Below are 112188 nucleotides of genomic sequence, written 5' to 3'. Positions count from 1 at the left end.
CGAACCCGACGAACGTGACGGCGAACGCGGCCGCCACCACGTACCAGCCGTAGAAAAGGCGCGAGGTGCCCGGGCGGTTCATGACGATGCTCCTTTCGGGTTCCACCGGCTGCCGGGCGGCATCCGGATTGCCCCGTGGATATAGTTGAACTATGTTGATCGCATCGGCCGCCGACAGGCGGCCGCGCAACAGGCGATCCGATGTGTCGACGTTACTCGCGCGTACGCGTCGCCTCAAACCATATTTCGTCGGCCTTTCGCTTTAGAAAAACTGAATGAATCGTTCCCGCCTGCCGCCGCTCAACGCGTTGCGCGCCTTCGAAGCCGCCGCCCGCCACCTGTCGGTGAAGTCGGCGGCCGAGGAACTGTCGGTCACGCCCGGCGCGGTGAGCCAGATGATCCGCACGCTCGAGACCCACCTCGGCGTGCAACTGTTCGAGCGCGTGAACCGCGGGATCCTGCTGACGGCCGCCGGCCGCGACTACCTGCCGCCCGTGCGCAACGCGTTCCGGCAGATCGCCGACGCGTCGCAGCGCGTGTCGGGCGCCGCCGACAGCGGCGTGCTGACGGTGAGCGTCACGCCGTTCTTCGCGTCCGCGTGGCTCGTCCCGCGCCTCGCGCAGTTCCGCCAAGCCAGCCCCGACGTCGACCTGCAGGTCGTGACGAGCCATGCGCTCGCGGATTTCTCGCGCGACGGTGTCGACGTCGCGATCCGCCACGGTCTCGGGCGCTACGTCGGGCTGTGCAGCGAACGGCTGCTGACGGTCGAAATCGTCGCGCTCGCGTCGCCCGACCTCGTCGCGCGGCTCGGCATGCCGGCGACGCCGGCCGAGCTCGTCGGCTGGCCGCAACTGCACGACGCCGAACGCAAGGGCTGGCACATCTGGTTCGGCGCGCAGCGGATCGACGATTTCGGCCCGCCGCGCGGCCCTGCGTTCGACGACTCGGGCCTGCTGCTGCAGGCGATCGTCGCCGGCCAGGGCGCCGGGCTGCTGCCGGCCGCGATGGTGCGCGGCGAGCTGGCGAGCGGCCGGCTCGTGCAGCTTGCCGATGCCGCATGGCTCGACGATTTCGCGTACTACCTCGTGTATCCGCCGCATCACGCGGAACGGCCGAAGGTTGCCGCGTTCCGCCGGTGGATTCTCGACGCCGCGCAGGCCGACGGCGCGGCGTCGATGTCCGGCGCGGCGTAGCGTCGCGCGGGTACACGGCGCCGATCCGCTAACATGCGGCGCGGGCCACCGGCCCGGCATCGACGACAACGACGACAACGACGACAAGTAACATAACGAGAGAGACCATGCGTGCCCTGCTCCATCGCGCGACCCATGCCGCGGCCCTGTCCGCGACCCTGTCCGCCGCGCTCTTCGTCGCGGGCGCCGCGTTGCCCGCTTCCGCGCACGCGTATCGCGCGCCGCCCGGCTACGGCAACGAAGCCGATCTCGACCGTCACGACACGTATCGCAACCGCGACGGCGAAACCGTGCATGCGCCCGCGCATTCGAAATCGGGCCGCGTGCCGGACGGCGCGAGCGCGCGTTGCCGCGACGGCACGTACAGCTTCAGCCGGCACCGGCGCGGCACCTGCTCGCGGCACGGGGGCGTCGCCGCATGGCTGTGAGCGCGGGTCGGCCGAATGGCCTGCACCGCGCCAGCGGCAACCGGCGGCGCAGTACAATACGCGCTCGCACCGCCGCGCCCCGCGCGGCACGCTCCGTACCGAATCTCCCGACGCCGCCACGCCCGCGCGCTGCGCGGCAGTCTCAACCACTTCTGACTTTCACACCGAAATGGCCCAATACGTTTTCACGATGAACCGGGTCGGCAAGATCGTGCCGCCCAAGCGCCAGATCCTGAAGGACATCTCGCTGTCGTTCTTTCCCGGCGCGAAGATCGGCGTGCTCGGCCTGAACGGCTCGGGCAAGTCGACGCTGATCCGCATCATGGCGGGCATCGACAAGGACATCGAAGGCGAAGCGACGCCGATGCCGAACCTGAACATCGGCTACCTGCCGCAGGAGCCGCAGCTCGATCCGACGAAGACCGTGCGCGAAGCCGTCGAGGAAGGCCTCGGCGACCTGTTCCAGGCGAACAAGAAGCTGGAAGAAATCTACGCTGCGTATGCCGAGCCGGACGCCGACTTCGACGCGCTCGCGGCCGAGCAGGCGAAATACGAGGCGATCCTTGCGTCGAGCGACGGCGGCAGCCCCGAGCAGCAGCTCGAAGTGGCCGCCGACGCGCTGCGCCTGCCGGCATGGGACGCGAAGATCGAGCACCTGTCGGGCGGCGAAAAGCGCCGCGTCGCACTGTGCAAGCTGCTGCTCGAAAAACCCGACATGCTGCTGCTCGACGAGCCGACCAACCACCTCGACGCCGAATCGGTCGACTGGCTCGAGCAGTTCCTGGTGCGCTTCCCGGGCACCGTCGTCGCCGTCACGCACGATCGCTACTTCCTCGACAACGCGGCCGAGTGGATTCTCGAACTCGACCGCGGCCACGGCATTCCGTGGAAGGGCAACTACAGCAGCTGGCTCGACCAGAAGGAAGAGCGCCTGAAGCAGGAAGAAGCGTCGGAATCCGCGCGCCAGAAGGCGATCAAGAAGGAACTGGAGTGGGTGCGCCAGAATCCGAAGGGCCGCCAGGCGAAGTCGAAGGCGCGTATCGCGCGCTTCGAGGAGCTGAGCAGCCAGGAATACCAGAAGCGCAACGAAACGCAGGAAATCTTCATTCCGGCCGGCGAGCGCCTCGGCAACGAAGTGATCGAGTTCAAGAACGTCAGCAAGTCGTTCGGCGACCGCCTGCTGATCGACAACCTGAGCTTCAAGATCCCGGCCGGCGCGATCGTCGGCATCATCGGCCCGAACGGCGCCGGCAAGTCGACGCTGTTCAAGATGCTGACCGGCAAGGAACAGCCGGATTCGGGCGAAGTCGTGATGGGCCCGACGGTGAAGCTCGCGTACGTCGACCAGAGCCGCGACGCGCTCGACGGTTCGAAGACCGTGTTCGAGGAAATCTCGGGCGGCGCCGACGTGCTGACGGTCGGCAAGTACGAAACGCCGTCGCGCGCGTACATCGGCCGCTTCAACTTCAAGGGCGGCGACCAGCAGAAGATCGTCGGCAACCTGTCCGGCGGCGAACGCGGCCGCCTGCACCTCGCGAAGACGCTGATCTCGGGCGGCAACGTGCTGCTGCTGGACGAACCGTCGAACGACCTCGACGTCGAGACGCTGCGCGCGCTGGAAGACGCACTGCTCGAATTCGCGGGCTCGGTGATGGTGATCTCGCACGATCGCTGGTTCCTCGACCGGATCGCGACGCACATCCTCGCGTTCGAAGGCGATTCGCAGGTCACGTTCTTCGACGGCAACTACCAGGAGTACGAAGCCGACAAGCGTGCGCGCCTCGGCGAGGAAGCCGCGAAGCCGAAGCGCCTGCGCTACAAGCCGATCAGCCGCTGACCGGCACGGCCCGGGCGCCCGGTGCCGCGATCGCGCGGCGCCGGATGCCGAAAGCGGCCGCATCCGGAACGGCACGACGAAAGAGCGAGCCCTTGGCTCGCTTTTTTTCGCCCGACGTTCGCCCCGCCGCTTACGCGAGCGCGCCCAGCTCGCGCAGCCGCGCCTCGGTCGTCGCCGCGCTCGTATGATGAATGCCGTGCCAGCCGAGCGCCGTCGCAGCCGCGGCGTTCTTCGCGTTGTCGTCGATGAACACGAGCTCGTGCGGCGCGATGCCGGGCAGGTGCGGATCGATCCGCGCATGCATCTCGCGGTAGATCGCCGGATCGGGTTTCACGAGCTTCACGCGGCCCGACACGACGATGTCCTTGAACCGGCGCAGCACCGGGAAGTTGTCCCATGCATACGGAAACGTCTGCGCGGACCAGTTCGTCAGCCCGAACAGCGGCATCCCCTGCGCGTCCAGCCGGTCGACGAGGGCCGCGCCCTCTTCGAGCACGCCGCCGATCATCTCGTGCCAGCGCGCGTAGAACGCGCGGATCAGCGCTTCGTGCTCCGGAAACTGCGCGACGAGTTCGGCCGTGCCTTCCTCGATCGTCTGCCCGCCGTCCTGACGGACCACCCAGTCCATCGCGCACACGTGCGTGAGGAACCAGCGGCGCTCGGCGGCGTCGGGAATCAGTTCGCGGTAAAGGTACTCGGGGCTCCAGTCGATCAGCACGCCGCCGAAATCGAACACCACGGCCTTGATCGTCATGCGAACTCCGTGGCGAGCACGTCTGCGAGCGGACGCGGCGTCACCGCGTTACCCGACAGCGAATTGTTGTTCCAGACGAAGTGATGATGCGCGACGATCTGCGCCGCCGACAGGTGGGCGCGCTCGTTCGTCGTATGCAGATCGGACACGACGGTGGTCCGGTAGCCGAGCAGCGCGGCACGGCGCGCGGCCGAATCGACGCAGAACTCGGTCGCATAGCCGCAGATCAGCACCGAGCGGATGCCGTGGCGATCGAGCTGCGCCGCGAGCGGCGTGTCGTGGAACGCGTCGCTCGCCTGCTTGCGCACGCGCCAGTCGTCGCGGCCGACGACCAGCCCCGCATGCAGTTCCCAGCCCGGCGTGCCGGGCACGATGTCGTCGTCCGCGTCGCCGTCGTGCTGCACGAAGCACACCGACGCGTTCGCCGCGCGCGCTGCCGCCGTCAACCGGTTGATGCCCGACACCACGTCGTCGAGCCGGTATGCGGGCTGCGCCCGCTCCACCAGCCCGCGCTGCATGTCGATCACGATCACCGCAGTGTCCGCCATGACTTGCCCTCGCTGTGATTGTTCCGCCGTCGTGCGGCCGCTATCCGGCCGCCCTCCGGCCATTACCGCGCGTTGCGTCAGATCGGCTGCGTGCGCGCATCGAGCCACGCCTTCGCGTCGCCGCTCAGGTGCCGGCCGACACGCTCGCGCACCGTCGCGTGATACGTGTTCAGCCACGCGCGCTCTTCATCGTGCAGCATCTCGATCAGCACGCAGCGCGTGTCGATCGGGCACAGCGTCAACGTCTCGAACGCGAGGAAATCGCCGAATTCCGTCTGCCCGGCCGCACGGTTCACGACCAGGTTCTCGATCCGGACGCCCCACTGGCCCGGACGGTACACGCCCGGCTCGATCGACGTGATCATGCCCTCTTCCATCGCCGTGTACGGCTCGGCCGGCGCGTAGTGCGAGATGACCTGCGGACCTTCGTGCACGTTCAGGAAGTACCCGACGCCATGCCCGGTGCCGTGGCCGTAGTCGAGCCCGGCCGCCCACATCGGCGCACGCGCGATCGCGTCGAGCATCGGCGAGCGGATGCCGCGCGGGAAGCGAGCGCGCGACAGCGCCATCATCGATTTCAGCACGATCGTGAAATCGCGCCGCTGCAGGTCGCTGACGGTGCCGACCGGCACGACGCGCGTGATGTCGGTCGTGCCCGTCATGTACTGGCCGCCCGAATCGATCAGCAGCAGCCCGTCGCCGGCGATCGTCGCGTGCGACTCGCGCGTCGCGTGGTAGTGCGGCATCGCGCCGTTCGCGTTGAAGCCGGCGATCGTCGCGAAGCTCGCCGACACGTAGCCGGGGCGGCGGGCGCGCGCGGCCGTGAGCTGTTCCTCGATCGTCAGCTCGGTGATCGTCTCGCGATTGACGGCCTGTTCGAACCACGCGAAGAACTCCGCGAGCGCGGCGCCGTCATGCTCCATCGTCACGCGTACGTGCTCGATCTCGGCGGACGTCTTGCGCGACTTCGCGAACGTCGACGGATTCACGGCCTCGACGAGCTTCACGCCGGCCGGCACGGCCTCGAGCGTGCCGAACGTCACGCGGCGCGGGTCGATCAGCAGCGTCGCGCCGTCGGGCAGCGCCGCGAGCGACGCACGCGCGGCGTCGTAGGCACGGACGTCGACGCCATCCTGCGCGAGCGACGCGGCCAGCGCCGGCGGCACCTTGCCGTCGGCGACGAACAGCGTCGCGCGATCGGTGCCGATCATTGCGTGCGCAACGAACACCGGATTGAAGTTGACGTCGGCGCCGCGCAGGTTGAACAGCCACGCGAGATCGTCGAGCGTCGACACGAAGTGCCATTGCGCGCCCTGCGCGTGCATCGCGCGGCGCACGTCGGCGAGCTTGCTCGCGCGGGTCGTGTCGGCCTGCGGCGCGACGTGCTCGAATACCGCATGGCCGGGCAGCCCCGGCCGCTCGGGCCAGATCGCGTCGAGCAGGTCGACGTCGGTACGCAGCGCGATGCCGCGCGCACTCAGCGCGGCCGTCAACCCGCGCGCGGCCGCGACGCCGAGCACGGCGCCGTCGACCCCGACCGTCGCGCCGGCCGCCACGTTCCGCGCGAGCCAGTCGACGTGCGGTGCGCTCTGCTGCCCGCCCGTCATCTTCATCAACTGCACGCCCGTGCCCGCCAGTTCGGCATCGGCCTGCACCCAGTAGCGGCTGTCGACCCACAGCCCCGCGAAATCCGCGGTCACGACCAGCGTGCCGACCGAGCCCGTGAAGCCGGACAGCCAGCGGCGCGCCTGCCAGCGCTCGGGCAGGTATTCGGACAAGTGGGGGTCGGCGGACGGCACGAGATAGGCGGCCAGATTCTCGCGGGCCATCGCGTCGCGCAGCAGCGCGAGACGGGCCGGCACCGGCGAGACTTCGGGGAGACGGGCATTCATGATTTCACCTGAGAGCATTCAGCGACGGGCCGACAGCGCGACCGTCACGGCTACGGCGAGGAACGCGACGCCGGTGCAGACCGGCCATTCGAGCGTCTCGCCATCGTAAAACAGTCCCGAGAGATTGCCGACCATGCGGGCGGCGGCCGCGCCCACGATGCCGACGAGCACCGCGATCCACCACGCCGGCCGGCCCGTGCGCCGCAGCGGATGCAGCCAGCGGCCGAACAGCCCGACGGCCGCTCCCAGGACAAGGATTCCAAACCAGTTCATTCAACGCCTTCTATAAATTCAGATTCGTCCCATAGGCGTGAACGCTGCCAGCGGCTAGCATCGATTCATCCATCGAACCCGAGACCAGCCGGGCGCCGCGAACATTCGAGTGTAGGGGCCGACTCGACGTTATGGCAAGCGCACACCGGCTGCCGTATTGAAGAAATCCTCATGCGAATCGCTCTGATCGATCCGGAATCGCGCCATACCGCACTCCTGAACCGCCTGCTCTTCGCGGGCGGTCACGTGTGCCATGCGTTTTCGTCCAGCACCGCATTCTTCCAGTGGCTCGCTGCCGACAACACCTGCGACATGCTGGTCACCGGCCACTGGGCCGGCGACCAGCCGGCGCAGGAAGTCATCCCGCGCGCGCAGGCGGTCCTGCCCGGGTTGCCGGCCATCGCGGTGATGCAGTCGGCGCGCGAAAGCGAAATCGTGTCGTGCCTGCACGCCGGCGCCGACGATTGCCTCGTGCGCCCGGTGAGCGGGCCCGAGCTGCTCGCGCGCGTCAATGCACTGAGCCGGCGCGCCGGCGTACGGCGGGCGCCCACCCGCTCGCGCGAAATGTATGGCGAATACGCGTTCGACGCCACGCATTGCCTCGTGCGTTTCGGCGACGCAATCGTTTCACTCACGCCGAAAGAGTTCCGTTTCGCACAATTGCTGTTCACGAACCTGTCGCGGCCCGTGTCGCGCGCGCACATCCTGGAAACGGTATGGGCACGCCGCCGCGACATGAAGTCGCGCACGCTCGACACGCACGCGTCCCGGCTGCGCAGCAAATTGCAGTTGCTACCGGAGCGCGGCTACCAGCTGTTGCCGCTCTACGGCTTCGGCTATCAGCTCGACCGCGTACCGATCGAGCCCCCAAATTCCCGGCCGCGCCACGCCGATGCCCGGTATGCGGCGAGTGAGGAAATCGCCGAAACGCTATAATATGGGGCTAAACGATAGCCCTCGATATGCAACTCCTCACGATCGGAATCAATCACCACACTGCGCCTGTCGCCCTGCGCGAACGCGTGGCGTTTCCGCTCGAGCAGATCAAGCCGGCTCTCGTTACGTTCAAGAACGTGTTTCTCGGCCCGCAGGCGCCCAATACGCCCGAAGCGGCGATCCTCTCCACCTGCAACCGCACCGAACTGTATTGCGCGACCGATGATCGCGCGGCCCGCGAAGGCGCGATCCGCTGGTTGTCGGAGTATCACCGGATTCCGGTCGACGAGCTCGCGCCGCACGTCTATGCGCTGCCGCAGTCCGAAGCGGTCCGACACGCGTTCCGCGTCGCCTCCGGCCTCGATTCGATGGTGCTCGGCGAAACCCAGATTCTGGGCCAGATGAAGGATGCCGTTCGCACCGCGACGGAAGCCGGCGCGCTCGGCACCTATCTGAATCAGTTGTTCCAGCGCACGTTCGCGGTCGCGAAGGAAGTGCGCGGCACGACCGAAATCGGCACGCAGTCGGTGTCGATGGCCGCCGCCGCGGTTCGCCTCGCGCAGCGGATCTTCGAAAAGGTGTCGGATCAGCGCGTGTTGTTCATCGGCGCCGGCGAGATGATCGAGCTGTGCGCGACGCACTTCGCCGCGCAAGGCCCGCGCGAGCTCGTCGTCGCGAACCGTACGGCCGAACGCGGCCAGCGGCTCGCCGAACGCTTCAACGGCCGCGCGATGCCGCTGGCCGATCTGCCCACCCGCATGCACGAATTCGACATCATCGTGTCGTGCACCGCATCGACACTGCCGATCATCGGCCTCGGCGCGGTCGAGCGCGCGGTGAAGGCGCGCCGTCACCGTCCGATCTTCATGGTCGACCTCGCGGTGCCGCGCGACATCGAGCCCGAAGTCGGCAAGCTGAAGGACGTGTTCCTCTACACCGTCGACGATCTCGGCGCGATCGTGCGCGAAGGCAATGCATCGCGTCAGGCCGCGGTCGCCCAGGCCGAGGCGATCATCGAGACGCGCGTGCAGAATTTCATGCAATGGCTCGACACGCGCAGCGTCGTGCCGGTGATCCGTCACATGCATACGCAGGCCGACGCGCTGCGCCGGGCCGAAGTCGAGAAGGCGCAGAAGCTGCTCGCGCGCGGCGACGATCCGGCGGCCGTGCTCGAAGCGCTGTCGCAGGCGCTGACCAACAAGCTGATCCACGGCCCGACGAGCGCGCTCAACCGCGTCAACGGCGCCGATCGCGATTCGCTGATCGACCTGATGCGCGGCTTCTACCAGCACGCGCCGCGCTCGAACGACCCGTCCGGCCACTAGCGCCGCTCGCCCTGCCGCCGGCCGGTCGTGGTTCTGCCGCCGGTCTATCCTTTCCGAATCCCCCTTTGCCCGGGAGCGCCGCTCCACACCATGAAGACGAGCATGCAACGCAAGCTCGACCAGCTTTCCACACGGCTGGCCGAACTGAACGATCTGCTGAGCCGCGAAAACGTCACGGCCGACCTCGACCAGTACCGCAAGCTGACACGCGAACATGCGGAACTCGGCCCGGTCGTCGAGCAATACGCGTTATGGCGCCAGTCGCGCAGCGACGAGACGGCCGCGCAGGAACTGCTCGCCGATCCGTCGATGCGCGACTTCGCGGAAGACGAAATCCGCAGCGCGCGCGAGGACATGGCGCGCCTCGAGACCGAGCTGCAGAAGATGCTGCTGCCGAAGGACCCGAACGACGACCGCAACATCTTCCTCGAAATCCGTGCCGGCACGGGCGGCGACGAATCGGCGCTGTTCGCGGGCGACCTGCTGCGCATGTATCTGCGCTTCGCGGAACGCCAGCGCTGGCAGGTCGAAATGATATCGGAAAGCGCGTCGGATCTCGGCGGCTACAAGGAAGTGATCGTGCGGATCGCGGGCCAGGGCGCGTATTCGCGCCTGAAGTTCGAATCGGGCGGCCATCGCGTGCAGCGCGTGCCGGCCACCGAGACGCAGGGGCGCATCCATACGTCCGCGTGCACGGTCGCCGTGATGCCGGAAGCCGACGAGATCGGCGAGGTCGAGATCAATCCGGCCGACCTGCGCATCGACACGTTCCGCGCGTCCGGCGCCGGCGGCCAGCACATCAACAAGACCGATTCGGCGGTGCGCGTCACGCACCTGCCGACCGGGATCGTCGTCGAATGCCAGGACGACCGCTCGCAGCACAAGAACAAGGATCGCGCGCTGAAGGTGCTCGCCGCGCGCATCAAGGACAAGCAGTATCACGAGCAGCATGCGAAGGAAGCGGCGACGCGCAAGAGCCTGATCGGCTCCGGCGACCGTTCGGAGCGAATCCGCACGTACAACTTCCCGCAAGGCCGGATGACCGACCACCGGATCAACCTGACGCTGTACCGGCTCGAGGCGATCATGGACGGCGATCTCGACGAACTGATCGGCGCGCTCGTCACCGAGCACCAGGCCGAGCTGCTCGCATCGCTCGGCGAAGCCGACTGAGGCCGCGATGTCCGACACCACCGCCGACGCGCTGCTGCACGCGTCGCCGCTCGACCCCGTCGATGCACGCGTGCTGCTCGCGCACGCGCTCGGCTGGACGCGCACGCAACTGATCACGCGCGGCGACGCGCCGCTCGACGCCGCCGCGGTCGAACGCTACCGCGCGCTCGAAGCGCGGCGCATCGCCGGCGAGCCCGTCGCGCAACTGGTGGGGATGCGCGAGTTCTTCGGCCGCCCGTTCGAGGTGACGCCCGACGTGCTGATCCCGCGCCCCGAAACCGAGCTGCTCGTCGAAGCCGCGCTCGATGCGATCGACGGGCTGCCGCACGCCGCCGTGCTCGATCTCGGCACCGGCAGCGGCGCGATCGCCGTGTCGATCGCGGCCGAGCGTCCCGATGCGCGCGTGTGGGCGCTCGACCGGTCGCCGGACGCGCTCGCGGTCGCGCAACGCAATGCCGACAAACTGCTCGGCACGCCGCGCCCCGGCGGCCCGCTGCACTGGCTGCAGAGCGACTGGTACGCGGCGCTCGATCCCGCGCTCGCGTTCGATACGATCGTCAGCAACCCGCCGTACATCGCGCAGCACGATCCGCACCTCGGACAAGGCGACCTGCGTTTCGAGCCGCGCGGCGCGCTCACCGACGATGCCGACGGCCTCAGCGCGATCCGCACGATCGTCGCGGGCGCCGGCGCCTATCTGAAACCGGGCGGCACGCTGTGGATCGAGCACGGTTACGATCAAGCCGAAGCCGTCCGCGCGATACTGGCGTCGCACGGCTTCGTCGCGGTCGAATCGCGCGCCGATCTCGCCGCCATCGAACGCATGACCGGCGGCCGCCTGCCGGGCTGACGCCCGGCCCGCCCGGTTGAAATCCGCTATTATTTCGATCTAACGCCCCGCAAACGCAAGGTCAGTCATGGACACCCAACAACGTATCAAGCAAATCGTCGACGAAAACCAGGTCGTGCTCTTCATGAAGGGCAACGCGCAATTCCCGATGTGCGGCTTCTCGGGCCGCGCCGTGCAGGTGCTGAAGGCCTGCGGCGTCGACCAGTTCAAGACGGTCAACGTGCTCGAGGACGACGAAATCCGCCAGGGCATCAAGGCATTCTCGAACTGGCCGACCATCCCGCAGCTCTACGTGAAGGGCGAATTCATCGGCGGCTCGGACATCATGATGGAGATGTACCAGTCGGGCGAACTGCAGCAACTGTTCGCCGCCGCTTGATACGCGGCACCCGTCCCCCTTTCGATGGCATCTCCCAGCGCGCCGCCACGCCGGCTGATCGTCGCGATCACCGGCGCCACCGGCGCGATTTACGGTGTGCGGCTGCTCGACCTGCTGCGCGCCGCCGGCGGCGTCGAAACGCACCTGCTGATTTCGAACGCCGGCTGGCTCAACATCCAGCATGAACTGAAGCTGCCGAAGGCCGATGTCGAAAGCCGTGCGGACGTCGTGCATTCGGTACGCGACGTCGGCGCGACGATCGCGTCGGGTTCGTTCGCGACCGACGGCATGGTGATCGCGCCGTGCTCGATGAAGACGCTCGCGAGCATCGCGCACGGGCTGTCCGACAACCTGATCACGCGCGCGGCCGACGTCACGCTGAAGGAACGCCGCCGTCTCGTGCTGATGGTGCGCGAAACGCCGTTCAACCTCGCGCATCTGCGCAACATGACCGCCGTCACCGAAATGGGCGGCATCGTCTTTCCGCCGTTGCCGGCGTTTTATGCGATGCCGAAGACGATCGAGGAACTCGTCGACCAGACCGTCACGCGCGTCCTCGACCTCTTCGCGCTCAGCGCGCCGCTCACGACACCGTGGGCGGGCATCCGGCACGCGCAGTAACCGCGCCGCTTTTGCGCGCATCTCCATCGATCTTCGCGGCAATTCCGGCGATTTCCCACTTTCGATGCGAATCCGCATTCGATTGATCGCCGCCGCCACGATTATCAACGAACAAGCGTCAATCAAATTCCCGTTCGCCGATTTATCAATGCACGGTGCGCGCCTATAGTCACAGGCAAATCCTTCTGCAGGTCACCACCATGAACCGCTTGCCTTCGCTGTACCTGTCCCACGGCGCCCCGACGCTGCCGATCGACCCGGCGCTGCCGTCCGGCGCGTTCACGCACCTCGGCGCCGAACTGCCGCGCCCGCGCGCGGTGCTGATGCTGTCCGCGCACTGGGGCACGCAACGGCCGGTCGCGAGCGTCGCCGCGCATCCGGACACGATTCACGACTTCTACGGTTTCCCGCAGGCGCTGTACGACATCCGCTATCCGGCGCCGGGCGCACCCGACGTCGCCGAGCGCGCCGCCGCGCTGCTGAACGCGGCCGGCATCGCGACCGCGACGACCGAACACGGCCTCGATCACGGCGCGTGGGTGCCGATGCTGCTGATGTTTCCGGAAGCCGACGTGCCGGTCGCGCAACTGTCGATCCAGCCGCGCGCGGACGCCGCGCATCACTTCGCGCTCGGCCGCGCGCTGCGGCCGCTGCGCGACGACGGCGTGATGGTGATCGGCTCGGGCCAGATCACGCACAACCTGCGCGCCGCCGATTTCGGCGCGGCGCCCGAGGATGCGGATCCGCGCGTCGCGGAATTCACGGACTGGTTCGAGGCGAAGCTTGCTGCGCGCGACGTCGACGCGCTGCTCGACTACCGTCGGCAGGCGCCGCACGCGGCGCTGATGCATCCGACCGACGAGCACCTGCTGCCGGTCTTCGCGGCGCTCGGCGCGGCGGACGACGACTACCGGCTCGGCATCCAGTCGCTCGGCACCTACCAGCGCGTGCTCGCGATGACGAACTACGTGTTCGCGAGCGCCGGCGCCTGAGCCGCGGCCCAACGGCCGAGGCAGCAAAAAGCCCGCCCGGGCATCGCTCGGGCGGGCTTCTTTTTATCGCGGCATCCTGCCGCCGCCGAATCCGGCGACAGGTCGGCCGTCAGACACCGACCCCTTCGAGGATCTCGTCGTGCGACTCGCGCTCGTCGAGATACTGGGTCCGGTAACCGGTATTCACGCCCCAGAAGTAGAACACCAGCGAGATCGCCGCGACGACCACCATGTCCCAGCCGTACGGCAGCAGGTCGTGACCGCCGAATTCCTTGCTGCCGATCAGCGACAGCACGGCCATCGTCGGCAGGTACGCGACCAGCCACCATGCCGCCTTCAGGTCGGCGCCCCAGCCGGTCCAGCCCGCCTTCGCCTGGAAGTAGAAATACACCGGCAGCGCGACGATCATCAGCAGGATGATTTCGCCCGTCAGCGGCCACTTTGCCCAGTACAGGATCAGCGACGCGCACACGAACGCGAACGGTGCGATCAGCTTCATCAGCGGAATCGACAGCGGACGCTCGATGTCGGTCGCCGACCGGCGCAGCGCCATCAGGCTGATCGGGCCGGTCAGATACGAGATCACCGTCGCGACCGAGATCACCGCCGCGAGCGAGCTCCAGCCGCGGAAGAAGAACAGGAAGACGAACGACACGAGCAGGTTGAACCACATCGCCTGGCGCGGCACGCCGTAGATCGGGTGCACGTTGCCGAACATCTTCGGCATTGTGTTGTTGCGCTCCATCGCGTAGATCATGCGGGTGGTCGTCGCCATGTAGGTCGTACCGGTGCCGCTCGGGCTGATGAACGCGTCGACGTACAGCAGGATCGCGAGCCAGTTCAGGTTCAGCGCGATCGCGAGTTCCGCGAACGGCGACGAGAAGTTGAAGTGCGCCCAACCCTTCGCGACGTCGGCCGGGTTCACCGAACCGATATACGCCATTTGCAGCAGCACGTAGATCACGAGCGCGAGCAGGATCGACGTGATCACCGCGAACGGCACGCTGCGCGCCGGATTGCGCGCTTCGCCGGCCAGGTTCACCGGGCTCTGGAAGCCGTTGAACGCGAACACGATGCCGCTCGTCGCGACCGCGGTCAGCACGGCCGACCAGCCGTACGGCGCGAAGCTCGCACTCGACGCGGTGCCGAGGTTCTCCGCGTGGAAGCTCGTCAGCATCAGGCCGAGGATCGTCAGGCCGGGGATCAGGAACTTGAAGATCGTGATCGCGGTGTTCGCCCGCGCGAAGGCCTTGACGCCCCAGTAGTTCAGCATGAAGTAGACGACGACCAGCACGGCCGACAGCAGCAGGCCGAGTGTCTGCAATTCGCCGTTCACGAACAGTGCATGCGCCCACGGATACGGCCACGTGCTCATGTACTGGATCGACGCTTCGGCCTCGATCGGGATCACGGAGACGATCGCGATCCAGTTGGCCCATGCGCTGATGAAGCCTACCAGCGAACCGTGCGAGTAGCGCGCATAGCGCACCATGCCGCCCGACTCGGGGAACATCGCGCCCAGTTCCGCATACGTCAGCGCAATCGCGAGAATCACGACGGCGCCGATGATCCATGCGCAGATCGCCGCCGGACCGGCGATCTTCGCGGCCTTCCAGGCACCGAACAGCCAGCCCGAGCCGATAATCGAACCCAGCCCCGTCAGCATCAATGCAAACGGGCCGATGTTCCGTTGAATAGAACTCTTCACATCCTCTCCTGTGTCTCAAAAAGCATGGTCGGCCGGCGGTCCGGGATCGGCTCGGACCGCACCGCGCACGCATTCTTGGGGGGAGGGTCACCCGATCGGGGCAACCCGTCCACGCGGCGCGTAGTTTAACGGTTGCACCTCGAACGTGGCGCCAAAATCGATCGGCCCCTACAAAAAATTCGCATCGCTTGCAAGCTTTGTAAACCTGATCTCCGCAATAACCCTGAGAGCATGGGAATACGGTTGACCGTCAGACCGATTAGCCGTATAAAGGACTTCGCAGGATTTCAAGTGGCGAGTGAATTGGTTCTTTCGTAGTTCGCCCATCAACGGTACTCCGGTTGGTCCTATTACCCCTTCCTTGATTTTCCGCACACCATGGGCTTCGGCCCCGTTTTATTTTTTTAGGAACAAGTAACATGGCAACCGGTACCGTCAAGTGGTTCAATGACGCAAAGGGCTTCGGCTTCATCACCCCGGAAGGCGGCGGCGACGATCTGTTCGCGCACTTCTCGGAAATCCGCGTCGAAGGCTTCAAGACGCTGCAAGAAAACCAGAAGGTTGAATTCGAAGTGAAGACGGGCCCGAAGGGTCTGCAAGCTGCGAACATCCGTCCGGTCTAAGCTGGCGCGATCATTCGTGTAAAAAAGCCCCGCTTCGGCGGGGCTTTTTGTTTTTGGGCGCCGGTCATCCTGCATGGCGACCGGTAACCGCCTTCCATTCAGCCGAACAGTCGCTGCGCGTGAATACCGAGACCCGTCGCGACACTCGCGAGGCGATCGCCGAACACCGGCTGCGCATCCGGGAACGCGCCGGCGAGCGCGCCCGACAGGAATGCGAGCCCCGTCGAACCGCCGGTGAAATACAGCGCACCGACATCGCGCGGCGCAACGCCCGCAAGCCGCACCGTCTCGCGCGCGGCATCGACGATGCGCGCGGTATCGTCCCGGCTCGCGTCGACGAGGCGATCCGCGTCGAACGCGATCAGCAGATCTTCTTCCACGTCGTTCAGGTCGATCATCGTCTCCCCGCCCGCCGCGACGCCGATCTTCGCTTCTTCCGCGCGCGCCATCAGCGCATGCCCGAGCCGCTGCTCGACCACGCTCGTGAGCCGGTCGTACTGCCGCGGATCCTGGTACAGGTGCTTCATCAGCTTCAGCTCGCCGAGCCGCTTCGGCGTGTAGACGGTATTGATCAGGTGCCAGGTCGCGAGATCGAAGTAGATCTTGTTCGGCAGTTCGCGCCCTTCCGGATCGAGCGAACGGTAGCCGAAGGCGGGCAGGATCGCCGCCAGCTCGACACGCCGGTCGTAGTCGGTGCCCGCGACGTGCACGCCGTGGTGCGCGAGCACGTCGTCCTTGCGCTCGAGCCGCGCCATCCGCTGCGGGCCGACGCGCACCAGCGAGAAGTCGGACGTGCCGCCGCCGATGTCGGCGACGAGCACCAGACGCTCGGCCGGCTGGCGCGATTCGTAGTCGAACGCGGCGGCGATCGGTTCGTACTGGAAGTGCACGTCCGCGAAGCCGACCGATTGCGCGGCCGCCTCGAGCTGAGCCTGGGCGAGGCGGTCGGCGCGCGGATCGTCGTCGACGAAGAACACCGGCCGGCCGAGCACCGCACGGCCGATCGGCGCGCCCGCGCGCGCTTCGGCCTTGCGCTTCAGGTGCGTCAGGAAACGCGCGATGATTTCGGTGTACGCGATCGCACTGCCGTCGCCCAGATCGGTCGTCGTTTCCGCGAGCGGCGAGCCGAGAATGCTCTTCATCGAGCGCATCAGCCGGCCGTCGAAACCGTCGATATAGGAGGCCAGCGCCGCCCGGCCGTACTCGACCGTCTCTTCGTCGTTGTTGAAGAAGATCGCGGTGGGCAGCGTCAGATGGTCGCCCTCGACGGGCGCGAGGCGCATGCCGTCGCCGTCGGGCAGCGCCACGGCGGAATTGGACGTGCCGAAATCGATCGCGCAGTAAGTCATGGGAAGGTGCCGCAGCAGGCCGGCGCGAAAACGGAAAGGACGGGCTTTTTAACATGAAGCCCGCGCGATCACAACCGGGCCGGCCACCGGGGCCGCGCAACGGGCACCGGCGGCGGCCGGCGCGGGGCGTGGCGCGCCGGGAACATGCGCGGGCAGGATGCGCGACGCCGCCTGCCCGCCTGCAGGATCAGGCTGCCGTGTCGAAGCTCTTCTTCCACGCGCCCGCGTAGACGACTTCGCCGATCGCATGGCGCGTGCGCGGCGCCTTCTCGCGATCGCGCAGCACGGGATCGAGCTTGTCGACGTTGCCGTAGTGGCCGAGCGAGATGATCGACACGATCGCGACGTCCGCCGGAATCGCGAACGCGTCGCGGAACGCCTTCGCGTCGAACCCGCTCATCTGGTGCGCGGCGAGGCCGAGCGCGTGCGCCTGCAGCACCAGCGACATCGCGGCGGCGCCGGCGTCGTACAGCGCGGTCGGCGCCGGCTCGCCCTTCGGCGTCAACGTGTGCGCGGTGACCGCGATCAACACCGGCGCCGGCGCATTCCAGCCCTGGTTGAACGGCACCAGCGTCGCGAACGCGCGCTTGAACGCGTCTTCGTCCTGGGTGCGATCGAATACGATGAAACGCCACGGTTGCGCGTTGTACGCGGACGGCGCCCAGCGCGCCGCTTCGAGCACCGCGTGGAGATCGCCGGCGCTGACGGGTTCATCCGAATACGCGCGCGGGCTCCAGCGGCCCGCGATCAGATCGTGAATCGAAACAGTGGTGGGAGCAGGTTTGACGGACATGCGGTTCCTCGCTGACATCGATGAAGGGGCGCGAACGCCCGGCGAACCGCAAGCATACCTGCTTGAGCGACAGCGCGCCCGATGCTGCCGCGCTATGCAAATCTCCGTGCGTGCAATGGCCGGCCGCAGCGGGTGCGGCCGGCCGGGCCGCCGCGATCAGGCTGCCTGCGCGGCCGCGCGCGACGGGCCGCGGTTGATCCGCAGCACGATCAGCGCGCCGACGATGCACAACCCGCCCGAGATCATCGACGCGATCGTGTAGGTGCCGAGGCTCGCGCGCAGCAGCCCCGCGCCGAGCGCCGCGAACGCCGCGCCGAGCTGGTGGCCGGCGACGATCCAGCCGAACACGACCGGCGCCGCGGCCTTGCCGAACACGTCGGTCGCAAGCCGCACGGTGGGCGGCACGGTCGCGATCCAGTCGAGCCCGTAGAACATCGCGAACAGCGGCAGCCCGAAGAAATCGATCCCGAACGCATGCGGCAGGTAGATCAGCGACAGCCCGCGCAGCCCGTAATACCAGAACAGCAGCACGCGGTTGTCGTAACGGTCGGACAGCCACCCCGACAGCGTCGTGCCGAACAGGTCGAACACGCCCATCGCCGCGAGCAGCGACGCGCCCTGCACTTCGGTCATCCCGTAGTCGCTGCACATCGCGATCAGGTGCGTGCCGACATAGCCGTTGGTGCTCGCGCCGCAGATGAAGAAGCTGAAGAACAGCAGCCAGAAGTCGCGCGAGCGGCTCGCCGTCAGCAGCGTGCGGAACGCGACCGCGAGCGGGTTCTCCTTCGTCGCGTCGGGTGCGGGCGGCGCATCGGCCGGCTCGCCGTACGGGCGCAACTGCACGTCGGCCGGCCGCTCGGGCAGCAGGAACGCGACGAGCGGAATCACGATCGCGGCCGCCACCGCGACAACCAGCACGACCGGCCGCCAGCCGTGGCGCTGCGCGATCGCCGCGAGCATCGGCAGGAACACGAGCTGGCCGGTGGCCGTGCTCGCGGTCAGGATCCCCATCACGAGGCCGCGCCGCGCATGGAACCAGCGCGTGACGAAGGTCGCGGACAGCGTCAGCGCGACGACGCCCGTCGAGCAGCCGACCATCAGCCCCCAGATCAGCACCATCTGCCAGCTCTGCGTCATCATCGACGACAGCGCGACGCCCGCACCCATCGTCACGAGCGCGGTGAGGATCGTCGGGCGCAACCCGAAGCGCTGCATCGCGGCGGCCGCGAACGGGCCCGTCAGGCCGTACAGCGCGATGTTCACCGAAATCGCCAGCGAAATCGCCGCGCGGCTCCAGCCGAGCTCGCGCTCGAGCGGCACCATCAGCACGCTCGGCGTCGCGCGTGTGCCGGCCGCCGCCAGCAGGATCAGGAATACCACCGCCGCCGCGAGCCATCCGTAATGGAAGCGCCCGCCGATTCGTGTCACTGCCCAGTTCATCTTCATGTTCTCCAGTTGGCGGTTCCGGTGTCGTCGCACCGGCTCCGCCCCAACCAGGCCACCTCCGCCGCACGCTGCATCGGCTGACCCGGGCCGATGCTTGGCATGTTTCCCGTCGATCCGACCGGCATTGTTACCGGTCGGTCACAAGTGTGTTGCGATCGTAGTTACCAGTCGGTAACATGTCAAGCAATTCATCACGAAGTCGAGGGTCATCATGTCGGACATCGAGGTCGCCAAGCCGCTGGCGCGGCGCACGCGCCGGCCGATCGACGGCGCGACCGCGCAGGAGCACCTGCTGCGAGCCGCCGAGGAGCTGTTTTACAAGGAAGGCGTGCGAACGGTCGGCGTCGAAGCGGTGGTGGAGCGCGCGGGCGTCAACAAGATGAGCCTGTACCGCCAGTTTTCGTCGAAGGACGAGTTGATCCTCGCGTATCTGGAGCGGATGGACGCGTGCTTCTTCGAGCGGCTCGACACGAGCGTCGCGAAGCATCCGGGGCAGCCGAAGGCGCAGTTGATCCAGTACTTCGTCGATCTCGCCGAGCGGGCGACGCAAAAGGACTATCGCGGCTGCCCGTTCGTCAACGTCGCCGCCGAATTCCCGGATGCGTCGCACCCGGCACGCGAACGCGTCGCGCAGAACAAGGAACAGCTGATGAAACGGCTCGTCGCGCTTTGCGAAGGCGCCGGCGCGCGACAGCCGAAGGCGCTGGCCGATGCGCTCGCGCTGGTGGTCGAAGGCATCTACGCGGCGAGCCAGACCTACCGGCACGGCGAAACGCCGATCGGCATTGCGCCCGCGCTCGTCACGCAGTTGATCGAAGCCGCGTGCGCGTGACGGCCGGCGCGCGCTCGTCCCCGGCGCGCCCGCTACAATGCCGCTCTCTTCGCCCTTTCGCCCGACTCGCATCACGATGACCGACACCCGCCCCGACTCGCACGACGACATCCTCGCCGCCACGCGGCACTGGCTCGCGCGCGCGGTGATCGGGCTCAACCTGTGCCCGTTCGCGAAAAGCGTCTACGTGAAGGAACAGGTGCGCTACGCGATCAGCGAAGCGACGACGCTGGAAGACGCGCTCGCCGAACTCGAAACCGAGCTGCGCGCGCTGGAAGCGGCGGACCCGCGGCAGGTCGATACGACGCTCGTGATCTACCCGCACGCGTTCGCCGATTTCGTCGACTACAACGACGCGCTGTTCTTCGCCGAGCGGCTCGTGCGGCAATTGCGGCTCGACGGCGTGCTGCAGATCGCGAGCTTCCATCCGCAATACCAGTTCGAAGGCGCCGAACCCGACGACATCGAGAACTACACGAACCGCGCGCCCTATCCGATCCTGCACCTGCTGCGCGAGGACAGCATCGCGCGCGCGGTCGACGCGTTCCCGGACGCGTCCGCGATCTACGAAAAGAATCAGGAAACGCTACGCCGCCTCGGCCACGAAGGCTGGCGCGAATGGATGCGCCGGCCGGGCGACGACGTGTGACGCGGCGTGCAACGCCAGGCGGCGCGGGCGCGATGCCCGTGCGGCCGCACGTCAGCCTTCGGCCGGCTCGACGGCGCCGCCGCCCGCCGAAGCGGCTTGCGCGACGAAGAAGCGCTCGTTGAGTTCGGCGAGCCCGAACATCCCGAGGATCTCGGTCAGCCGCTCGCCGGGCTTGCGGCGCGGCAGGTTCTTGTACTGCGCGATGATCAGCTCGTTCTTCATCGAATGCTCCCAGCCGACCAGCTCGGTCACGCTGACCTGGTAGCCGTGCGCTTCGAGCTGCAGGCAGCGCAGCACGTTGGTGATCTGGCTGCCGAATTCGCGCGTATGCAGCGGATGCCGCCACACCTCGGTCAGCGCATTCGCGAGCGACTTGCCCTTGTTCTTGCGCAGCACGCCCGCGACTTCCGCCTGACAGCACGGCACCAGCACGATGTGCTGCGCGCGCTTCGCGAGCGCGAAGCGGATCGCGTCGTCGGTCGCCGTGTCGCATGCGTGCAGCGCGGTGACGACATCGACCGTTTCGGGCAGTTGCGGCGACGTGATCGAATCGGCGACCGACAGGTTCAGGAACGACATGCCGCCGAAGCCGAGCCGCGCGGCGAGCTCGGTCGAGCGCGTGACGAGTTCCTCGCGCGTCTCGATGCCGTACACGTGCGACGCGAACGCCGGCGTGCCGTGCCCCGGCTGCTGCTTGAAGAACAGGTCGTACAGGATGAAGCCGAGATACGACTTGCCCGCGCCATGATCGACGAGCGTCACGTCGCCTTTGTCGGCCTGCACGCCGGCGAGCAGCGGCTCGATGAACTGGAACAGGTGATACACCTGCTTCAGCTTGCGGCGGCTGTCCTGGTTCAGCTTCCCGTCGCGGGTGAGGATGTGCAGTTCCTTCAGCAGTTCGACGGACTGCTCCGGACGGATTTCGTGGGTCTTGTTCGACATCGTGAAGCGGCGCCGGGCCACGGTCTGTCGACCACGGCCCGGCGGCGGGAATTCGTGAGGAATGGCGGTAGTTTACCGAAAATACGCACTCAGGCCCGGACGCCGAGCCGCCACAACGACGTGACCTCGGCCCGACGCGCCGCATGCAGCGGATCGTCGGCGTCCGTCGACTTCGGATGCGCGGGGCGGATGTCGTCGCGGCCGAGCACGACGAGGCCGGCTTCGTCGATCCACTGCAGCAAGGTGTCGCGCGGCCGCAGGCCGAGATGCTCGGCGAAATCGGACAGGATCAGCCAGCCCTCGCCGCCCGGCTCCAGATGCGCGGCCAGCCCGGCGAGGAAACCGCGCAGCATGCGGCTGTCCGGGTCGTAGACCGCATATTCGATCGGCGCGCTCGGCCGGGCCGGCACCCACGGCGGGTTGCAGACCACGAGCGGCGCGCGGCCGGGCGGAAACAGGTCGGCCTCGACGATATCGACCCGGGACGCGTGCCCGAGCCGCGCGACGTTCTCACGCGCACAAGCCAGCGCGCGCGGATCCTGGTCGGTCGCGACGATGCGCTCGACGCCGCGCGCAGCGAGCACCGCCGCCAGCACGCCGGTGCCCGTGCCGATATCGAATGCGAGCGACGTCGCCGGCAGCGGCGCACGCGCGACGAGCGTCACGTATTCGCCGCGCACCGGCGAGAACACGCCGTAGTGCGGATGGATCGGCGCGCCGCCGAGCGCCGGGATCGGCACGCCCTTCTTGCGCCATTCATGCGCGCCGACGAGGCCGAGCAGTTCGCGCAGCGACACGACCGACGGCGCGCCGCCGGGGCCGTACGCCTCCTCGCAGGCCGCCCGCACGTCGGGCGCGCGGCGCAGCGGGATCGTGTAATCGGCGTCGAGCGGGATCAGCAGCATGCCGAGCGTGCGGGCGCGCTGCGATTGCGCGAGACGATGCAGGTTGAACGCATCGACGCCGGCCGCGGCTTTCGCCTTCTTCGGCTTGCGTTCGACACGGCGCGCCATCGCCTGCACGAGCTGGCGCGCATTCTGGAAGTCGCCCTGCCAGACGAGCGCGGTGCCCTCGCAGGCGAGGCGGTAGGCCACGTCGGCGGTGAGGCGGTCGTCGGCGGACACCGCGCGCTTCGGCGGTTGCACGCCGGCTTCGGAGCGCCAGCGCACGGCATGATCGACGCCGTCGGCGTCGGTCCAGTGGAAAACGGGGGAATCGGTCACGCGAACTCGGTACGGTTGGCTTCAACGGCGGCGAGAATTCGCCGCGCGGACCACACCATACCGCGCTTTGCCCGGCCCGGCAAAACAGGCGCCGCGACGGCCGCCCGAAAGCGTTCGTCGCGGCGCGACCGTCAATCAGGCGAGATCGAAGGTTTCCGCAACGGGCGCGTCGCGCTTGACGGCCGCGATGCCGTTCTCGCGTGCCTGCTCGCTGCTGTACGTCTCGCTCGTACCGATGACCTGGTGATTGGCCGCCTTCAGATTGAACATGGGCTCACCGTTGTGGGCGAGCTTCCGTTCGTAGCGCGCGTCGAGCGGCGCGTTTTCCCGTACGGACGCGATCCCGTTCCTCGCGCCGCTTTTCTCCTCGTACCGCTCGCTCGCGAGGATGATCTCGCCGTTCGCCGACTTCAGGTGGAAGTAGTACTGACCGTTCGTGGCTTTCTTGAGCTCGAATTTTGCCGCCATGGATTTCCCCTAAAAGAACGTCCGACCCTCGGACATCGCCAAGTGCAGGGCCCACGCCGACGAAAACCGATATTCCACGGAGATAGGCGTTAAATATTGTTAAATAGTGAATATTTAGACACATTTGACCGACGTTGCACGCCGACGGACGACCTAGCCGCCCCACCCCGGCATGGTCGGCAGACGCAGCGTGCCCACGTCGCTGAAGTGCACCGTGCCCAGCACGCTGCCCGCGAGCCGGCCGCGCAGCGCATACGGCAGCTCGCCGTTCGCGGCCGCGCCGGGCAGGTTCCACGCCTGCCGCGCGGCCGCGAAAGCCGACACCGAAACAGGCACGTCGAGCACGGCTTCGCCGAACCGCGGCACGGTGCCCGTCCGGTCGCTGACGCCGCTCGCGAACGGCGTGCCGTTCAGGTCGAGCGCGACCGAGATGCCGTCGTAGTCGATTGGCGCATCGTTCGGGTTCTGCACGCGCAACTTCAGGCTGAAGCGCATCTCGAGGCCCTGCCCGACCAGGGGGTCGAGCCCGACGACCGACACGCGCACCGGCTCGCGCGTGAGCGCCGCGCAACCACCCAGCAGGAACACGGCGGCGAACAGCAGCAGCACGGCGCGCAACGGCGCGATACGGAACAGGGCTCGCGGCATGGGACGGTCTCCTCTCGGCAATCGGTGAACGGGTTCGTCGCTGCATTGTACCGACCGTGCCGCCCTTCACCGGATTTCGTAGTTTTCGCGACGCCGCAAGATCGTTAATAGATTAAAACTACGAAATTTCCAGCCGAACGGAAAGCGCATTAATGCCTTTCAGCATTCAATGAAGCGCCAGGAATTCAATAGATGCGCTTTCTAATTTTTTCGTTTCCTTTACCCAAAACCATCAAGTATATTTACGCATCCTTGGAGCAAGCCGACAAACCTTGAAGCCGCATGACGGCGCACTTACGGGACGGCGACACGCTGTCCTTCCGTCCTGCGGACTGGCCCGGCCAGCCCCGTAGGTCGTCGGTTCAAAGGGATTGCGCGCCCGCGCCGGGCGTGCGGCCCCGTGTCGTGCGCGCGAAATCAATTCAGTACAACACGCGCCCGGCCATTTTGAACCGGCCAGTTAAACGACATCCGGAAATTCAGAGGGGGCAGTAAACCATGATTACCTTCACGTAGTCGGCCGCCGTCTTTTTCGAATAATCCGTCATTGGCATTTTTTCGCTGTTGATTAAACGGCGAGGGGATTGCTTTTGCCGGCGTTTTCGCAGCACTGAACGATTCTTTCAACAATCGAGGATTCAGTCATGTCGATTCATATTCGCAAGATGCGTTATCTGCCGCTCGTCGCCGCACTCGCGCTCGCCGGGTGCGGCGGCGACGACGGCGGTGCGGGCTCCGCTTCCGCGCTCAGCTCCGCCGGCGCGCCGCACACGGGCTCGTCGCCCGCCGTCACCGCGCCGCCGAGCGCATCCAACGTCGACAAGAGCGTGCAGCCCGTCGAACTGCCCGACACCGTGGTGCCCGTGAACTACCGGCTGTGGTTCCGCCCGAACGAAGCGCTGAACGCGTTCGACGGCCGCGCCGACGTCGAGATCAAGGTGCTGAAGCCGGTCAACAACATCGTGATCGCCGGCCACCGGATCAAGTTCACCAATGGCCGCATCACGCTGCAGCCGGGCAACATCCAGCTGATCGCGACGCCGCAGGACAAGGGCGACTTCTATCAGTTGCGCCCCGTCGCCGGCACGATCGCGCCGGGCAACTATTCGCTGCACATGGAGTGGTCGGGCATCATCAACTTCAAGTCGTACGACGATCCGGTCAACCACACGGGCGGCAGCTGCGGCGACGATCCGTATCCGGGCTGCTCGGCCGCGGAAGGCGTATTCCGCGTCGACCTGAAGGGCACCGACGGCAAGACGAGCGGCGCGATCCTCACGCAGGGCGAAACCAACCTGTCGCGCCAGTGGTTCCCCGGCTGGGACGAGCCGGCGTTCCGGCCGACCTATGAAGTGACGGCCGAAGTGCCGCAAAGCTGGCGCGTCGTGTCGAACGCGGCCGAGAAGCCGTCGACCAACGTCGGCGGCGGCTACAAGCTCGTGCAGTTCGAGAAGACCCCGCCGATGCCGTCGTACCTGCTGTTCTTCGGCGGCGGCATGTTCGACACCTACGAGGACGACTTCACGAGCCCGCTGCCGGGCGGCAAGGGCGGCCTGCACCTGCGCGTGTTCACGCCGCCGGGCATGAGCGAGTGGGCGAAGCCGGCGATGGACCGCACCAAGCAGGCGCTCGACTTCTACTACCGCTACACGGGCATCCCGCTGCCGCTCACGAAATTCGACACGGTGGCCGCGAACGACGCGTTCAAGGAGCAGAAGGACCTGAACTTCGGCGGGATGGAAAACTGGGGCTCGATCCTCGAGTTCGCCGACGACATCCTGCCCCAGCCGGGCCAACCGATGTCGCACTACGGCAACGAAGTGCTGACGCACGAAGTGGCGCACCAGTGGTTCGGCGATCTCGTGACGACCGACTGGTGGGACAACGTGTGGCTCAACGAATCGTTCGCGACGTTCTTCGAGACGAAGACCACGATCCAGTTCTTCCCCAACGAGTTCAGTTGGCTCGACCAGGTGAAGAACAAGTACCGCGTGATCAATCGCGACATCGGCCCGAACGCGTTCCCGGTCGCGCCGAACTTCAACGACTGGGCGTCGAACGACTTCGTGCTGAGCGCCAGCGCGTTCACGTACGACAAGGGCGGCCACGTGCTGAAGACGCTCGAGAACTATCTCGGCGAGCAGACCTTGCGCAAGGGGCTGCAGCAGTACCTGGTCGACTACTCGTTCGGCAACGGCACGCCGAAGCGTCTGTGGGATGCGCTGTCGAAGGAAAGCGGCCAGGCGGTCGGCCCGATCGGCGACAGCTACGTGCGTCAGACCGGCGTGCCGCTGATCTCGCTCGATACGCAGTGCGACCTGACGAAGAACCAGACGGTCGTCACGCTGAAACAGCAGCCGTTCCCGAACAAGAACGCGTATCCGGGCCTGCAGTGGACGGTGCCGATCACGCTCGCGTACGGCCAGGGGCTCGCGAAACGCACGACGCTCGCGCTGAAGGATACGCAGGCACAGACGCGGATCGACGGCTGCACGGGCGTGGTCGCCGATCCGAGCGGTCTCGACTACTACGTCGTGAACTACAGCGACGCGGCCTGGAGCGGGCTGCTCACGCAGGTCAACAGCTCGACCGATCCGGTGCTGCTGGCGAACCTGAAGAGCGAAGCGGCGCTGCTCGTCGCGAACAACCTCGCGCCGGCCTCGCGCTCGACGTCGATCGGCTCGGTCGCTTCGCCGGCCGCGATGAAGCTGCGCCAGACGCCGACCTTCGGCGGCATCGAACCGGTGACGAAGGAACGCCCGGCACGGCAATACCAGGGTATCTTCCGGCCGCGCAAGGTAGTGACGCAGTAACGGTGCGACTCCGGCCGGCGCCGCGTCACCCGCGGTGCCGGCCGGCGTACCGGTTTCTCCGACCTGTTGACGGGCCTCGCATGCGAGGCCCTTTTTTCATGCGGCGGCGCCTCGGCCCGCCGTCTCGCCCACGCGGCGTTTCCCACGCCGGCTGCGCGAACCACGGGGCGAAACGCGCGGATGCGTCGATGCGACGCCCGATGCCGCGCTAGCGATCGTCGCGGCGCCGGAACGCCCACCACGCGGCCAGCGCGGTGAAGCCCGCGACGAGCAGCACCATCAGCCAGAACCCGTGCTTGTTCTCCGAGAACGGCACGCCGCCGACGTTCATCCCGAAGAAGCCGGCGACGATATTGATCGGCAGCGCGATCACGGTGACGAGCGTCAGCGTGAACAGCGTCCGGTTGTTCTGTTCGTCGAGGCGCGAACCGATCTCTTCCTGCAGCAGCTTGATGCGCTCGTTGAGTCCCGCCAGGTCGGCGAGCACCAGCGAGAATTCCTCGGTCGACTCGCGCAGCTCCTGCACGTCCTCCGTGTGCAGCCACGCGGGCGGCTTCGCGAGCAGCCGGAAGATCGACCCGGGCTCCGGCGCGAGCATGCGCTGCAGGCGCGTCAGCGTGCGGCGCATCGCACCGAGCTCGATGCGGTTCGACGTGAGCCGCTGCGACAGGAAACGATCCTCGATGCGGTCGACGTCGACGCTCGTGCGCCGCATGATCTGGATCAGCAGGTCGGCCTGGTCGCGCAGCAGGTGCACGAGCAATTCCGCGGGCGACCGGAACTGCTCGCCGTCGCGCACGCACGCGCGCAGCGTGTCGACCGAGCGCAGCGGCTTGAGCCGCGCGGTCACCATGATGCGCCGTTCGACATGGACGAACAGCGTCGCGATCTCCGACGGCGTGAGCTCGAGATTGAACATCACGTCGTTGACGATCGCGCGCAACGCGCCGTCCTCCTGCTCGATGCGCGTCGAGCGCGAGCCTTCGTGCAGGAATTCGAAGAAGCTGTCGGGCAACCCGAGATGCGTGCGCATCCAGCGCTCGCTCGCGCCATGCGCGAGATTGAAATGCAGCCAGACGAAATCGCCCGACGCGGCCGCGCCGTGCTCGCGGCACGTGCGCAACCACGCGGCGGCCGCGTCGGCATCGAGCATCGTGCCGGCGCCGCCCGGAACGAAGCGGAATCCGCACACCATGCCGGACGTATCGGCGCCGTAAGTCTGTACGATCAGGTCCATCGTGTCGAAGGTCGTGCGGCGCGCGCCGCGCCGCACATCGCGGGTCGCGGGCCCGCGCCGGGAAAAGAAAGGAAACGTATGCCCGACGGGCGTGACGCGTTCGTGACACCGTCATGCGGCATCATACCGGCGGTCGCTCCGTGCCCCCAAAAACAACGCGCCGCCCAGTGGGCGGCGCTGACAGGAAAGACCTCGCGGCGTGCGCGGCACGCGTTACTGCCGCGTCTCCGACTGCGCGGCGCTCGGGCACGCAGGGTCCTTGCCCCAGTGGCCGTCGCAGACGCGCCAGCGGCACAGCTGATCCTCGAAGAAACCGCGCTCCGAACACTCCTTCACGCGCGACGCCAGCGAGCCGCCGGTCGCCGCCGCCGTCTTGGTCGGCACCGCCTGCCCCTTCTGCGCGGCGAGTTTCTTGTCGGCCGGCTTCGTGCGCGCGACGAGCGCGGCGAGCAAATCGGCATCCGGATCGTCCTTCCCGGCCGCCTTCGCGGTTCGGGTCGGCGTCGCGTCGCGGCGCTTCTTCGCCTGCGCGAGCTCGGCCTGCTGTTCCTTGCGATGCTTGCGGGCTTCGGCCTTCGTGTCGGCCTTCGCATCGGTCTTGCCGTGCGCGGCGACCTTCGTGCCCTTCGACGCGTCGGCCTTCGCGGTCTTGGCCGTCGCCGCCGCGGCGGCGGCCGTTGCGGCTGCGCCGGCGGTGGCCGCGCCCGATGCGTCGTCGGCGCCGTTGGCAAGCGCACGCGACAGGCGGCTGTTGTCCGCGGCGGACGCAGCCGAAGCAGACGCAACGGCCTGGGACGCCGAATCGTCGTTGACGATCGTGGCCGGTTGCACGGCCGACGCGGCGGATGCGCCGTTCTGCGCGACCTGCGCGGCGGCGCCGCTGGCCGGTGCGGCCTTGTCCGGCGCAGCCGCCGCGGGTGTCGGCGCGGCCGCGACGACCGCGGGCCGTTCGCCCGACGACTGCTGCATGCGCCACGCGCCCCAGCCGCCGACGGCCACGACCAACGCCACCACGGCGGCGATCGGCGCCTTCAGCGAACGGCGCGGCGGCTCGGCGGGCGGCGTGACACGCCCTTCCAGATCCGCGAGAATGCGCGACTGCCGAGGTCCTCCCTCGCCTGCCGGTTTGGTATCGGACAGCAGGCTGGGCGGAGTTTTCGAATTTGAATTTTCCGGCGCACTCATTCAGCGTCTCATTGAATCCTGGTTTAATTCACCGCGATAATATAGCCCGGCTTCTCGAAGCAGCCTGATTCTAAGAGCAAGCATTGCAAAACACAATCAATTCCAATTTCCGGGGATTTCGTTGATTGCCGTCGCACTCGTCGCCTATTTCGCCCTTGCCGTCGCTGTCGCGGCACTGTTGCTTTTACCGGGTATCCGCGCGACGGTTTTCGAATCCGTCGCCCAGTTTCACGGCCGCCTTACGCGCCGTGCGAACGATCGCGCCGCGCGCACGCGGAGTCAGATTGTTAAATCGGCAAGCGCGACGCGCGGCGCATTAAGCGATGTGCAAAATTTACTGATTCGGCGACGCTTGATGATTATGGTATCGGCAGGTATTCTTGCGACGCCGCCATTGGTCGCCATTGCGTTACGCGGCCGGCAATTGTTCCAGTACGACGACACGGCGCGCGTGCCCGACGAGAAAATCGCCGCGCTGCTGCAGGGCGAGCAACTCGTGCCGCCCCCGCCGCTGCCGCCGGAAGTCTTCGCCACCAAGGAGGTCGAGCAGGTCCGCCCGGCGCTGAAGGATGCGAGCCGCGACTGGAACCTGCTGGACCCGGATTTCCGTACGCGTTTGCTGCTGGTCTACAAGATCATGCACGAACAGCACGGTTATGAAATGGCGTTGCTGGAAGGTTACCGGAGCCCGGAACGGCAGAACCGGCTGGCGCAGATGGGCAGCAACGTGACCAACGCGGCAGCCTTCCAGAGTTATCACCAATTCGGGCTGGCGGCCGATAACGCATTCCTGCGCGACGGCAAGCTGGTCATTTCCGAGAAAGATCCGTGGGCGATGCGCGGCTATCAGTTGTACGGCCAGGTCGCCGAGCAAGTCGGCCTGACCTGGGGCGGCCGATGGAAAATGATGGATCTCGGGCACGTGGAATACCATAAACCCGGTTTTAAACTGGGACGCGGCAGCTAGCCAGGGCTGCCGGACAAGAAATAATGAGGGCGGCATGGGGCTTTTTAATCACCCGGCAGGAAACGATTTGAGCGGCGCAAACAATCGGGCATTCCGGTGCGCGATTTTTTCCGGCCGCCGCTTCCGTTTTAAATCTCACAGCGTCCTTTCGTTAATGCGCGCGCCTTCTCCGATGCCGCGAGCGCGTTGATGCCAGCCTCCTTCATCCCGTTTGACAGCATGGCGACACATCGCGGCGCCACCCTTGCCGCTCGGCGCGCCTGCGTCGCCTCACCGAATCGCACCGGAACCTGAACGTCCTATGCAACGCATCCTCAACGTGCTGACTCATCCGCGTACGCTCTCGATCGTCGGGATCGTCGCGCTAGCGGCCATCCTGTTCATCGTCGCCGACATGCTGCAGTTGCCGCTCCTGTGGGCGGCGCTCGCGTTCGCGGCGGTCCTCGCGCTGTGGCTCGTCGTCGCGCTGTGGCGCCGCTGGCGCGTGAAGCGCGCGAACCAGCAGCTCGGCCAGGTGCTGGAAGAGCAGGCGGAAACCGGCAAGATCGCCGCTCCGGCCGCCGCGGCGCTCGCACCGGACGCGAAGACGGCCGACCTCGACGTGCTGCGCACGCGCCTGTCGGATGCGGTGAAGACGATCAAGACGTCGAAGATCGGCCAGGTGTCGGGCGGCTCCGCGCTGTACGAGCTGCCGTGGTACATCGTGATCGGCAACCCGGCCGCGGGCAAGAGCAGCGCCGTGCTCAATTCCGGCCTGCAGTTCCCGTTCGCGGACAAGAACAGCGCCGTGATCCACGGCATCGGCGGCACGCGTAACTGCGACTGGTTCTTCACGACCGAAGGGATCCTGCTCGACACGGCCGGCCGCTATTCGGTGCACGAGGAAGACCGCAGCGAATGGCTCGGCTTCCTCGGTCTGCTCAAGCGCTACCGTCCGAAGGCGCCGATCAACGGCATCATCGTCACGGCCAGCATCGCGGAACTCACCGGCAACCGCCCCGAATTCGCGATCAACCTCGCGAAAAACCTCCGCCAGCGCGTTCAGGAGCTGACGGAGAAGCTGGAAGTGTTCGCGCCGGTCTACGTGATGTTCACGAAGGCCGACCTGATCACCGGCTTCACCGAATTCTTCAGCAGCAGCGACAAGCACGAGTACGACCGCGTGTGGGGCGCCACCCTGCCCTACGAGCCCGACGACAAGCGTGACGTCGTCGCGCAGTTCGACACGCACTTCGAGGAACTCTACGAAGGGCTGAAGGAGATCAGCGTCGCGCAGCTGTCGCTGTCGCGCGGCAACCAGCTGTCGCCGGGCCAGTTGAGCTTCCCGCTCGAATTCTCGACGATCAAGCCGTCGCTGCGCGCGTTCCTCGCGACGCTGTTCGAGAACAACCCGTTCCAGTACAAGCCGATCTTCCGCGGCTTCTACTTCACCAGCGCGCTGCAGGAAGGCGAAACCAACAGCGCGGCCGCGCAGCGCATCGCGCACCGCTTCGGCCTCGACGGAAGCGCGCTGCCGAAACCGCACAGCGCGTTCTCGAAGAACGGCTTCTTCCTGCGCGACCTGTTCTCGAAGGTGATCTTCGCGGACCGTCAGACGGTGCGCCAGTTCGCGAGCCCGACCAAGACGCGGCTGCGCTACGCGACCTTCTTCGGCTTCGTCGCGGCGCTCGCGCTCGCGCTCGGCGGCTGGACCTGGTCGACGATCGGCAACCAGCAGCTCGTCGCGAACGTGCAGGCCGACCTCGACAACGTCACGCGCCTGCAGCAGGGCCGCAACGACCTGCAGTCGCGCCTGCAGGCGATGGACATCCTCGAGGACCGGATCGAGCAGCTCGAACAGTTCCGCCGCGACAAGCCGCTGTCGGTGTCGCTCGGCCTGTACCAGGGCGACCGTCTCGAACAGCACCTGCTGACCGAGTACTACAACGGCGTGCGCCAGATCCTGCTGGCGCCGGTGTCGCAGAACCTCGCGTCGTTCATGAAGGACGTGAACGCGCACCCCGAACAGCTCGTGCCGATGACGCGCCCGCCCGAATCGGGCGCCGTGCAGGGCGGCACGCTGCCGGTCTCGACGAACGCGGCAGGCGCCGCGCCGCAGGCCGGCGCCGTGCCGGCCGCGTCGGGCGCCGCACCGGCCGCCGCCCCGCAACAGGCGGCCGCGCCGCAGGGCGGCCTCTACAGCGACGCGTCGCCGACCAACGTGCAGGACGCGTACAACGCGCTGAAGACGTACCTGATGCTGTCCGACAAGCGTCACGTCGAGCAGGCGCACCTGACCGACCAGCTCGCCCGCTTCTGGCGCGGCTGGCTCGAGACGAATCGCGGCAACATGCCGCGCGACGAGATGATCAGGAGCGCCGAGCGCATGATCTCGTTCTACCTGTCGCGCGTGAACGACAACGACTGGCCGATGATCGACGCGAACCTCGCGCTCGTCGACCAGACCCGCGAGAACCTGCGCCGCGTGGTGCGCGGCATGCCGGCCCGCCAGCGCGTCTACGAGGAAATCAAGGCCCGCGCATCGACCCGCTTCGCGCCGATGACCATCGCGCGCATCGTCGGCGACGGCAACCAGTCGCTGGTTGCCGGCAGCTACGCGATTCCGGGCACGTTCACGCGCGAAGCGTGGTTCGACTACGTGCAGCCGGCGATCCGCGATGCCGCGACCAAGGAACTGCAGGCGAAGGACTGGGTGCTGAACACGTCGACGCAGGACGACCTGACGCTCGAGGGCAGCCCCGAGCAGATCCAGAAGACACTCGTCGGCATGTACAAGACCGAGTACGCGCAGCACTGGCAGAAGTTCATGCAGGGCATCGCGGTACAGGGCTTCACCAGCTTCGGCCAGGCCGTCGACGGGATGAACCGCCTCGGCGACCCGCAGGATTCGCCGATCCGCAAGATCCTCGAGACCGCGTACGACCAGACGTCGTGGGACAACCCGTCGCTCGCGAACGTGACGATCAAGAAGGCGCAGACGGGCGTCGTGAACTGGGTCAAGCAACTGTTCTCGCGCTCGCAGGCCGGCCAGGTGGCGGCGGCCAACATCGACATCAACGGCAATCCGGCCGAGGTGCCGATGGGCCCGATCGGCCAGGAGTTCGTCGGGCTCGCGCGGATCGTCGCGACGCATGACGGCACGTCGATGCTGAAGGGCTACATGGAGTCGCTGTCGAAGGTCCGCACGCGCTTCAACGTGATCAAGAACCAGGGCGACCCGGGCCCGGGCGCGCGTCAGCTGATGCAGCAGACCCTCGACGGCAGCGGTTCGGAACTCGCCGATTCGCTGAAGCTCGTCGACGAGCAGATGCTGACGGGCCTGACCGATTCGCAACGCAAGTCGCTGCGCCCGCTGCTGGTGCGGCCGCTGATGCAGGCGTTCGCGGTCGTGATCCAGCCGGCCAGCGCCGAAGTCAACAAGGTGTGGAACGCGCAGGTCTACCAGCCGTTCCAGAGCTCGCTCGCGACGAAGTACCCGTTCGCGGCGAACGCGAAGGTCGAGGCCGGCGCCGGCGAAATCGCGCAGGTGTTCGGTCCGGACGGCTCGATCGCGAAGTTCGTCGGCACGACGCTCGGGCCGCTCGCGGTGCGCCGCGGCGACACGCTCGCCGCCCGCACGTGGGGCGACATGGGCATCGGGCTCACGCCGGAGTTCACGAACGGCTTCGCGCGCTGGGTCGCGCCGCTCGCCGGCGGCGCCGCCGGCAGCGCGGCCGCGTCGGCCGAGCCGCAGACCGTGTTCCAGATCCTGCCGCAACCGAGCACGGGCACGACGGAATACACGATCGCGATCGACGGCCAGCAACTGCGCTACCGCAACACGCCGCCGCAGTGGACCAACTTCGTGTGGCCGAACCCGCAGGGCTCGCCGGGCGCGACGCTGTCCGCGACGACCTTCGACGGCCGCACGGTGCAGCTCGTCAACGAGCCGGGCCGCTACGGCCTCGAGAAGCTGATCAACTCGGCGCAGCGCAAGCGCCGTCCGGACGGCACCTTCGACCTGACGTGGGCACAGGGCAGCGTGAACGTGTCGGTGACGATGCGCATCATCAGCACGTCGCAACCGTCGGCCGGCGGCGGCGACCAGCCGCAGCAACAGAGCCTGCGCGGCCTGCAGTTGCCGTCATCGGTCGCCGACGCGAGCGCGGGCGCCGCGCAGAACGCGACGCTGTCCGCCACCGGCATGTCCGCTACCGGCACGCCGGGCGCAGCGCCGGCCGTCGCGGCCGCCAACGCAACGAATGCACAGAGGGCGCAATGACGCAAACGGTACAGGCGCAAATCGCCTACTTCGGCAAGATTCCGTCGCGCGGCGACTTCGTGAAGAGCGCGCACAATCCGCAGTTGCTGCAGACGCTCGATCGCTGGATCGCGCAGGCGCTGGAGCTGCTCGCGGAAGATCCGCGCTGGAAGATCGTCTACGAGGATGCGAAGCCGATGCATTTCGCGTTCCTCGGCTCGCGCAGCAAGCTCGCGATCGCGGGCCACATGGTCGCGAGCCACGACGTGTCGATGCGCCGCTTCCCGTTCCTCGGCGCCACCGCGCTCGAGGTCGACCGGCCGCTCGCGTTCCTCGCGCGCAGCCCGCTCGCGTTCGCGCGGCTGTGGTCGCGCGTCGCCGCGCAGATCCCGCCGCTGCTCGGCAAGGACGAGCCGCCCGGCGCGCTGCAGGCGCTCGGCGACACCCAGGTGCCGATCGACATCGGCGGCCCGGGTACGTCGCACGACGGCACCTTCAACGATTTCGTCGAACACCAGTCGCTGTACGGCCTGCAGCAGATGCTGCTCGAAAGCGGTCATCCGGTGCGGCTGCGCGGCGCGATGCTCGCGCTCGGCTCGCTGCTGCGGCCGGTGATGCAGAGCGGCTCGTCGCACATCGAGCGCGGCCTCACGCTGCCGCTGCCGGTCGATCCGTTCTACCGCAGCCTCGTCGCCGCGTTCTGGCTCGAGCTGATCGCGCCGTTCGTCGCGCAGGCCGACTTCGAGCTCGCGATCTTCATCGGCACGATCGCCGAACGCGAACGGCTCATCATCGGCTTCAACGGTGCGTCGGCGAAAACGCTGCTGAGCGTCGTCGACCCGCAGACCTACGCCGCCCACAACATCGACATCGACGATCCCGAGTGGATCGACGCCCATGCGCAAAACGATCAGCAGATCAGCAAGCTCGTCAGCTACCTCGACCAACCGCAACTCTCGCTGCGCGTCGCCATCGACGCGTTCCGCGAAGCGTTCATCGGAGGCTGACGGCATGCATCGCACGATTCAGGTCCGGCGCACGCGCCTGTCGACCGCCGTCTCGCCCGCCCTCGCCGCGCTGTTCGCGGCCGGCCTCGTCGCGAGCGGCGCGGCCTTCGCGCAGAACACGGGCGCGACCGTCACGCCGGTCGGCAACGGCACGGTCGCGACGACCGCGCTGCCGCAGGCCAACCCGAACGCCGGCGGCGCGTCCGGTACGGCGGTACACGGCACCGCCGGCACGATCGCGCCGCCGCCCGCGAACGCGACGCCCGGCCAGGTGGTCGTCGGCGGCAAGGTGCCCGACGAAGCGACCAAGGCGGCCGTGCTGCAGAAGCTGCGCGACACCTACGGCGCGACGAACGTCGTCGACCAGATCGAGGTCGGCGACGTCGCGACGCCGCCGAACTGGAGCGCGAACGTGCAGAAGCTGCTCGGCGCGCAGCTCAAGCAGATCAGCAAGGGCCAGTTGAGGATCAACGGCACGCAGATCGAGATGAAGGGCGAGGTGCACAACGAGGCGCAGCGCCAGCAGCTCGCGAGCGACATGGCGAACACGCTGAACCCGACGTACACGATCAAGAACGGGCTGCGCGTGTCCGCGTCCGAACAGGGCGTGCTCGATCAGACGCTCGCGAACCGGACGATCGAGTTCGAGACCGGCAGCGCGACGCTGACGCCGCAGGGCAAGCTGATCCTCGACCAGATGGCGGCCGCGCTCGCGAAGATGCCGAACCGCACGGTCGACATCATCGGCCACACCGACAACTCGGGGAATCGGACGTCGAACATCGCGCTGAGCCAGGCGCGCGCGGATGCGGTGAAGGGCTACCTGATCACGAAGAGCATTCCGCCGCAGCAGATGACGACGACGGGCGTCGGGCCGGATCAGCCGATCGCGCCGAACGATACGGCGGACGGACGGGCGCGGAACCGGCGGATCGAATTCCGCGTCGGGCAGTAACGGGAAATCGGCCGGCCGCTCGCGCGATGGCGACGCGGCACGGCGCGGCACACGACGGGCGGCGGCAGCAATGCGCCGCCCGTCTTGCGTTTACGACTGCTCGTCGGGCCGCACGCCCAGCAGCTCGCGAATGTGCGACAGCGAGCCATCGTCCTTCACGACGCTCTCGAGCCACTTGTGCAGCGGCATGTCGGCCCATTCGGCCGCCTTGTCGGCGAGATACGCGACCGGGCTGTGCGGCTCGGTCTGGCGGAAATAGCGCGCCACCGCACGCAGCTGGTCGACGGCCTGCGCACGGTTCTGGATGCCGGCGATCATCTGCGTCGCCGGCGGGCGCGAAGCGGTCTGCTGCGGCACGTGAGTCTCCTCGGTCTGGATCGGCTGGCCGAACACCGGCTCGATGCGTTCGGGCTGGGCCTGCGGCGCTACCTGCGCGTGCGGCGCGCTGCCCGTATAGCCCTGTTCGCGCGCAAAGCGCTCGGCGAGCCGGTACACGGTCTCGAACGCGTCGCGCGCCTGCCGGAAGCTCGGCGCCGAATCGCCCGCACGCTCGACGAGCCGCTCCTCGAACGCATCGAGCGCGAATTCGAACGCCTTCAGGTTCGCCAGCAGCGCCGTGTAGAACGCGATCGACGTCATGCGCCGCGACGCATCGATCTGCTCGATCGACGGCTTGCCGCGCGCGATGTCGTCCGCGTGCTCGGGGTCGCGCTTGATCGACTGCGCGACGTGCTGCGCGACTTCCCAGTCGAGCGTGCTGAACGCATTCGATGCGCCGTCCGTCAGCGGCACCGCGCGCAGCAACTCGGCCGTGCGGCCGGACAGCCACGCGACGTTGCCGAGCCGGTGCTCGATGTCGTCGTCCTCGGGCAGCGGATGGAAGGTGTCCCAGAACTCGCGGCACAGGCCCTCGAGCAGCGCATAGCCTTCGGTGAGGCCCGTGATGCCGTCCTCGAGCGCGAGCGCCTCGGTCAGCCACACGGCGAGCCGCAAGTCCTTCGTGCGCGTGCGCAGCAGCTCGCCCGCATGATCGACGACGAAGCCCCAGTCGGCCTCCTTGATCTCGGTCACCCATTCGCCCTGGTCGAGCGTCGGGTCGTCATAGCGCCGCGCGTCCTGGATCGCGTCGAATTCGTTCGAAAACAGCAGGTCGTCGCCGCTGGGCGACGTCTCGCTGATCGGCGTCAGCAGCTCGGGGAGATTGATCGGCATGGTTCGGTCAGTTCATCAATGCTGGGCTGGGCGCGGCCGCGCTCATTCGACGGTGTACGCGAATTCGCCGGCCTCGTCCGCGCGCACCGCGATGCGCGCGATGGCCGCGCCGTCGGCGATCCGGCCGAGCACGTGGCCCGCGATCTCCGGCAGCAGCGTGCCGTTCAGGATGTGGTCGACGTTGCGGGCGCCCGAGTCGACCTCGGTGCAGCGCGCGAGCACCGCGTCGACGAGCGACTCGTCCCATTCGAACGCGGCCTTGTGGTTCGTCTCGATCCGGCGGCGGATGCGCTCGAGCTTCAGCTCGATGATCTCGGCCAGCACGTCGTCGGAAATCGGATAGTACGGCACGACCTTCATCCGGCCGAGGAACGCCGGCTTGAAGGTCTTGTACAGTTGCGGACGCAACGTCTCGGCGAGCGCGTCCGGATCGGGCAATTCGTCGGCCGGCTTGTTCAGGCAGGCCTGCATCACCGCCGCCGAGCCGACGTTCGACGTCAGGATGATCAGCGTGTTGCGGAAGTCGATCTCGCGGCCTTCGGCGTCGTCCATCGTGCCCTTGTCGAACACCTGGAAGAACATTTCGAGCACGTCCGGGTGCGCCTTCTCGACCTCGTCGAGCAGCACGACGGAATACGGGTTGCGGCGCACGGCCTCGGTCAGCACGCCGCCTTCGCCGTAACCGACGTAGCCCGGCGGCGAACCCTTCAGGCCCGACACGCTGTGCGCTTCCTGGTACTCGCTCATGTTGATCGTGACCATCTTGCGCTCGCCACCATACAGGATGTCGGCCAGCGCCAGCGCCGTCTCGGTCTTGCCGACGCCCGACGGCCCGACGAACATGAACACGCCGCGCGGCTTGTTCGGATCCTCGAGGTTCGCGGTCGCGGTGCGCACGCGCTGCGCGATCGCCTCCAGCGCATGGTCCTGGCCGATCACGCGCGCGGCGAGCAGCGGCTGCAGGTTCAGCACGGTGTCGATCTCGTCCTTCACCATCCGGCCGAGCGGAATGCCCGTCCACGCGGCGACGATCTCGGCGACCACGTGGCCGTCGACCTGCAGCGGCACCATCGGCTCGCCGCCCTGCAGCGCATGCAATGCCGCGACGCGTTCGGCGAGCTTGTCGCGGGTGGCCTGCACGTCGACCGGCTGGCCGTCTTCCGACGGGCCGCGCGCGCGATCGAGCGCATCGCGCAGTTCGGTGATCTCGGCGACGATCGCCCGCTCGGCCTCGTAGCGTTCTTCGTCCTTCGCCAGTTGTTCGAGCGACGTGTCGCGCGCGCCGCGCAGCTCGCCGAGCCGCTCGTCGTGCACCGCACCGCCCGCCGCCTCGCGCTCCAGCGACGCGATTTCCGCATCGATACGCTCGATGCGCTTCTTGGTATCGTCGATCGCCGCCGGCGTCGCGCTGTGCGCGAGCGCGACCTTCGCGCACGCGGTGTCGAGCACGCTGATCGCCTTGTCCGGCAACTGGCGGCCGCTGATGTAGCGGTGCGACAGGCGCACGGCCTCGGTGATCGCGTCGTCGAGAATCCGCACGTCGAAATGCTTCTCCATCAGGCCCGACATCCCGCGCAGCATCGCCGCGGCCAGCGGCTCGCTCGGCTCCTCGACCTTCACGACCTGGAAGCGCCGCGCGAGCGCCGCATCCTTCTCGAAGTACTTCTTGTATTCGCTCCACGTCGTCGCGGCGATCGTGCGCAGCTCGCCGCGCGCGAGCGCCGGCTTCAGCAGGTTCGCCGCGTCGTTCTGGCCGGCCTGGCCGCCCGCGCCGATGATCGTGTGCGCCTCGTCGATGAACAGGATGATCGGATGCGCGCTCTTCTTCACCTCGTCGATCACGCTCTTCAGACGGTTCTCGAACTCGCCCTTCACGCTCGCGCCGGCCTGCAGCAGCCCCATGTCGAGCACGTGCAGCGCGACGCCGCGCAGCGGCGGCGGCACGTCGTCGGCCGCGATCCGCAGCGCGAGCCCCTCGACGACCGCCGTTTTGCCGACGCCGGCCTCGCCGGTCATGATCGGGTTGTTCTGGCGGCGGCGCATCAGGATGTCGATTGCCTGGCGGATCTCCGCTTCGCGGCCGATCACCGGGTCGATCTTGCCGTCGCGCGCGCGCTGCGTGAGGTTGGTCGTGTACGTGTCGAGCGCGGGCGTCTTCGACGGGCCGGCCGCGGGCGCCATGTCGTCGGCGGCCGGCGCGACGTCGCTGCCGTCTTCATCCGCCTGACGCGGCTCGGCTTCGCTCGAACCGGCCATGATTTCGTCGAACTTGTGCTTCAGGTCCGTCACGTTCATTTCCGCGAACCGCGACGACATCCGTTGCGCGAACTGCGCGAGATCGGGCGCGGTCAGCAGCGCGAGCAGCAGGTGCCCCGAACGGATGCGACCGAGCTGCGAATCGAGCGACGCGATCAGCCACGCCTGCTCGAACAGCGCGATCAGATGCACGGAGAACACCGGCGTGCGCGTGTTGCCCGTCTTCAGGCGCGTCAGCTCGCGTTCGAGATCGGCATGGAGCGCATGCGGGTCGACACGGCTCGCGCGCAATGCGAGCGGCAGGTCGCCCGTCGCTTCGTCGAGCAACGCGAGGAACAGATGCTCCAGATCGACCTCGTAGTGGCCGCGCGCCAGGCACGCGCTCGCCGCGCGCTCGGTCGCATGGCGGCACAGCGGGTTCAGTTTCGTGATCAGGGTTTTCAGAGGCGTGCTCATGGCGTCGTTCTCAGGTTCGATTGCTTGTTGTTGTCGGGGTCAGTGAATCACGTGCAGCTCGTAGCGGGCGTCGGAGCGGTCTTCCGCGGCGTCGCGCGTGCACAGGAACGCATCCCAGCCGAGCCGCGAGCCCGTGCCGAGCATGCTCGCGCCGACTTCCGTGCGCTTCAGCACGAGCCTCACCTCGTACTCGAGCGTGACGCCGGCGAGCAGCGTCAGCATCCGCTCGAGCGCGACGGCGTGCGCGCCGCCGGGCAGGAACGCCTCGTAATCGCGCTTGGACAGCGGGCCGACGACGATCCGCGCGCGCATGTCGCGCTGCCACACGCGCTCGCCGACGAGCGCCGTCGCGCCGAGCACCGCGTTGACTTCGCCGAGCACGCTCAGTTGGTCGGGCGGCACGTCGTACCACTTGCCGACGAACTGGTCGATCTTCACCGGCACGCGGAAATAATCGGACAGCGTGCGCTGCAGGTACGCGGCCGACATCGGCCGGTGCCGCGCGGCCAGCGCGTAGCCGGCCACGGCCTCGTCGAGCACGCCGCCCGGGCCGGCGGCGAGACTGTCGCGCACCTCGTCGCTCGGCACGCCGGCGATCGCGAGCAGCAGCGGCAGGTAGCGCTCGTCGCGGTCGAGCTCGTAATGGAACGGCAGCCGGTATTTCTTCCACGCCGCATAGAACAGCGCGGTCGCGCGGTTCGAGAACACGTCGAAGAACGCCCGCGCCGCGTGATCGCGCCTCAGATGCTCGCGCGCGACGATCTGCTCGGTGTAGTGCAGCGGCAGCGCGCCCTGCCCGCCGAGCAGCCCGAAGAACGCGGGCGTCAGCTCGACGCGGCCGAGCTCGCCGGCGGCCAGCGCGGTGTCGCGCTGCGCGTCCGAGTTCAGCGGCGTGCCGTCGTCGTCGTACGAACGCGCGCCCTCGATCTCGCTCGGCGGGAAGCCGAGCGACAGCGTGTTGCGAAATGCGATGCGCTGCGCGACCACGTCGCCTTGCCGCCACGCGCCGGGCGCATCCGACGCCTGCCGCGCGAACAGCCCTTCGAGCACGCGCACCGCCTGAAAGAACTCGAAACGATGCGGCTCGTCGAGCAGCGCGTCGACTACGCCAGGATCGATTCGCCGGTTCGGGGCTTGCATCGAATGATCTCCTCGCCGGTGCGCTTCGACACGACGACCAATTGAACGAAACTGTTGAGGTGGACGTACAGCCCGAAGAAGCTGTCGAGCACGCGCACGAACGACGCGAGGCTCGCGCCGACGAAGTGTTCCTCGTCGATCGTCAGCCGGATCTCGATGCCGCGCACGAACGTCGCGAACGGCTTGCCGGGCAGCCACTGCACGGCGCCGCGCTGCTCGATGCCGGCGAGGCCGTCGATCTGGCGCATCGACACGGCCGTGCGTCGCAGGTCGTACAGCGTCAGCATTTCCTTCAGCGGCGCGAGGCCGTGCGCGACGAGCGACACGTGGTTGAGCGCGAGGTGCGACACGAGCCGCCAGTGCGCGGCGCGGCCGCGCTCGAAACGCACGCTCTGCGTCGGGCGGCGCAGCATCGAGATGCCGCTCGTTTGCGCGCCGCCCTCCTGGAACAGGTCGCCGCCTTCGAGGCCGAACGCCAGCATCGCCGGCAGGTCGCGGTTCGTGCAGGTGAGGTCGAGGCTCAGCGTGTCGGTCTGCGGCGACGTCGGCTCGAAGTCGATGTCGACGATCGAGATCTCGGTTTCGTAGCCGGGGCTTTTCTGCGCGACCCAGTCGTTGCGGCGCGCGAACCAGTAATGGCCGATCCGCGCCGATTCGCCGTGATGCAGCGAATAGAACGGCCGGAACTCGATCACCGATTCCTCGTGCGCCTGCTGTCGGACGAGCTTCACCGAATCGATCGAGTACACCTCGTACGCGAACGCGCGCCGCGCCTCGGCGATCACCGGATACGACACCGCGCGGTGCGTGATGCGGATCGGCTCGCCGTGCTGGTGGAACAGGTTGACGATCGGCGTGCAGAACAGCCGGAAATGGCTCGCCGTCAGCAGCTCGAGCAGGCGCGCGACGTGCGAATCGCTGCGCACGTCCTGCAGCACGAAGTGCAGCGTCGCGCGCTGGCAGCGGCCCGACGCGCGTGCGATCGCCGCGAGGTCGAAGTCGACGAAATCGAACTTGTCGGGGAACGCGAAGTATTCGGTCAGCAGCCGGTACGCGGGATGCGATTTCGCCGGATAGTCGATCAGCGCGTCGTCCTCGGCGAAGCCGGCTTGCGCGATCGGCAGCTTGCGCAGCGCGGTCCAGCGGCCGTTGCGTTCGGGCTCGACGTACGCGCCGAGCACGTTGACGAACAGGCAGTCGGTCAGCGCGGCGACGAACGACTGCTCGCCGTGCAGATGCGCGCGCAACGTCGACACCTTCAGCGCGCCGAGATCGAGCTGCGCGGCGAGCGATTCGAAGGTGATCGAGATCACGCCCGTCGCGTTCGACGGCAGCACCGTCGCGCTCGGCGCGAGCGCGACCGGCGTATAGCGCGCCTCCGAGATGCGGATCGGCGCGAGCGTCACGTCGTAGGCGGTGCGGAACCGGCATTGCACGCCGCGGATCGGGCGGCTCTTCAGCTCGGTGCCGCGATCGACCACGACCGGTTCGGTCTGCTGGCCGGGCGAAGCCGGCGTGAACTGCGCGATCGAGCACGACGGGAACGGCCGCAGGTAGTGCGGATACAGCACTTCCAGCAGCGCTTCGGTGAATTCGGGGTAATCGTCGTCGAGCTTCTTGTTGATGCGCGCGCCGAGCAGCGCGAACGATTCGATCATCCGCTCGACGTGCGGATCCTCGCAATGCTCGCCGGACAGCGCGAGGCGCGCGGCGATCTTCGGATAGCGTTCGGCGAAATCTCGCGAATAGCGCCGCAAAAACGATAATTCGCGTTCGTAATACGGCAGCAACTCTTCCATCGACGACCCCGAACCTCAATATTTCATGCCGGACCTGATCGACCACCGGGCGGTCCGGCCCGCTCGGCGGCTTGATTTACTGCATTCGTGCCGCGCGTGCACGCGTGACCGAATATTGCAGCGTCGACGGTTGCAACATCGCGTCGAAACTCACCGGCTCCTCGGCCGGGTGCACGACGAGCAGCGCCTGGATCGCGAAGTAGAGCGCGTTGGTGGCCTGCTCGTTCAGCTCGAACGTCACCTGCACCTGCTGCAGGCGCGGCTCGTGACGCGCGATGGCCTGCTGGATCGACTTGCAGATGAACGCGCGATCGTAGTGGCTCGCGAGGCTCAGCCCCGCGAAATCGTTCAGTCCGTAGGTCAGCACCGATTTCTGGCATTCCGGCAGTGCGGCCAGTTCGTCCTCGGTGTGCGCGATACGGGTGTTGAGGATCGCCTCGACGTCGCGGGCGACCGTATTCTTGAGCTCGTCCAGCGACAATTGCCGCATCGCGGCCGTTGCCGGCAGATGCGGTTCGTCGTCGAACAGCTTGTCGAGAAAACTGGGTTCGAATCGTTTCATGACGAAAACGGCAACGGGACGCGACGCGCCCCGTTGCCGCAACCGACCTTAGACCGCGTAGGTCTTGTCGTTCTTCGTCAGGCTCCAGGCGCCTTGCGTGTTGCCGCCCTGGTTGCCGCCGATCTTCTGCTGGGTTTGCTTCCACTGCACGGCTGCGTACTTCAGCGAGAACGTCTCGAGCGGCAGACCTTCCTCGCGAACGCTCGGCGCGATGCTCGAGATGATCACGTACTTGAGCTTGACTTCCAGATACTGCACGCGCTTGCCTTCACCGTCCGCGCGCGAGAAATGGACCGTCACTTCGTCGAACGTGGTACCGCCCGAAGCGTGCTGATACAGCAGCGGGCTCGACGAATCGATTTCCTTCGTGAAGATCATGTCGCCGTGCTCGCAACGCGTCATCGTGTGACCGCCAGCGGTCGATGCGGTTGCCGAACGCGGCTGAACGATCGAGTGATCCCACGATTTCAGTTCGATCCAGCCCTGATGGTCTTTGTCCGCGGACTCGCCCTTCACCGCGGGACTACCAAACTGCAAGTGCATATGTAACATGGCCCTTCGACTCCCCAAAGAGGTGGTTTTAACGTCCTACCCAGGCGGCCCGCCCGGGCGATTTACTCGCTTATGAATTTGCCGGTTTGGGCAGATCAGCGACAAGTCGCAGAGAAATCGAGAGTTCGTCGAGCTGAAAGTGCGGACGCAGGAATGCGACCGAACGATACGAGCCCGGCTTGCCCGGAATCTCCGACACTTGTATGGATGCCTCGCGCAGCGGAAATTGCGCTTTCTGTTCCTGCGAGGCGTTGTCGTCGAGCAGGACGTATTGCGAAATCCACCGGTTGAGGAAAGTCTCCACGTTCTGCGCCGATGCGAAGCTGCCGATCTTGTCCCGCATCATCGCCTTCAGGTAGTGCGCGACGCGCGATACCGAGAAGATGTACTGAAGCTGGGCGGACAGGACGGCGTTCGCGTTCGCGCTGTCGGTGCTGTATTTTTTCGGCTTCTGCACCGACTGCGCAGCGAAGAACGCGGCGTAATCTGAATTCTTGCAATGGACGAGCGGGATGAAGCCGAGGTCGCTCAGCTCCTTCTCGCGGCGATCGGTGATCGCGATCTCGGTCGGGCACTTCAGCGCGACTTCACCGTCGTCGGTCTTGAACGTGTGGGTCGGCAGATCCTCGACGAGGCCGCCGCCTTCGACGCCGCGGATCGCCGCGCACCAGCCGAAGTCGTCGAACGCGGCCGTCAGGCGTGCCGCGAAGGCCCATGCCGCGTTGCACCACAGGTACTTGTCGTGATCGGTGCCGTCGACTTCCTCGACGAAGTTGAAGTTCTCCGCGGTCTGGCCGTCCTTCGGATTGAACGGCAGGCGGCCGAGGAAGCGCGGCAGCGTCAGGCCGACGTAGCGCGAGTCCTCGGCGTCGCGGAACGACTTCCACTTCGCGTATTCGACGGTATCGAACACCTTGCCGAGGTCGCGCGGCTTGCCGAGGTCGGAGAACGACTCGAGACCGAGCAGTTCCGGCGACGCCGACGCGATGAACGGCGCATGCGCGGCCGCCGCGACGTGCGACATCTGCTCGATGAAGTACATGTCTTCCGGCTGGCGCGAGATCTCGTAATCGCCGATCAGCGCACCGAACGGCGAGCCGCCGAACGTGCCGAATTCCTCTTCGTAGACCTTCTTGAACAGCGCGCTCTGGTCGAACTCGCTCGCGCCCTTGAAGTCGCGCACGAGGTCGCGCTTCGGTGCGTGCAGTGCCTTGATCTTGATCGTCTGGCCCGTGTTGCTTTCCTTGACCAGATAGTCCATCCCGCGCCACGTGCTTTCGAGGCGCTGGAATTCCGGCGCGTGCATCACGGCGGAAAGCTGCGTGGAAATCAGGCGGTCGAGTTCCGCGACGCGCGCGTCGATCGTGGCCGACAGGTTGTCCGACACGATCACCGTGCCGTCGAGCACCTGGTGCACGAGTTCGCCGATCAGGTCCTTCGCACGCGCATGCTCGGAATCGGATTTCGCGACCTTGCTCTTCTCGACGATGTCGTCGAGCAACGAAGTCCCGGCGGCGTATTCCGCGCCGCTCGCTTGGGCCGCAGCCGTTTGCTGGTTCATCTCAACACTCCGTCGTCATTCGCCGTCTTTGTCGCCGCCGGTGCCCTTCGCGAGCTCCTGCAGCTGCTGCGTGTTCTTCAGCACCTCGGACAGCAGATCCTCGAGCTTGTCGTTGCCGGCGAGCTTGTTGCGCAGGTCGGCGAGCTTCGAGCGCGCCTCGAGCAGGCGGCGCAGCGGCTCGACCTGTTCGACGACCTGGTCCGGGCTGAAATCCGACAGCGAGCGGAACTTCAGGTCGACCGCGAACTTGCCGCCTTCCGGGCTCAGGCGGTTTTCCACCTGGAACGCGGCACGCGGCTCGATCGCCTTCATCACGTCGTCGAAATTGTCGCGGTCGATATTGACGAACTTGCGGTCGCGCAGCTTCGGCTGCTCGATTTCGGACTGGCCCGCCAGATCGCCGACGACCCCGACGACGAACGGCAGTTCCTTCACCTCGATCGCATCGCCCTTCTCGACCTCGTAGGTCAGCTGGACGCGCGGCGGCCGTATTTTCTGCAAGCTTTTCTGAATGCTTTCTTTCTTGGCCATCTCGACGGCTCCCAGGTTAGTTGTGGTTATCGCGTCAGTTGCGGTTTCAGTTGCGCAGTGCGCCGAACGGATCCGCGCTGCCCTTTTGCGCCGTGGGCGGCGTCGGCGTGGTCGACGCCGCCGCCTCGGCGGCCGGTGCGGCACCGCCCTTCGGACGATGGACGACCCGGCGCGGCGGGCGCGGTTTCGCGACCTTCGTTTCCGGCGGGAACAGCGCCGATTCGCCGAGCGTGTCGCGCAGTTGCTTTGCGAGCGCCTGCGCGTCGGACTTCGCGTCGCCCGCGAGCGACGCGTCCTGGCGCAGCTCGCCGAGCGACTGCGTCGCGATCCGCAGGCCGGCGACGGCCAGCACGCTCTTCGCCTGACGATCGGTCGCGTCGCGCTGCAGCGCTTCCTGGGCGGCGACGATCGCCTGCCCGTAATGGTTTTGTGCGAACTGGATTTGCGCGATGCGCGACCACGGTTCCTCGCGCGTCGGATCCGACTTCGCGAGCTGCTGGTACAGGCCGAGCGCCTTGTCCTGGTCCCCCGCCTTCGCGACGGCGTCTGCATCGGCCAGCGACTTGTTGAACACTTCCGCAGTCGGCGGCGCGGGAGGCTGGCTCGCACAGCCGGCGATCACGCCGCAAGCCACCACTACCCCAGACAGTTTTGCGAACAGACGGTCTTTCATCGTTATATCCACCGGCGCGTGAGTTTTAAATCGTTGAGAATCTGGTTCTTTTGCTTTGCAAGAAGCGCGCGGGTATAGTACCGATCAATTTTTCATAATTCAATCGTCGTGTGAAGAGTAATTCCTTTTAAAACCGGGCGCTACCCCCTCGAATGGCCTCTCGCCGCGGGCTCGCGGCGGTTTTTCCTTTCGACCGGAATGCGCAAGTTTTACTGGCCGCACGACCCGCCGCCCGGATGGCGGAAAAAATTTCCGAACGCTTGCCTGGCGCGGGCGTGCTTAATAGTTGAACGGTGCAATGTCGGGGATACGCAGCGAACGCGGCAATATCCCGGCAGTTTTGACAGGGATAAAGGCGGCACGCCGGAAAAACGATGAGATCGTCCATGATTCGCTACGCGCTGCCGCTGGTTGCGTGCGCCCTTCTGGCCGGATGCGCGGCCGCCCCGCTGCTCGGCTCGGCCGCCAGCGCCGTGATGTCCGCGGCCGGCATCGGCAAGCCCGAGGTGCCCGACGCGCAGAAGCCGCCGCGCAACATCGGTCTCACGCTGGCCGCCGCGCCGAACCTGAATGCCGCGACCGACCACAAGCCGCTCGCGCTCGTCGTCCGGCTCTATGCGCTGAAGGACCCGACCTCGTTCCAGCAAGCGCCGTTCGACGCATTTACCGATCCGACCAAGGAAAAAGCCGCACTCGGCGCCGATCTGCTGAATGTGCGCGAAATCACGCTGATTCCGGGCCAGCGCTATACGGCAACCGAGAAGGTGTCGCGTGAAGCGCAGGCATTCGGCATCGTCGCGCTGTTCCGCGATCCCGCAATACAACGATGGAAACTGACGTTCGATCCGGTGAAGTCGGAGAAATCCGGCATAATCGTCGGCCTGCATAATTGCGCGATGACGGTCACCGACGGTACGGTCATCGCTCCGCAGCAGGGTGCGCCGTCGCAACCGCTGAATATGCTTTCTTCGGTCTCCTGCGGTTAAACATGACGCACGAATGTCAATTAACAAGAGTTAACAATTGGCGATTTAATTCGGGCACGAACAAATCGATTACATCGCAACGCCACATTAACCGGATTTGACATGAGTTATTCGGCCAAGGTGCTGTGGGGGGAAGGGCTGTTCCTCCGGCCTCAACACTTTCAGCGGCAGGACGCGTACCACGAGGCGCGCCTGTTCGAGTCCATCCAGGCGATCCAGCCGTACAACTGGGGCGTGCGCTCGGTGCGCATCGACCGCGACGCGCTCGGCAGCAACGTGCTGCGGGTGGCCGAGCTCGCGCTCGTGTTCCCGGACGGCGCGCTGTATGCCGCACCGCAGGCCGACGACCTGCCGCCGCCGATCGCGCTGGATACGTTGCCCGACGGCATCAACGAATTCGTGTTCTATCTCGCGCTGCACCCGCTGCGCGAGAACGGCACCAACTACAGCGACGATCCGGCCGCCGGCTTCATGACGCGGTTCGTCAGCGAGCAGACGAGCGTCGCCGACAACTTCACCGACGCCGCCGAAGCCGACATCACGTTCCTGAAGACGCAGGTCAAGCTGATCGCGCACAGCGAGCCGCGCGACCAGTTGCTGTCCGTGCCGCTCGTGCGCGTGCGCCGCACCGCGACGTCCGGTTTCGAGATCGACGACAGCTTCGTGCCGCCCTGCCTCGCGATCGAAGCGTCGCCGATCCTGCACCAGCGGCTGCGCCAGCTGGTCGACGCGCTGCAGGCGAAGGTGAACGCGCTGTACGGCTTTCACCGCGAGCCGTCGAAGAACATCATCGAATTCCGCTCCGGCGACATCGCGTCGTTCTGGCTGCTGCATACCGCGAACGCCGCGTTCGCGACGCTCGCGCACCTGCACCAGCACGCGGCGCTGCATCCGGAGCGGCTGTTCCACGAACTGCTGCGCCTCGCAGGGCAATTGATGACGTTCTCGAAGGGCTATACGCTCGCCGACCTGCCCGTGTACCGCCACGACGATCCCGGGCCGAGCTTCGCGCGTCTCGACCTGATGTTGCGCGAATTGCTCGACACCGTGATCTCGACGCGCTATTTCGCGATCACGCTCGACGAGGTGCGCCCGTCGTTCCACCTCGGCCGCCTCGATTCCGGCAAGATCGACGACAAGACCGAGTTCTACCTCGCGGTGTCGGCGGACATGCCGAGCGTCGAGCTCGTCGATGCGGTGCCGGCCCGCTTCAAGGTCGGTGCGCCCGACGACGTCGACAAGCTCGTGCTGTCGGCCATGCCCGGCGTGCGGCTGTCGTACACGCCGCAGGTGCCGCCCGCGATTCCGGTGCGCCCCGGCGCGTGCTACTTCGCGCTCGATTCGCGCAGCCCGCTGTACGAGCGCATGCTGCAGGCCCAGTCCGCGATGATCTACGCGCCGACTGGCATCAATGACCTGAAATTCGAACTGATCGCGGTCACATCATGAGCTACGCGCCCTCCCTGTTCGGCGACAACGTGCCGCCGCCCCAGCATAGCCCGGCGTCGACGGACTCCGCGTTCCAGGCCCGCTCGCTGCTCGATTTGCTGTACGACGGGTTCTTCATGCTGTTCCTGCTCAAGAACGGGCGGGAGCCGGACAGCGCCAGCGAGTTCAGCACGCGGATCCAGGAATTCCTGTCGGATTTCGAGCGCGGCGCGAAGAAGCTGAACATCGCCGCCGAGGACGTGTACGGCGCGAAGTTCGCGTTCTGCGCGGCCATCGACGAGATGGTGCTGTCGTCGCAGTTCAAGATCCGGACCGACTGGGAACGCCGGCCGCTGCAGCTCGTGCTGTTCGGCGAGCAACTCGCGGGCGAGAAGTTCTTTCAGTATCTCGAGGAAGGTCGTGCGCAAGGTGCGGCCCGACTGCAGTCGCTCGAGGTGTTCCATATGTGCCTGCTGCTCGGCTTCCAGGGCAAGTACCTGCTCGAGGGGCCGGAAAAGCTCGCGTATCTGACCGCGCGGCTCGGCGACGAGATCGCGCACATGAAGGGCAAGCGCGCGCCGTTCGCGCCGCATTGGCCGCTGCCCGATCAGATCGCGCATCGACTGAAGCGCGAGGTGCCGGTCTGGGCGATCGGGGCGGTTTTCGCGCTCGTCGCGCTGCTCGCGTTCATCGGGCTCAACACGTATCTGAAGGACAAGACGCTGCAGACGCTCGCGCCCTATTCGCAGGTGATCAAGGTCGGGCCGGAGTCGGCTAATTTGACGATTTCGCTGCCGTAACGGGCATACGTTTTTCGAACGCCGTTTCATGGGAAAAGGACCGCTTGGCGGTCCTTTTTCGCTTCTGCCTGCTTTGTCCGGAGAACTTAATAACATCGACGGCGTACCGACGCGTCACACCATCCAGACGTCTTCGTAGCCGGCATCGTCGATGATGAAGCGTGCGCCGGCCGGCAATCGCAGATAAGGCAGAACCAACGGCAGGCACGCCGACAGGTGCGCGGCGTGCACGGGCTGATAGAAGTCGGCGGCGTCGCTGTATTCGCCGCAATGGAAAAACCAGCCGACGTTGTCGCCTTCGGACAGCGCGATGCGCATGCCGTAGACGGGCATGCGCCCGAGCGTCGACATCGCGACGGCCACCCTGTCTTCGGGTTCAACCGCATGCAGCCCGTAACGTGCGCAAACGGCATCCTGTTGCGCGCGCAGCGCTGTCGGATCGTCGGCCATGTTCGTTTTCTTCCTGTCTTGCGGCACGTCAGCCGGGTTGCCAGCACAACTGCGGATCGGCGCCGCCGGTCGATACGAAATAGGCAGCCGCCTGCACCGCCCTCGCGCGGTCAACGCACTGCCGCGCCGGATAGCTGCCTCGCTGCCCGCCCGCCACGAGTTCGATCGTTTCGTCTGCCGGCGCTTCAGGCGTCGTCAGGGTCAGCAGCGCGGCGTCGAGCTCCGATGCGATGAAGACGGCGTATCGACCGTCGTGGCCACCGCCGATCGTCATCACCGTTGCGTCGCTCGCTTCGAAGGCGACGGTCGAGCGATCGCGGCCATTCAGTCGTTCGACGGCCGCGATCGCCAGCGCGGGATCGTCACACGGCGCTTCCGTCACGTGTGATCGGTTGCCGATCGTCATTTCCTCGATCACGGTCGTCGTTCGCATCCGACGGCTCGTCGTCACAACAGGATGAACGCGTCGTTCTCGACGTAGAAGACGAACGCATCGAGCAATTGCGCGACACTCGGCTCGTCGACCTGATCGTGTGCGTTGATCACGATGTCCTCGATCGTTGCGCTGTCCAGCGTGACCTTCCAGCCTGGTCGGGCCGCGATGGCAGGCGCAACGTCGGCTTGTGCGTCGTCGGCATCTTCGAAAAACGCCCCCTCGGTATCGAGCGTCCACGGCATCGGCGGCAGGTAAAGCCACCCGGAGAAATCGCCGGGACGTTCGAGAATATGGTGCAGCGACACTGCGCTAGGTGAATCGAGCGACATGGGTATTGCGGTGGTATCCGGATTGGTTGCGTTGCATCGGCCGCGCGCGACCCGCGGCAGGCCGTGATTATGCCAATTCCCGGCGCGCCCGCCCCCGCGCGCACGTCAGTCGATGCGCAGCGTAACCGGTGTTCCCGCAAAAACCGCCGCCAACCCCTGCTTCACGTGTTCCAGTCCGTCCGTCGCGCGCACCACGATCGTGACCCGCGCCAGCCCTTGCGCCCATCGCGCATCCGGCGCCAGCTGGATATTCAGCATTTCTCCGCGCAACGAGACGGACTCGACACCGCCGTAGCCGGCCACCCCGCTCTCGCACACTTCCATGTAATACGTGCCGAGGCCGAGCGCCTCGTCTCGTTCGTCGTCTTCGGCACCGCGCTGCAGGATCACGTAGTGTGTCGGCGGGTCGCGATCCGCCACGCCGACGACATGAACGCCGTCCTCGAACGTGTAAGCCGCGACCTCGGCGAAAAAACTGAAATCCATGTCGATCTGCTCCCGGCCCGATGATTTCGACGCCCTCCGGCGCACTACTTTCGTCAGATTATTCGGCCTGCGCGATCACGTCACCGGTTTTTCGTGAAATCGATTGCAATCAGGGCCACTTCGACTTCCGGTCAGGCACGGTTGCGAGTAGTGTCTACGTGCCCGTATTTCGGCTCAGCCGGGCCCGACCGCGCCCGGCGCTCATTACCCCACGCTGCACACTGGAGATCTGCGATGAAACGTTCGAAGTTCCTGTTGTCGGGCCTGCTGCTCGCGTCGGCCCTCGGCTTCACGGCCGTCGCCGCGCACGCGGACGACCTGCTCGATTCCGTGAAGAAAGCCGGCGTGCTGCGCGTCGGCCTCGAGGGCACGTATCCGCCGTTCAATTCGCGCGGCACGTCCGGCCAGCTCGAGGGCTTCGACGTCGACGTCGCGAACGCCGTCGCCGGCAAGCTCGGCGTGAAGACGCAGTTCATCCCGACCGAATGGAGCGGCATCATCGCCGGCCTGCAGGCCGGCAAGTTCGACGTGATCGTCAACCAGGTCACGATCACGCCGCAGCGCAAGGAAGCGCTCGACTTCAGCGAACCGTACACGTACTCGGCCGCGCAGCTGATCCAGCGCAAGGACGACACGCGCAACTTCAAGTCGCTCGACGATTTCAAGGGCAAGAAGCTCGGCGTGACGCTCGGCACCAACTACGACCAGATGGCGCGCACCGTGCCGGGCATCGAGGTGCAGACGTATCCGGGCGCGCCGGAGAAGCTGCGCGATCTCGCCGCGGGCCGCATCGAGGCGACGCTCGACGACCGCTTGATGCTGCCGTACATGATCAAGACGTCGAACCTGCCGCTGCGCGCGGGGGCGGTGCTGAACGGCGGCAAGCAGGAAATGGCGATCCCGTTCCGCAAGGGCAACCCGAAGTTCGAGAAGGCGATCAACGACGCGCTCGAGTCGCTGCGCAAGGACGGTACGCTGAAGAAGATCTCGACGCACTGGTTCGGCAGCGACGTGACGGTGCCGGTCGCGCAGTAAGCGATCGGGCGCTTCGACGCGTCACGCCGGTCTTGTCGATGAGCGCGTGACGCGTCTTCTCAAGCCGCTTCGTCGAAGCGCGCGAGCAGCATCTGGCCGATCGGCGTCAGCGCCGGACGCACGGCCACCGCATTCACGCGCACCTGCGTCGGGTCCACCAACCGCTTCTCGACCAGCACGGCGAAAGCGGGATTCGATTGATCGACACTGTCCGGCGCACGTGCAATGCGCAGCAGCATCGAGAATTCATGCGGGCTCAGCATGGTTCGTGTCTCCTGATCGTCCGCGATCCGGTCCGAACCGGCGTCGATCGTGTTTTCGAAGGAAATGGCGCGATGCATGATCGCTGCGGCGCCGGGAGCGAGATCCCGGTGGTCTGCCGGCGACGCGGGCACGTCGTCGCCTGCAGGGTGCGCGGTCGCGATCGGGCAAGGTCGCCGCGACGGGAACGTAACGTTAGGGGCGCACCGTGACGCAGGCGTGACAGCGAAACGGGGGCGAAACGACGGCGGCCGTCCTCCGCAGGGAACGTGCTGCAACTGATATGCGTGGTCGCACGTCGAGCATGGACTTCGAGCCGAATCGAAAAACTGCGTCAGTCCTGCGTGAACTGTTCGTGGAGCCGCCCCGGCTTCGCTTTGCCTTTCGCAATTGCTTAACCTTAACCGCATCGGACGCATTGGCGTAGGCTTGACGCCGTCGGGTTCGAGCACGTCGAGAGCTTGTCATCGCATAGCGCGGTGCGCGAGCGATGGGCAACCCAAAGCTCTGTTCGAATGGGACGACGACAACGCAATCCTGGACATCCGAGAACCCTACTTGCTCGTCTGCATGCGTTGGTCAGACGCAATAGTGCAGCCGAATTGATTCTCTCGAGACGCGAGAAGTGCGCCAGAAAAGACGAAGGGCCGGGAGACAAAATCTCCCGGCCCTTCGTTCAATGTGGTGCCGGCTGCAGGACTCGAACCCGCCACCTGATGATTACAAAGCTCCAGAAGAATTTCGAGGAATCAAAGCGTTAGCTAAGAATTGATTCTACAAGGACGTCGCAAGGGCAAGGCTGAAACGCATAGCCTGCAAGTCTCCCGTTCTGGTTGTAGAACAAAGAAGAGACAGCCGACATCTAGCTTGCCGACAGCGCGGACGCCAGCGTGCCGCGAGGGGATCCGATTTTCGTACTCGATGGCGTTCTTGCCCACGTCGAGGATGACGAAAAAAAATTTTACAAACCCTACAGATTTTCTCAACAGCACCGATAATTAATCAGACGAATGCATGTTCGGTTCGTCGCACATAGCCTCAGTCCAATTATTGAGAAAATCACTATGCGACAACTCACGAAGAAGTGCGTTTTGGCGGCTCTGCTGTCATCGGCTGTCGTCGGTGCCCATGCTGGCACCGCCGCAATTCAGAAAACGACGACGCCGCCGCAAGCGCTCATTTTTTCGACCGGTGCCGGTTTTTCAGCTGGCGCATATTTCGGGTTGAGCGGTTCGGATTTTCCGGGCTCACTGCTGACCGCAAACAAAAAACTGACTAGCATCGATGTTCAAACCACATCGTATATCGGTGCAACGAACGATGTCGTTTCCGTTTGTTATTTGCCGCCGTACACGACACAATCGAATTATTGTCGCAATGAAATTGTTCCGGGGACCAGCGTTAGTCTTAAGGACTTCAATAACCTGCCATTTGGTAACGGCGCCTCCTTTGTGATCAGGCACAATCCGAGCGGACGGCCTAGTACGACTCTGAATCCCGCAGGCACAGAATCTGTGACCTACAACTACTCGTATTGATGAGTACGTGCCCCGCTTGAGAAGTCGGCGGGGCGTTTTCGATTTCACGACGCGGGGTCTCCATGGAAATCAATTCGAGCCTTTTGACGACGACGCAAAATAGCGGTACGGCCAAATCAACGGTAACACCTGCGGTCAACGATTCGACCAGCGCTGCCGCTTATGCATCCACTTCGGCACAATCGACAGCGATACAAGACGATACCGTAACGTTGAGCGGTGAAGCAATTATGCTCTCGCGACTGTATGGTGGTTCCGAAAAGGGAATTCCAGCAACGCCGTTAGTCGGATCGAAAGACGTTGGTGCGGCTGATCCGGTTATGTGGCTTAATGCAGACGACCGTAGCGCGTTGTCGGACCTGTACGGGTATGCACGGCGGACTGGCGCCGACCTGCATTACGTTGACGATATCGCGTTTCAGCTTGCCTATTATCGACAAACTGCGGGTACGGTTGTATCGAACTGGACGACTAACCCGATGTACGATATGGAAGGCCATCGGCTCACGTTTTCTTTCAGTGACAAAGATGTCGCATCTGCAAAAGCGATCCAATCCAACAGCAACAATACCAAGCTGGATAAGGGTTTTCTGAATTACATTTTGGATCAAGGCTACGGCCAAAACCATATTATGAATTTCCAGTTTCTGGAAAAATTCGTTACTCGCAGCTCAAGCGCCGACAACACAAATTCTAATGCATCGGAATTTGGAGCATATGCAGCCACACCTAGATCGACTGTCATTGCATCAAAAGATATCGAATTCCATCGTCCGGAACCGGATTTTATAAGCATCAACGGCGTGTTCACCATTACCGCAAAAGGTGCGAAAAACGGTTTTGTACTGATCGATGGTCAGCCGGTACAGCAACAGAAAACGAATTCAAACGGGCACCTCGCGGTCAATATCCAAAAGCCATCTTTCATGGAAATGATATTTTCGATGCTGAAAGGGGAACCTGTTAAGCCGGCCGTGGCAACTCATCATAAAAAGGCATCGTGATATCGTTCACGCACCAGGCAAAACGATGTGCCTACACGATAGAGCGAGCCCGCCATATGTGGGCTTTTTCATTTGTTGAAAAATTCAAGACAAGTCTCTAATAATCAAAGTGTTAGATAGAAACCCGTGAGGAGGCAGAAAAATGGCCATATCTTGGTTGTTTGTATGTTGATAGCCGACCAAAAGTGAGCCGTTTGCAGCAAGTTTTTTCATCGAAAATTGACCCACATGTTCGAATGCCTGCTTGGGATGCCAAGCAGGAGAACCGGAGTGATTACGTTCAGGCAGGCAAAATTATGATTGGTGGCGGGGTGAATATTCCACCTGAAGTACTCGAAGATATCTTCGGATACACGCGTCGCAATTTCCCCGATGTTGTAGGTCTCTGCCATGTTGATGACGCTTATCAATTGTTGGTCGGTCACTTACATCGGCAGTATGCCATCCCGACATGCCTTTTGTCGTTTTGTAGAACGTGTGCGATTTTGTAGAACAAAAAAAGCGGGCCCCATCTCTGGGACCCGCTTCGGTATTGGTGCCGGCTGCAGGACTCGAACCCGCCACCTGATGATTACAAATCAACTGCTCTACCAGATGAGCTAAGCCGGCGTAGCGCGAGATTCTACCTCATTTCACGATCTTGAGGCGAGGTCTGCTGCCGCCTTTCGAGCCGTCGCCGTCGGTTTTCGGCGGTTCGTCGGCCCCTTCGGACGGCTCCTCGTTCGCGCCGCTGTCGGCGACCGGCGCCAACGGCGAGACAGGCTCGTCGCGCTGCGCGTCATCGGCCGGCACGGCGTCATCGTCGAACGCGCCCGAATCCTCGCCTTCGCCTGCGACCGCATCGACCTGGAACGCCATGCCCTGCCCGTTCTCGCGCGCATAGATCGCGAGCACGTTGGCAACCGGAATCTCGATCTTGTGCGCCTTCCCGGAGAACCGGGCCGTGAACTCGATCCACTCGTTGCCCATCTGCAACTGGCTCGTCGCCTCGAAGCTGATGTTGAGCACGATCTCGCCGTCACGCACGAACTGACGCGGCACGCGCGTCGAGTTGTCGACCCTCACCGCGATATGCGGCGTGTAACCGTTATCGGTGCACCACTCGTACAACGCGCGCAGCAGATAAGGCTTCGTTGAAATCTCTTGCATCACAATCCTCGAACCCGGAGCGGGCACGCGGCACGCCGCGCCGCCCGCTCCGTCATGCCTTCATTGCAACATTAACGACGCATGACCTTTTCGGACGGCGTCAGTGCTTCGATGTAGGCCGGACGGCTGAAGATCCGCTCGGCATACTTCATCAGCGGCGCGGCGTTCTTCGACAGCTCGATGCCGTAGTGATCCAGGCGCCACAGCAGCGGTGCGATCGCGACGTCGAGCATCGAGAACTCCTCGCCAAGCATGTACTTGTTCTTCACGAAGATCGGCGCGAGCTGCGTCAGGCGATCGCGGATCGCGAGGCGGGCCTTCTCGTGATTCTTCTCCGCCGCCTTGCCCTTCTCGTTCTCGAGCGTGCTGACGTGGACGAACAGCTCCTTCTCGAAGTTGAGCAGGAACAGGCGCGCACGCGCGCGCTGCACCGGGTCGGCCGGCATCAGTTGCGGATGCGGGAAGCGCTCGTCGATGTACTCGTTGATGATGTTCGATTCGTACAGGATCAGGTCGCGCTCGACCAGGATCGGCACCTGACCGTACGGGTTCATCACCGAAATGTCTTCCGGCTTGTTGAACAGGTCGACGTCACGGATTTCGAAGTCCATGCCCTTCTCGAACAGCACCAGCCGGCAACGCTGGGAGAACGGGCAAGTTGTGCCGGAATACAGAACCATCATATTTGCGTTTCCTCAAAAAAGCCGAGGGCCGGCACGCGGCGAAACCCCTTTCACGGGTTCCGCCTTGCGCCGGCCCCACGCCGGTCAGGCGTGTTTACTTGATATCTTTCCAGTACGCGGCATTCAGCCGCCAGGCCAGGAAAGTCAGGACACCGAGAAAGATCAGCACCCACACGCCGAGGCGCTTGCGGGTCTGCTGGGCCGGCTCGGACATCCATGTCATATAGGCCACCAGGTCGGCCACCGCAGCATCGTAGTCAGGCGACGACAGCGTCCCCGGCGTGACCTGCTGGAAGCCGACGAGCGTGTGGACCTTCTCGCCCGTCTCCTCGTCCGTCTTGTCTTCGAATTTGGCTACGCGTTGCCCCTGCAGTTGCCACAACACATGGGGCATGCCGACGTTCTCGAACACCGCGTTGTTCCAGCCGGTCGGCCGCGTATCGTCGCGGTAGAAGCTGCGCAGATACGTGTACAGCCAGTCGCGGCCGCGCGCGCGCTCCTCGACCGACAGGTCGGGCGGCGTGGTGCCGAGCCAGTTCTTCGCGTCGTCGGGCCGCATCGCAACGGACATCGTGTTCCCGACCTTGTCGGTCGTGAACAGGAGATTCTTTTCGATCTCCTTCTGGGATATGCCCAGATCCGTCAGACGGTTGTAGCGCATCAGGTTCGCGCTGTGGCAGTTCAGGCAATAGTTTACAAACAATTGCGCGCCGTGCTGAAGCGAAACGAGATTTTCCGTGTTATCGGGCGCCCGGTCGAGCGGAAAATTACCCTCCGCCCGCGCGGCCGGCGCCGCCAGCAGCGCACAGGCGGTCGCCCCGATCAGCGCGAGCGTCGAAAGCAGTTTCTTCATGTCGTTCTCTCCTCGCTCACGTTAATGGGGCTTGAAGCGCACCCGTTCCGGCGGCTGCTTGAACGTGCCAAGCGGCGTCCAGACGGGCATGCCGAGGAAGAACGCGAAGTAGATCAACGCACAGGCCTGCGCGATCAGCGTCGCCGCCGGCGATGGCGGGCGCGTGCCGAGAAACGCGAGGGTCAGGAACGCCGCGACGAAGATCCCGAGGAACACCTTGTGGAACAGCGGCCGGTAGCGGATCGACTTCACCGGGCTGCGGTCGAGCCACGGCAGGAAGAACAGCGTGATCACCGCCGAGCCCATCACGACGACGCCCCAGAACTTCGACTCCGTCAGGTACATGAACACGACGATCGCGGCGGCCAGCACCGGCAACCCGACCTTCCACTTGCCGCGCGCGCGGATCAGCGCGAGCACGCCGAGCAGCGCGATCACGATCATCAGCACGATCTTGAACGGGTCGGTGGTCGCGCGCAGCATCGCGTAGAACGCGGTGAAGTACCAGACCGGCGCGATCTCGGGCGGCGTCTGCAGCGGGTTCGCCGGGACGAAGTTGTTCGCCTCGAGGAAGTAGCCGCCCATCTCCGGCGAGAAGAACACGATCAGCGCGAACACCATCAGGAACACGCACACGCCGAGGAAGTCGTGCACCGAGTAGTACGGGTGGAACGGAATGCCGTCGAGCGGGATGCCGTTCTCGTCCTTCTTCGCCTTGATCTCGATGCCGTCCGGGTTGTTCGACCCGACTTCGTGCAACGCAACGAGGTGCGCGACGACGAGCCCGACCAGCACGAGCGGAATCGCGATCACGTGGAACGCGAAGAAGCGGTTCAGCGTGACGTCGGACACGACGTAGTCGCCGCGAATCCACAGCGACAGGTCCGGGCCGACGAACGGGATCGCCGAGAACAGGTTCACGATCACCTGCGCGCCCCAGAACGACATCTGGCCCCACGGCAGCAGATAGCCGAAGAACGCCTCGGCCATCAGGCACAGGAAGATCGCGCAGCCGAAGATCCACACGAGCTCGCGCGGCTTGCGGTACGACCCGTACAGCAGCCCGCGGAACATGTGCAGGTAGACGACCACGAAGAACATCGATGCACCGGTCGAGTGCATGTAGCGAATCAGCCAGCCCCACGGCACCTCGCGCATGATGTACTCGACCGACGCGAACGCGAGCGTCGAGTCGGGCTTGTAGTTCATCGTCAGGAAGATGCCCGTGACGATCTGGTTGACGAGCACCAGCAGCGCGAGGGAGCCGAAGAAGTACCAGAAGTTGAAGTTCTTCGGCGCGTAGTACTCGGAGACGTGCTTCTTCCAGGTGGACGTGAGCGGGAAGCGCTGATCGATCCAGCCGGTGAAACCTGTCGTGGAGACTTCCTTGTTGTCGACGGCCATCACGCTTCTCCTTTCTCGTCCTTGCCGATCACGAGGGTCGTCGCCGACGTGAACATGTAGGGCGGGATGTCGAGATTCTGAGGCGCCGGCTTGTTCTTGAACACGCGGCCGGCGAGGTCGTAGGTCGAACCGTGACACGGGCACAGGAAACCGCCCGGCCAGTCGTCCGGCAGGTTCGGCTGCGGACCCGGCGTGAAGCGTTGGCTAGGCGTGCAGCCGAGGTGCGTGCACACGGCCATCACGACGAGAATATTCTTGCGATCGGCCCGCGCGCGATATTCGTTCGCGCAATACGCGGGCAACGGCATCGAATACGGGGATTTCGTGGTCGGATCGGCCACTTCCTTGTCGGCCTTGACCACGTCGGCCAGCATCGAATCGGTGCGATTGAGGATCCAGACGGGTTTGCCGCGCCACGGCACGGTGACCATTTCGCCGGGCTTCAGGCCGCTGATATCGACCTCGACCGGTGCACCGGCCGCTTTCGCTTTCGCGGACGGCGCGAGCGACGCCGCGAAAGGTATGACGGTGGCTACGCCTCCTACGCCACCTGCTACGGATGTCGCAATCAGCCAGGTACGGCGGCCGCTGTCGACGCGTTTCTCTTCCTTGTCTCGCATCACACGCCCCACTTCTGAGTTGGATTTTCCGTCACGACTTTTCATTCCGCCGCTAGTTTGCGCGAATGGAGTCGCCATTTACAAGGCCCGGCGATGAAAATCCCTTCGAAGTGATTGATAGTTAAGGGTTATCCCCCACTATCGGAGCGATTAAATCATTCCACTTTTAAGCGGATGCTACATTGTGAAATTTCGATGCGCTGCCGCAAATCCGTCGCTCAGACCGGATTATGAATATCGATAAAAAGGTGTTCGAGATCGAATTCTTCGGACAAGTGGCGTCCCAGCGCCTGAATTCCGTAGCGCTCGGTCGCATGGTGCCCCGCCGCAACGAACGCGACACCGCTCTCCGCCGCCGCGTGCGTGGTCGATTCGGACACCTCGCCGGTCAGGAACACGTCCGCGCCGGCATCGATCGCCGCGTCGAAATAGCTCTGCGCGGCGCCCGTGCACCACGCGATGCGGCGCAGTTGCGTGTCCGGGTCGCCCAGCACGAGCGGCGTGCGGCCGAGCGTGCGCTCCACCTTCGCGACGAAGTGTTCGAGCGTGACGGGCATCGGCAGCGTCGCCATCCAGCCCAGGTCGCCTTCGCCGAAGCGCTGCTCGCCGATCAGGCCGAGCTTTTCGCCGAGCTGCGCGTTGTTGCCGAACTCGGGGTGCGCGTCCAGCGGCAGGTGAAACGCGAACAGGTTCAGGTCGTTCGCGAGCAGCAGCTTCAGGCGCTGATACTTGCGGCCGGTGATCTGCGGCGCCTCGTTGCGCCAGAAATAGCCGTGATGGACGAGCACGGCATCCGCCCCCCATTCGAGCGCGGCTTCGAGGAGCGCGACCGACGCCGTCACGCCGGTGGCGATCTTCTCGATCTTGCGGCGCCCTTCGACCTGGAGGCCGTTCGGGCAATAGTCCTTGAAGCGCGCGGTTTCAAGGGTATTGTTCAAGTACAATTCAAGTTCGATCCGATCCATATAAACCTCTAATCCATTCAGATGCTTAGACGCTTCTGGCTGTTCTTCGCGCAAGCGGTGACCGTACTGCTCGCGCTGATGTTCATCGTCGTGACGCTCAAGCCGCAATGGCTGCAACGGCAAGGACAGCTCGGCAAGCAGCTCGCCACGCCGATCGTCGCGCTGCGCGAAGTCGCGCCGGGCATCGGCGGCGCACCGGCGACCACGTCGTATGCCGAAGCCGCGCAGAAGGCGATGCCGGCCGTCGTCAACGTGTTCTCCAGCAAGGACGGCTCGCTGCCGCCCGACCCGCGCGCAAAGGATCCGCTGTTCCGTTACTTCTTCGGCGACCGCAACGCCCGCAAGCAGCAGGACGAGCCGGCCGCCAACCTCGGCTCCGGCGTCATCGTGAGCCCTGAAGGTTACATTCTAACGAACCAGCACGTCGTGGACGGCGCCGACCAGATCGAAGTCGCGCTCGCCGACGGCCGCACGGCCACCGCGAAAGTGATCGGCAGCGATCCCGAAACCGATCTCGCGGTGCTGAAGATCAACATGACGAACCTGCCGACGATCACGCTCGGCCGCTCCGACCAGTCGCGCGTCGGCGACGTCGTGCTCGCGATCGGCAACCCGTTCGGCGTCGGCCAGACGGTGACGATGGGGATCATCAGCGCGCTCGGCCGCAACCACCTCGGCATCAACACGTTCGAGAACTTCATCCAGACCGACGCGCCGATCAACCCCGGCAACTCCGGCGGCGCACTGGTCGACGTGAACGGCAACCTGCTCGGCATCAACACGGCGATCTATTCGCGCTCGGGCGGCTCGCTCGGCATCGGTTTCGCGATTCCGGTCTCGACCGCGCGCACGGTGCTCGAAAGCATCATCACGACCGGCTCGGTCACGCGCGGCTGGATCGGCGTCGAGCCGCAGGACGTCACGCCGGAAATCGCCGAGTCGTTCGGGCTCCAGCAGAAATCGGGCGCGATCGTCGCGGGCGTGCTGCAGGGCGGCCCCGCCGACAAGGCCGGCATCAAGCCGGGCGACATCCTGGTGAGCGTCAACGGCGAGGACATCACCGACACGACGAAGCTGCTGAACGTCGTCGCGCAAATCAAGCCGGGCACGCCGACCAAGGTGCACGTCGTCCGCAAGGGCAAGCAGTTCGACGTGAACGTCGTGATCGGCAAGCGTCCGCCGCCGCCGAAGCAGACGCTCGACGAGCAGGACAGCGATAGCGAATGAGGCTCGGCGGGCGGCACACGCCTGCCGGTCGCGACGCGATTTGATGCGGCGCGGAAATGAAAAAGGGCAGCCGGCTGGCTGCCCTTTTGCTTTGCTTCAAACGATGTCTGGTGCCGGGAAGGCTGCGTTGGCATGTGCTGGCTGGCGGCCAACCACGGGTACCGGCCTCCGGCCTGACCGGAAAAGCCGCCCGGCGCCGCGCCGTCAACCCGCGGCTTCGCCGTTCCCCGCCTCGCCCTCTTCCGCAGGCTTCTTCGGCACGAAGAACCGCGCGGCCAGCAGCCCGATCTCGAACAGCACGACGAGCGGCAGCGCCAGCATCAGTTGCGAGAACACGTCCGGCGGCGTGACGACCGCCGCGACCACGAATGCGCCGACGATCACGTACGGTCGCATCTCCTTCAGCTTCTTCAGGGACAGCACGCCCATCCGGACGAGCAGCACGACGACGATCGGCACCTCGAACGTGACGCCGAACGCGATGAACATCCCGAGCACGAAGCTCAGGTAGTTGTCGATGTCGGTCGTCATCTCGGCCCCGAGCGGCGCGTTGTAGTGCGCCATCACGCGGAAGATCGTCGGAAACACGAGGAAGTACGCGAAGGCCATCCCGCACAGAAACAGCACGTAGCTGCTGCCGACGAGCGGCGTGACCAGCTTCTTCTCGTGCTGGTACAGCCCCGGCGCGACGAACGCCCAGATCTGGTACAGCACGATCGGCAGCGCGATCACGAGCGCGACGAGCATCGTGACCTTCATCGGCACGAAGAACGAGCCGGTGACGTCGGTGACGATCATCTTGCCGTCTTTCGGCAGGTTCTCCATCAACGGCCGCGCGAGCAGCCTGAAGATGTCGGGCGCCCAGTAGACGAGCCCGAGGAACACGACGATCACGGCCAGCCCCGCGCGAATGATGCGATCGCGAAGCTCGACGAGATGGGAAATGAAGGTTTCTTCCGGGGCGTCGCCCGGGTTCTGCTGGGGGTCGCTCACACCGGCCCTCGGTAGGATTGACGAGCGAGCATGCGCTCGACTCAGAAGAAGCGCGTCGGCCGGCGCAGGCTGGCCGGCTGGTGGCGCGCGACGCGTGCGGCGCCCGACTGCACGTGGGTGCGGCGGGTCGTCGCGCGCTTGTACCAGACAGGCGTCGCCGCCTGCTTGATGCGCCAGTTGCGACGCTTCGGCGCAAGCGCGGCCGAACTGCCGCCACGCCACGACGGCGCCGCGGGCGTGTCGCTACCGTACGTGCCGGCATCGACCGAGCCTTCGTTGACACCGCCGACCGCGGAATGCCACGTGTCGTTCAGCGCCTTCTCGTGCTCGCGCAGGTTGTCGTGAATCGTCGTCTCGACATTGCGCGCGGCCGATTCGAAATCGGTCTTCATCGTCCGCAGCGCGTCGAGTTCGATTTCGCGCGAGACCTCGGCCTTCACGTCGTTGATGTACCGCTGCGCGCGCCCGAACAGCGCGCCTGCCGTACGCGCGACGCGCGGCAGGCGCTCGGGGCCGAGCACCACGAGCGCGACGACGCCGATCAGCGCCATCTTCGAAAGACCGAGATCCAGCATCGCGAATGCCTGTCAGCGTGCCGGCGTTACGCCTTGTTCGAATCGGAACGCGTCGTTTCCTTCGCGTTGACGTCGACCGTGCCCGAACGCGGCAATTGCTGCGCGTCCGCCGGCGTTTCGCCTTCCTTCATGCCGTCCTTGAAACCCTTCACGGCGCTGCCGAGGTCGTTGCCGATGTTGCGCAGCTTCTTCGTACCGAAAACCAGCGCGACGATCAGCAGCACGATCAGCCAGTGCCAAATGCTCAATCCACCCATGATGAAACCTCTCCTCAACCACGCCGCGATGCGGCGCAAATCGCCGGCGACGCGCCGGCTTCGACTATCGGATGCGGGGAAACGCCCCGCGTCGTCAACCCATCCGTTGCCACGGGCGCGGGCCGGCCAGGATATGCGCGTGCAGGTGGTAGACCTCCTGCCCGCCGCCCGGGCCCGTGTTGATCACCGTGCGAAAACCGGTTTCGCCGCCCGTATACGCGACCCCGAGCTGGTCGGCCAGACGCGCGACGAGCAGCATCAGCCGGCCGAGCATCGGCGCATCGGCGTCCCCCACCGCCGACAGCGTCGGCACGTGCCGGCGCGGAATCACGAGCACGTGCGTCTCGGCCGCCGGGCGGATGTCGCGGAACGCGACGAATTCGTCGTCCTCGTGCACCTTCGTGCTCGGGATCTCGCCTGCCGCGATCTTGCAGAACAGGCAATTCGGATCGTGACTCATGTTGCTCCTGCAAACGCCCGCGCGCCCCGGTCAGAACCACGCCTGCGGATCGAGCGTCTTGTTGTCGTTCAGGTACAGCCAACCCTTGATGATACGGTACAGCGTCCAAATCCATGTGACAAACACCACGACGAATCCGATCGCGACGAACAGCAGCGCGATCCCGATTGCGTAAGCGATCAGCGCGCGCCAGAACGTGCGGATCTGCCACTCGAAGTGATCGGCGTACGGCGTGCCGGCCACGTCGCCGCGCTTCACGTAGTTGATGATGATCGCGACGATGCCCGTGACGCCGCCCGTCAGCCAGTGAATCGCATAGAGGCCGTACAGCACGTGGGTCAGCGTGCGCAGCCCGTTCAGGCGTTCGGCATCGGCTGCTCCCGGCACCGCCGGCGTCGGAAACTGGTTCGACGTTTCGTTCATGATGCTACCCCCGTCAGATGACAATTCTTACAGCTTACCGCACTGTTGCCACCGCGGCGGGGCCTGTGCGTCACCCGCCGTTTTCCTCGCGCTCGCGACGCTTGCGCAGCGCTTTTTCCTCGATGCCCGACAAGCCTTCGCGGCGCTCGAGTTCGGCGATCACGTCGGCCGGGCTCAGGTCGAAATGCGACAGCATCACGAGGCAGTGGAACCACAGATCGGCCACCTCGCCGACGAGCGCGCTCGGCGCGCCGCCCTGGCGCACGTCCTTCGCGGCCAGCACGACTTCCGTCGCCTCTTCGCCGATCTTCTTCAGCACCGCATCGTCGCCCTTGTGGAACAGGCGCGACACGTACGATTGATCGGGATCGCCGCCCTTGCGGCTATCGATCACGGCCGCGAGGCGCAGCAGCGTGTCTTCGGTCGATTGCGTCATTTGTAGATGTGTTCGGGGTCTTTCAGCACCGGCTCGACCGCGACCCAGTCGCCGCTGTCCACGTTGCCTTCGAATTTCTGGAAGAAGCACGAATGCCGGCCGGTGTGGCACGCGATGCCCGACACCTGCTCGACCTTCAGCAGCACGACGTCCTCGTCGCAGTCGAGCCGCACCTCGTGCACGTGCTGCACGTGGCCCGACTCCTCGCCCTTGAACCACAGGCGCTTGCGCGACCGCGAATAATAGACCGCGCGCCGCGTCTCGATCGTCTTCGCGAGCGCTTCGCGGTTCATCCACGCGAACATCAGCACGTCGTTCGTCGACGCTTCCTGCGCGATCACCGGCACGAGGCCGTTGTCGTCCCAGCGGACTTTGTCGAGCCACGCGGGCAGGGATTTCGTTTCGGTATTCATCACAGCCTCACCGGGATGCCCTGGTCGGACATGAAACGCTTCGCCTCGCCGACCGTGTGCTCGCCGTAGTGGAAGATGCTCGCGGCCAGCACCGCGTCGGCGCGACCGTCCTTGATGCCGTCCGCGAGATCCTGCAGGCAGCCGACGCCGCCCGACGCGATCACCGGCACCGGCACCGCGTCCGACACGCCGCGCGTGAGCGCGAGGTCGAAGCCCGACTTCGTGCCGTCGCGGTCCATGCTCGTGAGCAGGATCTCGCCCGCGCCGAGCTCGGCCATCTTGCGCGCCCATTCGATCGCGTCGAGGCCCGTGTTCTTGCGGCCGCCGTGCGTGAACACTTCCCAGCGCGGCGTCTCGCCGTCCGCCGATACGCGCTTCGCGTCGATCGCGACGACGATGCACTGCGAGCCGTACTTGTCGGCCGCGTCGCGCACGAGCTGCGGATTCGCGACCGCCGACGAATTCATGCTGACCTTGTCCGCACCCGCGTTCAGCAGGCGCCGTACGTCCTCGACGGCACGCACGCCGCCGCCGACGGTCAGCGGAATGAACACCTGCGACGCAACGGCTTCGATGATCGGCAGGATCAGGTCGCGCTGGTCGGACGTCGCGGTGATGTCGAGGAAAGTCAGTTCGTCGGCACCCTGCTCGTCGTAGCGGCGGGCGATTTCGACGGGGTCGCCGGCGTCGCGCAGCTCGACGAAATTGACGCCCTTGACGACACGCCCGGCAGTCACGTCCAGGCAGGGGATGATGCGTTTAGCTAGAGCCATGATGTTGCGCCAAATGCCGCGCTGGGACGGCCGGTTGCGGAAGCCTCGCGCGAGGCTTCCGGTCGGGGCTGCTCGCGGGCAGCCCCGGCGAACGCGACGACCGCGGTTACGCGTTGTCGAGTTCGCCGTTCAGTTCGTCCGCGCGCTTTTGCGCGGCCGCGAAATCGAGATCGCCGGAGTAGATCGCACGGCCGCAGATCACGCCTTCGACGCCGTGCTCTTCCACTTCGCACAGGCTCTCGATGTCCGTGAGGTTCGACAGGCCGCCGCTCGCGATCACCGGGATGCCGACGGCCTGCGCGAGCTTCACGGTCGCGTCGATGTTGATGCCCTGCAGCATCCCGTCGCGGCCGATGTCCGTGTAGACGATCGATTCGACGCCGTAGTCCTCGAACTTCTTCGCGAGATCGATCACTTCGTGGCCGGTCAGCTTGCTCCAGCCGTCGGTCGCGACCTTGCCGTCCTTCGCGTCCAGCCCGACGATGATGTTGCCCGCGAACGCGGTGCATGCGTCCTGCAGAAAGCCCGGATTCTTCACGGCGGCCGTGCCGATGATCACATAGGACAGGCCGGCGTCGAGATACTTCTCGATCGTCTCGAGGCTGCGGATGCCGCCGCCGAGCTGCACCGGGATTTCGTCGCCGACTTCGTCGAGGATCGCTTCGATCGCCTCGAGATTCTTCGGCTTGCCGGCGAATGCGCCGTTCAGGTCGACGAGATGGAGCCGCCGGGCGCCGAGATCGACCCACTTGCGGGCCATCGCCGCCGGGTCCTCGGAGAAAATCGTGGCCTGGTCCATATCGCCCTGTTTGAGGCGCACACACTGACCGTCTTTGAGGTCGATGGCCGGAATCAGCAACATAGCAATCGGGTGTCGTCGTGGAAAATGAAAAGAATCCGGCGCGTACCGGCCAAACCGGTGCCGCGCCGTCTCGCTAGTTTAGTACAACTCTATCGGCGCTTAAGCGGGCAAGCCCCGCGCGACAGGCCGTTCGGCCAGATCGACTGTGGCTCGCGCACCACGTTTACGGTTTCCAGTGTACGAAGTTGCGATACAGACGCAACCCGACCTCCGCGCTTTTCTCGGGGTGGAATTGGGTCGCGAAGAGATTGTCCCGCGCGACCGCGGACGTAAACGGCGCGCCGTAGGCCGTTTCGCCGACCGTGTGCGCCGGGTTGTCCGGCGTCACGTAATAGCTGTGCACGAAGTAGAAATATGCGTCGTCGGGCACGCCGTCCCACAGCGGGTGCGGCTGCGCCTGGCGCACGCGGTTCCAGCCCATCTGCGGCACCTTGAAGCGCGAGCCGTCGTCCTGCAGCCGGCCGTCGAGCTCGAAGCGCACGACCTTGCCGGGCAGCAGCCCGAGGCCCTTCGTGTCGCCTTCCGCGCTCCAGTCGAACAGCATCTGCTCGCCGACGCACACGCCGAGCAGCGGCTTCGTGCGCGACGCTTCGATCACCGCTTCCTGCAGCCCCGATTCGCCGAGGCAGCGCATGCAGTCGGGCATCGCGCCCTGGCCGGGCAGCACGACGCGGTCGGCCGCGCGAATCGCGGCCGGCGTGTCGACGATCGCCACGTCGGCGGCCGGTTCGGCCTTCTTGAGCGCCTGCGCGACCGAGCGCAGGTTGCCCATCCCATAGTCCACAATCGCAATCGAAGTTTTCATCTCAGTGCAGGCAGTAGCGCCCTCAGTCCATTGACGATGAATTCCACCGCCAGCGCCGACAGCATCAGACCCATCAGCCGCGTGGCGATGTTGATGCCGGTGCGGCCGATCCAGTTCGCGATCGGCTCGGCGAGCCGCATCGCGACGAAACACAGAAAAGCCAGGGCCGCGCCGATCGCGACCAGCCCGGCCCGCTCATACCAGTGATGCGCGCTCGCCGCATAGACGATCACCGTGCTGATCGAGCCGGGGCCCGTGAGCAGCGGAATCGCCAGCGGCACGACCGCGATGTTGTCCTTCAGCTCGGCTTCGTCGCGCTCCTCGGGCGTCGATCGCGTGTTGCCGATCTGCGCGTTGAGCATGTTGATCGCCATCAGCAGCATGATGATCCCGCCGCCGACTTCGAGCGACCCGACCGAAATGCCGAAGAAGTGGATGATCTGCTGCCCGAGCAGCGCGGTCACCGTCATCACGCAGAACACCGACACCGACGCGATCCGGATCGTGCGCCGCCGCTCGGCGTCCGTCTGCTGCGCCGTCAGGCTCAGGAAGAACGGCACTGCACCGACCGGATTGATCAGCGCGAGCAGCGAAATGAACGATTTGAGCAGATCCATCGCAAGCCGGCGCCGCGCGCCGAAGCCGTGAGGTTGTCCCGAGCGCAGTCCGTTCGGACGTTCAGAGGCTTCCTTTCGTCGACGGAATCTGCCCCGCCGCGCGCTCGTCGAGCTCCACCGCCGCGCGCAGCGCGCGGCCGAAGGCCTTGAACACCGTCTCGAGCTGATGGTGCGCGTTGATCCCGCGCAGGTTGTCGATGTGCAGCGTGACGCCCGCGTGGTTCACGAACCCGCGGAAGAACTCGATCGACAGGTCGACGTCGAACGTGCCGATCCGCGCGCGTGTGAACGGCACGTGGAATTCGAGGCCGGGCCGGCCCGAGAAGTCGATCACGACGCGCGACAGCGCCTCGTCGAGCGGCACGTACGAATGGCCGTAGCGGCGGATGCCCTTGCGATCGCCGATCGCCTTCGCGACGGCCTGGCCAAGCGTGATGCCGACGTCCTCGACCGTGTGGTGATCGTCGATATGCGTGTCGCCATGCGCTTCGACCTCGAGATCGACCAGACCGTGTCGCGCGATCTGGTCGAGCATATGGTCGAGAAACGGCACGCCGGTGGCCAGCTTCTGCCGGCCGGTGCCGTCGAGATCGAGCTTCACACGGATCTGCGTTTCGCTGGTATTGCGAACGACTTCCGCCACACGCATGGCAATTCCTTGATCGAGTCTGATGTAAATGGGGATTGATCGTCGCGCGCCGCCGCGCCCTGGGCTCAACCGGGCAGCGCGAGTTTCAAGGCGGCCAGCAGGCGGGCGTTTTCGTCGGGAGAACCGACGGTCAGCCGCACGCATTCGGCCAGTAATGGATGCATTTTACTCACGTTTTTGACCAGCACCCGCTCGGTGAGCAGCGCATCGAACACGGCAGCCGCGTCCGGCACGCGCACCAGCAGGAAATTGCCGGCGCTCGGAAACACCGTCGCGCCCGGCAGCGCGGCCACCGCCTGCGCGAGGCGCGCGCGCTCCGCGCGCAATTGCGCCGCCTGCGCATCGAGCACGTCGAGGTGATCGAGCAGGAAATCGGCGGTCGCCTGGGTCAGCACGTTGATGTTGTACGGCGGGCGCACCTTGTCGAATTCGTTCAGCCACGCGGGCGAGCCGACGAGATAGCCGAGGCGGATACCCGCGAGGCCGAGCTTCGACACCGTGCGCATCACGACGACGTTGTCGAACTCGGCGGCACGCGGCAGCCACGAGCGCTCCGCGAACGGCTGGTACGCCTCGTCGATCACGATCAGGCTGTGCCGCGCGGCCGCGACGATCCGCTCGACGTCGGCATCGTCGTACAGCGTGCCGGTGGGGTTGTTCGGATACGCGAGATAGACGATCGCCGGCCGGTGCTCCTCGATCGCCGCAAGCATCGCGTCGACGTCGAGCGTCAGGTCGGCCTTCAGCGGCACGCCGACGAATTCGAGCTGCGCGAGCTTGGCCGAAAGCTCGTACATCACGAAGCCCGGCACCGGCGCGAGCACCGTCGCGCCCGGCCGCGCGCACGCGACCGCGATCATGCTGATGATTTCGTCGGAACCGTTGCCGAGCAGCACGTCGCAGCCGGCCGGCACGTGCATCGCGTGGCGCAGCTTGTCGAGCAGCGCGGCGGGGCGCGGCGCCGGGTAGCGGTTCAGCGCGACCTGCGCGAGTCGCTCGCCGAGCGCCGCGGCGAGCGGCGCCGGCAGCGGATACGGGTTCTCCATCGCGTCGAGCTTCACGAACCCGCTCGCGTCGGGAACCGGGTAGCTCGTCATCGCGAGCACGTCGCGGCGGATGATGTCTTGTGGCGTCGTCATGGTCTCAAGCCGGCGTGCGTCGCGCCGGCGTCAAATGGTCGGCAAGGCGGCGGCTGCCGCCCTGCACTCGTCTCCCGCGTCGATCCGGGGCCGCCGGCGCCTGCGCGCCCGCCCGGCCCCGCGCACCATGCGCGGTCAGCCCTTCATCCGGAACTCGGCGCTCCTCGCATGCGCCTGCAGCCCTTCGCCGTACGCGAGCTCGGACGCGATCTCGCCGAGCGTCTGCGCGCCTTCCGCGCTGACCTCGATCAGGCTCGAGCGCTTGATGAAGTCGTACACGCCGAGCGGCGACGAGAAGCGCGCGGTGCGCGACGTCGGCAGCACGTGGTTGGGCCCCGCGCAGTAGTCGCCGAGGCTTTCGCTCGTATAGCGGCCGAGGAAGATCGCGCCCGCATGGCGGATCTGCTGGCCCCATTGCTGCGGCTCCAGCGCCGAGATTTCGAGGTGTTCCGGCGCGATGTCGTTCGCGATCCGGCACGCCTCGGCCATGTCGCGCACCTTGATCAGCGCGCCGCGCCCCTCGAGCGACGCCCGGATCACGTCCTGGCGCGGCATGGTCGGCAACAGCTCGTCGATCGCCTTCTCGACGCGATCGAGGAACGCACCGTCCGGGCACAGCAGGATCGACTGCGCGAGTTCGTCGTGCTCGGCCTGCGAGAACAGGTCCATCGCGACCCAATTCGGATCGGTCGTGCCGTCGCACAGCACGAGGATTTCCGACGGGCCGGCGATCATGTCGATGCCGACCGTGCCGAACACGCGGCGCTTCGCCGACGCGACGTACGCGTTGCCGGGGCCGCAGATCTTGTCGACGGCCGGCACCGTCGCCGTGCCGTACGCGAGCGCGCCGACCGCCTGCGCGCCGCCGATCGTGAACACGCGATCGACGCCGCCGAGCAGCGCCGCGGCGAGCACGAGGTCGTTCTTCACGCCGTCCGGCGTCGGCACGACCATCACGATCTCGCCGACCCCCGCGACGCGCGCGGGAATCGCGTTCATCAGCACCGACGACGGATACGCGGCCTTGCCGCCCGGCACGTACAGGCCGACGCGGTCGAGCGGCGTGACCTTCTGGCCCAGCACCGTGCCGTCGCTTTCCGTGTACTGCCAGCTATGCGTGCCGCACTCGATCTTCTGCTTCTCGTGGTACGCGCGCACCCGCGCCGCGGCGGCTTCCAGCGCCGCGCGCGCCTTCGGCGCGAGGCCGTCGAGCGCCGTCTGCAGCGCGTCCTGCGGCAGTTCGAGCGCGGCGACGCTGTCCGCGCTCAGCCGGTCGAAGCGGTTCGTGTACTCGAGCACCGCGGCGTCGCCGCGCGACTTCACGTCGGCGAGGATCTGCGCGACCGATTGCTCGATCGCTTCGTCTTCGCTCGCCTCGAACGCGAGCACGGCGCGCAGCGCGGCGCCGAAGTCTTCGTTCGTCGAATCGAGCTTGCGGATGGTGATGGACATGGGAGTTCCGTTACGGTGATGCGCTCAACCGCCATTCTGCGACGCGCGTTCGAACGCGTCGAGGATCGGCTTGAGCGCCGCGCGCTTCAGCTTCAGCGCGGCCTGGTTCACGACGAGGCGCGACGAGATCGCCATGATCTCCTCGACCTCGACCAGATTGTTCGCCTTCAGCGTGCCGCCCGAGCTGACGAGGTCGACGATCGCGTCGGCCAGCCCGACCAGCGGCGCCAGCTCCATCGAGCCGTACAGCTTGATCAGGTCGACGTGCACGCCCTTCGCGGCAAAGTGTTCGCGCGCCGTTTCGACGTACTTGGTCGCGACCCGCAGGCGCGCGCCCTGGCGCACCGCGTTCGCGTAGTCGAAACCGGCCGGCACGGCCACCGACATCCGGCAGCGCGCAATGTTCAGATCGATCGGCTGGTACAGGCCCGAGCCGCCGTGCTCGACCAGCACGTCCTTGCCGGCCACGCCGAAATCGGCCGCGCCGTATTCGACGTAGGTCGGCACGTCGCTCGCGCGCACGATGATCACGCGCAGGTTCGGATCGGTCGTCGGCAGGATCAGCTTGCGCGACGTTTCCGGATCCTCGGCCACCTGCACGCCGGCGGCCGCCAGCAGCGGCAGGGTTTCCTCGAAAATCCGGCCCTTCGACAGGGCGAGGGTCAGCGGCGCGCTCATGCTTGGCTCCCGGAGAGGCGGCGCACGTTCGCGCCGACGGCGGTCAGTTTGGTTTCCATGCGGTCGTAGCCGCGGTCCAGGTGATAGATGCGGTCGACGAGCGTTTCGCCGTCGGCGCGCAGCCCGGCGATCACGAGGCTCGCCGACGCGCGCAGGTCGGTCGCCATCACGTTCGCGCCCGACAGCTTCTCGACACCCGTCACGAGCGCCGTGTTGCCGTCGATCGTGATGTTCGCGCCGAGCCGGTTCAGCTCCTGCACATGCATGAAGCGGTTCTCGAAAATGGTTTCGACGACCTGCGCGGTGCCCGTCGCGACCGTATTGAGGGCCATGAACTGCGCCTGCATGTCGGTCGGGAACGCCGGGTATTCCGACGTGCGGATCGTCACCGCCGACGGGCGGCGGTCCATCTTCACGCGCAGCCAGCTGTCGCCTTCCTCGATCGACACGCCCGCTTCGCGCAGCTTGTCGATCACCGCGTCGAGGATGTGCGGGCGCACGCCCGTCAGCGTCACGTCGCCGCCGGCCGCCGCGACCGCGCACAGGAACGTGCCGGCCTCGATGCGGTCGGGGATCACCGAATGGCGCGCGCCGTGCAGCCGCTCGACGCCCTGGATCACGAGGCGGTCGGTGCCGATGCCGTCGATTTTCGCGCCCATCGCGACCAGCAAGTGTGCGAGATCGCTCACTTCCGGCTCGCGCGCGGCGTTCTCGATCACCGTCTCGCCGTCGGCGAGCGTCGCGGCCATCAGCAGGTTTTCGGTCCCCGTCACCGTGATCATGTCGGTGACGATCCGCGCGCCCTTCAGGCGCTTCGCGCGCGCTTCGATGAAGCCGTGCTCGATGCTGATCTCGGCGCCCATCGCCTGCAGGCCCTTGATGTGCTGGTCGACCGGCCGCGCGCCGATCGCGCAGCCGCCCGGCAGCGACACCTTCGCCTCGCCGAAACGCGCGAGCAGGGGTCCGAGCACGAGGATCGACGCGCGCATCGTCTTCACGAGCTCGTACGGTGCGACGAGGTTGTCGACGCGCGACGCGTCGAGTTGCACGCGGCAGCCGTCGGTCTCGCTCTTCACGCCCATCTGGTTCAGTACCTTCAGCGTGGTGCGCACGTCCTTCAGGTTCGGCACGTTGTCGAGCTCGACCGGCTCGGCGCTGAGCAGCCCCGCGCACAGGATCGGCAGCGCGGCGTTCTTCGCGCCCGACACGACGATCTCGCCGGACAGCCGGCGACCGCCTTCGATCACCAGCTTGTCCATCCCCTGTCCCTGCGATTCCCCGTTGGCGGCCGGGTGTGCCGTGGCGACGCTCTGGACGGCGTCGCGCTCGTTGGCGGTGACTTGCACTCAGTGATTTCCGTTTATGCGTTCTGCCATTCGGCGGGCGTCAGCGTCTTCATGCTGAGCGCGTGAATTTCCTGCTTCATGCGATCGCCGAGCGCCGCATAGACGAGCTGGTGCCGCTGGATCGGCCGCTTGCCTTCGAAGGCCGCCGACACGATCGTCGCGAAGAAATGCTGGCCGTCGCCTTCGACTTCCAGATGCGTGCAGGCGAGACCGCCGGCGATGTATTGCTTGACCTGTTCGGGAGTCGGCAACATGGTGTAAGGCTCCTGTCGGCGCGCGCCGCCCAAGGGCGGCCGCGGCCTGTCGATATCAATGACGCAGTTTGTAGCCGGTCGCGAGCAGCCGCATCGCGATCAGCGCGAGCAGCACGAAGAAACCGGTGACGATCGCGAGGCTCGCGAACGGGTTGATGTCGGACGCGCCGAAGAACCCGAAACGGAAGCCGTCGATCATGTAGAAAAACGGATTGAGACGCGACACTTCACGCCACACGGGCGGCAGCGAGTGCGTCGAATAGAACACGCCGGACAGAAACGTCAGCGGCATGATCAGGAAGTTCTGGAACGCGGCGAGCTGGTCGAACTTCTCGGCCCAGATCCCGGCGATCAGGCCGAGCGTGCCGAGGATCGCCGAGCCGAGCAGCGCGAACGCAATGATGAACAGCGGCGCCGCGAAGTGCATCGGGATAAACCAGATCGTCACGACGAACACGCCCGCGCCGACCGCGAGCCCGCGCACGACGGACGCGAGCACGTACGCGCCGAAGATGTCGCGATACGACAGCGGCGGCAACAGCATGAACACGAGGTTGCCGGTGATCTTCGACTGGATCAGCGACGACGAGCTGTTCGCGAACGCGTTCTGCAGCACGCTCATCATCACGAGGCCCGGCACGAGAAAGCTCACGTATTCGACACCGGGATAGACCTCGACGCGGCCCGACAGCGCATGGCCGAAGATCGTCAGATACAGCAGCGCGGTGACGATCGGCGCGAGCACCGTCTGGAACGACACCTTCCAGAAACGCAGCAGTTCCTTGTAGAACAGCGTGCGGAACCCGCTTCCCGGCACGCGCCGGGCCGTCCCCTCGGACGACAGCGAACGCAGTTCGCGTGGGGAGTGTTGATTCATGCCAGACCCTCGATCACCTCGGCCCCGTTCATCACCTGGACGAACACGTCCTCGAGGTCGGCCTTGCGGACCTCGATCTCGTCGAACGTGCAGCCCGCCGCGCGGCATTGCGCGAGGATGCGTTCGACCTCGTCGTAACTCGCGAGGCGCAGCAGGTGCTCGCCCGGCGCGCGCGCGGCCGGGTCGGTTTCCAGCCCGCGCAGCTCGGCCGGCAGCGCGCCCGTCGCGAACCGCAGGTACAGCTGCAGGCCCGCAAAGCGGCGCAGCAGCGCGTCGGTGCGGTCGAGCGCGACGACTTCGCCGCGGCGCAGCATCGCGATGCGGTCGCACAGCGACTCGGCTTCCTCGAGGTAATGGGTGGTCAGCACGATCGTGTGACCCTCGCGATTCAGGCGCGAGATGAATTTCCACAGCGTCTGGCGCAATTCGACGTCGACGCCGGCGGTCGGCTCGTCGAGCACGATCACGGGCGGCCGGTGCACGAGCGCCTGCGCGACGAGCACGCGACGCTTCATCCCGCCCGACAGCGCGCGCATGTTCGCGTCGGCTTTCTCGGTGAGATCGAGATTGGCCATCACTTCATCGATCCAGTCGTCGTTGCGGCGCAGCCCGAAATAGCCGGACTGGATCCGCAGCGTCTCGCGAACGGTGAAGAACGGGTCGAAAACGAGCTCCTGCGGAACGACGCCGAGTGCGCGGCGCGCGCTGCGGAAGTCCTGGACGACGTCGTGGCCGAGCACCGAGATACTGCCTTCGTCGGCCCGGGCGAGCCCGGCGAGGATGCTGATGAGCGTGGTCTTGCCTGCGCCGTTGGGGCCGAGCAGACCGAAAAACTCGCCTTCCTCGACCGACAGGCTGACGCCCTTGAGCGCCTGAAGCGACTTGTAGCGCTTCTTGACGTGACGGATTTCTATGGCTGACATGACTGTGCGCGACGCCAGGGCCGCGACGCCTATTCTGTGCTTGCTGCGAAAGAAAATGGGGGCCGGACGCCGATTGGCTGCCCCGCAAAACGCTTGATTATAGGGCAAACCGGCTGGGGGAGCCGGCGCCGGCGGCGCGCGGCCTGAAGCGTGCGCGCGCCGGCTGGCGCGGCAGGCTTCGGTCGGACAGGGTCAATGTCGCCCGGTGCCGTCGATGAGCGCGTCGACGCCGTAGGCGCGCGCGAGGCTGGCGAGCTTCGGAGGGAGATTGAGGATGTCGAGGGTTGCGCCGCGCGCTTTGGCGGCACGTTGCCATGCGAGCAGCACGGCGAGCGCGGACGAGTCGAACTGCGTCAGCGCCGCGCAATCGACGGCGGTCGCGCCGGCGCCGATGCGCGCAAGACCTTCCGCGAGCGCGGACTTCGCGCTCGCGACGGTCAGCGAGGAACCGGCTGCGAAGCCGCTCACGACGCTTGCTTGCCCGCGGCAAGTTCCTGGTTGCGCTGCGACAGGAACTTGATCAGGCCGTCCACGCCGCTTTGCTGGATCTTCTCGTTGAACTGTTGCTGGTACGTCTGGATCAGCCATGCGCCGAGCACGTTCAGGTCATACACCTTCCAGCCGTTCGCCGTCTTGTACAGGCGGTAGTCGATCTGGACCGGCTGGCCGTTGTTCATCGCGACCGTCTTGACCACGACGTCGGTATCGGCCGGATCGGCGCGGAACGGCGGGTACTGGATCTGCTGATCCGGCTTCAGTTGGGCGAGCGCACCCGAATACGTGCGGATCAGCAGCAGCTTGAACTGCTCCTGAACCTGCTGCTGCTGCTCGGCCGTCGCCGTGCGCCAGTTGCGGCCCATGGCCAGCTGCGTGGTGCGGCGGAAATCGGTGTACGGCAGGATGTCCTTGTTGACGATCGTGATGATGCGGTTGGTGTCGCCCTGCTTGATCGTCTGCTGCTTGACTTCGTCGAGCACCTGCTGCGTCGCCGTCTTGATCAGCGCCTGCGGGTTCGACTGGTCGACTTGCGCGTGAGCTGCGCTGCCGAACGAGAACAGCGCCGCGAAAACGGGGATCAGGAACAGTTTTTTCATCATAGTGGCCTGCATGAATGAGTCGATGCGAAGGTTGGAGCAGGTAGCTTACGCGCAAGTTCGCATACGCTACCGACTGAATCGTTTCCGGCTGTAACGAATGTAAATCCGTCAGTGCAGCCGGATGCTCGGGAACCGGAACCCGCCCGGCGACGGCGGCGCCACCTGCATGGCCGGCACGTTCGTTTCGCTCGCCGGGTTGGGTGCTTCGGCCGCGCTCGACGCCGGCGCAGCCACCGCCGCGCCCGATGCGCCCGCCGGCGCGGCGCCGCCCACCGCGGCCGCGCCCGCCGTACCGGCCGCGCCGGCTGCCGCCGGCGCCGCACCGTCGTCCGGCAGGTCGTACTTCGGCAGCGCGTCGTTGCTCGACGTCGTGGCGGCTTCGCCGCGCGCGTTGTTGATCAGCATCTGGCGACGCTGCAGGTACGCATTGCGTACGAACGAATACTTGTCGAGCGCCGCGGCATCGAGCACGTCGCCCGCGCCCAGCAGGTTCGCACGCGTGTTGACCAGGTTCACGCCGAACAGGCCCCAGCTCAGGCCGTCCGGTTTCACGTAGGTGAGCGGGTTGCCGACGTAGTCGACGCCCAGGCCGGCCGTGTCGCGCAGCGTGCTCGGGCCGAGCAGCGGCAGCACGAGGTACGGACCCGACGGCATGCCGTAGCGGCCCATCGTGATCCCGAAGTCGGCCGTGTGCTTCGGCAGCTTCGCGATCGTCGCGACGTCGAACAGGCCGCCGACGCCGAACACCGTGTTGATCACGACGCGCATGATGTCGCCGACGCCGTCCGCGATCCGCAGCTGCACGATGTTGTTCGCCGCGATGTAGACGTCGCCGATGTTCGAGAAGAAGTTCGTCACGCTGTCGCGCACCGGCTGCGGCACCACGTACTGGTAGCCCTTCGCGACGGGCTTCAGCGCGTACGTATCGACCGTGTCGTTGAACTTGTACATCGTCCGGTTGAAGCCTTCGAGCGGATCGCCCTTGGTCGGCGTCTGCACGGTCGCGCAGCCGCTCAACGCGGCGACTGCCGCTACCGCCAGCGCGGCGTGCCTGATGCGGATCGTGTGCATGTCATTACCCTCTTGTTTTCTCTCGTGTGGTTATTGGCCGGCCGAGCCGGACACCGCCGACGCCGGCACCGCCACCGGCGCCGGCGCGACGGGAGCGGCCGGAGCAGCCGATGCGCCGGCTGCCGGCTTCGCACCGCCCGCATCGGCGGCCTTGCTGTACAGGAACTGGCCGATCAGGTTCTCGAGCACGATCGCCGACTGCGTCATCGCGATCGTATCGCCCGACTTCAGCATTTCGGTGTCGCCGCCCGGATCGAGGCCGATATATTGCTCGCCGAGCAGGCCCGACGTCAGGATCTTCGCGGACGAATCCTTCGGAAACTGGTACTGGCCGTCGACGTCGATCGTGACGACCGCCTGGTAGGTGTTCGTGTCGAAGCCGATCGACTTCACGCGGCCGACCACGACGCCGGCGCTCTTCACGGCCGCGCGCGGCTTCAACCCGCCGATATTGTCGAATTTCATCCTCACCGAGTAGGTCGGCTGAAACGACAGCGAGCTCATGTTGCCGACCTTCAGCGCCAGGAACAGCACCGCAAGGAAGCCCACCACCACGAACAGGCCGACCCAGAAGTCGAGAGCAGTCTTTTTCATCGTCATCCCAAAATTTGGCTTGGCTGAGGCTTAGCTGAACATCAGCGCGGTCAGCAGGAAATCGAGGCCGAGTACGGCGAGCGACGCGAACACGACCGTCTTGGTGGTCGCGCGCGACACGCCTTCGGGCGTGGGCTTCGCTTCATACCCCTGAAACAGGGCAATGAAGGTCACGGCGAAGCCGAACACGATGCTCTTCAGCACGCCGTTGCCGACGTCGGCCCAGACCTGGACGCCGCCCTGCATCTGCGACCAGAACGCGCCCGGATCGACGCCGATCAGCACGACGCCGACGAAGTACCCGCCGAGCACGCCGACCGCGTTGAAGATCGCGGCCAGCAGCGGCATCGCGATGATGCCCGCCCACATGCGCGGCGCGATCACGTTCTTGATCGGGTCGACCGCCATCATCTCGAGCGCGGTGAGCTGCTCGCCGGCCTTCATCAGGCCGATCTCGGCCGTGAGCGACGTGCCCGCGCGGCCCGCGAACAGCAGCGCGGTGACGACGGGCCCGAGCTCGCGCACGAGCGACAGCGCGACCAGCAGGCCGAGCGCCTGCTCGGAACCATAGCGGTTCAGCGTGTAATACCCCTGCAGGCCGAGCACGAAGCCGACGAACAGCCCCGACACGGCGATGATCACGAACGAATAGTTGCCGAGGAAGTGGATCTGCTTCGTGACCAGCCGCGGCCGACGCAGCAGCGGGAAGAATTCCAGCACGAGGCGCACGAACAGGCGCGTGCCGTAGCCCGCCCGCTCGAGGCCGCCGATGACGTAACGTCCGATCGCGCTGATCATGCGCGCCCTCCGCCGAGCCCGAAATCCGCCGCCAGCGGCGGGCTCGTGTAGTGAAATTTGAACGGGCCGTCCGGCGCGCCGTCGATGAATTGCCGCACGCTCGGATCGGTCGACGCGCGCAGCTCGTCGGGCGTGCCCTGCGCGAGCACGCCGCCGTTGGCCAGAAAATACACGTAGTCGGCGATCGCGAACGATTCCGGCACGTCGTGCGTGACGAGGATCGACGTCGCGCCGAGCGCCTGGTTCAGCGTGCGGATCAGGTTGGCGGTGATGCCGAGCGAGATCGGATCGAGGCCCGCGAACGGCTCGTCGTACATGATGAGCTGCGGATCGAGCGCGATCGCGCGCGCCAGCGCGATGCGGCGCGCCATCCCGCCCGACACCTCGGACGGCATCAGGTCGCGCGCGCCGCGCAGCCCGACCGCGTTCAGCTTCATCAGCACCAGATCGCGGATCAGGTCTTCGGGCAGGTCGGTATGCTCGCGCAGCGCGAACGCGACGTTCTCGAACACCGACATGTCGGTGAACAGCGCGCCGAACTGGAACAGCATGCCCATCTTGCGGCGCAGCGCATACAGGCCGTCGCGCGTTTGCGCGCCGACGTCGGCGCCGTCGAACAGCACCTGGCCGCGGCGCGCGCGCACGAGGCCGCCGATCAGACGCAGCACGGTGGTCTTGCCGCAACCCGAGCCGCCCATGACCGCGACGACCTGCCCACGCCCGAAGCGCAGGTTCAGGTTGGACAGGACGAGGCGATCGCCGTAGCCGAAGTCGACGTCGCGAAGTTCCAGCAGGGTCTCGGTAGGAGTGGGGCTCACGGAGCTGACAGTCCTTTTACGCAGAACGCCGAATTATAGGGCCTGCATTGGAATGATGTCGTGACGCCGTTCCGGACCCCGCGGTCAATGATTGTCAAATTGTCCGGCAAAGCACTGCTGCAGCGCAATAAGCGCCGTCCGATAGTCGGCCGCGCCCGTGACCGCGCTGACCACGGCGACGCTGCCGACGCCCGTCGCCAGCACGGCCGGCAGCGTGTCGATCCCGACCCCGCCGATCGCGACGAGCGGCGCCCGCGCGCCCGCGAGGCGCACGTAGCGGGCAATTCGCGCGAGGCCCTGCGGCGGCGCGGCGACCGCCTTGGTCGCGGTCGCGTACACGGGGCCGAGCGCGAGGTAGCTCGGCCGCTCGTGCAGTGCCCGCAATATCTCGTAGTAGCCGTGGCTCGAAAGTCCGAGTCGCAGGCCCGCGCGCGCGATCGCGGCCAGATCGGCCGTTTCGAGATCCTCCTGGCCGAGATGTACGCCGTACGCCCCCTCTTCTACCGCGATCTGCCAGTGATCGTTGATGAACACGCGCGCATCGGGATAACGGCGCCCGGCCGCGACCGCGCGCGATATTTCGCGGCGCAGCGCGTCCGGCGTCGCGTCTTTCATGCGCAATTGCACGGTTCGCGCGCCGCCGTCGAGCACGCGCTCGACCCATTCCGCGCTCGGCACGACCGGATAGAGGCCGAGCTGCGCGGGGCACGGGGCGAACGCGGGCGCCGGCGCGGGCGGCAGCCCGGCGACGCGCGGGAATTGCGCGGCATCGACCGGCCACGCGTCGGCGGCGCGCGTCTCGTCGCCGTCGCGCCACGCCAGCGCGAGCACCAGCGCGTCGACCGGCGCGAAGCCGCAATCGAGGAACGCGGCGAGCGCCGCGATCCAGTCGTCCGCGAGCGGATGCGCGGCGTCGAGTGCGTAGCGCACGCCGGCCGCATGCAGCACGGCGCCCTGCTCGTCGAATTCGATCGCCACCGCCCCCGGCGACGCCGGCCGCGATACGGCCGACGCACGCGCCTGCGCGGCGCGATCGCCGGCCGACACGATCAGCACGTCGCCGTCGGCCGGCACGTCGGGCGCCGCCACGCAGAGCCGCCACGGCGCCGCGCCGTCCGGCCAGTCGCCGAGCCGCGCGCGAATCCGCTCGGCCGCTTCGGCCAGTTCGTCGGCCGGCGGCCAGAACGCATCGGCGAAGCGCGCGCTCATGCGCCGCCCCCGTCCTGGTGCCAGAACGGCATCCCGACGACCGGCGTGCTCGCGTGTGCGGTTTCGCGCGCGTCCATCGGACCGGCGAGATACGCGGCGCGGCCGGCCTCGACGCCCTGCGCAAACGCGCGCGCCATGATCTCCGGGTGCGTGGCCTGCGAGACGGCCGTATTCAGCAGCACGCCGTCGAAACCCCACTCCATCACCTGGCACGCGTGCGACGGCACGCCGAGCCCCGCGTCGACGATCAGCGGCACGTCCGGCAGCCGCTCGCGCAGCACGCGCAGGCCGTACGGATTCACGACGCCCTTGCCGGTGCCGATCGGCGCGCCCCACGGCATCAGCGCCTCGCAGCCGACGTCGAGCAGGCGCCGGCCGATCACGAGATCCTCGGTGCAGTACGGCAGCACCTTGAAGCCGTCCTTGATCAGTTGCGCGGCGGCTTCGATCAGTCCGACCGGATCGGGTTGCAGCGTGTAGTCGTCGCCGATCAGTTCGAGCTTGATCCAGTCGGTGTCGAATACCTCGCGCGCCATGTGCGCGGTCGTCACGGCTTCGGCGACGGTCTGGCACCCGGCCGTGTTCGGCAGCAGCGGCACCGCGTGGCGCTTGAGCAGATCGAAGAAGCCGGCTTCGGCCGTGCCGCCCGTCATCTGGCGGCGCAGCGCGACCGTCACCATCCCGGGGCGCGACGCGGCGATCGAATCGGACAGCGACTGCAGCGACGGATAGCGCGACGTGCCGAGCAGCACGCGGCTTGCGAAAGTGGCGCCGTATAGCGTGAGCGCGTCGGCGGAGGTGTGGGACGTCATGTCGTTTTCCTGGAAGAGCGGGGCGAAACGGCGGCGCTCAGCCGCCTGCGACGGGGTGCACGACGTCGAGCCTGTCGCCCGCCGCGAGCGCGCGCGCCGCATGCTGCGTGCGCGCGACGAAGTTGCCGTTCAGCGCCACCGCGTACGGCGGACGCGCGCCGTACGCGGCAAGCGCGTCGGCCACCGTCGCGCCGTCGGGCAACGTCAGGGTCTGTTGATTGATCTGGATATCCATGAGGCTGGGTCGGATTCGGTCGGCGGCGCGCGTCAGGCCGGCTGGCGCGCGTCGTTGCGGTGATGAAGCAGCGTCGGCCAGCGTGCGGCGTCGCGCCATGCGGCGAACGCGTCGGCATCGCCGAGCGAGCCGCCGAGCGCGGCCTGCGCGAACGCGACGGCCGCCTGCGCGACTTCCGGCGCGATCATGAAGCCGTGCCGGTACAGGCCGTTGACGGCGAGCGTCGATGCGCCGTCCCAGATCAGCGCCGGGCGATGATCGGGCAGCGTCGGCCGGCACTGCGCGTTGAGTTCGAGAATGCGTGCCTCGCCGAACGCCGGATGCACGGAAAACGCCGCGCTCAACAGTTCGAGCGCCGAGCGCACGCTGACGGGCGACATGTCCTCGCCCTCCACCTCGGTCGCGCCGATCACGTAGAGATCGTCCTGCTTCGGCGCGATGTACAGCGGATAGCGCGGATGCAGCAGCCGCACGGGCCGCGCGAGCCCGATGCCCGGCGCATGCACGCGCGCGACTTCGCCGCGGATGCCGCGCAGCGCGGGCAGCGCGGCTTTCGCGCCGAGCCCGCGGCAATCGATCGTGACATGCGCGGCAGGCCGGTTCGCGTCGTCGACCGACGCGTGCCAGTGCAGCGCGACGCCGCGTTCGGCGAGGCCCGCGGCGAGCGCGCGCAGCGCCTGGCGGTTGTCGAGCTGCCCTTCGCGCGGCAGCATCAGCCCGCGCGCGAAGCGGCCCGCGAGCGCGGGTTCGGCCGCGTCGACCTGCGCGCCGGCGAGCGTCACGAAGCCGCCGTCGAACAGCTCGGCCGGCGCGTTCGCGCGGACGCGCCGCTCGAACAGCGGCGCCTCCGCGCGGTCCGCGTGATGCCAGACGACGAGCGTGCCGCGATGCTGGAAAAAGACGGGTTCGGGCAGTTCCGCGAGCCACTGCGGCCAGCGCGCGAGCGATGCGACGCCGAGCTCGGTGATCAGCCGTTCCGCGCTCGCCGCTTCCGCGAGCGGCGCGAGCATCGCGGCCGCGATCCACGCGGCCGACTGCTCGCCGTCCGGGCCGCCGCGCTCGTAGAGCGCGACGCGATGCCCGTCGCCCGCGAGCCGCCATGCGATCAGGCGGCCGACGAGCCCGCCGCCGAGCACCGCGAAATCGGGCCGTGTATCGCGGACGTTCATCGCGCGTCCTCCGCGCGGCGACGCGCGACGGACGCCGACGCGCACGCGCCGCCGCATGCGAACGCACGCGACATCGGGCCGGGAACCATGCAAAAGACTGAGGATTGTGCGGTCATCATTCCTTCCGTAACGCGCAATGCGCGTACCCAAAGGACGAAACCGGCAGCAAAGGCCGGCCGGGCGGGACTCGGGCGCTGACCATGTGGGATGGCGGCCAGCGCGGCCCGGCGGGATCAGAAACTTCCCTCGCCGGTATTACCCGGATCGGGTGCGAAGGGTCTTTCTCAGCCTCGCCGCACTGCCCGGAACATCTGCCGGCCGCGCCACGAAGCACCCCTGTTTCGTCGTCGGCCATTAGACCATAAAAGCGGAAAGCGCCGCAAACTGTCCCCCTTGCGGCAAATTCGCCGGCGCGCCGCGCCGCTCTGGCACAATGCCCGCAGGCCGGCCGCGCGAGCGGCCGGTTGCCGCGTCACCGCCGGTTTTTAAGTGCCGTTTAAGACGCACGGGCGACCATCCGGACGCCCGCCGTCAGTCGGCGCCGCGCCCCGGCATGCCGTATCGCGGCGCGCGCCCGGTTTCGCCCGGCCCGCGCGCCGGCTCATCATCAGGAAGCACATGACCCAATCGATCGATCCCGTCCGCTCCGCCTCCGACGCGCCGCAGGACGAGCGCCCGGTATCCGCATGGAGCCTCATCAAGCCCTACTGGGTATCGTCCGAATGGAAAATCGCGTGGGGGCTGCTGGTCACGATCATCGCGATCAACCTCTGCGTGGTCTGGATCAACGTCCGGCTGAACAAGTGGAACGCGCAGTTCTACAACGCGCTGCAGTCGAAGGACGTCCACGACTTCCCGAATCTGCTGATGCAGTTCTCCGCGCTCGCCTTCGGGTTCATCATCCTCGCCGTGTACGGCCGCTACCTGCGGCAGATGCTCGGCTTTCGCTGGCGCCAGTGGCTCACCGACCGCTTTCTCGGCCAGTGGCTCGGCGATCGCGCGTTCTACCGGATCGAGCGCGACCGCCTCGCGGACAACCCCGACCAGCGGATCACCGACGACCTCCAGTCGTTCGCGACCACGACGCTCGCGCTGTCGCTCGACCTGCTGTCGACGGTCGTCACGCTCGTGTCGTTCATCACGATCCTGTGGTCGCTCGCCGGCGCGCTGACGTTCACGCTCGGCGCGACGCCGATCGCGATTCCCGGCTACATGGTGTGGGCGGCCGCGCTGTACGCGGTGGTCGGCTCGCTGATCATCCAGAAGGTCGGCCATCCGCTCGTGTCGATCAACTACCAGCAGCAGCGCGTCGAGGCCGATTTCCGCTTCGGGCTGATCCGCGTGCGCGAGAACGCCGAGCAGATCGCGTTCTACGACGGCGAGAAGACCGAGACCGGCAACGCGCAGACGCTTTTCATGCGTATCCGCGACAACTGGTGGCGCGTGATGAAGTACACGAAGCGGCTCACGTTCGTGCTGAGCTTCTACGGGCAGATCGCGATCATCTTCCCGCTCGTCGTCGCCGCACCGCGCTACTTTGCAGGCGCGTTCTCGTTCGGCGTGCTGATGCAGATCTCGTCCGCGTTCGGCACCGTCAGCGATTCGTTCTCGTGGTTCATCAACAGCTACTCGACCCTCGTCGAATGGCGCGCCACCGTCAACCGTCTGCGCGAATTCAAGCGCGTGATGGGCACGTCGCACCTGAAGGAAAGCCTGTCGCCCGCGACCGAGCACGGCGGTATCAACCTGCACTACATCGACGCCGCGAAGCTGTCCACGTCGTCGCTCAAGCTCGCGCTGCCGAACGGCAACGCACTCGCGAACATCGGCGACGTCACGATCGAACCCGGCTCGCGCTGGCTCGTGGTCGGCAAGTCCGGATCCGGCAAGAGCACGTTCATGCGCGCGCTCGCGGGCCTGTGGCCGTTCGGCGACGGCGCGATCGATGCGCCGGTCGGCGCGCGGATGATGTTCGTGCCGCAGACGAGCTATTTGCCGATCGGCACGCTGAAGGCCGCGCTCACCTACCCGGCGACGCCCGACACGTTCAGCGACGAAGCGTGCCGCGACGCGCTGCGCGCGTGCCGCCTCGAGGATTACGTCGAGCGCCTCGACGAAACCGCGCACTGGACCCGCGTGCTGTCGCCCGGCGAGCAACAGCGCCTGGCCGGCGCCCGCGTGCTGCTGCACAAGCCCGACTTCCTGTTCCTCGACGAAGCGACCAGTGCGCTCGACGCCGACAACGAAGCCCGCCTCTATCATCTGTTCGCCGAACGGCTGCCGAAGGCCGCGATCGTCAGCATCGCGCACCGCGAGTCGCTGGCCGCGTTCCACGGCGGCACGATCAACGTCGAGCGCGCGAACAGCGACGACAAGGTCGCCGCGTGAGCGCACGCGCCGCGCACATCGCGCGGATCGCGCTGATCACCGGCGCAGGTTCGGGGATCGGCGCGGCGCTCGCGCGTCGACTCCCGGCGCCCGGCGTCGCGCTGGCGCTGCATGCGCGCGGCGCGGACCCGGCAGCCCGCGCACGCGTCGCCGACGTCGCCGACCGATGCACGGCAGCGGGCGCGCAATGCGTGACGCTCACCGGTGATCTCGCCGAAGCGGGCGTCGCCGCCGCGCTCGTCGACGCCACCGCTGCCCGCTTCGGCGGGCTCGACCAACTCGTCGCGAACGCCGGCTTCGCCGCGCGGCAATCCTTTTCCGACCTCTGCGCGGACGCGCTCGCATCCGCCTTCGCGGCGATGCCCGGCGCGTTCTCCGCGCTCGCGGCCCGCGCGCGGCCGCTGCTCGAAGCGTCGACAGCGCCGCGCATCGTCGCGGTCAGCTCGTTCGTCGCGCACCGCTATCGGGCGGACGCGCCGTTCGCGGCGACCGCGGCCGCGAAAGCCGCGCTCGAATCGCTGGTGCGCTCGGCGGCAGCCGAGTTCGCCGCGTGCGGCATCACCGTCAATGCGGTCGCGCCCGGCTTCACGCGCAAGGACCACGGCCCGAGCGCGGACAATGCGGCCGCTTGGGCCCGCGCCGAACAGGCGACGCCGCTTGGCCGGATCGCCGAACCCGACGACGTCGCCGCGCTGATCGCGTTCCTGCTGTCCGACGCGGCGCGGCAGATCACCGGCCAGGTCATCCATGTGGACGGCGGCCTGACGCTCTGACGCGAGCGCGTGCCGGCCGTGCCGGCGCGCAGGTCGCCGCCGGCGCCCGCATGGCGCTCACGCACGATCGAGCGTCGCTCCTGGCCGAACGCCCATCCCCGCGCCGCCGCGCAAGCACCCGCACGCACGTTTTTGGCGCCCTTCATCCCGCCCGTAAAATAGTCGCCGCACGGCAGCGCGATACGAGAGACGACACAAGAGGGGGCGGCACGCATGCAGGCATTCCAGTGGTTCAACGAATTGTCGACGCGCGAGCGCCGGACGCTGTACGCCGGATTCGGCGGCTATGCGGTCGATGCGTTCGACTTCATGATCTATTCGTTCCTGATTCCGACGCTGATCGCCACCTGGGGCATGACGAAGAGCGAGGCCGGGATGATCGCGACGAGTTCGCTGATCTCGTCGGCGATCGGCGGCTGGGTCGCCGGCATCCTCGCCGACCGCTACGGCCGCGTGCGCGTGCTGCAGTGGACGATCGCGACGTTCGCGCTGTTCACGTGCCTGTCCGGTTTCACGCATTCGTTCTGGCAGCTCCTGGCGACGCGCACGCTGCAGGGCTTCGGCTTCGGCGGCGAATGGTCGGTCGTGACGATCATGATGGCCGAGACGATCCGCTCGCCCGAGCATCGCGCGAAGGCCGTCGGCACCGTGCAGAGCAGCTGGTCGTTCGGCTGGGGCGCAGCCGCGATCCTGTACTGGGCATTCTTCGCGCTGCTGCCCGAGCAGCTCGCGTGGCGCGCGTGCTTCTGGATCGGCATCGCGCCCGCGCTGTGGATCCTGTACATCCGCCGCAACGTCAGCGATCCCGACATCTACACGGCCACGCGCCGCGCCCGCGACGAAGGCCGCGTGTCGGGCCACTTCCTCGAGATCTTCGCGCCGGCGCACCTGCGCGCGACGCTGTTCGGCAGCGCGCTGTGCACCGGCATGCTCGGCGGCTACTACGCGATCACGACGTGGCTGCCCACCTACCTGAAAACCGTGCGCCACCTGTCGGTGTTCAACACGAGCGGCTATCTCGTCGTGCTGATCGTCGGCTCGTTCGTCGGCTACGTGGTCGGCGCGATCCTGTCCGACCGGCTCGGCCGCCGCGCGTCATTCATCCTGTTCGCGATCGGCTCGTTCTCGCTCGGCATGGCCTACACGATGCTGCCGATCACCGACACCGCGATGCTGCTGCTCGGCTTCCCGCTCGGCATCGTCGTGCAGGGCATCTTCGCGGGCGTCGGCGCGTATCTGTCGGAGCTGTACCCGGGCGCGATCCGCGGCTCGGGTCAGGGCTTCTGCTACAACCTCGGCCGCGGGCTCGGCTCGTTCTTCCCGATCCTGGTCGGCTCGCTGTCGCAGTCGATGTCGCTCGTGAAGGCGATCGGCCTCGTCGCGGGCGGCGGCTACCTGCTCGTGATCGTGGCGGCGCTCGTGCTGCCGGAAACGCGCGGCAAGTCGCTCGCCGACGATCCGGCCGTCGCATCGTGAGCACCTTGCCCGTTCGGGAACCCGCATGCACGTGATCGTTCTCGGCGCCGGCGTGATCGGCGTCACCACTGCCTGGCACCTGCGCGAAGCAGGCTGCGACGTCACCGTGATCGAACGCGAGGCCGATGTCGCGCAAGCGACGAGCCTCGGCAACGCGGGCGTGATCGCGCCCGGCTACGTGACGCCGTGGGCCGCGCCCGGGATGCCCGGCAAGATCCTCAAATACCTGTTCAAGCCCGCGTCGCCGCTGATCTTCCGGCCGACGCTCGACGCCGCGCAGTGGCGCTGGATCGCGCGCTGGCTACGCGAATGCGAGTTCGAGCGGTTCCGCGTGAACAAGCAGCGGATGCAGCGCATCGCGTATTACAGCCGCGCGTGCCTGCATGCGTTTCGCGAGCGTCATCCATTCGACTATGGTGCGAGCCGCGGCTACCTGCAGTTGCTGCGCGGCGCATTCGACGTCGAGATGGTGCAGCCGGCGCTGAAGGTGCTGCGCGACGCCGGCATCGCGTTTCGCGAACTCGACGCCGCCGGCTGCACCGCGATCGAGCCCGGCTTGCGCTGGGCGCGACAGGCTCCCGTCGGCGGCATCTACCTGCCCGACGACGAAGCCGGCGATTGCGCGCGCTTCACGCGCGAACTGCGGGCGCTGTGCGAAGCGAACGGCGTGACGTTCCGATTCCGCACCGCGATTCATGCGCTCGACGTCGCGGGCGGCAAGGTGCGCGGCGTGCGGGTACGCACGGCCGGAACGGATGGCCGCTCGCCGCGCGATGAAAGCGCGGGCATCGACACGGCAGGCGCCGGCTTGCGTGGCGGGGAGCCGCCCAGCCGCCCGGCGCCGGGCCGCGCCGGATCGACCGGAGCCCCGCCGCACGACATGCTGCTTGCGGCCGACGCGATCGTGGTCGCGCTCGGCGTCGACAGTGCCGGCCTGCTGCGACCGCATGGCATCGACGTGCCGCTGTATCCGGTGAAAGGCTACTCGGCGACGCTCGCGGTCGTCGACGACGAAAAGGCGCCGCGCGCCGCGCTGATGGACGAATCGCTGAAGACGGCGATCACGCGCTTCGGCCCGACGCTGCGCGTCGCGGGCACCGCGGAACTCGGCAACCGGCACGCGGCGCTGCGGCAGCAGGCGCTCGATACGCTGATGAAGGTGCTCGACGACTGGTTTCCGCACGCGGCCGAACGCGCATCCGCGCGCTTCTGGGTCGGCCGCCGCCCGATGACGCCCGACGGGCCGCCGCTGCTGGGAGCGAGCCGCATCGACGGACTGTGGCTGAACGTCGGTCACGGGTCGACCGGCTGGGCGATGTCGATGGGATCGGGGAAGGTGCTGGCGGATCTCGTCACGGGGCGGGAACCGGAGATCGATTTGTCGGGGCTGACGCTCGCGCGCTACGAGCGCTAGGCAGGACGTCGGGCGACGGGGCGGCACGAGGCAGCGGCATGTCGGCATCCGAAACGATCGGGCGGGCAGCCTTCAACGATTCGCCGAACGCGCCGGGACGGCTCAACCCGTCGCCGCGTCGTCCGCCCGCGCAATCGGCGCCGACACGATCGGCCGGTGCGACACGCCTTCGTGCGACAACCGGCTTTCGAACAGCGTGAGCGCGTCGAACCGCAGTGCGACGGCACGCCCCACCGCACCGCCGTGCGCCGGCTGGCCGACCGCGTCGTGCGGCAGCCGCGCGAGCGTCACGTGCGGGCGGAACGGCCGCCGATCGGCCGGCACGCCGAGCTCGCGCAGCAGCGCCGCGAGCCCCGCATTCAGCGCGACGCAAGCGGCGTCGGCCGCGAGTTCCGCAACGATCAGCCTCGCGCGCGGCGGGCTCGGCCACCACGCGATCCGCTCGACCGGCAACGACCGCAACGCGTGCGCGGCCGCGAGCGCGGGCAGGTGCGCGGCCAGCGCGTCGCACCGTTCCCGCTCGATTGCGCCGACGAACGCGAGCGTCATGTGCAGTTGCTCGGGCAGCGTGCGCCGCGCGCCACGGGTGACCGGCAACGCGTGCAGCGCGTCGCGCGACGCCGCATCGGGCATCAGCGCGACGAACGCACGGAGCCGGTCGCCGTTCATGACTCGCTCACGGCGGCGCGCGGCGCGTTCGATGCGTCGGCCGACGCCGGACGCTGCGGCAGCGGGCCGTGCTCGCCCCACACGTCGCCGGGCAGCACGTTCGCGAGTTCGGGAATCGTGTTGCGCGTGAACACCGGATCGGCGACGCCTGCCGCGCGCTGGCGGCGATAGTCGGCCCACGCGGCGTGCGCGTACTTGCCGAGCGCGAGGATCGCGATCAGGTTGATGATCGCCATCAGCCCCATGCTCGTATCGGCCATCGCCCATACGAGCGGCAACTGCCCGACGCTGCCGAACATCACCATGCCGAGCACCGCGACGCGGAACAGCGGCAGCACGCCGCGCCGCTTCGTGATGAATTCGACGTTGCCTTCCGCATACGCATAGTTGCCGATCACCGACGAATACGCGAAGAAGAAGATCGCGAATGCCATGTAGATGCCGCCCCAGTCGCCGACGTGGCTCGCGATCGAGCGCTGCGTGAGCGCCGCGCCTTCCATGCCGGTACCGAGCTCGTACTGGCCCGACAGCAGGATCACGAACGCGGTCGCGCTGCAGATCACGATCGTGTCGACGAACACGCCGAGCATCTGGATCAACCCCTGCACCACCGGATGGCGCGTGCTGGCGGTCGCCGCCGCATTCGGCGCGCTGCCCATGCCGGCCTCGTTCGAGAACAGCCCGCGCTTCACGCCCATCGCGACCGCCTGGCTGACGGCATAGCCCGTCAGCCCGCCCGCCGCCTGCTCGAGGCCGAACGCGCTTTTCACGATCAGCGCGATCACGCCCGGCACCAGCGCGATGTGCGTCGCGACCGCATAGACCGCGAGCGCGAGATAACCGATCGCCATCACGGGCACGATCACCTGCGCGACCGCCGCGATCCGGCGGATGCCGCCGAAGATGATCGGCGCGGTCAGCAGCACGAGCCCGAGACCGACGCTCGCGCGGCTCCAGCCGAACGACGTGTCGAACGCGTCGGCGATCGCATTGGCCTGCACCGCGTTGAACACGAAGCCGAACGCGAGGATCAGCGACAGCGAGAACAGCACGCCGAAGCCGCGCGAGCGCAGGCCCGTCTGGATGTAGTACGCGGGGCCGCCGCGATAGCTGCCGTCCGCGTGCGACACCTTGAAGATCTGCGCGAGCGTGGCCTCGACGAACGCGGACGACATCCCGACGAGCGCCGTCATCCACATCCAGAAGATCGCGCCCGGCCCGCCGACCGTCAGCGCGACCGCGACGCCGGCGATGTTGCCGGTGCCGACGCGGCTCGCGAGCCCGGTCGCGAACGCCTGGAACGACGAAATGCTGCCCGGTTCGCCCTTGCTGCCGACCAGCTTGATGCTGAGGAACAGCGCCTTCATCTGGATCATCCGGAATCGCAACGTGAACCACATGCCCACGCCGAGCAGCAGCGCGATCAGCACGTAATTCCACAACACGCCGTTGACGGCGTCGACCAGCCCTTGCACGAGTGCTTCCATCCAGAGTCCTTGTAAATAGCGTCAGTCATGTGCGACGGCCGCAAACGCGGCCCGAGGGGCGACATGATATGACAGTTTTCAAGGATTATTACAAAACGAAAGAAATTGAGATGATGAAAAATCAAGGCCGGATGTCGTCAGGTTAGACGACGCTTCGTGAAAATGCGGCGGTAGCGAGGAGATGACCCTTCCGGTCCAGGCTGTTGGCTGGCGCGTGCGCCTGACGTGAAAATCCGGACGTTGCAGCGGGCACGCGGGCCCGACACGCGATTTGGGACAGGTGCGCTGGCAGGCCTCCGCCGGCGCCGGGCATTCTGCTGCCGGGGTTACCCCTCCGGACAGCATCCGGTTCGACGGCGCGCCGCAGTATCACGCATGGAAGCTGGGTGTGTGGGAATTCCCGCTGCACGTTGACGAAATCCGATATACGGCGATGATCGACTGCAACGAGCAGCTTGCAAGCTACGGACGAACCGTCGATCCGTTGGGCGTCCCGACCAAACAAGCCCACGATCGCCCACCGCTTCGGAAATAAAAAACCGGGCGCCCTCTCGGACGCCCGGCTTTCGTCGAAACCCGCTTGCGCGATTCGGCTCAGCGCGGCAATTCCGAATGCCCCATCAGATACGCATCGACCGAGCGCGCGCACTGGCGGCCTTCGCGGATCGCCCACACCACGAGCGACTGGCCGCGTCGCATGTCGCCTGCCGCGAACACCTTGTCGACCGACGTGTAGTACGAACGATCGCCTTCGGTCGCCGCACGCGCGTTGCCGCGCGCATCCTTCGCGACGCCGAATGCGTCGAGCACCGGCGCGGCCGGCTGCGTGAAGCCCATCGCCAGCAGCACGAGATCGGCCTTCATTTCGAACTCGGAACCCGGCACTTCCTGCATCTTGCCGTCCTTCCACTCGACGCGCACCGCGATCAGCTTCTCGACCTTGCCGTTCTTGCCTTCGAGACGCTTCGTCGCGACCGCCCAGTCGCGCTCGCAGCCTTCCTCGTGCGACGACGACGTGCGCAGCTTGATCGGCCAGTACGGCCACACGAGCGGCTTGTTCTCCTCTTCCGGCGGCTGCGGCAGCAGTTCGAACTGCGTGACCTGCTTCGCGCCGTGACGGTTCGACGTGCCGACGCAGTCCGAACCCGTATCGCCGCCGCCGATCACGATCACGTGCTTGCCCTTCGCGAGCAGTTGGTCGACCAGCTTGTCGCCCGCATTCACGCGGTTCTGCTGCGGCAGGAAGTCCATCGCGAAATGAACGCCCGCGAGCTCACGGCCCGGCACCGGCAAATCGCGCGGCGTTTCCGAACCGCCGGCGATCACGACCGCGTCGAATTCTTCCTTCAGCGTGTCCGGCGAAATGGTTTCCTTCGCGAGGCTGCCGATCGACTCGGGCAGCGGATCCTTGCCGATGAACACGCTCGTGCGGAACGTCACGCCTTCCGCTTCCATCTGCCGCATGCGGCGATCGATCAGCCACTTCTCGAGCTTGAAATCGGGGATCCCGTAACGCAGCAGGCCGCCGATGCGGTCGTTCTTCTCGAACACCGTCACGTCGTGGCCGGCCCGCGCGAGCTGCTGCGCGGCGGCGAGGCCCGCGGGGCCCGAGCCGACGATCGCGACCTTCTTGCCGGTCTTGTGCTCGGCCGGCAGCGGCTTCACCCAGCCTTCCGCCCAGGCCTTGTCGATGATCGCGTGCTCGATCGACTTGATGCCGACCGGGTCGTCGTTGATCCCGAGCGTGCAGGCCGCCTCGCACGGCGCCGGGCAGATACGGCCCGTGAACTCGGGGAAGTTGTTGGTCGAATGCAGGACTTCGATCGCCTGCTGCCAGTCCTGGCGGTAAACGAGATCGTTGAAGTCGGGAATGATGTTGTTGACCGGGCAGCCGTTGTTGCAGAACGGGATGCCGCAATCCATGCAGCGCGCGCCCTGGACCTTCGCGTCCGCGTCGGTCAGCGCCGCGACGAATTCCTTGTAGTGCTTCACGCGCGTGAGCGGTGCTTCGTACGCCTCGTGGCGGCGTTCGAACTCCAGAAAACCGGTTGCCTTGCCCATAAGGTGCTCTTCTGTTGGGTGTATCGGATGGGGGAGCCGCGCGCGGCGTTCACGCGCGCGCGGCATTCGCTATGTCGTTCGTCGCTCAGGCGGCCAGCACTTCCTTCGCCGCCTTCTTCGCACCGATCTCGCCCAGCGCGCGCTTGTATTCGTGCGGGAACACCTTCACGAACTGGCGGCGCGCCGCGTCCCAGTTTTCCAGCAGCGACTTCGCGCGCGGCGAACCCGTGAACTGGAAATGACGCTCGACGAGCCCCTTGAGCAGCGCTTCGTCGGTCGTGCCTTCGTGCCAGAGCGCGCGATCGACCGTGCGCTCCTGCTCGGCCTGCTGCAGCACCGGATCGAGCGCGACCATCGACTTGTTGCACTTCGCCGCGAACGTGCCGTCCGGATCGTAGATGTACGCGATGCCGCCCGACATGCCGGCCGCGAAGTTGCGCCCGGTCTCGCCGAGCACGACGACCGTGCCGCCCGTCATGTATTCGCAACCGTGGTCGCCCGTGCCTTCGACGACCGCCGTCGCGCCCGAGTTACGTACGCAGAAGCGCTCGCCCGCCACGCCGCGGAAGAAGGCTTCGCCTTCGATCGCGCCGTACATCACCGTATTGCCGCAGATGATGTTTTCTTCCGACTTGCCGCGGAAGTCGTTGGTCGGACGGATGATGATCCGGCCGCCCGACAGGCCCTTGCCGACGTAGTCGTTGCCGTCGCCGACGAGGTCGAGCGTCACGCCCTTCGCGAGGAACGCGCCGAAGCTCTGGCCGGCCGTGCCCTTCAGCTGGATGTGCACCGCGTCGTCGGCCAGGCCGTCGTGGCCGTGCTTCTTCGCGATCGCGCCCGACAGCATCGCGCCGACCGTGCGGTTCACGTTGCGCACCGGCTGGATGAACGACACATGCTCGCCGTTCTCGATCGCGGCCTTCGCCTTCTCGATCAGCACGTGGTCGAGCGCGCGCTCGAGGCCGTGATCCTGCACGTCGACGTGACGCCGTGCAACGTCCTCGCATTCTTCCGGCTGGTAGAACACGCGCGAGAAATCGAGGCCCTTCGCCTTCCAGTGCTCGATGCCCTTGCGCGTATCGAGCAGGTCGGCGCGGCCGATCAGGTCGTCGAACTTCGCGATGCCGAGCTGCGCCATGATCTCGCGCACTTCCTCGGCGACGAAGAAGAAGTAGTTCACGACGTGCTCGGGCTGGCCCTTGAACTTCGCACGCAGCACCGGATCCTGCGTCGCGACGCCGACCGGGCACGTGTTCAGGTGGCACTTGCGCATCATGATGCAGCCTTCGACGACGAGCGGCGCCGTCGCGAAGCCGAATTCGTCCGCGCCGAGCAGCGCGCCGATCACGACGTCGCGGCCGGTCTTCATCTGGCCGTCGGCCTGCACGCGGATGCGGCCGCGCAGGCGGTTCAGCACCAGCGTCTGCTGCGTTTCGGCGAGGCCGAGTTCCCACGGCGTGCCCGCATGCTTCACCGACGACAGCGGCGACGCGCCGGTGCCGCCGTCATGGCCGGCGATCACGACGTGGTCGGCCTTCGCCTTCGCGACGCCGGCCGCGACCGTGCCCACGCCCACTTCCGACACGAGCTTCACCGAAATGCTCGCCACCGGGTTCACGTTCTTCAGGTCGTGGATCAGTTGCGCCAGATCCTCGATCGAGTAGATGTCGTGGTGCGGCGGCGGCGAGATCAGGCCGACGCCCGGCACCGAGTAACGCAGCTTGCCGATGTAGTCGGACACCTTGTGGCCCGGCAGCTGGCCGCCTTCGCCCGGCTTCGCGCCCTGCGCCATCTTGATCTGGATCTGGTCGGCCGATGCGAGGTACTCGGCGGTGACGCCGAAGCGGCCCGACGCGACCTGCTTGATCTTCGAGCGCAGCGAGTCGCCGTCCTTCAGCGGAATGTCGCTGACGATCTCGTCGCCGATCACCGACTTCAGCGTCTCGCCCGACTTGATCGGAATGCCGCGCAGTTCGTTGCGGTAGCGCTTCTGGTCCTCGCCGCCTTCGCCGGTGTTCGACTTGCCGCCGATCCGGTTCATCGCGACCGCGAGCGTCGCGTGCGCTTCGGTGCTGATCGAACCGAGCGACATCGCGCCCGTCGCGAAGCGCTTGACGATCTCCTTCGCGGGCTCGACGTCGTCGATCGGGATCGCCTTGGTCGGCTCGACCTTGAACTCGAACAGGCCGCGGAACGTCATGTGACGCTTGGTCTGGTCGTTGATCAGGTGCGCGTATTCCTTGTACGTCTGGTACGAGTTGCTGCGCGTCGCGTGCTGCAGCTTCGCGATCGAATCCGGCGTCCACATGTGGTCTTCGCCGCGCACGCGGTACGCGTACTCGCCGCCCGCGTCGAGCATGTCGCGCAGGACCGGGCTGTCGCCGAACGCGTCGCGGTGCAGGCGGATCGCTTCTTCCGCGACTTCGAACAGGCCGATGCCGCCGACCTTCGACGCCGTGCCCTTGAAGTACTTCTCGACGAGGTCGCTCGACAGACCGAGCGCTTCGAAGATCTGCGCGCCGGTGTACGACATGTACGTCGAGATGCCCATCTTCGACATCACCTTCTGCAGGCCCTTGCCGACCGCCTTCGTGAAGTTATAGACGGCCTTCTCCGGCGACAGGTCGCCCGGCAGGCCTTCGGCCATCTTCGCGAGCGTTTCCATCGCGAGGTACGGGTGCACGGCTTCCGCGCCGTAGCCCGCGAGCAGCGCGAAGTGGTGCGTCTCGCGCGCGGAGCCCGTCTCGACGACGAGGCCCGTGCTGGTGCGCAGCCCCTGCTGAACGAGGTGCGTGTGGATCGCCGACGTCGCGAGCAGCGCCGGAATCGCGACGTGCTCGGCGTCCGTCTTGCGGTCCGACACGATCAGGATGTTGTAGCCCGACTTCACCGCGTCGACGGCTTCCGCGCACAGCGACGCGAGGCGCGCCTCGATGCCTTCCTTGCCCCACGCGACCGGGTAGCAGATGTTCAGTTCGTACGCGCTGAACTTGCCGCCCGTGTACTGGTCGATCGCGCGGATCTTCGCGATGTCCTTGAAGTCGAGCACCGGCTGCGACACTTCGAGACGCATCGGCGGGTTGATGTTGTTCGTGTCGAGCAGGTTCGGCTTCGGGCCGATGAACGACACGAGCGACATCACCATGTTCTCGCGGATCGGGTCGATCGGCGGGTTCGTGACCTGCGCGAACAGCTGCTTGAAGTAGTGATAGAGCGTCTTGTTCTTGTTCGACATCACCGCGAGCGGCGAGTCGTTGCCCATCGAGCCGACGGCTTCCTCACCCTGCTGCGCCATCGGCGCCATCAGGAACTTCAGGTCCTCCTGCGTATAGCCGAACGCCTGCTGGCGGTCGAGCAGCGCGGCGCCTTGCGTGCGGCCGGCCGCGACTTCCTCGGCCTTCGGCTCGATCTCGTCGAGCTTGATGCGCACCGCGTCGATCCAGCTCTTGTACGGCTTCGCGTTCGCGAGGTTGTCCTTCAGTTCCTTGTCGTCGATGATGCGGCCGTGTTCCATGTCGATCAGGAACATCTTGCCCGGCTGCAGGCGCCACTTCTTGACGATCTTCGATTCGGGGATCGGCAGCGTGCCGGCTTCCGACGCCATGATGACGAGGTCGTCGTCGGTCACGATGTAGCGCGCGGGGCGCAGGCCGTTGCGGTCGAGCGTCGCGCCGATCTGGCGGCCGTCGGTGAACGCGATCGCGGCCGGGCCGTCCCACGGCTCCATCATCGCGGCGTGGTATTCGTAGAACGCGCGGCGGTTCTCGTCCATCAGCGTGTGCTGTTCCCACGCTTCCGGGATCATCATCATCACCGCGTGCACGAGCGGGTAGCCGGCCATCACCAGCAGTTCGAGACAGTTGTCGAACGAGGCGGTATCCGACTGGCCCGGGTAGATCAGCGGCCACAGCTTCGGCAGATCGTCGGCGAGCACGTGCGACGCGATCGCGCCGGTACGCGCGTTCAGCCAGTTCACGTTGCCCTTCACGGTATTGATCTCGCCGTTGTGCGCGATCATCCGGTACGGGTGAGCCAGCTCCCACGCCGGGAACGTGTTGGTCGAGAAGCGCTGGTGCACGAGCGCGAGCGCCGACACGACGCGCGGGTCCTGCAGGTCGCGGTAGTACACGCCGACCTGGCCCGCCAGCAGCAGCCCCTTGTAGACGACCGTGCGCGCCGACATCGACGGCACGAAGTATTCCTTGCCGTGCTTGAGCTTCAGCGCCTGGATGCGGTGGCTCGCCGTCTTGCGGATCACGTACAGCTTCCGCTCGAGCGCGTCCGTCACCATGATGTCCTTGCCGCGGCCGATGAAGATCTGGCGGATCAGCGGCTCGCTCGCCTTCACCGTCGGCGAGATCGGCATCGCATGGTCGACCGGCACGTCGCGCCAGCCGAGCACGACCTGGCCTTCGGCCTTCACCGTACGCTCGAGCTCCTGCTCGCACGCGAGACGCGATGCGTTCTCCTTCGGCAGGAAGATCATCCCGACCCCGTATTCGCCGGCCGGCGGCAGGTTCACGCCCTGCTTCGCCATTTCCTCGCGATAGAACGCGTCCGGAATCTGGATCAGGATGCCCGCGCCGTCGCCCATCAGCGGATCGGCGCCGACCGCGCCGCGGTGATCGAGGTTCTCGAGGATCTTCAGACCCTGCTGAATGATCTCGTGGCTCTTCTTGCCCTTGATGTGAGCGACGAAGCCGACGCCGCAGGCGTCGTGTTCGTTTTGCGGGTCGTACAGACCTTGTGCGGCGGGCACCGCGGCGAGCGGCTGCTGGTGGTCGTTCATGGGGACACCGTCGTAAAGGGGGCCTGGAGGCCGTTGAACCGTTTTCTTGTTGCCATCGATCCCGCTCCCGGCGGGAGACGGCGCGGCCGACCGTGGTTGGGCAAGCTTCGCCCGGGCCACCGGAATTCGGAATATACGCGACGAATCAAGGGAATAGCAACAAAAACCGCTTGATCGAACCCCAATTAAATGAATGCCTTGATATGGTGCTGTTTTATAGGGGCCGCATCGTTTTGGTGCAAAAAGAAGCGGCGCCCGCAGCGCCGCTTCCGGCCCGCCTTTCCGACCTTATTGCTGGATCGGCGGTGTGTTCTCGCGCACCTTTCTGGGGCGTCCGCGCGGCAACGGCGAAACGCGCCGGTTCGCGGTGCGCGCCGCCCACTCGCGGTAATTCTCGCCGCCGAGCACCCAGCCTTTCAGCGTCGCCTGCTGCAGCTGATCGGCCTGCCGCTCGTCGAGCGGCTGCTCGCACAGCTCCTTGTACGCGCGCTGGCGGTCGAACGGCGTGTTGCCGAGCGCCCAGTAGAGCGGATGGTCGGTGATCAGGCTGTCGACGGTGAGCCCGACGTGATGCCGGTAGCTCGACCACCGATAGGCCTCGGGCGTCGCGACGAGCTGCGAGCGCACCGGGCTCATCTCGACCACGCGGCTCGCGAGCAGGAAATAGCGCTCGCCTTCGATCACCGTCGCGCGATAGCGGCCTTCCCACAGGGTGCCGCGCCGCGAATAGCGCCGGTTGAAGTGCGCGACGTAGCGGCGGCCGACGGCTTGCATCGCCTTCGGCAGACTCGCCTCGTCGCTCGGCGTCACGAGAAGTTGCACCTGGCGCGGCAGCAGCACGTAGGCATGCACCGACAGGTGATGATCGCGTGCGGCGGCCTTCAGGCAATCGATGAAGAGTTCGTAGTCCTGGTCGTCGACGAACGCGGGTTGCTGATCCAGGCCGCGCAATATTACGTGCTGCGGCTGGTCGGGAACGTAGAGTCGTGCTAACCGTGCCATGCTGAATGTCCGTTTGAACGCGTTAGGAAATACCCGGAGGTCCGAAATTGCGCACCTGCGTAGAATGCCCGTCCCAGCGGCGCGCGTAAGCGTACGGTCGTGCGAATCCTAGGGAGAAAACTCTAACTTACGAGCTTGTTTGGTTTTAAACGCAGTCGTCATAATGAGCACGCCTTTGATCGGAGGAGACACAATGAAACGAAAACTGGCCATTACGGGGGCCGCAGCGCTCGCATTCGCGTTCGCGGGCGGCACGGCACACGCACAATCCGCAGGTGATTTCTACGTCAGCACCGGCTGGTTCCACCTTTCGCCGCAGGACAGCAGCGACCCGCTGTTCGTCTACGGCGTAGGCGGCACGCCCATCAACCAGTCGATTCCCAATACCGGCGCCGGTATCAGCGACGCCGATACGCTTGGGCTCGCAACGGGCTACTTCATCACCGACCATATCTCCACCGAGCTCGTTATGGGGATACCGCCGAAGTTCGACATCACCGGCAAGGGTCAGTTCGAAAGATTCGGCGTACTCGGCCGCGCGTACCAGTGGAGTCCCGCCGTATTGCTCCGCTACCACTTCAACGACGCCAACGCGAAGTTCCGTCCGTATGTCGGCATCGGCGCGACGTATGTCTGGTTCACCGGCGCGAAAATCACGAACGGCAGCTTCGAGAACGGCGTGCTCGGCGGCCCCACCAGCGCGACGACGAGCAACCAGTGGGCCCCCGTCTTCAACGCCGGCTTCACGTACAACTTCACGAAACACTGGTTCGCGGGCCTGTCGCTCTCGTACATCCCCGTCAGCGTGACCGCGACCTTCACGACGGCCCGCCGGACGCCGGTCGGGACGCTGACGGAAACGTCGAAGGCCCACATCTCGCTCAACCCGATCGTCACGTACCTGAACGTCGGCTACCGTTTCTAAGCGTAGTCGAATATTTGGGGAATGGTTAATCCTGCTGCAATTTGTAGCGGATTTTTCGTGGCGTAACGTCTCCACGATGCAAAACGCCCCGGCGGGCATCCCGTCGGGGCGTCGTTTTTTCGCGTCGGGCACGTCCCGGGCAAGGGTTTTACCGGACGCCGCCGCGGTCGTGGCCGCGGCCGTCAGACGGCGTCGATGTCGTCCAGCGCATCGGGCGCGATCAGGTCGATGCGGTCGGTGCAGACCGCGTCGACGCCCCAGCGCGCGAGTTCGCGCGCCCGTTCGAGGTCGTTCACCGTGTAAACCAGGATGCGCAGCCCGGCGCCCTTGATCGCGCGCACGAGCGGTTCGTCGAGGCGAGTGTGGTCTGCATGCAACGACACGCAACCGAGCGCGTCGACGACCTGCGCATGCCAGTCGTCGGGCACGACCTCGTAGAGCATTCCGCGCGGCAGCGCCGGCGCGGACGCGCGCGCCTGTTGCAGTGCGTCGAACGAGAACGACGACAGCAGCGGCGCCACCGCGGCATCGCGCCAGTACGCGGCGGCGTCGGCCGCCACGCGCCGCCCCGTTTCGCGCTCGCGCTCCGGGCACGGCTTGATCTCGACGTTCGCCGCCAGCCCGTGCGCGATGCAGCGCGCCGCCGCGGCCTCGAGCGTCGGCATCCGTTCGCCCGCGAAGCGCGCATCGCGCCACGCGCCCGCGTCGAGCGCAGCCAGCGCCGCATAACGCATGCCTGCCGCCGCGCCGTGGCCGTTCGACGTCCGGTCGACGGTATCGTCGTGCAGCAGGAACGTCACGTCGTCGGCCGACAGCTTCGCGTCGAACTCGACCATCCGGTGACCGCGCCGCGCGCCTTCGTCGAGCGCGGCAAGCGTGTTCTCCGGCGCGAGCGTCCCGCCGCCGCGATGGGCGACGACGCGCGGATAGGGCCAGTCGGGGTGGATCGTCATCGTCGGTCTCCCGGCAGTCGGACGGTTTCAGCCGGCGCGCTTGCCGGTTTCGGGATCGAAGAAATGCAGCCGGTGCGCGGGCAACGCCGCCGCGAGCGCGGTGCCACGCGCGGGACGGTCCGCGTGCGGCAGGCGCACCGCGACGTCGTGATTGCCCCAGCGGCCGTGCGCGAGATTGTCCGCGCCGAGCAGCTCGCACGAATCGACCGGCAGCGTCGCCTGCGCGACGCCCGGCTGCGGCGTCATGTGTTCGGGACGCACGCCGAGCACCCAGTCGCGCCCGGCGGCGATTTCGCGGCCGATGCCCGGCGCGCCGGCGACCGGCAGCGCGGGGCCGCCGCCCGCGACCGTGAAGGTCGCGCCGTCTTCCGACAGCCGGCCGTGCAGCAGGTTCATCGCCGGCGAGCCGATGAAGCCCGCGACGAACACCGTCGCAGGCTTCTCGTACACGTCGACCGGCGCGCCGATCTGCTCCGCGTAACCGCGGTTCATCACGATCACGCGCTGCGCGAGCGTCATCGCCTCGATCTGGTCGTGCGTCACGTACACGCTCGTCGTCGCGAGCCGCGCGTGCAGCCGCTGGATCTCGAGCCGCATCTGCACGCGCAGCTTCGCGTCGAGGTTCGACAACGGCTCGTCGAACAGGAACACCGACGGCTCGCGCACGATCGCGCGCCCCATCGCGACGCGCTGCCGCTGGCCGCCCGACAACTCGCGCGGCCGCCGCGCGAGCAGCGGCTCGAGCTCGAGGATCTTCGCGGCCGCGGCCACCCGCGAATCGATCGTCGCGCGCTCGATGCCGCGGATCTTCAGCCCGTAGCCCATGTTCTGCGCGACCGTCATGTGCGGGTACAGCGCATAGTTCTGGAACACCATCGCGATGTCGCGATCCTTCGGCTCCAGCGCGTTGACGACCCGGTCGCCGATCGCGATCTCGCCGTCCGTCACCGACTCGAGCCCCGCGATCATCCGCAGCAACGTCGACTTGCCGCAGCCCGACGGGCCGACCAGCACGATGAATTCGCCGTCGGCGATCTCCACGTCGATGCCGTGCAGCACGTGCTGCTTGCCGTCGTAGGATTTCCTGACGCCCTTCAAGCTCAGTGCAGCCATACCTGGTCCTTCTCCCGGTTACCGTCGGTCGTTCATTTCTCGGAATCGACGAGGCCGCGCACGAACCAGCGCTGCATCGCCAGCACGACGACGAGCGGCGGGATCATCGCCAGCAGCGTCGCCGCCATCACGTATTGCCATTCGGTCGCGGCGTCGCCGCTCGCGATCATCGTCTTGATGCCGACCACCGCCGTCGACAGCGACGCTTCCGTCGTGATCAGGATCGGCCACAGATACTGGTTCCAGCCGTAGATGAACGTGATCACGAACAGCGCGGCGATGCTCGTCTTCGACAGCGGCAGCACGACGTCCCAGAAGAAGCGCAGCGGCCCCGCGCCGTCGATGCGCGCCGCATCCATCAGCTCGTCGGGCAGCGTCATGAAGAACTGACGGAACAGGAACGTCGCGGTCGCCGATGCGATCAGCGGCATCGCGAGCCCCGCATAGGTGTTCGTCAGATGCAGCGTCGACACGACCTGCACGGTCGGGAAGATCCGCACTTCCACCGGCAGCATCAGCGTGACGAAGATCAGCCAGAACGCCGTGTTGCGAAACGGGAAGCGGAAATAGACGATCGCGTACGCGGACAGGATCGACACCGCGATCTTGCCGACCGCGATCCCGAGCGCCATCGCGAAGCTGTTCACGAGCAGGCGGCCGAACGGCGCCGTCGTGCCGCCGCTGCCGTGCCCCCAGATGTACGCGACGTTCTCGAACAGGTGCGTGCTCGGCACGAGCGACAGCGGCACCGTGAACACTTCCTGCGCGTTCATCGTCGCCGCGCAGAACGCGACGTAGACGGGGAACACGATCAGGACGACGCCGGCGATCAGCACCGCGTGGCAGAACAGGTCGAAGCCCTTGCGATTCTCGATCATGCGTATTGCACCCTGCGTTCGACGAAGCGGAACTGGATCACCGTGAGTCCCACGACGATGATCATCAGCACGACCGACTGCGCACCCGAACTGCCGATGTCGAGCCCCTGGAAGCCTTCCGCGAAGATCTTGTAGATCAGCGTCCTGGTGCTCTGCGCCGGGCCGCCGCCGGTGGCCGCGTCGATCACCGGGAAGGTGTCGAAGAACGCGTAGACGAGGTTTACGACCAGCAGGAAGAAACTCGTCGGCGACAGCAGCGGCAGCACGATGTTGAAGAAGCGCCGCACCGGCCCCGCGCCGTCGATCGCCGCCGCCTCGATCAGCGAGCGCGGAATCGCCTGCAGCCCCGCGTAGAAGAACAGGAAGTTGTAGCTCACCTGCTTCCATACCGACGCCAGCACGACGAGAAACATCGCCTGACCGCCGTTCAGCGCGTGGTTCCATACGATGCCGCCCTTCGCGAGCGCATACGTGATCAGGCCGATGCTCGGGTTGAACAGGAATGCCCACAGCACGGCCGCGATCGTCGGCGCGACCGCGTACGGCCAGATCAGCAGCGTGCGGTACACGCGCGCGCCGCGGATCACGCGGTCGGCGCATGCGGCGAGCAGCAGCGACACGACGAGCCCGCTCACCGTGACGAGCGAGCTGAACACGAGCGTCGTGCGGAACGAATCGAGATACAGCGGATCGGCGAACAGGTGCGCGAAGTTCGCGAAGCCGACGAACTCGCTCGACGTGCCGAACGCGTCCTGCGTCTGCGTCGACTGCCACAGCGCGACGCCGGCCGGCCACAGGAAGAACACGGCGGTGATCGCGAGCTGCGGCGCGATCAGCAGGTACGGCACCGGGCTCGTACCGAAACGGGAACGGGATTGCATCGCGGGTGTCCGGTCAGGCGAAACGGAAGGGAAACCGCGCCGCCGGACGGCACGCGCTGACGCGCGGCGCCGCCGGCGGCACGAACGCGATGCGCGCTCAGCCGCCCGACTTCTCGAAGCGGCGCAGCAGTTCGTCGCCGCGCGAGGCGGCCGAATCGAGCGCGTCCTTCGGCGACTTCTTCTGCGCCCAGACCTGTTCGAACTCCTCGTCGACGATCGTGCGGATCTGCGGCATGTTGCCCAGCCGCAGCCCCTTCGTGTACGGCAGCGGCGGCTTGTTCAACATCTGCTTGATCGCGGTTTCGGCGCTCGGGTTCTTCGCGTAGAAGCCCTGCTGGCGCGTCAGGTCGTACGCGGCGGTCGTCACCGGCAGGTAGCCCGTATCCTGGTGCCACTTCGCGGCGACGGCAGGCGTTGCCAGGTACGCGAGGAATTTCGCGACGCCCTTGTAGGTCGCCGGATCCTTGCCGGCCAGCACCCACAGGCTCGCGCCGCCGATGATCGCGTTCTGCGGCGCGCCCTTCACGTCCGCGTCGTACGGCAGCATCCCCGTGCCGTAGCTGAACTTCGCGAATTTCTGCACGTTCGCGAGCGCCCCCGACGACGTCGTCAGGATCCCGCAGTCGCCGCTGTAGAACTTCGCCGACGCTTCATCCTTGCGGCCCGCGTACGTGAACGTGCCGTCCTTCGCCATCTGCTGCAGGAACGCGATATGGGCGATCTGCTGCGGCTTGTTGAACTCGAGCACCGCGTCCGTACCGTCGAAGCCGTTGTTGCGGCTCGCGAACGGCAGCCCATGCCAAGCGCTGTAGTTTTCGAGCTGGATCCAGCCCTGCCAGCCGGTCGTGAAGCCGCAGGCCATCCCCGACTTGCGCAGCTTCTCGGCATCCACCTTCACGTCGGCCCACGTCTTCGGCGGCTGGTTCGGATCGAGGCCCGCCTTCTTGAACGCGTCCTTGTTGTAGTACAGCACCGGCGTCGAGCTGTTGAACGGCATCGAGACCAGGTGGCCCGTCTTCGCGTCGCTGTAGTAGCTCGCGATGGTCGGCACGAACGCCTTTTCGTCGAGCGTCACGCCGGCCTGCTTGAACACGTCGTAGACGGGCACGACCGCCTTCTTCGCCTGCATCATCGTCGCCGTGCCGACTTCGTACACCTGCAGGATCGCCGGCGCGTTGCCGCTGCGATAGGCCGCGATGCCGGCCGCGAGCGCCTGGTCGTAGGTGCCCTTGAAGACCGGCACGATCTTGTAGTCGCTTTGCGACGCGTTGAACTGGTCGGCGATCGCATTGACCCGCTCGCCGAGCGCGGCCTCCATCGCATGCCAGAACTGGATTTCCGTTGCGGCGAGCGCGACGTGTTGCGCCCCGAACATCAACGCGCCGCCGAGCGCGATCGACCGAACCAGTGTCCCCGCAGGCTTCTTCTTCATCGACCTCTCCTATGAAAACGTTACCAACAGCGTGTGCAACATTCCCGTCGCCATTGAACCGGCGAAGTCTAGTGATCGTTTGTGACAGTCAGTTGTCGTTGATGACGAACAGGCGCTGGTATTCCTTCAGCGCGAAGCGGTCGGTCATGCCGGCGATGTAGTGCGCGACGAGACGCGGCTGCTGCGCCGCGTCGTCGGACTGGTACGGCGGCGGCAGCAGGCGCGGATCGTCGATGAACGCGTCGAACAAGCCCGTGACGACGCGCTGCGCCTTGCTCGCCATGCGCATCACCTTGTAGTGGCGATACAGGTTCTTGAAGAGGAAGCGCTTGAGGGCCGCCGCCTGCGCGGCGACCTCGGGGCTGTGCGACACGAGCGGCGGTGCGTCGCGCACGTCGTCGAGCGACGCGGGCGCGACGCGCACGAGATTGCGCGTCGTCTCGTCGATCAGGTCGACGATCAGCGTGTTGATGATGCGGCGCACCGTCTCGTGCACGAGACGGCGGCCTTCGAGATGCGGGAATTCGGCGAGCGCCGCTTCGTAGTGACGCTGCCACAGCTCGACTTCCGCGAGCTGCTCGATCGTGATCAGGCCGGAGCGCAGGCCGTCGTCGACGTCGTGGTTGTTGTACGCGATTTCATCGGCGATGTTCGCGAGCTGCGCTTCGAGCGACGGCTGGCGGCCCTGCAGGAAGCGCTCGCCGAGCGCGCCGAGCTTGCGCGCGTTCTCGCGCGAGCAGTGCTTCAGGATGCCTTCGCGCGTCTCGAAGCACAGGTTCAATCCGTTGAACGCGCCGTAGTGCTCCTCGAGCTCGTCGACCACGGCGAGGCTCTGCAGGTTGTGCTCGAAGCCGCCATGCTCGCGCATGCACGCATTCAGCGCGTCCTGCCCGGCATGGCCGAACGGCGTATGGCCGAGATCGTGCGCGAGCGAGATCGCTTCGACGAGATCCTCGTTCAGGCGCAGGTTGCGCGCGACCGAGCGCGCGATCTGCGCGACTTCGAGGCTGTGCGTGAGGCGTGTGCGGAACAGGTCGCCTTCGTGATTGACGAAGACCTGCGTCTTGTATTCGAGCCGGCGAAACGCGGTCGAATGGACGATGCGGTCGCGATCGCGCTGGAATTCGGTGCGCGCCGCCGGCGGGTTTTCCGGATGGCGGCGGCCGCGCGACTGCGACGCGTGCGCGGCATACGGAGCGAGATGGGCTTCCAGCGCCGCCAGCGTCGGCGGCTCGGCCACCGGCGCGGCGGATGCGCGGCCGGCTTCGGACAGTGTTCGGCTGGATGTCTCGCTCACGTCTCCTCCATGTCAGGGCGCCGGCACATCCGCGCCGCCGTTAGTGGGTCGTCTGCGCCAGTGTAGCGAATACCGCTTCGTCCGGCGCCTGCGTGATCAGCGTATCGCCGAATCGCTTCAGCAGGATGAACTTGATCGCGCCGGCCTCGGCCTTCTTGTCGACGCGCATCAGATCCATGTAGCGCGTGTCGCCGAGCGCGGGCCCGCGGGTCGGCAGATGCGCGGCCGCGATCACCGCATCGAGGCGCTGCCGCGACGCTTCGTCGAAGAGACCGAGCCGCACCGACAGGTCGCCCGCCATCACCATCCCGCAGCCGACCGCCTCGCCGTGCAGCCATTCGCCGTAGCCGAGCCCGGCCTCGATCGCATGGCCGAACGTGTGGCCGAAATTCAGGATCGCGCGCAGGCCGCCTTCGCGCTCGTCGGCCGCGACGACGCTCGCCTTGATCTCGCACGAACGCTTCACCGCATGCGCGAGCGCAGCCGGCTCGCGACGGTTCAGCGCACCGACGTTCGCCTCGATCCAGTCGAAGAACTCGGCATCGGCGATCGCGCCCGTCTTGATGACTTCGGCGACGCCCGCCGCCAGTTCGCGATCGGGCAGCGTCGTCAGCGCGCCGATGTCCGCGATCACGGCCTGCGGCTGGTAGAACGCGCCGATCATGTTCTTGCCGAGCGGGTGATTGATGCCCGTCTTGCCGCCGACCGACGAATCGACCTGCGACAGCAGCGTCGTCGGTACCTGGATGAACGGCACGCCGCGCATGTAGCACGCGGCGGCAAAGCCCGTCATGTCGCCGACCACGCCGCCGCCGAGCGCGACGAGCGTCGTCTTGCGATCCGCGTGATCGGTGAGCAGGCCGTCGAAGATCAGGTTCAGCGTTTCCCAGTTCTTGTACGCCTCGCCGTCCGGCAGCACGACCGTCGACACGCGCTTGCCGAGCGGCGCGAGCGCCGCGCGCAGCGCGTCGCCGTAAAGCGGATCGACCGTCGTGTTCGTGACGATCGTGACGGACGAGCCGTTGATGTGGGGAGCGAACAGCTCGGTGCGGCCGATCAGGCCGGCGCCAATATGAATCGGATAGGCGCGGTCGCCCAGATCGACGTTGACAGTAATCATGCTTGTAGCGGCTTGGCGATGACGCCGGCCAGTTCGAGTTGCATCAGCACCATGTTGACGAGACCGTTGACCGACGGACGGCCGGTCTCGATGACGAAATCCGCGCATTCGCGGTACAGCGGGTCGCGCACTTCGTACAACGCTTCGAGACGCCCCTTCGGATCTTCCGTCTGCAACAGCGGGCGGTTCTTGTCCTTGCGCGTGCGCAGCCACAGATCGTGCGGATTGGCGCGCAGGTAGACGACGATGCCGTTGGTTTTCAGGCTGACGCGATTTTCCGGACGCAGCACCGCGCCGCCGCCCGTCGCGAGCACGATGTTCTCGCGCTGCGCGAGATCGGCGATGACCTGCGTTTCGCGGTCGCGAAACCCGGCCTCGCCCTCCAGCTCGAAGATCACCGGAATGCGCGCGCCCGTACGGGCCTCGATTTCGTGGTCGGAGTCGAAGAACGTCCTGTCGAGACGACGCGCGACCGCACGGCCCACGGTGGTCTTACCCGCTCCCATAAGGCCGACGAAAAATACGTTTGCATGTGGGTCCCGCGCTTGCAACGGCTTCCTCTGCTTCAATCTTGCTGGTGTGTGGCGCAGCTTACTGGCAAAGCGGCTGCCTTGTCGAGCCTGCGCCGGCGGCTTCCGGCCCCGTTTTCTCGGCGTCCACGTCGCCCGTGTCGGATGCGCCGCAACGCGCCTCGACGACGGTCGGCGTGATGAAGACGACCAGTTCGTGGCGCTGGTCACGCTGCGCGCGGTGCCGGAAAAGCGCGCCCAGAATCGGTATTTTGCCCAAGAGCGGCACGCGCGTCACATCGTTCCGGTTCAGTTGTTCATAGATGCCGCCGATCGCGACCGTCCCGCCATTCTCGACCTCGACGCGCGTCTGCACGTGCTTCGTATGGATGGCGGGGCCGGCCGCGGTCGGCTCGCCGACGCTGTCCTTGGTCACGTCGAGATCGAGCACCACGCGCCCGTCCGGCGTGATCTGCGGCTCGACCTCCAGCTTGAGCGTCGCACGACGGAACTGCACGCCGCTCATGCCATTGCCGACCTTCGCCTGGTACGGCAGCTCGGAACCCTGTTCGACGATGGCCTTGACGCGGTCCGCCGTCACCACCCGCGGACGCGAAACGATCTGGCCCCGACCCTGTGCCTCGAGCGCACTCAGTTCGATGTCGAGTACGCGGCTGAGCGGCGCGGCGAACAGCGTGAAGCCGGCAGTCGCCGCGTCGAAACCGCCGAGCGGCCGCGCGGCGAGATCCAGCGCGTTGCGCGCGTCCGCCGTGAACGACGCCCCCTCGGCCGACGACGGCCGTCCCTGCGCACGCAGCGCGACGCGCGCGCCAAGGTTGCGCGAGAAACCCTGCTCGCCCTCGACGATGCGGGCCTCGATGCGGACCTGCCGCGACGGCCGGTCGATCGCGTCGATCAGGCCCGCGATCTGAGCGAGGCGCGGCGCGAGATCGGTCACGAACAGCAGGTTCGTGCGCGGATCGGCCGCCGCGGCGCCGCGCTTCGACAGCAGGCGCTGGCCGGTCGCGCCGGCCAGCAGCCGTTGCACGTCCTGCGCGCGCGGATAGTGCAGCGCGAACGTACGGCTCGCGAGCGGCTCCAGATCGGCGGCCCGCGCATGCATTTCGAAGCGCTCGCGTTCGCGCGCAGCCAGTTCGATTGCCGGCGTGACCCAGATCACGTTGCCGCGCCGGGACATCGCGAGCCCGTGCGTGTCGAGCAGCGTGTCGAACGCTTCGCGCCAGCGGACGTTGTTCAGACGTAACGTCACCGTGCCGCGCACCTGCTCGCCGACGACGATATTGAGCCCCGTGAACCGCGCGATCGCGTCGAACGCAGCCGCGAGGCCGGCGCCCTGCAGATTCAGCGAGATCCGCCGCGCGTCGTCTGCATCGCCGGGTTGCCGCGCCGCGGCGTCGCTCATTCGGGCCGGTGGCGCCAGCGGGATCGGCGGCCCCTCCAGCGTGGGGAGCGGTGCGGCGGTTTCCGTCTGCCGCGCCGCACGCGCTGCCTGATCGAACGGCGACGGGCCGGCGTCCTCCGCTACCGCGCCGTCCACGCCGTCAGCCACGCGCAACGGCTGCGACAGGCCCGGCATCGACACCTCCGTCGACCCGGCCGGCCAGACCGCCGGCAGCGGCGGCAACGACGCGCTTGCATCAGCCGTCGTCATGCCGGCCCAAACGACAAACACCCAACAGCCATGTTTCGTCATGGCCGGCCTCCGTCGTCCAGGACGAGCCGCTGCGATCCGTCCGCCGTCGCAAGCGTCACGGCAGCGCGATCGACGCGCACCACGCGCGCGGCCCCCAGCACCTCGCCGGGCGCGACGATCGTGAACGCGCCGTCGCCGTCGTCGAACAACGCGAGACCGGTACGCGCATCGCGAATCGTGCCGGCAAGACGAGCTGCGCGCTGCGCCGCTTCGGTCGGGCCAGCCTCACCGAACGGATCGGCGTCGGACGCAGCGGCACGAACCGGCGTGTCGGCCGCCGCGGCGGTGGCTGCCGGCAGCGCCGGAAACACGTCGACGGACATATCCACCCGCACCGCCGACATGCCACGCTCGATACGCAGCGCCGACGGTACGGCCAACACCGGCAAGCGCGCCAGCCCGCCGACCATATGCGCTAGCGCGCGAAAGCCGCCATCCGCGACGATGCGCACGGTGCGCCGGCCGTCCGGTGCCGCGCCATCGGCGCGCTGCGGTTCGATCGACACACCCTGCAGCCCGCTCGATGCAGCGACGTCGGCCAGCTCCAGCATCAACTCGGCCCATTCCGGCGCATCCGGCAACCGATCGTCGCGCGCCGACGCACGATGCCCGTCACGCCGTTGTCCGGCGGAAGCAAGCACGCGTTGCGCGTCGGCCTCACGCGCCTGCGCTGCGGCGAGCAACGCGCGACCGTGTGCCAGCCCGCTCCAGTCGGCCGTATTCGCCAGATGAATGCCGCCGGCCGACACGGCAACGAATGCCAGCACGCAACCCGCGACGTGCACGGCCGCCGGCGACACGCGCGGCATGCGGCCCGCCCCGGCGCGTGCGTGCAGCGCCGGCCGATGCACGAGCGCCGTCATGCGCCCCCTCCCGACACCGTCCGCGAC

The 112188-nt window shown here is 66.6% G+C and carries 113 protein-coding genes, 1 tRNA gene and 1 riboswitch (2 of these 115 cut by a window edge); of the genes, 31 read left to right on the top strand and 83 right to left on the bottom strand.

What is annotated here, in order from left to right; all coding sequences use genetic code 11:
* A protein-coding gene (locus WS96_RS13175; RefSeq protein WP_059833030.1) for an MFS transporter crosses the window boundary here: on the bottom strand, window positions 1-82 show its 5' end (the start). 1184 nt of this gene lie to the left of the window's left edge; the window shows 82 of its 1266 coding nt (coding positions 1-82); its start codon is at window positions 80-82; its stop codon lies beyond the left edge, outside the window.
* 193 nt (window positions 83-275) lie between these two features.
* On the opposite strand from WS96_RS13175, the gene gcvA reads away from it, so the two are divergent.
* From gcvA to ettA, 3 genes are all read left to right on the top strand, one after another.
* Entirely contained in the window at window positions 276-1193 is a 918-nt protein-coding gene (gcvA, locus tag WS96_RS13170) for a transcriptional regulator GcvA (protein ID WP_034209829.1), read from the top strand.
* A 107-nt stretch (window positions 1194-1300) separates the two neighbouring features.
* Entirely contained in the window at window positions 1301-1621 is a 321-nt protein-coding gene (locus WS96_RS13165) for a DUF3761 domain-containing protein (RefSeq protein ID WP_059833027.1), read from the top strand.
* A gap of 169 nt (window positions 1622-1790) precedes the next feature.
* Entirely contained in the window at window positions 1791-3458 is a 1668-nt protein-coding gene (ettA, locus tag WS96_RS13160) for an energy-dependent translational throttle protein EttA (RefSeq protein ID WP_059499686.1), read from the top strand.
* Between the two features lie 130 nt (window positions 3459-3588).
* On the opposite strand, the gene WS96_RS13155 is transcribed toward ettA, so the two are convergent.
* From WS96_RS13155 to WS96_RS13140, 4 genes are all read right to left on the bottom strand, one after another.
* Window positions 3589-4212 (bottom strand): HAD family hydrolase, encoded by a 624-nt coding sequence (locus WS96_RS13155; RefSeq protein ID WP_059833024.1) that lies wholly within the window; start codon window positions 4210-4212, stop codon window positions 3589-3591.
* Window positions 4209-4760, bottom strand: coding sequence for a cysteine hydrolase family protein (locus WS96_RS13150; RefSeq protein WP_059833020.1), 552 nt, complete (start codon window positions 4758-4760; stop codon window positions 4209-4211). Before WS96_RS13150 ends, WS96_RS13155 begins: the two co-directional genes overlap by 4 nt.
* Window positions 4761-4837: 77 nt before the next feature.
* The gene (locus tag WS96_RS13145) at window positions 4838-6652 is read right to left on the bottom strand and encodes an aminopeptidase P family protein (protein ID WP_059833017.1); all 1815 of its coding nucleotides are present in this window, start codon (window positions 6650-6652) and stop codon (window positions 4838-4840) included.
* 18 nt (window positions 6653-6670) lie between these two features.
* The gene (locus WS96_RS13140; protein ID WP_034209823.1) at window positions 6671-6925 is read right to left on the bottom strand and encodes a hypothetical protein; all 255 of its coding nucleotides are present in this window, start codon (window positions 6923-6925) and stop codon (window positions 6671-6673) included.
* 171 nt (window positions 6926-7096) lie between these two features.
* On the opposite strand from WS96_RS13140, the gene WS96_RS13135 reads away from it, so the two are divergent.
* The 7 genes from WS96_RS13135 to WS96_RS13105 all read left to right on the top strand — a co-directional run bounded on the left by WS96_RS13135 (window position 7097) and on the right by WS96_RS13105 (window position 13201).
* Window positions 7097-7861, top strand: a complete 765-nt coding sequence (locus tag WS96_RS13135) for a response regulator transcription factor (protein WP_059833014.1) — start codon at window positions 7097-7099, stop codon at window positions 7859-7861.
* Between the two features lie 26 nt (window positions 7862-7887).
* Entirely contained in the window at window positions 7888-9186 is a 1299-nt protein-coding gene (gene hemA, locus WS96_RS13130) for a glutamyl-tRNA reductase (RefSeq protein WP_034209821.1), read from the top strand.
* A 90-nt stretch (window positions 9187-9276) separates the two neighbouring features.
* Entirely contained in the window at window positions 9277-10359 is a 1083-nt protein-coding gene (gene prfA / locus WS96_RS13125) for a peptide chain release factor 1 (protein ID WP_059833010.1), read from the top strand.
* A 7-nt stretch (window positions 10360-10366) separates the two neighbouring features.
* Window positions 10367-11209: a peptide chain release factor N(5)-glutamine methyltransferase gene (prmC, locus tag WS96_RS13120; protein ID WP_059833007.1), complete on the top strand. Its 843-nt coding sequence runs from the start codon at window positions 10367-10369 to the stop codon at window positions 11207-11209.
* 67 nt (window positions 11210-11276) lie between these two features.
* Window positions 11277-11588, top strand: a complete 312-nt coding sequence (grxD, locus tag WS96_RS13115) for a Grx4 family monothiol glutaredoxin (protein WP_006477066.1) — start codon at window positions 11277-11279, stop codon at window positions 11586-11588.
* 24 nt (window positions 11589-11612) lie between these two features.
* Complete coding sequence (locus WS96_RS13110; protein WP_047899672.1) at window positions 11613-12209, top strand: UbiX family flavin prenyltransferase; 597 nt, start codon at window positions 11613-11615, stop codon at window positions 12207-12209.
* Between the two features lie 200 nt (window positions 12210-12409).
* The gene (locus WS96_RS13105) at window positions 12410-13201 is read left to right on the top strand and encodes a DODA-type extradiol aromatic ring-opening family dioxygenase (protein ID WP_034209818.1); all 792 of its coding nucleotides are present in this window, start codon (window positions 12410-12412) and stop codon (window positions 13199-13201) included.
* A gap of 109 nt (window positions 13202-13310) precedes the next feature.
* On the opposite strand, the gene WS96_RS13100 is transcribed toward WS96_RS13105, so the two are convergent.
* A complete protein-coding gene (locus WS96_RS13100; protein WP_059827611.1) occupies window positions 13311-14909 on the bottom strand; it encodes an APC family permease in 1599 nt (532 codons plus the stop codon).
* A 419-nt stretch (window positions 14910-15328) separates the two neighbouring features.
* On the opposite strand from WS96_RS13100, the gene WS96_RS13095 reads away from it, so the two are divergent.
* On the top strand, window positions 15329-15532 hold the full coding sequence (locus WS96_RS13095) for a cold-shock protein (RefSeq protein ID WP_006477070.1): 204 nt from the start codon (window positions 15329-15331) through the stop codon (window positions 15530-15532).
* 98 nt (window positions 15533-15630) lie between these two features.
* Here WS96_RS13095 and WS96_RS13090 read toward each other — a convergent pair whose 3' ends face one another.
* The 3 genes from WS96_RS13090 to WS96_RS13080 all read right to left on the bottom strand — a co-directional run bounded on the left by WS96_RS13090 (window position 15631) and on the right by WS96_RS13080 (window position 19114).
* Window positions 15631-16881, bottom strand: coding sequence for an Hsp70 family protein (locus WS96_RS13090; RefSeq protein WP_059833004.1), 1251 nt, complete (start codon window positions 16879-16881; stop codon window positions 15631-15633).
* Window positions 16882-17068: 187 nt separating this feature from the next.
* The gene (locus tag WS96_RS13085) at window positions 17069-17674 is read right to left on the bottom strand and encodes a nitroreductase family protein (protein ID WP_034209815.1); all 606 of its coding nucleotides are present in this window, start codon (window positions 17672-17674) and stop codon (window positions 17069-17071) included.
* Between the two features lie 156 nt (window positions 17675-17830).
* Complete coding sequence (locus WS96_RS13080; RefSeq protein WP_059833083.1) at window positions 17831-19114, bottom strand: MFS transporter; 1284 nt, start codon at window positions 19112-19114, stop codon at window positions 17831-17833.
* Window positions 19115-19331: 217 nt separating this feature from the next.
* Between WS96_RS13080 and WS96_RS13075 the strand changes: the two genes are divergently transcribed.
* Entirely contained in the window at window positions 19332-19952 is a 621-nt protein-coding gene (locus WS96_RS13075; RefSeq protein ID WP_059833000.1) for a TetR/AcrR family transcriptional regulator, read from the top strand.
* A 76-nt stretch (window positions 19953-20028) separates the two neighbouring features.
* Window positions 20029-20601 (top strand): DUF1415 domain-containing protein, encoded by a 573-nt coding sequence (locus tag WS96_RS13070; RefSeq protein ID WP_034209813.1) that lies wholly within the window; start codon window positions 20029-20031, stop codon window positions 20599-20601.
* Between the two features lie 51 nt (window positions 20602-20652).
* On the opposite strand, the gene WS96_RS13065 is transcribed toward WS96_RS13070, so the two are convergent.
* The 5 genes from WS96_RS13065 to WS96_RS33655 all read right to left on the bottom strand — a co-directional run bounded on the left by WS96_RS13065 (window position 20653) and on the right by WS96_RS33655 (window position 24509).
* Window positions 20653-21543 carry a class I SAM-dependent methyltransferase gene (locus WS96_RS13065; protein ID WP_059832997.1) on the bottom strand — a complete coding sequence of 297 codons (891 nt, stop codon included), beginning with the start codon at window positions 21541-21543 and terminating at the stop codon, window positions 20653-20655.
* A gap of 89 nt (window positions 21544-21632) precedes the next feature.
* Window positions 21633-22766: a methyltransferase gene (locus WS96_RS13060; RefSeq protein WP_059832994.1), complete on the bottom strand. Its 1134-nt coding sequence runs from the start codon at window positions 22764-22766 to the stop codon at window positions 21633-21635.
* Between the two features lie 135 nt (window positions 22767-22901).
* Entirely contained in the window at window positions 22902-23234 is a 333-nt protein-coding gene (locus WS96_RS13055) for a YegP family protein (protein WP_034209811.1), read from the bottom strand.
* Between the two features lie 153 nt (window positions 23235-23387).
* Window positions 23388-23882: an LEA type 2 family protein gene (locus WS96_RS13050; RefSeq protein ID WP_059832991.1), complete on the bottom strand. Its 495-nt coding sequence runs from the start codon at window positions 23880-23882 to the stop codon at window positions 23388-23390.
* 417 nt (window positions 23883-24299) lie between these two features.
* The gene (locus WS96_RS33655; RefSeq protein WP_155294519.1) at window positions 24300-24509 is read right to left on the bottom strand and encodes a hypothetical protein; all 210 of its coding nucleotides are present in this window, start codon (window positions 24507-24509) and stop codon (window positions 24300-24302) included.
* 17 nt (window positions 24510-24526) lie between these two features.
* Between WS96_RS33655 and WS96_RS13045 the strand changes: the two genes are divergently transcribed.
* Complete coding sequence (locus WS96_RS13045) at window positions 24527-26695, top strand: M1 family metallopeptidase (RefSeq protein WP_059832989.1); 2169 nt, start codon at window positions 24527-24529, stop codon at window positions 26693-26695.
* A 208-nt stretch (window positions 26696-26903) separates the two neighbouring features.
* On the opposite strand, the gene WS96_RS13040 is transcribed toward WS96_RS13045, so the two are convergent.
* Both WS96_RS13040 and WS96_RS13035 read right to left on the bottom strand, forming a co-directional pair.
* Window positions 26904-27932 carry a transporter gene (locus WS96_RS13040; protein ID WP_059833081.1) on the bottom strand — a complete coding sequence of 343 codons (1029 nt, stop codon included), beginning with the start codon at window positions 27930-27932 and terminating at the stop codon, window positions 26904-26906.
* Between the two features lie 213 nt (window positions 27933-28145).
* On the bottom strand, window positions 28146-29117 hold the full coding sequence (locus WS96_RS13035; RefSeq protein ID WP_059832987.1) for a hypothetical protein: 972 nt from the start codon (window positions 29115-29117) through the stop codon (window positions 28146-28148).
* Between the two features lie 121 nt (window positions 29118-29238).
* Here WS96_RS13035 and WS96_RS13030 point away from each other — a divergent pair, with 121 nt between their 5' ends.
* The 4 genes from WS96_RS13030 (at window position 29239) to WS96_RS13015 (ending at window position 36286) form a co-directional block, all read left to right on the top strand.
* Window positions 29239-30084, top strand: a complete 846-nt coding sequence (locus WS96_RS13030; RefSeq protein WP_034209807.1) for a M15 family metallopeptidase — start codon at window positions 29239-29241, stop codon at window positions 30082-30084.
* Window positions 30085-30385: 301 nt separating this feature from the next.
* The gene (tssM, locus tag WS96_RS13025) at window positions 30386-34345 is read left to right on the top strand and encodes a type VI secretion system membrane subunit TssM (RefSeq protein WP_059832984.1); all 3960 of its coding nucleotides are present in this window, start codon (window positions 30386-30388) and stop codon (window positions 34343-34345) included.
* Complete coding sequence (gene tagF, locus WS96_RS13020; protein ID WP_034209805.1) at window positions 34342-35331, top strand: type VI secretion system-associated protein TagF; 990 nt, start codon at window positions 34342-34344, stop codon at window positions 35329-35331. The genes tssM and tagF overlap by 4 nt, the downstream gene beginning before the upstream one ends.
* A 4-nt stretch (window positions 35332-35335) precedes the next feature.
* Window positions 35336-36286: an OmpA family protein gene (locus tag WS96_RS13015; protein WP_059832982.1), complete on the top strand. Its 951-nt coding sequence runs from the start codon at window positions 35336-35338 to the stop codon at window positions 36284-36286.
* Window positions 36287-36376: 90 nt separating this feature from the next.
* On the opposite strand, the gene tssA is transcribed toward WS96_RS13015, so the two are convergent.
* The 9 genes from tssA to WS96_RS12970 all read right to left on the bottom strand — a co-directional run bounded on the left by tssA (window position 36377) and on the right by WS96_RS12970 (window position 47028).
* Window positions 36377-37498 carry a type VI secretion system protein TssA gene (gene tssA / locus WS96_RS13010; protein ID WP_059832978.1) on the bottom strand — a complete coding sequence of 374 codons (1122 nt, stop codon included), beginning with the start codon at window positions 37496-37498 and terminating at the stop codon, window positions 36377-36379.
* A 42-nt stretch (window positions 37499-37540) separates the two neighbouring features.
* The gene (tssH, locus tag WS96_RS13005; RefSeq protein ID WP_059832975.1) at window positions 37541-40210 is read right to left on the bottom strand and encodes a type VI secretion system ATPase TssH; all 2670 of its coding nucleotides are present in this window, start codon (window positions 40208-40210) and stop codon (window positions 37541-37543) included.
* 39 nt (window positions 40211-40249) lie between these two features.
* Window positions 40250-41350 carry a type VI secretion system baseplate subunit TssG gene (gene tssG / locus WS96_RS13000; protein ID WP_059832972.1) on the bottom strand — a complete coding sequence of 367 codons (1101 nt, stop codon included), beginning with the start codon at window positions 41348-41350 and terminating at the stop codon, window positions 40250-40252.
* Complete coding sequence (gene tssF / locus WS96_RS12995) at window positions 41314-43149, bottom strand: type VI secretion system baseplate subunit TssF (RefSeq protein WP_059832968.1); 1836 nt, start codon at window positions 43147-43149, stop codon at window positions 41314-41316. Before tssF ends, tssG begins: the two co-directional genes overlap by 37 nt.
* A gap of 76 nt (window positions 43150-43225) precedes the next feature.
* Entirely contained in the window at window positions 43226-43711 is a 486-nt protein-coding gene (tssE, locus tag WS96_RS12990; RefSeq protein ID WP_034209799.1) for a type VI secretion system baseplate subunit TssE, read from the bottom strand.
* A gap of 48 nt (window positions 43712-43759) precedes the next feature.
* Window positions 43760-44263, bottom strand: coding sequence for an Hcp family type VI secretion system effector (locus WS96_RS12985; protein ID WP_006477093.1), 504 nt, complete (start codon window positions 44261-44263; stop codon window positions 43760-43762).
* Window positions 44264-44333: 70 nt separating this feature from the next.
* Window positions 44334-45824: a type VI secretion system contractile sheath large subunit gene (gene tssC, locus WS96_RS12980; RefSeq protein ID WP_059499710.1), complete on the bottom strand. Its 1491-nt coding sequence runs from the start codon at window positions 45822-45824 to the stop codon at window positions 44334-44336.
* 15 nt (window positions 45825-45839) lie between these two features.
* Window positions 45840-46355, bottom strand: coding sequence for a type VI secretion system contractile sheath small subunit (gene tssB / locus WS96_RS12975; protein ID WP_059780292.1), 516 nt, complete (start codon window positions 46353-46355; stop codon window positions 45840-45842).
* A 46-nt stretch (window positions 46356-46401) separates the two neighbouring features.
* Window positions 46402-47028 (bottom strand): tetratricopeptide repeat protein, encoded by a 627-nt coding sequence (locus WS96_RS12970; RefSeq protein ID WP_059832965.1) that lies wholly within the window; start codon window positions 47026-47028, stop codon window positions 46402-46404.
* A gap of 374 nt (window positions 47029-47402) precedes the next feature.
* On the opposite strand from WS96_RS12970, the gene tssJ reads away from it, so the two are divergent.
* From tssJ to icmH, 3 genes are all read left to right on the top strand, one after another.
* Window positions 47403-48014: a type VI secretion system lipoprotein TssJ gene (gene tssJ / locus WS96_RS12965; protein WP_034209794.1), complete on the top strand. Its 612-nt coding sequence runs from the start codon at window positions 47403-47405 to the stop codon at window positions 48012-48014.
* A gap of 102 nt (window positions 48015-48116) precedes the next feature.
* Window positions 48117-49463, top strand: a complete 1347-nt coding sequence (tssK, locus tag WS96_RS12960; RefSeq protein WP_034209793.1) for a type VI secretion system baseplate subunit TssK — start codon at window positions 48117-48119, stop codon at window positions 49461-49463.
* The gene (gene icmH / locus WS96_RS12955) at window positions 49460-50242 is read left to right on the top strand and encodes a type IVB secretion system protein IcmH/DotU (RefSeq protein WP_034209792.1); all 783 of its coding nucleotides are present in this window, start codon (window positions 49460-49462) and stop codon (window positions 50240-50242) included. The genes tssK and icmH overlap by 4 nt, the downstream gene beginning before the upstream one ends.
* 114 nt (window positions 50243-50356) lie before the next feature.
* Here the strand turns inward: icmH and WS96_RS12950 are convergent, their stop codons facing one another.
* The 4 genes from WS96_RS12950 to WS96_RS12935 all read right to left on the bottom strand — a co-directional run bounded on the left by WS96_RS12950 (window position 50357) and on the right by WS96_RS12935 (window position 51943).
* Complete coding sequence (locus WS96_RS12950; protein ID WP_059832963.1) at window positions 50357-50692, bottom strand: immunity protein Imm33 domain-containing protein; 336 nt, start codon at window positions 50690-50692, stop codon at window positions 50357-50359.
* A gap of 28 nt (window positions 50693-50720) precedes the next feature.
* A complete protein-coding gene (locus WS96_RS12945; RefSeq protein ID WP_179949938.1) occupies window positions 50721-51110 on the bottom strand; it encodes an Imm1 family immunity protein in 390 nt (129 codons plus the stop codon).
* A 29-nt stretch (window positions 51111-51139) separates the two neighbouring features.
* Window positions 51140-51457 (bottom strand): DUF7716 domain-containing protein, encoded by a 318-nt coding sequence (locus WS96_RS12940; protein WP_059832957.1) that lies wholly within the window; start codon window positions 51455-51457, stop codon window positions 51140-51142.
* A gap of 105 nt (window positions 51458-51562) precedes the next feature.
* Complete coding sequence (locus WS96_RS12935) at window positions 51563-51943, bottom strand: Imm10 family immunity protein (RefSeq protein ID WP_034209788.1); 381 nt, start codon at window positions 51941-51943, stop codon at window positions 51563-51565.
* A 234-nt stretch (window positions 51944-52177) separates the two neighbouring features.
* Here WS96_RS12935 and WS96_RS12930 point away from each other — a divergent pair, with 234 nt between their 5' ends.
* Window positions 52178-52978, top strand: coding sequence for a transporter substrate-binding domain-containing protein (locus WS96_RS12930; RefSeq protein ID WP_011546588.1), 801 nt, complete (start codon window positions 52178-52180; stop codon window positions 52976-52978).
* 59 nt (window positions 52979-53037) lie between these two features.
* Here the strand turns inward: WS96_RS12930 and WS96_RS12925 are convergent, their stop codons facing one another.
* Window positions 53038-53241, bottom strand: coding sequence for a hypothetical protein (locus tag WS96_RS12925; protein ID WP_027783368.1), 204 nt, complete (start codon window positions 53239-53241; stop codon window positions 53038-53040).
* Window positions 53242-54303: 1062 nt separating this feature from the next.
* Here WS96_RS12925 and WS96_RS33650 point away from each other — a divergent pair.
* A complete protein-coding gene (locus tag WS96_RS33650) occupies window positions 54304-54777 on the top strand; it encodes a hypothetical protein (RefSeq protein WP_156443628.1) in 474 nt (157 codons plus the stop codon).
* A gap of 62 nt (window positions 54778-54839) precedes the next feature.
* On the top strand, window positions 54840-55781 hold the full coding sequence (locus tag WS96_RS32315) for a hypothetical protein (RefSeq protein ID WP_082720249.1): 942 nt from the start codon (window positions 54840-54842) through the stop codon (window positions 55779-55781).
* 209 nt (window positions 55782-55990) lie between these two features.
* Here WS96_RS32315 and WS96_RS33645 read toward each other — a convergent pair whose 3' ends face one another.
* The 8 genes from WS96_RS33645 to WS96_RS12890 form a co-directional block, all read right to left on the bottom strand.
* On the bottom strand, window positions 55991-56206 hold the full coding sequence (locus tag WS96_RS33645; protein WP_156443627.1) for a hypothetical protein: 216 nt from the start codon (window positions 56204-56206) through the stop codon (window positions 55991-55993).
* A 108-nt stretch (window positions 56207-56314) separates the two neighbouring features.
* Window positions 56315-56390, bottom strand: a tRNA-Thr gene (locus tag WS96_RS12920).
* Between the two features lie 18 nt (window positions 56391-56408).
* Window positions 56409-56930 (bottom strand): ClpXP protease specificity-enhancing factor, encoded by a 522-nt coding sequence (locus tag WS96_RS12915; protein WP_059832954.1) that lies wholly within the window; start codon window positions 56928-56930, stop codon window positions 56409-56411.
* 71 nt (window positions 56931-57001) lie between these two features.
* A complete protein-coding gene (locus WS96_RS12910; protein WP_006400565.1) occupies window positions 57002-57613 on the bottom strand; it encodes a glutathione S-transferase N-terminal domain-containing protein in 612 nt (203 codons plus the stop codon).
* A 94-nt stretch (window positions 57614-57707) separates the two neighbouring features.
* Entirely contained in the window at window positions 57708-58466 is a 759-nt protein-coding gene (locus tag WS96_RS12905; protein WP_059832952.1) for a cytochrome c1, read from the bottom strand.
* Window positions 58467-58487: 21 nt separating this feature from the next.
* Window positions 58488-59870, bottom strand: a complete 1383-nt coding sequence (locus WS96_RS12900) for a cytochrome b (protein WP_034209786.1) — start codon at window positions 59868-59870, stop codon at window positions 58488-58490.
* Window positions 59870-60490 carry a ubiquinol-cytochrome c reductase iron-sulfur subunit gene (gene petA, locus WS96_RS12895; protein WP_034209785.1) on the bottom strand — a complete coding sequence of 207 codons (621 nt, stop codon included), beginning with the start codon at window positions 60488-60490 and terminating at the stop codon, window positions 59870-59872. Before petA ends, WS96_RS12900 begins: the two co-directional genes overlap by 1 nt.
* 218 nt (window positions 60491-60708) lie before the next feature.
* On the bottom strand, window positions 60709-61455 hold the full coding sequence (locus tag WS96_RS12890; RefSeq protein WP_034209784.1) for a Nif3-like dinuclear metal center hexameric protein: 747 nt from the start codon (window positions 61453-61455) through the stop codon (window positions 60709-60711).
* A 21-nt stretch (window positions 61456-61476) separates the two neighbouring features.
* Here WS96_RS12890 and WS96_RS12885 point away from each other — a divergent pair, with 21 nt between their 5' ends.
* On the top strand, window positions 61477-62682 hold the full coding sequence (locus WS96_RS12885; protein WP_006494427.1) for a Do family serine endopeptidase: 1206 nt from the start codon (window positions 61477-61479) through the stop codon (window positions 62680-62682).
* A gap of 204 nt (window positions 62683-62886) precedes the next feature.
* Here the strand turns inward: WS96_RS12885 and tatC are convergent, their stop codons facing one another.
* The 29 genes from tatC to WS96_RS12740 all read right to left on the bottom strand — a co-directional run bounded on the left by tatC (window position 62887) and on the right by WS96_RS12740 (window position 84417).
* Entirely contained in the window at window positions 62887-63675 is a 789-nt protein-coding gene (gene tatC, locus WS96_RS12880) for a twin-arginine translocase subunit TatC (protein WP_034209782.1), read from the bottom strand.
* Window positions 63676-63716: 41 nt separating this feature from the next.
* Window positions 63717-64250 carry a Sec-independent protein translocase protein TatB gene (tatB, locus tag WS96_RS12875; protein ID WP_059780300.1) on the bottom strand — a complete coding sequence of 178 codons (534 nt, stop codon included), beginning with the start codon at window positions 64248-64250 and terminating at the stop codon, window positions 63717-63719.
* Between the two features lie 26 nt (window positions 64251-64276).
* The gene (gene tatA, locus WS96_RS12870) at window positions 64277-64507 is read right to left on the bottom strand and encodes a Sec-independent protein translocase subunit TatA (protein ID WP_034209780.1); all 231 of its coding nucleotides are present in this window, start codon (window positions 64505-64507) and stop codon (window positions 64277-64279) included.
* A gap of 94 nt (window positions 64508-64601) precedes the next feature.
* The gene (locus WS96_RS12865) at window positions 64602-64967 is read right to left on the bottom strand and encodes a histidine triad nucleotide-binding protein (RefSeq protein ID WP_034209779.1); all 366 of its coding nucleotides are present in this window, start codon (window positions 64965-64967) and stop codon (window positions 64602-64604) included.
* A gap of 30 nt (window positions 64968-64997) precedes the next feature.
* Window positions 64998-65390 (bottom strand): DUF4870 family protein, encoded by a 393-nt coding sequence (locus WS96_RS12860; protein WP_059832949.1) that lies wholly within the window; start codon window positions 65388-65390, stop codon window positions 64998-65000.
* Window positions 65391-65460: 70 nt separating this feature from the next.
* The gene (locus WS96_RS12855; RefSeq protein ID WP_011546603.1) at window positions 65461-65826 is read right to left on the bottom strand and encodes a phosphoribosyl-ATP diphosphatase; all 366 of its coding nucleotides are present in this window, start codon (window positions 65824-65826) and stop codon (window positions 65461-65463) included.
* Window positions 65823-66239, bottom strand: coding sequence for a phosphoribosyl-AMP cyclohydrolase (hisI, locus tag WS96_RS12850; protein WP_059832946.1), 417 nt, complete (start codon window positions 66237-66239; stop codon window positions 65823-65825). The genes WS96_RS12855 and hisI overlap by 4 nt, the downstream gene beginning before the upstream one ends.
* Complete coding sequence (gene hisF, locus WS96_RS12845) at window positions 66239-67012, bottom strand: imidazole glycerol phosphate synthase subunit HisF (protein WP_059499735.1); 774 nt, start codon at window positions 67010-67012, stop codon at window positions 66239-66241. The genes hisI and hisF overlap by 1 nt, the downstream gene beginning before the upstream one ends.
* A 106-nt stretch (window positions 67013-67118) precedes the next feature.
* A complete protein-coding gene (gene hisA / locus WS96_RS12840) occupies window positions 67119-67874 on the bottom strand; it encodes a 1-(5-phosphoribosyl)-5-[(5-phosphoribosylamino)methylideneamino]imidazole-4-carboxamide isomerase (protein WP_059827584.1) in 756 nt (251 codons plus the stop codon).
* A 163-nt stretch (window positions 67875-68037) separates the two neighbouring features.
* Window positions 68038-68679 carry an imidazole glycerol phosphate synthase subunit HisH gene (gene hisH, locus WS96_RS12835; protein WP_027783354.1) on the bottom strand — a complete coding sequence of 214 codons (642 nt, stop codon included), beginning with the start codon at window positions 68677-68679 and terminating at the stop codon, window positions 68038-68040.
* The gene (locus WS96_RS12830) at window positions 68676-69296 is read right to left on the bottom strand and encodes a YchE family NAAT transporter (RefSeq protein ID WP_059832942.1); all 621 of its coding nucleotides are present in this window, start codon (window positions 69294-69296) and stop codon (window positions 68676-68678) included. Before WS96_RS12830 ends, hisH begins: the two co-directional genes overlap by 4 nt.
* A gap of 61 nt (window positions 69297-69357) precedes the next feature.
* Window positions 69358-69945: an imidazoleglycerol-phosphate dehydratase HisB gene (gene hisB / locus WS96_RS12825; RefSeq protein ID WP_011546606.1), complete on the bottom strand. Its 588-nt coding sequence runs from the start codon at window positions 69943-69945 to the stop codon at window positions 69358-69360.
* Window positions 69946-70010: 65 nt separating this feature from the next.
* The gene (hisC, locus tag WS96_RS12820; RefSeq protein ID WP_059832940.1) at window positions 70011-71084 is read right to left on the bottom strand and encodes a histidinol-phosphate transaminase; all 1074 of its coding nucleotides are present in this window, start codon (window positions 71082-71084) and stop codon (window positions 70011-70013) included.
* 135 nt (window positions 71085-71219) lie between these two features.
* Complete coding sequence (hisD, locus tag WS96_RS12815; protein ID WP_034209774.1) at window positions 71220-72536, bottom strand: histidinol dehydrogenase; 1317 nt, start codon at window positions 72534-72536, stop codon at window positions 71220-71222.
* Window positions 72537-72560: 24 nt separating this feature from the next.
* On the bottom strand, window positions 72561-73214 hold the full coding sequence (hisG, locus tag WS96_RS12810) for an ATP phosphoribosyltransferase (protein WP_034209773.1): 654 nt from the start codon (window positions 73212-73214) through the stop codon (window positions 72561-72563).
* Window positions 73211-74560, bottom strand: coding sequence for a UDP-N-acetylglucosamine 1-carboxyvinyltransferase (gene murA, locus WS96_RS12805; protein ID WP_059780304.1), 1350 nt, complete (start codon window positions 74558-74560; stop codon window positions 73211-73213). Before murA ends, hisG begins: the two co-directional genes overlap by 4 nt.
* A 14-nt stretch (window positions 74561-74574) precedes the next feature.
* Window positions 74575-74814, bottom strand: coding sequence for a BolA family protein (locus tag WS96_RS12800; RefSeq protein WP_006477131.1), 240 nt, complete (start codon window positions 74812-74814; stop codon window positions 74575-74577).
* Window positions 74815-74869: 55 nt separating this feature from the next.
* Window positions 74870-75691, bottom strand: coding sequence for an ABC transporter permease (locus WS96_RS12795; RefSeq protein WP_230624984.1), 822 nt, complete (start codon window positions 75689-75691; stop codon window positions 74870-74872).
* The gene (locus WS96_RS12790) at window positions 75688-76614 is read right to left on the bottom strand and encodes an ABC transporter ATP-binding protein (protein ID WP_034209771.1); all 927 of its coding nucleotides are present in this window, start codon (window positions 76612-76614) and stop codon (window positions 75688-75690) included. Before WS96_RS12790 ends, WS96_RS12795 begins: the two co-directional genes overlap by 4 nt.
* A 192-nt stretch (window positions 76615-76806) precedes the next feature.
* Window positions 76807-77082 (bottom strand): STAS domain-containing protein, encoded by a 276-nt coding sequence (locus WS96_RS12785; protein WP_059832937.1) that lies wholly within the window; start codon window positions 77080-77082, stop codon window positions 76807-76809.
* The gene (locus WS96_RS12780) at window positions 77079-77708 is read right to left on the bottom strand and encodes an MlaC/ttg2D family ABC transporter substrate-binding protein (protein ID WP_034209874.1); all 630 of its coding nucleotides are present in this window, start codon (window positions 77706-77708) and stop codon (window positions 77079-77081) included. Before WS96_RS12780 ends, WS96_RS12785 begins: the two co-directional genes overlap by 4 nt.
* A 111-nt stretch (window positions 77709-77819) precedes the next feature.
* Window positions 77820-78782, bottom strand: a complete 963-nt coding sequence (locus WS96_RS12775) for an MlaA family lipoprotein (RefSeq protein ID WP_059832934.1) — start codon at window positions 78780-78782, stop codon at window positions 77820-77822.
* Window positions 78783-78812: 30 nt separating this feature from the next.
* Entirely contained in the window at window positions 78813-79382 is a 570-nt protein-coding gene (mlaD, locus tag WS96_RS12770; protein WP_059832932.1) for an outer membrane lipid asymmetry maintenance protein MlaD, read from the bottom strand.
* Window positions 79383-79406: 24 nt separating this feature from the next.
* Window positions 79407-80174 carry a lipid asymmetry maintenance ABC transporter permease subunit MlaE gene (mlaE, locus tag WS96_RS12765; RefSeq protein WP_034209767.1) on the bottom strand — a complete coding sequence of 256 codons (768 nt, stop codon included), beginning with the start codon at window positions 80172-80174 and terminating at the stop codon, window positions 79407-79409.
* Window positions 80171-80992: an ABC transporter ATP-binding protein gene (locus WS96_RS12760; RefSeq protein ID WP_006477138.1), complete on the bottom strand. Its 822-nt coding sequence runs from the start codon at window positions 80990-80992 to the stop codon at window positions 80171-80173. Before WS96_RS12760 ends, mlaE begins: the two co-directional genes overlap by 4 nt.
* Before the next feature lie 84 nt (window positions 80993-81076).
* The gene (gene thiE, locus WS96_RS32310; protein ID WP_082720248.1) at window positions 81077-82201 is read right to left on the bottom strand and encodes a thiamine phosphate synthase; all 1125 of its coding nucleotides are present in this window, start codon (window positions 82199-82201) and stop codon (window positions 81077-81079) included.
* A complete protein-coding gene (locus WS96_RS12750; RefSeq protein ID WP_059499745.1) occupies window positions 82198-83013 on the bottom strand; it encodes a thiazole synthase in 816 nt (271 codons plus the stop codon). The genes thiE and WS96_RS12750 overlap by 4 nt, the downstream gene beginning before the upstream one ends.
* 37 nt (window positions 83014-83050) lie before the next feature.
* A complete protein-coding gene (gene thiS / locus WS96_RS12745; RefSeq protein WP_006488534.1) occupies window positions 83051-83248 on the bottom strand; it encodes a sulfur carrier protein ThiS in 198 nt (65 codons plus the stop codon).
* Between the two features lie 32 nt (window positions 83249-83280).
* Window positions 83281-84417: an FAD-dependent oxidoreductase gene (locus WS96_RS12740; RefSeq protein WP_059833075.1), complete on the bottom strand. Its 1137-nt coding sequence runs from the start codon at window positions 84415-84417 to the stop codon at window positions 83281-83283.
* A gap of 224 nt (window positions 84418-84641) precedes the next feature.
* A riboswitch (TPP riboswitch) is annotated at window positions 84642-84765 on the bottom strand.
* A gap of 270 nt (window positions 84766-85035) precedes the next feature.
* Here WS96_RS12740 and WS96_RS12735 point away from each other — a divergent pair.
* The 4 genes from WS96_RS12735 to WS96_RS12720 all read left to right on the top strand — a co-directional run bounded on the left by WS96_RS12735 (window position 85036) and on the right by WS96_RS12720 (window position 90468).
* Window positions 85036-86805, top strand: a complete 1770-nt coding sequence (locus WS96_RS12735) for an ABC transporter ATP-binding protein/permease (protein WP_059832929.1) — start codon at window positions 85036-85038, stop codon at window positions 86803-86805.
* On the top strand, window positions 86802-87578 hold the full coding sequence (locus WS96_RS12730; protein ID WP_059832925.1) for an SDR family NAD(P)-dependent oxidoreductase: 777 nt from the start codon (window positions 86802-86804) through the stop codon (window positions 87576-87578). Before WS96_RS12735 ends, WS96_RS12730 begins: the two co-directional genes overlap by 4 nt.
* Before the next feature lie 213 nt (window positions 87579-87791).
* Window positions 87792-89054, top strand: a complete 1263-nt coding sequence (locus WS96_RS12725) for an MFS transporter (RefSeq protein ID WP_059827575.1) — start codon at window positions 87792-87794, stop codon at window positions 89052-89054.
* Window positions 89055-89079: 25 nt separating this feature from the next.
* Window positions 89080-90468 carry a D-amino acid dehydrogenase gene (locus tag WS96_RS12720; RefSeq protein WP_059832922.1) on the top strand — a complete coding sequence of 463 codons (1389 nt, stop codon included), beginning with the start codon at window positions 89080-89082 and terminating at the stop codon, window positions 90466-90468.
* A gap of 102 nt (window positions 90469-90570) precedes the next feature.
* Here the strand turns inward: WS96_RS12720 and thpR are convergent, their stop codons facing one another.
* Complete coding sequence (gene thpR / locus WS96_RS12715) at window positions 90571-91137, bottom strand: RNA 2',3'-cyclic phosphodiesterase (RefSeq protein WP_059832919.1); 567 nt, start codon at window positions 91135-91137, stop codon at window positions 90571-90573.
* On the bottom strand, window positions 91134-92624 hold the full coding sequence (locus WS96_RS12710; protein ID WP_059832917.1) for an alanine/glycine:cation symporter family protein: 1491 nt from the start codon (window positions 92622-92624) through the stop codon (window positions 91134-91136). Before WS96_RS12710 ends, thpR begins: the two co-directional genes overlap by 4 nt.
* A 280-nt stretch (window positions 92625-92904) precedes the next feature.
* On the opposite strand from WS96_RS12710, the gene WS96_RS32300 reads away from it, so the two are divergent.
* A complete protein-coding gene (locus tag WS96_RS32300; RefSeq protein WP_156443626.1) occupies window positions 92905-93159 on the top strand; it encodes a hypothetical protein in 255 nt (84 codons plus the stop codon).
* Between the two features lie 59 nt (window positions 93160-93218).
* Here WS96_RS32300 and WS96_RS12705 read toward each other — a convergent pair whose 3' ends face one another.
* The 3 genes from WS96_RS12705 to WS96_RS12695 form a co-directional block, all read right to left on the bottom strand.
* Window positions 93219-94685 carry a glutamate synthase subunit beta gene (locus WS96_RS12705; protein WP_059832914.1) on the bottom strand — a complete coding sequence of 489 codons (1467 nt, stop codon included), beginning with the start codon at window positions 94683-94685 and terminating at the stop codon, window positions 93219-93221.
* Window positions 94686-94770: 85 nt separating this feature from the next.
* A complete protein-coding gene (locus WS96_RS12700) occupies window positions 94771-99474 on the bottom strand; it encodes a glutamate synthase-related protein (RefSeq protein WP_059832911.1) in 4704 nt (1567 codons plus the stop codon).
* A 288-nt stretch (window positions 99475-99762) separates the two neighbouring features.
* On the bottom strand, window positions 99763-100476 hold the full coding sequence (locus WS96_RS12695) for a transposase (RefSeq protein WP_027783329.1): 714 nt from the start codon (window positions 100474-100476) through the stop codon (window positions 99763-99765).
* Between the two features lie 193 nt (window positions 100477-100669).
* Here WS96_RS12695 and WS96_RS12690 point away from each other — a divergent pair, with 193 nt between their 5' ends.
* The gene (locus tag WS96_RS12690; protein WP_034209756.1) at window positions 100670-101401 is read left to right on the top strand and encodes an OmpW/AlkL family protein; all 732 of its coding nucleotides are present in this window, start codon (window positions 100670-100672) and stop codon (window positions 101399-101401) included.
* Window positions 101402-101583: 182 nt separating this feature from the next.
* Here WS96_RS12690 and ugpQ read toward each other — a convergent pair whose 3' ends face one another.
* The 11 genes from ugpQ to WS96_RS12635 form a co-directional block, all read right to left on the bottom strand.
* Window positions 101584-102354, bottom strand: coding sequence for a glycerophosphodiester phosphodiesterase (gene ugpQ, locus WS96_RS12685; RefSeq protein WP_059832909.1), 771 nt, complete (start codon window positions 102352-102354; stop codon window positions 101584-101586).
* 27 nt (window positions 102355-102381) lie between these two features.
* Complete coding sequence (locus tag WS96_RS12680; protein ID WP_059832906.1) at window positions 102382-103467, bottom strand: sn-glycerol-3-phosphate import ATP-binding protein UgpC; 1086 nt, start codon at window positions 103465-103467, stop codon at window positions 102382-102384.
* A gap of 32 nt (window positions 103468-103499) precedes the next feature.
* Window positions 103500-104345 (bottom strand): sn-glycerol-3-phosphate ABC transporter permease UgpE, encoded by an 846-nt coding sequence (ugpE, locus tag WS96_RS12675; RefSeq protein WP_034209753.1) that lies wholly within the window; start codon window positions 104343-104345, stop codon window positions 103500-103502.
* On the bottom strand, window positions 104342-105226 hold the full coding sequence (gene ugpA, locus WS96_RS12670) for a sn-glycerol-3-phosphate ABC transporter permease UgpA (RefSeq protein WP_059832904.1): 885 nt from the start codon (window positions 105224-105226) through the stop codon (window positions 104342-104344). Before ugpA ends, ugpE begins: the two co-directional genes overlap by 4 nt.
* A gap of 97 nt (window positions 105227-105323) precedes the next feature.
* Window positions 105324-106658, bottom strand: coding sequence for a sn-glycerol-3-phosphate ABC transporter substrate-binding protein UgpB (ugpB, locus tag WS96_RS12665; protein ID WP_059832901.1), 1335 nt, complete (start codon window positions 106656-106658; stop codon window positions 105324-105326).
* 88 nt (window positions 106659-106746) lie between these two features.
* Window positions 106747-107955, bottom strand: a complete 1209-nt coding sequence (locus WS96_RS12660; RefSeq protein ID WP_059832899.1) for a deoxyguanosinetriphosphate triphosphohydrolase — start codon at window positions 107953-107955, stop codon at window positions 106747-106749.
* A gap of 40 nt (window positions 107956-107995) precedes the next feature.
* Entirely contained in the window at window positions 107996-109075 is a 1080-nt protein-coding gene (aroB, locus tag WS96_RS12655) for a 3-dehydroquinate synthase (protein ID WP_059832895.1), read from the bottom strand.
* Window positions 109072-109626 carry a shikimate kinase gene (locus WS96_RS12650; RefSeq protein ID WP_059832892.1) on the bottom strand — a complete coding sequence of 185 codons (555 nt, stop codon included), beginning with the start codon at window positions 109624-109626 and terminating at the stop codon, window positions 109072-109074. Before WS96_RS12650 ends, aroB begins: the two co-directional genes overlap by 4 nt.
* 40 nt (window positions 109627-109666) lie before the next feature.
* Complete coding sequence (locus tag WS96_RS12645) at window positions 109667-111298, bottom strand: type IV pilus secretin PilQ (protein WP_059832889.1); 1632 nt, start codon at window positions 111296-111298, stop codon at window positions 109667-109669.
* Window positions 111295-112161 carry a hypothetical protein gene (locus WS96_RS12640; RefSeq protein WP_059832886.1) on the bottom strand — a complete coding sequence of 289 codons (867 nt, stop codon included), beginning with the start codon at window positions 112159-112161 and terminating at the stop codon, window positions 111295-111297. Before WS96_RS12640 ends, WS96_RS12645 begins: the two co-directional genes overlap by 4 nt.
* Window positions 112158-112188, bottom strand: the final stretch of a protein-coding gene (locus WS96_RS12635; RefSeq protein ID WP_059832883.1) for a hypothetical protein. It continues 623 nt past the right edge of the window; only the last 31 of its 654 coding nucleotides appear in the window; its start codon lies beyond the right edge, outside the window — the gene reads right to left on this strand; its stop codon occupies window positions 112158-112160. Before WS96_RS12635 ends, WS96_RS12640 begins: the two co-directional genes overlap by 4 nt.

This window comes from Burkholderia sp. MSMB1835 (genome assembly GCF_001526365.1).
GTDB lineage: Bacteria > Pseudomonadota > Gammaproteobacteria > Burkholderiales > Burkholderiaceae > Burkholderia.
This window is presented reverse-complemented; position numbering and strand designations above follow the sequence as displayed.

Excerpts from the sequence above, each read along its gene's own strand:
- WS96_RS12915 (WP_059832954.1), bottom strand. The coding sequence starts at position 56,930 with ATGCAAGAGATTTCAACGAAGCCTTATCTGCTGCGCGCGTTGTACGAG.
- WS96_RS13110 (WP_047899672.1), top strand. The coding sequence starts at position 11,613 with ATGGCATCTCCCAGCGCGCCGCCACGCCGGCTGATCGTCGCGATCACC.
- tssJ (WP_034209794.1), top strand. The coding sequence starts at position 47,403 with ATGAGATCGTCCATGATTCGCTACGCGCTGCCGCTGGTTGCGTGCGCC.
- WS96_RS12890 (WP_034209784.1), bottom strand. The coding sequence starts at position 61,455 with ATGGATCGGATCGAACTTGAATTGTACTTGAACAATACCCTTGAAACC.
- WS96_RS13150 (WP_059833020.1), bottom strand. The coding sequence starts at position 4,760 with ATGGCGGACACTGCGGTGATCGTGATCGACATGCAGCGCGGGCTGGTG.
- WS96_RS12925 (WP_027783368.1), bottom strand. The coding sequence starts at position 53,241 with ATGCTGAGCCCGCATGAATTCTCGATGCTGCTGCGCATTGCACGTGCG.
- WS96_RS13165 (WP_059833027.1), top strand. The coding sequence starts at position 1,301 with ATGCGTGCCCTGCTCCATCGCGCGACCCATGCCGCGGCCCTGTCCGCG.
- WS96_RS13035 (WP_059832987.1), bottom strand. The coding sequence starts at position 29,117 with ATGAGTGCGCCGGAAAATTCAAATTCGAAAACTCCGCCCAGCCTGCTG.
- WS96_RS12935 (WP_034209788.1), bottom strand. The coding sequence starts at position 51,943 with ATGGATTTCAGTTTTTTCGCCGAGGTCGCGGCTTACACGTTCGAGGAC.
- hisF (WP_059499735.1), bottom strand. The coding sequence starts at position 67,012 with ATGGCTCTAGCTAAACGCATCATCCCCTGCCTGGACGTGACTGCCGGG.
- WS96_RS13140 (WP_034209823.1), bottom strand. The coding sequence starts at position 6,925 with ATGAACTGGTTTGGAATCCTTGTCCTGGGAGCGGCCGTCGGGCTGTTC.
- WS96_RS12985 (WP_006477093.1), bottom strand. The coding sequence starts at position 44,263 with ATGTTACATATGCACTTGCAGTTTGGTAGTCCCGCGGTGAAGGGCGAG.
- WS96_RS12735 (WP_059832929.1), top strand. The coding sequence starts at position 85,036 with ATGACCCAATCGATCGATCCCGTCCGCTCCGCCTCCGACGCGCCGCAG.
- WS96_RS13040 (WP_059833081.1), bottom strand. The coding sequence starts at position 27,932 with ATGGACCTGATCGTACAGACTTACGGCGCCGATACGTCCGGCATGGTG.
- ettA (WP_059499686.1), top strand. The coding sequence starts at position 1,791 with ATGGCCCAATACGTTTTCACGATGAACCGGGTCGGCAAGATCGTGCCG.
- WS96_RS13080 (WP_059833083.1), bottom strand. The coding sequence starts at position 19,114 with ATGAACTGGGCAGTGACACGAATCGGCGGGCGCTTCCATTACGGATGG.
- WS96_RS12695 (WP_027783329.1), bottom strand. The coding sequence starts at position 100,476 with ATGGCACGGTTAGCACGACTCTACGTTCCCGACCAGCCGCAGCACGTA.
- WS96_RS12645 (WP_059832889.1), bottom strand. The coding sequence starts at position 111,298 with ATGACGAAACATGGCTGTTGGGTGTTTGTCGTTTGGGCCGGCATGACG.
- WS96_RS12930 (WP_011546588.1), top strand. The coding sequence starts at position 52,178 with ATGAAACGTTCGAAGTTCCTGTTGTCGGGCCTGCTGCTCGCGTCGGCC.
- hisA (WP_059827584.1), bottom strand. The coding sequence starts at position 67,874 with ATGTTGCTGATTCCGGCCATCGACCTCAAAGACGGTCAGTGTGTGCGC.
- WS96_RS12750 (WP_059499745.1), bottom strand. The coding sequence starts at position 83,013 with ATGACGTCCCACACCTCCGCCGACGCGCTCACGCTATACGGCGCCACT.
- thiS (WP_006488534.1), bottom strand. The coding sequence starts at position 83,248 with ATGGATATCCAGATCAATCAACAGACCCTGACGTTGCCCGACGGCGCG.
- WS96_RS12740 (WP_059833075.1), bottom strand. The coding sequence starts at position 84,417 with ATGAACGTCCGCGATACACGGCCCGATTTCGCGGTGCTCGGCGGCGGG.
- tssG (WP_059832972.1), bottom strand. The coding sequence starts at position 41,350 with ATGCAAGCCCCGAACCGGCGAATCGATCCTGGCGTAGTCGACGCGCTG.
- tssB (WP_059780292.1), bottom strand. The coding sequence starts at position 46,355 with ATGGCCAAGAAAGAAAGCATTCAGAAAAGCTTGCAGAAAATACGGCCG.
- WS96_RS13085 (WP_034209815.1), bottom strand. The coding sequence starts at position 17,674 with ATGTCCGTCAAACCTGCTCCCACCACTGTTTCGATTCACGATCTGATC.
- WS96_RS13075 (WP_059833000.1), top strand. The coding sequence starts at position 19,332 with ATGTCGGACATCGAGGTCGCCAAGCCGCTGGCGCGGCGCACGCGCCGG.
- WS96_RS12710 (WP_059832917.1), bottom strand. The coding sequence starts at position 92,624 with ATGGAAGCACTCGTGCAAGGGCTGGTCGACGCCGTCAACGGCGTGTTG.
- icmH (WP_034209792.1), top strand. The coding sequence starts at position 49,460 with ATGAGCTACGCGCCCTCCCTGTTCGGCGACAACGTGCCGCCGCCCCAG.
- WS96_RS13055 (WP_034209811.1), bottom strand. The coding sequence starts at position 23,234 with ATGGCGGCAAAATTCGAGCTCAAGAAAGCCACGAACGGTCAGTACTAC.
- WS96_RS13050 (WP_059832991.1), bottom strand. The coding sequence starts at position 23,882 with ATGCCGCGAGCCCTGTTCCGTATCGCGCCGTTGCGCGCCGTGCTGCTG.
- WS96_RS12950 (WP_059832963.1), bottom strand. The coding sequence starts at position 50,692 with ATGGCCGACGATCCGACAGCGCTGCGCGCGCAACAGGATGCCGTTTGC.
- ugpA (WP_059832904.1), bottom strand. The coding sequence starts at position 105,226 with ATGCAATCCCGTTCCCGTTTCGGTACGAGCCCGGTGCCGTACCTGCTG.
- tssH (WP_059832975.1), bottom strand. The coding sequence starts at position 40,210 with ATGAGCACGCCTCTGAAAACCCTGATCACGAAACTGAACCCGCTGTGC.
- WS96_RS12720 (WP_059832922.1), top strand. The coding sequence starts at position 89,080 with ATGCACGTGATCGTTCTCGGCGCCGGCGTGATCGGCGTCACCACTGCC.
- grxD (WP_006477066.1), top strand. The coding sequence starts at position 11,277 with ATGGACACCCAACAACGTATCAAGCAAATCGTCGACGAAAACCAGGTC.
- WS96_RS12725 (WP_059827575.1), top strand. The coding sequence starts at position 87,792 with ATGCAGGCATTCCAGTGGTTCAACGAATTGTCGACGCGCGAGCGCCGG.
- WS96_RS13070 (WP_034209813.1), top strand. The coding sequence starts at position 20,029 with ATGACCGACACCCGCCCCGACTCGCACGACGACATCCTCGCCGCCACG.
- WS96_RS12795 (WP_230624984.1), bottom strand. The coding sequence starts at position 75,691 with ATGAATCAACACTCCCCACGCGAACTGCGTTCGCTGTCGTCCGAGGGG.
- WS96_RS13155 (WP_059833024.1), bottom strand. The coding sequence starts at position 4,212 with ATGACGATCAAGGCCGTGGTGTTCGATTTCGGCGGCGTGCTGATCGAC.
- tssF (WP_059832968.1), bottom strand. The coding sequence starts at position 43,149 with ATGGAAGAGTTGCTGCCGTATTACGAACGCGAATTATCGTTTTTGCGG.
- WS96_RS12855 (WP_011546603.1), bottom strand. The coding sequence starts at position 65,826 with ATGACGCAATCGACCGAAGACACGCTGCTGCGCCTCGCGGCCGTGATC.
- WS96_RS13015 (WP_059832982.1), top strand. The coding sequence starts at position 35,336 with ATGCATCGCACGATTCAGGTCCGGCGCACGCGCCTGTCGACCGCCGTC.
- WS96_RS13145 (WP_059833017.1), bottom strand. The coding sequence starts at position 6,652 with ATGAATGCCCGTCTCCCCGAAGTCTCGCCGGTGCCGGCCCGTCTCGCG.
- WS96_RS12830 (WP_059832942.1), bottom strand. The coding sequence starts at position 69,296 with ATGGATCTGCTCAAATCGTTCATTTCGCTGCTCGCGCTGATCAATCCG.
- ugpB (WP_059832901.1), bottom strand. The coding sequence starts at position 106,658 with ATGAAGAAGAAGCCTGCGGGGACACTGGTTCGGTCGATCGCGCTCGGC.
- WS96_RS12860 (WP_059832949.1), bottom strand. The coding sequence starts at position 65,390 with ATGAACGAAACGTCGAACCAGTTTCCGACGCCGGCGGTGCCGGGAGCA.
- WS96_RS12865 (WP_034209779.1), bottom strand. The coding sequence starts at position 64,967 with ATGAGTCACGATCCGAATTGCCTGTTCTGCAAGATCGCGGCAGGCGAG.
- WS96_RS12790 (WP_034209771.1), bottom strand. The coding sequence starts at position 76,614 with ATGTCAGCCATAGAAATCCGTCACGTCAAGAAGCGCTACAAGTCGCTT.
- hisB (WP_011546606.1), bottom strand. The coding sequence starts at position 69,945 with ATGCGTGTGGCGGAAGTCGTTCGCAATACCAGCGAAACGCAGATCCGT.
- tssE (WP_034209799.1), bottom strand. The coding sequence starts at position 43,711 with ATGAAACGATTCGAACCCAGTTTTCTCGACAAGCTGTTCGACGACGAA.
- petA (WP_034209785.1), bottom strand. The coding sequence starts at position 60,490 with ATGCGAGACAAGGAAGAGAAACGCGTCGACAGCGGCCGCCGTACCTGG.
- prmC (WP_059833007.1), top strand. The coding sequence starts at position 10,367 with ATGTCCGACACCACCGCCGACGCGCTGCTGCACGCGTCGCCGCTCGAC.
- WS96_RS13090 (WP_059833004.1), bottom strand. The coding sequence starts at position 16,881 with ATGACTTACTGCGCGATCGATTTCGGCACGTCCAATTCCGCCGTGGCG.
- WS96_RS12780 (WP_034209874.1), bottom strand. The coding sequence starts at position 77,708 with ATGAAAAAACTGTTCCTGATCCCCGTTTTCGCGGCGCTGTTCTCGTTC.
- WS96_RS13105 (WP_034209818.1), top strand. The coding sequence starts at position 12,410 with ATGAACCGCTTGCCTTCGCTGTACCTGTCCCACGGCGCCCCGACGCTG.
- WS96_RS12885 (WP_006494427.1), top strand. The coding sequence starts at position 61,477 with ATGCTTAGACGCTTCTGGCTGTTCTTCGCGCAAGCGGTGACCGTACTG.
- WS96_RS12640 (WP_059832886.1), bottom strand. The coding sequence starts at position 112,161 with ATGACGGCGCTCGTGCATCGGCCGGCGCTGCACGCACGCGCCGGGGCG.
- WS96_RS12775 (WP_059832934.1), bottom strand. The coding sequence starts at position 78,782 with ATGCACACGATCCGCATCAGGCACGCCGCGCTGGCGGTAGCGGCAGTC.
- WS96_RS12680 (WP_059832906.1), bottom strand. The coding sequence starts at position 103,467 with ATGGCTGCACTGAGCTTGAAGGGCGTCAGGAAATCCTACGACGGCAAG.
- WS96_RS12705 (WP_059832914.1), bottom strand. The coding sequence starts at position 94,685 with ATGGGCAAGGCAACCGGTTTTCTGGAGTTCGAACGCCGCCACGAGGCG.
- WS96_RS13065 (WP_059832997.1), bottom strand. The coding sequence starts at position 21,543 with ATGTCGAACAAGACCCACGAAATCCGTCCGGAGCAGTCCGTCGAACTG.
- WS96_RS12940 (WP_059832957.1), bottom strand. The coding sequence starts at position 51,457 with ATGTCGCTCGATTCACCTAGCGCAGTGTCGCTGCACCATATTCTCGAA.
- mlaD (WP_059832932.1), bottom strand. The coding sequence starts at position 79,382 with ATGACGATGAAAAAGACTGCTCTCGACTTCTGGGTCGGCCTGTTCGTG.
- WS96_RS12690 (WP_034209756.1), top strand. The coding sequence starts at position 100,670 with ATGAAACGAAAACTGGCCATTACGGGGGCCGCAGCGCTCGCATTCGCG.
- ugpE (WP_034209753.1), bottom strand. The coding sequence starts at position 104,345 with ATGATCGAGAATCGCAAGGGCTTCGACCTGTTCTGCCACGCGGTGCTG.
- prfA (WP_059833010.1), top strand. The coding sequence starts at position 9,277 with ATGAAGACGAGCATGCAACGCAAGCTCGACCAGCTTTCCACACGGCTG.
- WS96_RS12800 (WP_006477131.1), bottom strand. The coding sequence starts at position 74,814 with ATGTTGCCGACTCCCGAACAGGTCAAGCAATACATCGCCGGCGGTCTC.
- WS96_RS13095 (WP_006477070.1), top strand. The coding sequence starts at position 15,329 with ATGGCAACCGGTACCGTCAAGTGGTTCAATGACGCAAAGGGCTTCGGC.
- hisH (WP_027783354.1), bottom strand. The coding sequence starts at position 68,679 with ATGAAAACTTCGATTGCGATTGTGGACTATGGGATGGGCAACCTGCGC.
- tatB (WP_059780300.1), bottom strand. The coding sequence starts at position 64,250 with ATGCTGGATCTCGGTCTTTCGAAGATGGCGCTGATCGGCGTCGTCGCG.
- hisD (WP_034209774.1), bottom strand. The coding sequence starts at position 72,536 with ATGTCCATCACCATCCGCAAGCTCGATTCGACGAACGAAGACTTCGGC.
- WS96_RS12905 (WP_059832952.1), bottom strand. The coding sequence starts at position 58,466 with ATGAAGAAACTGCTTTCGACGCTCGCGCTGATCGGGGCGACCGCCTGT.
- WS96_RS13045 (WP_059832989.1), top strand. The coding sequence starts at position 24,527 with ATGTCGATTCATATTCGCAAGATGCGTTATCTGCCGCTCGTCGCCGCA.
- mlaE (WP_034209767.1), bottom strand. The coding sequence starts at position 80,174 with ATGATCAGCGCGATCGGACGTTACGTCATCGGCGGCCTCGAGCGGGCG.
- hisC (WP_059832940.1), bottom strand. The coding sequence starts at position 71,084 with ATGACGACGCCACAAGACATCATCCGCCGCGACGTGCTCGCGATGACG.
- WS96_RS13135 (WP_059833014.1), top strand. The coding sequence starts at position 7,097 with ATGCGAATCGCTCTGATCGATCCGGAATCGCGCCATACCGCACTCCTG.
- thiE (WP_082720248.1), bottom strand. The coding sequence starts at position 82,201 with ATGAGCGCGCGCTTCGCCGATGCGTTCTGGCCGCCGGCCGACGAACTG.
- tssM (WP_059832984.1), top strand. The coding sequence starts at position 30,386 with ATGCAACGCATCCTCAACGTGCTGACTCATCCGCGTACGCTCTCGATC.
- tssC (WP_059499710.1), bottom strand. The coding sequence starts at position 45,824 with ATGAACCAGCAAACGGCTGCGGCCCAAGCGAGCGGCGCGGAATACGCC.
- thpR (WP_059832919.1), bottom strand. The coding sequence starts at position 91,137 with ATGAACGGCGACCGGCTCCGTGCGTTCGTCGCGCTGATGCCCGATGCG.
- tssA (WP_059832978.1), bottom strand. The coding sequence starts at position 37,498 with ATGCCGATCAATCTCCCCGAGCTGCTGACGCCGATCAGCGAGACGTCG.
- tagF (WP_034209805.1), top strand. The coding sequence starts at position 34,342 with ATGACGCAAACGGTACAGGCGCAAATCGCCTACTTCGGCAAGATTCCG.
- ugpQ (WP_059832909.1), bottom strand. The coding sequence starts at position 102,354 with ATGACGATCCACCCCGACTGGCCCTATCCGCGCGTCGTCGCCCATCGC.
- WS96_RS33650 (WP_156443628.1), top strand. The coding sequence starts at position 54,304 with ATGCGACAACTCACGAAGAAGTGCGTTTTGGCGGCTCTGCTGTCATCG.
- tssK (WP_034209793.1), top strand. The coding sequence starts at position 48,117 with ATGAGTTATTCGGCCAAGGTGCTGTGGGGGGAAGGGCTGTTCCTCCGG.
- hisI (WP_059832946.1), bottom strand. The coding sequence starts at position 66,239 with ATGAATACCGAAACGAAATCCCTGCCCGCGTGGCTCGACAAAGTCCGC.
- WS96_RS32315 (WP_082720249.1), top strand. The coding sequence starts at position 54,840 with ATGGAAATCAATTCGAGCCTTTTGACGACGACGCAAAATAGCGGTACG.
- hemA (WP_034209821.1), top strand. The coding sequence starts at position 7,888 with ATGCAACTCCTCACGATCGGAATCAATCACCACACTGCGCCTGTCGCC.
- tatA (WP_034209780.1), bottom strand. The coding sequence starts at position 64,507 with ATGGGTGGATTGAGCATTTGGCACTGGCTGATCGTGCTGCTGATCGTC.
- WS96_RS12700 (WP_059832911.1), bottom strand. The coding sequence starts at position 99,474 with ATGAACGACCACCAGCAGCCGCTCGCCGCGGTGCCCGCCGCACAAGGT.
- WS96_RS12970 (WP_059832965.1), bottom strand. The coding sequence starts at position 47,028 with ATGAAAGACCGTCTGTTCGCAAAACTGTCTGGGGTAGTGGTGGCTTGC.
- gcvA (WP_034209829.1), top strand. The coding sequence starts at position 276 with ATGAATCGTTCCCGCCTGCCGCCGCTCAACGCGTTGCGCGCCTTCGAA.
- hisG (WP_034209773.1), bottom strand. The coding sequence starts at position 73,214 with ATGAGCGCGCCGCTGACCCTCGCCCTGTCGAAGGGCCGGATTTTCGAG.
- WS96_RS12900 (WP_034209786.1), bottom strand. The coding sequence starts at position 59,870 with ATGGCCGTCGACAACAAGGAAGTCTCCACGACAGGTTTCACCGGCTGG.
- WS96_RS12910 (WP_006400565.1), bottom strand. The coding sequence starts at position 57,613 with ATGATGGTTCTGTATTCCGGCACAACTTGCCCGTTCTCCCAGCGTTGC.
- aroB (WP_059832895.1), bottom strand. The coding sequence starts at position 109,075 with ATGATTACTGTCAACGTCGATCTGGGCGACCGCGCCTATCCGATTCAT.